The sequence below is a fragment of the Pseudomonas koreensis genome, from assembly GCF_024169245.1.
GTDB classification, from domain to species: Bacteria; Pseudomonadota; Gammaproteobacteria; order Pseudomonadales; family Pseudomonadaceae; genus Aquipseudomonas; species Aquipseudomonas koreensis_F.
Genome location: NZ_JALJWP010000001.1, coordinates 1,541,670 through 1,655,685, shown reverse-complemented (window position 1 = coordinate 1,655,685; position 114,016 = coordinate 1,541,670). Strand labels below are relative to the sequence as shown.

Sequence of the window (114,016 nt, the reverse complement as noted above, 5' to 3'; positions counted from 1 at the left end):
ACGTAGCTCACGCCGGCCTTGACGTAGTGCTCGATGGTTTCCAGCGAGCGGATGCCGCCACCGATCTGGATCGGCAGGGTCGGGTAACGCTTGGCGATCGCCGTGACCACTTCGCCGTTGACCGGCTGGCCTTCGAACGCGCCGTTCAGGTCGACCAGATGCAAGCGGCGGCAACCGCCCTCCACCCACTTGGCAGCCATGCTCACCGGGTCATCGGAGAACACCGTGGAATCTTCCATGCGGCCCTGGCGCAGACGCACGCAGGCACCGTCTTTAAGATCGATAGCAGGAATAATTAGCATGCTTTTCCTTCGTCAAAGAGCTGCAAGCTGCTAGCTTTAAGCTGCAAGCGCGCACGTGTGTCTGATTCTTGCAGCTGACAGCTTGAAGCTTGCAGCTGCTCCTAATTTTTTTCGAGCGCCCACAGGTCGCTTTCGATGCTTTCAAACCGCTTTTTGAGGTGGGTCTGCACATCGAAAATCGCCCTGTTGTAATAGTGCGGAGCAATTTCGCGGGTAAACAGCTCAAGAATTTCCGCCGCTTCGAACGAACCCAGGTCCAGCTCGAAGCGGTCTTCCATGAACCGCTGAATCTTGCGATTGGCCTCGCTCTCCAGCTCGGGAGTGAGGGTCAGGATCGGCGGCTTGGATTTCTTGACAGCCATTTACCAGCGACCGTCCCACGCAGCGAAGTTCTGCAGCAGTTGCAGGCCATGGGTATGGCTTTTCTCTGGATGGAACTGCACGGCGAAACGCGAGCCATCGGCCAGCGCTGCGGCGAAATCGACACCGTAGTGACCGCTGCCCACCACCTGCCGCGCATTGGCCGCGGCGATGTAATAGCTGTGCACGAAGTAGAAACGCGCCAGGTCCGGAATGTCATGCCACAGCGGGTGACTGATGTTCTGCTTCACCTCGTTCCAGCCCATGTGCGGGACTTTAAGGTGCTCGCCGTCTTCGTGCAGGCCCTTGCCGAAGAACTTCACCGCGCCCGGGAACAGGCCGATGCAGTCAACGCCATCATTCTCTTCGCTGCTGTCGAGCAAGGCTTGCATGCCGACGCAGATGCCGAGGAACGGGCGATCCTGGCTGACCTCACGGACCAGCGAATCGAAGCCGAGGCGACGGATCTCCGCCATGCAATCGCGGATCGCGCCAACACCGGGGAACACCACGCGGTCGGCTTCGCGAATCACGTTCGCGTCGCTGGTGATCAGCACCTTGCCGGCGCCAACATGCTCGAGAGCCTTGGCCACCGAGTGCAGGTTGCCCATGCCGTAGTCGATAACTGCAACCGTCTGCATTACAAAACGCCTTTGGTCGACGGCATTTGCCCGGCCATGCGCTCGTCCAGCTCCACGGCCATGCGCAGGGCGCGGCCGAAAGCCTTGAACACGGTTTCGATCTGGTGGTGAGTGTTGGTGCCGCGCAGGTTGTCGATGTGCACACTGACCAGCGCGTGGTTGACGAAGCCCTGGAAGAATTCCTGGAACAGGTCAACGTCGAAACCACCGACGGTGGCGCGGGTGTACGGCACGTGCATCTGCAGGCCCGGGCGACCGGAGAAATCGATCACCACGCGCGACAGCGCTTCATCGAGCGGCACGTAGGCATGGCCGTAGCGACGGATGCCTTTCTTGTCGCCGATGGCTTTAGCGAAGGCCTGGCCGAGGGTGATACCGACGTCTTCCACCGTATGGTGGTCGTCGATATGCAGATCGCCCTTGCATTCGATATCCAGGTCGATCAACCCGTGACGGGCGATCTGATCCAGCATGTGCTCAAGAAAAGGGACACCGATATCGAATCGGGCCTTTCCGGTGCCATCAAGGTTGATCGAGGCTTTGATCTGGGTTTCCAGAGTGTCGCGCTCGACAGACGCCTTACGTTCGGCCATCACCAGCTCCGCAAAATCATTGGGCGAAAAAGGCAGCCATTATAGGCACGCGGGGCGTAAACAGAAACACGAGAGGTGATATGGCTGACGGATAGAACGCCCGGCTGTCGCGGGTAGACATGTCCATACAAGCTTTCTCGGACACCCAAAAACAACTGTAGGAGTGAGCCTGCTCGCGATGAGGGCGTGACAGTCACCATTTCAGTGACTGTCAGACCGCTATCGCGAGCAGGCTCACTCCTACAGGGTTACAGCGTTTTTACTTAGTGAAACAGTACCGCCGTCTTCTGCAGGGTCACCCACACACCCCACGCCAACGGAATACCCACCACCAGCCAGGCAGCGATGGCCAGCGGCTTGCTGCCCGGTGCGGCTTTCCACTCCAGAACGGTGCTGGCATCGGCACCCTTGTCGTGGCCCAGCGCCTGTTCGGCGGCCAGTTCAGCGTCGGTCATGAAGTACTTGTCGGCCACCGGGCGCACCATCAGGTTGCACAGGAAGCCCAGCACCAAGAGGCCTGCGAGGATGTACAGGGTGATGTCGTAGGCAGCTGCGCGTTCCACGCCGATGCTCAACTGATATTCACGCAGGTAGTTCACCAGCACCGGACCGAGCACACCGGCAGCGGCCCAGGCAGTCAGCAGACGACCGTGGATCGCACCCACCATCTGCGTACCGAACAGGTCGGCCAGATAGGCCGGCACCGTGGCGAAACCACCGCCGTACATCGACAGGATGATGCAGAACGCCGCCACGAACAGCGCAACGTTGCCCAAGTGACCGAGGTTCGGAATCAGCGCGTACAGGGCAAAACCCAAGGCAAAGAACACGAAATAGGTGTTTTTGCGGCCTAGGTAGTCCGAGAACGAGGCCCAGAAGAAGCGGCCACCGATGTTGAACAGGCTCAGCAGGCCGGTGAAGCCCGCTGCGATCGCCGCGATCGAAGCCAGTTGGCCGGCGTCGAGTTGACCGAACGGCACGTCAACGCCCAGCAACTTGCCGCCGAACACTTCCTGCAACAGTGGCGAAGCCATGCCGAGGATGCCGATACCCGCCGACACGTTCAGGCACAGCACCAGCCAGACCAGACGGAATTGCGGAGTTTTCCACGCTACATTCACGTGAACGTGACGGTTGGTGATCATCGCGTTCGAAGCTTTCTTCGCCGGAGCGGTCCAGCCTTCAGGCTTCCAGCCGGTCGGCGGCACGCGGTAGGACAATGCGCCACCGATCATGAACACGAAGTAGATGGCCGCCATGGCCACGAAGCTCTGCCATACGCCCACACCTTCTGGCGAAGCGAAATGGCTCATCAGTGCAGTCGCCAATGGTGCACCGACCATCGCGCCGCCACCGAAGCCCATGATCGCCATGCCGGTCGCCATGCCGCGCTTGTCCGGGAACCACTTGATCAGGGTCGACACCGGCGAGATATAGCCCAGGCCCAGACCGATGCCGCCGATCACGCCGGAACCGATCCACATCAGCCAGATCTGGTGGGTATAGATACCCAGCGCAGAAATCAGCAGACCGCCGCACCAGCACAGCGCCGACACCACGCCCGCTTTACGAGGACCGGCGTGTTCCAGCCAGCCGCCCCAGATCGCTGCCGAGCAGCCGAGGAAGATGAAGAACAGCGTGTAGATCCAGCCGAGCATGGAGATCGGCCAGTCGCAGTTCGACGAAAATACCTGTGCGATGAAGCTCATGTCCGGTGCACAAGCTACCGGCGCGGTAACGCCCAGTGCCTTGGACAGCGGCAACCAGAACACCGAGAAGCCGTAGGCCATGCCGATGCACAGGTGAATGGCCAAAGCGGCCGGTGGAACCAGCCAGCGGTTGAAACCGGGCTTGGCGATGATGCGTTCCTTGGACAGGAACGCAGGCTGGTCGGCTTTGAGGCCGTCCGCCGTGATGCTCGTGCTCATTGTGTATCCCCCAATTTTTAGTATGGTTCGCCAGCCACTGCTCACCCTCGGCCTTATGCACGCAGGCATGACCGTTTTTTCAGGTGAAGCTCCTTGAAGGCGCGACGTTAAGTCGCAGACGGGCGGACGAACTGGCGAAGGTTACCATTCTCAGGTGACAGAAAAACCAAACTGATATCACCTTTTTTCTGTCAGCTGTGTTCGCCCCCTGTAGGAGCTGCGGAACGCTGCGATCTTTTGATCTTTTTGAAATTGCCAAAATCAAAAGATCACAGCGTTCCGCAGCTCCTACAGTCGGCATTTCAACGGGGTTAGCATGCGGGGCGTTGTTCAGGTGCCTGACGACAGATATGTACATCTGGTGCTTGTCCCATTTATGCGTGCGAAAAGTTACCCGTCGTCGTGGCGTGGCTGAACGTCCGGTGAACCAAGCGCAGAAAATGGCGTCGCAAACGGGGGCCGAATTGCGCCTGCTCGCTCCCGCCGGGCATCCTCAAGCGCAGGCACCGGTGGCGAAGTTGCAGGTGCTGTTGCCGACCCTCGGCAGATGACGCCACACCGAACCGGGTGCTTGCAGCGCTATACTCCCCGGCCAAATGACGAATTCGACTAACTACAAGGACTCGCCCATGAAAGCGTTCGGCAAAATCCTGGGTCTGGTACTTCTCGGGCTGTTGCTGATCATTGTGGCGGCAGGTTTTGCCCTGACCCACCTCTTCGATCCCAACGACTACAAAGACGAGATCCGCCAGATAGCCCGCGACAAGGCCCACATCGAGCTGACGCTCAATGGCGATATCGGCTGGAGCCTGTTCCCGTGGCTCGGCCTGGAACTGCACGAAGCCAGCGTCGCCACCCTGGCCAAACCCGCCGAACCGTTTGCCGATTTGCAGATGCTCGGTTTGTCCGTGCGCGTCCTGCCGTTGTTGCGCCGTGAAGTGCAGATGAGCGACGTACGCGTCGAAGGCCTCAACCTGCGCCTGAACCGTGACAAGAACGGCCACGGCAACTGGGAAGACATCGGCAAGGTGCCAGTGGCGCCAGGCTCTACTCCACCCGCCACGCCGGGCGCGACCGCCAGCGAGCCAACCGTCGCCGTGGAAAAACCGGCGCAACCGATTCGCCTCGACATCGACAGCCTGACCGTGAACAACGCTCGCGTTGAATACAACGATGAGCTGACCGGCAAGCAGTTCAGCGCCGAAAGCATTCAACTGAGCACCGGTCCGGTGCACGATTCGACCAATATCCCGGTGAAGGCCACCGCGTTCCTCGGCACCAATCAACCGGTGTTGCGCGTGCGCACCGAGCTCAACGGCGAGCTGCGCTTCGAGCGCGCCCTGCAACGCTACAAGTTCGAAGACCTGAAGCTGACCGGCGAACTCGCTGGCGATCCGCTGCAAGGCAAAACCATGACTTTCTCTGCTCAAGGCCAGTTATTGCTGGACAAAGCAGCGAACGTCGCCGAATGGACCGGCATCAAGATTTCCGCCAACCAGTTGCGCGCCTTGGGCGAACTGAAAGCCAATGACCTCGACAAGACGCCACAGATCAGCGGCGGCATTTCCATTGCCCAGTTCGATCTGGCGAAATTCGTCGACAGCATCGGCCAGACAGTGCCGGAGATGGGCGAAGGCAGCCTGAGCAAGGTCGAGCTGGTCAGCCGCGTTGCTGCCACCCCGACCAGTCTGTCGTTCGACAACATCAACCTGAAACTCGATGACAGCAGCTTCAGCGGCCGCATCGCCATCGAGGATTTCGCCAAACAGTCGCTGCGCGCCATTCTCAAGGCCGACACATTCAACGTCGACCGCTACCTGCCACCGAAATCGGACCAGGCCAACAGCGCCACGCAAACCCGTCAGGCCGAAGTCGCCAGCACCGAGGCCGGCGCCGTCGCAGGCACCACGCCGCTGCCGGACAAACCGAGCAAAACCGCCTGGAGCACCGAGCGCCTGCTGCCGGTCGAACGCCTGGCGAAACTGGATGTGGACGCCGACCTGACTTTCGGCCAACTGACCCTCGACAAACTGCCAATCCAGAACGCTGCGCTCAAAGCCACCGGCCAGGGCGGCCTGCTGACGCTGGCAAACCTGAGCGGCGAGCTGTACAACGGCGGTTTCGTCGCCAACGGCACGCTCGACGTGCGCCCAAGCGCGCCGGTACTGAACCTGCAGACCCGTCTCAATCGCGTCCCGGCGGAAAAAATCATCGAAAGCCAGGGCAAGAACCCGCCGGTCAAAGGCCTGGTGACACTGACCAGCAGCCTCACCGGCAGCGGCAACAGCCAACAGGCGTTGATCGATACGCTCAACGGCAACGCCAGTTTCGTCATCAACAACGGCGTGCTGCTCAACGCCAATCTCGAACAGCAATTGTGCAAAGGCATCGCCACCCTCAACCGCAAAACCCTGAGCGGCGAGCCTCGGGGCAAGGACACGCCGTTCGAGGAGCTGAAAGGCAATCTGACCGTACGCAATGGCGTCGCCAGCAACCCGGACCTGAAAGTGCGCATCCCCGGCATGACCGTCAACGGTGACGGTGACATCGACCTGCGCGTTTTGGGCATGGATTACCGCGTCGGCATCATCGTTGAGGGCGACACCAGCGCCATGCCCGACCCGGCCTGTCAGGTCGGCGAGAAGTTCGTCGGCATCGAGTGGCCGCTGCGCTGCCGTGGCCCGCTGGAGCTGGGGGCCAAGGCCTGCCGCGTCGACAATGACCGTCTCGGTCAGGTCGCCAGCAAAATGGCTGGGAACAAGCTCAGCGAAAAGATCGACGAGAAACTGGGCGACAAAGTCAGTCCGGAACTGAAAAACGCATTGAAGGGGCTGTTCAAGCGATGACAGCGGAGCAGTTTTCCACGGCGGTGCTGGAATGGTTCGACCGCCATGGCCGCCACGATTTGCCGTGGCAACAGGACATCAACCCGTACCGGGTGTGGGTGTCCGAGATCATGTTGCAGCAGACACAGGTCAGCACCGTGCTCAATTACTTCGAGCGCTTCATGGCGGCGCTGCCAACGGTCAAAGCGCTGGCCGAAGCGCCGGAAGACGAGGTGCTGCACCTGTGGACCGGGCTGGGTTACTACACTCGCGCTCGCAATCTGCAGAAGACCGCGAAGATCGTTGTCAGCCAGTACGGTGGCGAGTTTCCGCGTGACGTGGAGAAGCTCACCGAGTTGCCGGGGATCGGTCTGTCCACGGCCGGCGCGATTGCCAGCATCAGCATGGGCCTGCGCGCGCCAATCCTCGACGGCAACGTCAAACGCGTGCTGGCGCGCTTCACGGCGCAAGAGGGCTACCCCGGCGAACCGAAGGTGGCCAGACAGCTGTGGGCCAACGCCGAGCGATTCACCCCGCATGATCGGGTCAACGCCTACACCCAGGCGATGATGGATCTTGGCGCCACACTCTGCACGCGCAGCAAGCCAAGTTGCCTGCTGTGTCCGCTCAAGCGGGGCTGTGAAGCGCACATGCTCGGCCTGGAGACCCGCTACCCGATTCCCAAGCCGCGTAAAGCCATTCCGCAGAAACGCACGCTGATGCCGATGCTGGCCAATGGCGAAGGCGCAATCCTGCTTTACCGCCGCCCGTCGACGGGCCTGTGGGGCGGTCTGTGGAGCCTGCCGGAACTGGATGATCTCGAAGATCTGCAACATCTGGCCGATCAGCACTCGCTGACCATGGGCCAGCAGCAGGCGCTGCCGAGCCTGGTCCACACGTTCAGCCATTTCCAGTTGTCCATCGAGCCGTGGCTGGTTCAGGTGCAGGAAGCCAGCCATCACGTGGCCGAGGCCGACTGGCTCTGGTATAACCTCGCCACCCCGCCGCGCCTGGGCCTTGCTGCCCCGGTCAAGACCTTGCTCGAACGCGCGGCCGCCGTCTTGAATGCAGGAGAGTCGCCATGACCCGCACCGTAATGTGCCGCAAGTACAAAGAAGAACTGCCCGCGCTGGAACGCGCCCCTTTCCCGGGTGCCAAGGGCCAGGATATTTTCGACCACGTCTCGGCCAAGGCCTGGGCCGACTGGCAGAAACACCAGACCCTGCTGATCAACGAAAAGCGTCTGAACATGATGAACGCCGAAGATCGCAAATACCTGCAGGGCGAAATGGACAAGTACTTCTCCGGCGAGGAATACGCCAAGGCCGAAGGCTATGTGCCGCCAGCCGAATAACCCGCATATTTCGTAAGCGACGGAATTAATTTAAGAAATTTTCAAAAAGTCGTTGACGTAAATTCGAAAAACCCTTTTAATGCGCCCCGTTGCCCAGATAGCTCAGTCGGTAGAGCAGGGGATTGAAAATCCCCGTGTCGGCGGTTCGATTCCGTCTCTGGGCACCAAATACCGAAAACCCTGAATCGCAAGATTCAGGGTTTTTTTATGCCCGGAGTTTATCGGGCATTGTTTACTCCCTTACGGAAGAGGGTCATCACTCGATGAATCAGAAACGAACCCGAGTCCCCCTGCCCCATCCGCCGCCGCATCAGGAAAGCCTGGTGTCCAGAGGGCTGGCGGTCATGATCAGCCTGTTTCTGATCGGTACCGGCGCGCTGTTGGGTTACTCCGCCATCGACGGCGTTATCCACGACACAATCACCACTGCCACTCGCGGTGGGCCGGCCAAGGTCTATACCCTCGCCGGGCAGCCGGGCGCGTATTGGTTTCATATCGTGTTCCAAGGACTCTTCGGCATATTGCTGCTGGCCGCCGGTCTGGCGTGGCGCAGACTAACGAGTATCGACAAGCCAGCGACCAGAACCCAGCGCAGATCTCGTTCGCGCTAGCGGTTGTCGAAAGACGTGGGAAATGGACTACAGACTTCGCCCGGCTACGTCCTTGTCCTCGGCAACGTCCTGCAACGGCAACCTCCTCTTTCTGCGTATTTCACCGTCTCTCCCGACATACTCAAACGGCGAGAATTGCCATGCTTTTGCGTCTGTTCACAATGACGCGGAAGACCCGATGAGCCAGCTTAAACCTGCTGACACGCAAGACCCGAAAATCGATTCACTGCTGGGCGAACTGGGGGAGCTGATTCGCCAGGCGCGCAAACAGGCCCTCATCGATCACCTGCAAAGCTTTCTGCTTGAACTGGGCAAAGGCTTTTCCTTTGTCGCCCGGCAGCAACGCATCAGCACTGACGGCGTTGACCTCTTCATCGACCTGGTGTTCTACAACTACCTGCTCAAGTGCTTCGTGATCATCGACCTGAAACGCGGCAAGCTCAGCGCCCGAGATGTCGGGCAAATGGACATGTATGTGCGCATGTACGACGAGCTCAAGCGCAGCGAGGGTGACAAGCCAACCGTCGGCATCATTCTCAGCGCGGAAAGCAATGACTCGGTGGCGCGCTATTCAATGCTCAAAGGCAATGAGCAACTGTTCGCCAGCAGCTACAAGACCCTATTGCCAAGCGAAGAAGAGTTACGCGCTGAGCTCAACCGCGAACAGAAGTTGATCGAAGAACGCATGCTTACTCAATCCACTGAATGAACAGGCTGGATTGTCCTTGATTGGCGCGGCGACTATGGTTGAAACCTAGCCGCCGAGGTCAAACGCCATGAGCAGTCAGCCCACATTCGAGCTGGAAGACGCTGAGTTGAGCCAACCAGTTTTGACTGCAACTGAAGGCACGCCCTTCAAGGACACTGCCAAGGACGGCTATACACTCGGCGGATTCACCTGGCGCCACGCCTCGCCCGATCCACAGCGCCCGGTGGTCATCATCAACGCCGCCACGTCCGTGCGCTGTCGCCACTACTCACGGTTCGCGACCTATCTGTTCACCAATGGCTGCGACGTGATTACCTACGACTACCGAGGCATCGGTGAATCACGCCGCGAATCGATCAAAGGGCTGCGCGCCTCGTGGACCAACTGGGGCGCGCTGGATTTCGAAGCGATGCTCAAACGTGCGCAACGGGAATTTCCCGGCCAGCCAATCGATGTGGTCGGCCACAGCTTCGGCGGCTGCGCGGCGGGCCTGGCCGAGTCGGGCAGTTTGATCCGACGGCTGGTCACCGTCGGAGCGCAGTTCGCCTACTGGCGTGATTACGCGCCCGGACAGCGCTGGCGAATGTTCGGCAAGTGGCATGTGCTGATGCCGCTGATGACACTGTTCTGCGGTTACTTCCCCGGCAAGCGTCTTGGCTGGCTGGAAGACACGCCAACGGGTGTTGTGCTCGACTGGAGCACGCCTGCCGCACGCTACGAAGATCGCCCAAGCGGTCGTGCACTGATGAAAAAGGCGGGTGCCCTGCCCTTCGCCAACGTCCGCGCGCAGGTCTTGGCCATCAGCCTCGGCGACGATCCTTACGGCACCATTCCGGCGATCGAACGCCTGCTCGACTACTTCCGCAACGCAGCAAAAACCCATCTGCGCATCGAGCCGCAGGACATCGGCGAACGACAAGTCGGACATTTCGCCTTTTTTCGCAGCGCATACCAAGCCACACTATGGCCCATCGCTCTGACCTGGCTGCAGACCGGCGCACTTGCCGCAGACACACCCGGTCGATTAGTACCACGCAGCTGAGCCCCTCTCAACGCACGACGGAACACATCATGGCCTCCGCCAACAAGCAGCAAAAACGCGCCACCCGGGCCAAAGCCAAGGCCAAGCAGAACCGCACCAAACGCGCCGAAGCGCCGGTCGAGCTGGACCCGAACGATGACCGCATCGATTTCGAATCGGTGGACCTCACCGAACTGTTCAAGAAAATGATCGACGCCGAGAAGACCAGCCAGCAAGCCATGTGCACCGCGTTCCTCGAAGACCCGCTGCTGGAACTGGTCTATGAGCAGGAAGGTGAAGAAGGTGCGATGGATTTCATCCTCGCCGCGCTGATCGAGTATCGCCAGTGGTCGCAGGAAACCGACGAGGCTGGCGCGCTGGCGTGGATCGAATCCCCGGCCTTCCAGGCTGACTATGTAGCGGCATCCGACGCGATCGCTGCACAAACCCAACAGAAGAACTGAGCTCCCATGGCATCCCTGAACAAGCAACAGAAACGCGCCAAACGCGCCAAGGCCAAAGCCAAGCAAATCCGTATGGTCGGGCGCAAACCGCTGGATCAGGACGAAGACCTCGGCCACCTCGCCGAGCCGATCCCGGAATACACCCTGGCGATGTTGAGCAAAATGCGCGACGCTGAAGCCGTCAGCCGCAACGAAATGCTGCTGACGCTGCTGCGCGAACTGGCCTTTATCATCGTCGACCATCCTGAACTGCTCGACATGGAAAACGCCGACAACGAAGGCATGGCCGCCACCCACCTGGCCGCCGACATGCTCATCGACTACCGCATGTGGGCCGACGGCATGACCATCGAACAAGCCCAGGCCTGGCTGAGCGAACCGCAGTTCATCACTGATTTCGGGGTGGCGCTGGATGCTTATGGGAAGTCGGTGGAAGATGGCGAACCCAAAGCCGAATAATCCTTTGTGCCTGACCTTCATGCACATCCATTGCAAGGAGGTCAGGTGAAAAAGACGGACTCATACAAAGACGAGCAGCTGTCAAAGCCGAGCGACTCGGCATCCCTTCAAAGCGATACTCATAGCCCCAACGAGCCAACGAAGTGGGATGAATGGTTCGATGCAGACAACTGCAGCTCAGACTTTATGGCGTCGCGAGACCAAAGCTGAATCAGGATCCGAGGCAACCATCATCCGACTTGTAAATAAAAACGGCCGCTAGTCATCCCTGACAGCGGCCGTTTTGCATCACGCGTTACGACTCAGCTCAACACCACCGCACCGCGTTTTTCCAGCTTGCGCCGGCGCGACACCAGCAGCCCGGCAGCCACCACCATCAGGCTCAGCAGGCCGGTGGCGAGTATTTCCACGCGGTGGGCTTCCTGGAACAGCATGATGGTCAGCGCGGCGACAATGAAGATGATCACCGCCCAAGTCAGCCCCGGGAACAGCCACATGCTGAAGACGATCTTCTCGCCACGGGCCATGCGCTGTTTACGCATACGCAGTTGCGAGAACGCGATCACCAGATACACCAGCAGGGCGATGGCGCCGGAGCTGGCCAGGAGGAATTCGAACACCGCGGCCGGAGCGACGTAGTTGGCGAAGGTGCAGAGAAATGCTGCGCCGGTCGACAACATCACCGCCCAGTAAGGCGTGCCGCTTTTGTTGGTGCGGGTCGACATGGCTGGGGCGTCGCCGCGCTTGCCGAGAGAGAACAGCATGCGCGACGAGGTGTACAGCGCCGAGTTCAGGCAACTGGTCACCGCGACCAGTACGACGATATCGACGATCATCTTGGCGTTGGGAATGCCCATGCGCTCAAGCACGGTCTGGTAGGAACCGAGGTTTGCCAGTGTAGGATCGTTCCATGGCACTAGTGCCACGACGATGAAGATCGACACCAGATAGAACAAGCCGATCCGCCAGATCACCGAGTTGGTCGCCTTGGAAATCTGCTTGCCAGGGTCTTTCGATTCCGCCGCCGCGATGGTGACGATCTCGGTGCCCATGAAGGAGAACATGGTGGTCAGGATCGCGCCCAGCACAGCGCCCATGCCGTTGGGCAGGAAGCCACCGCTGTCGAACAAGTGCGACACACCGCTGACCTGACTGGTCGGCAGGAAGCCAAAAATCGCCGCGAGGCCGAGGCCGATGAAACCGATGATCGCCAGCACCTTGATCAGGGCGAACCAGAACTCGAACTCGCCGTAGTTCTTCACGCTGAACAGGTTGGTCACGGTCAGCAGCATGGTGATGACCAGCGCGAAGGCCCAGATGTCCACACCGGGGAACCACGCATGCAGGATGGTCGCGGCGGCGTTGGCCTCCAGCGGAATCACCAGCACCCAGAACCACCAGTACAACCAGCCGATGGTAAAACCGGCCCAGTGACCGATCGCGCGGTCGGCATAAGTCGAGAACGAACCGGTGTCCGGCGAAGCCACGGCCATCTCGCCGAGCATGCGCATCACCAGCACCACCAGAGTACCGGCAGCGGCGTAGGCCAGCAGCACGGCCGGGCCGGCGGCAGCAATGGCGTGGCCGGAGCCGACGAACAGACCGGCGCCGATCACACCGGCGATCGACAACATGGTCACATGACGCGGTTTGAGCCCCTGTTCGAGGCCATTGGAGCTTGGGGTACTGCTCATAGAGACTACCTTTGCAAGGAAAGCGAGTGCATCCGGCGCGTCTGAAAATTCCTTCTCGTAAAAAGAATCCAACGGCCTGTTCCTTATTCCGCACGCAATATTTGCGCCAAAATGTTTCAAGTCCTTGAGGGCCGGGGGCTCTGGCATCCGATGCAAGTGCTTGAGTTTACTGGCTATTCGCCAGAACGTTACCCTGCGACTCACTTTCAAGACGAATCCACGCACCAGAAACACACAGAAAAAGTCTGCGACGCACAGAAAAAGGGCGAATAAGGAACGTTCGGCCGGATAGCGCTTCCAACACCCCGCCAAAGCTGGCAACATCGCGCCTTTTTTTACGCGATACCCACGGGTTTGCATCATCAAACACCCGTTCGGTTGTTGATGGGGCGACAGTCTGCTGTGCCGATGCGACAACCCGCCACATGCCACCCGTTTACCGCTCGTAGCGCTGTTGGCTGCCATAGAAACGCTATGCTAGCTTGGCCGCCTCGCCAGGAAGGCCCGCCAACAGCAGGAGCGCAACATATATGAGGAACGCACATGGCTGAGGCCACGCCCGCGCTGGAAATCCGCAACTTGCACAAACGCTACGGACAGCTTGAGGTGCTCAAAGGCATCTCGCTGACCGCCCGCGACGGCGACGTGATCTCGATCCTCGGCTCTTCCGGTTCCGGCAAGTCCACGTTCCTGCGTTGCATCAACCTGCTGGAAAACCCGCATCAGGGCCAGATCCTGGTGGCCGGTGAAGAACTCAAGCTCAAAGCCGCCAAGAACGGCGAGCTGGTTGCCGCCGACGGCAAACAGATCAATCGCCTGCGCTCGGAGATTGGTTTTGTATTTCAAAACTTTAATCTGTGGCCGCACATGAGCGTGCTCGACAACATCATCGAAGCCCCGCGCCGCGTGCTCGGCCAGAGCAAGGCCGAGGCCATCGAAGTCGCCGAAGCCCTGCTGGCCAAAGTCGGCATCGCCGACAAGCGCCACGCCTACCCGGCGCAATTGTCCGGTGGCCAGCAACAACGCGCAGCGATCGCCCGCACACTGGCGATGCAACCGAAGGTTATCCTGTTCGACGAGCCCACCTCCGCCCTTGACCCGGAAATGGTTCAGGAAGTACTTAGTGTCATCCGCGCATTGGCCGAAGAAGGCCGCACCATGCTGCTCGTGACCCACGAAATGGGCTTCGCCCGCCAGGTCTCCAGCGAAGTGGTGTTCCTTCATCAGGGCCTTATAGAAGAGCAAGGATCGCCACAGCAGGTGTTTGAAAACCCGCTTTCGGCGCGCTGCAAACAATTCATGTCCAGCAACCGCTAACGGAGCAACATGCATGCAGAATTTCAAGAAGGTCTTCCTGGCTGCCGCCGTCACCCTCGCGTTCAGCGCCGGTGCCATGGCTGAAACCCTGAAGATGGGCATCGAAGCGGCCTACCCGCCGTTCAACAACAAAGACGCCAGCGGTCAGGTGGTCGGCTTCGACAAGGAAATCGGCGACGCCCTGTGCGCGAAGATGAAAGCCGAATGTTCCGTCGTCACTTCCGATTGGGACGGCATCATTCCAGCCCTGAACGCGAAGAAGTTCGACTTCCTGATCTCCTCGCTGTCGATCACCGAAGAGCGCAAAGCCGCGGTGGATTTCACTGACCCGTACTACTCGAACAAACTGCAGTTCATCGCGCCGAAAAATGTCGATTTCAAAACCGACAAGGACTCACTCAAGGGCAAGACCATCGGCACCCAGCGCGCAACGCTGGCCGGCACCTGGCTGGAAGACACCTACGGTGACGATATCAAGGTCAGCCTCTACGACACCCAGGAAAATGCCTACCTTGATCTGACCTCAGGCCGTGTCGACGCGATCCTCGCCGACAAGTACGCCAACTACGACTGGCTGAAAACCGACGCCGGCAAGAACTATGAGTTCAAGGGCGACCCGGTGGTAGAAAGCGACAAGATCGGCATCGCTGTGCGCAAGGGTGACAACGAACTGCGCAACAAGCTGAACGCCGCACTGAAGGAAATAGTCGCTGACGGCACCTACAAGAAAATCAACGACAAGTACTTCCCGTTCAGCATCTATTGATCTGACCTGTGGGACCGGCGCCGTGATCAAGCGGCGTCGGCTCCCGACTTTGCCTGCCGCAATTTGAACAGAAACCCATGATTATCGACCTCTACGGATTCGGCCCGGCGCTCGCCGCTGGCGCGCTGATGACCGTCCAACTGGCGCTCACCGCCCTGTGCCTGGGCCTGGTGCTCGGCCTGCTCGGCGCCTTGGCCAAGACTTCCCCGTACAAGCCGCTGCAATGGCTTGGCGGCACCTATTCGACGCTGGTGCGCGGCGTCCCGGAATTGCTCTGGGTACTGTTGATCTATTTCGGTACGGTCAACCTGATGCGCACCCTCGGTGAGTACTTCGGCAACCCCGACCTGCAGCTCAACGCCTTCGCCGCCGGTGTGATCGCACTGGGCCTGTGCTTCGGCGCCTACGCCACGGAAGTGTTTCGTGGCGCCCTGCTTGCCATTCCCAAGGGCCACCGTGAGGCTGGCCAGGCCCTGGGCCTGTCGAAGTGGCGGATCTTCACCCGGTTGATCATGCCGCAGATGTGGCGCATCGCACTGCCGGGCCTGGGCAACCTGTTCATGATCCTGATGAAAGACACCGCGCTGGTATCGGTCATCGGTCTGGAAGAAATCATGCGTCACGCGCAGATCGGCGTGACCGTATCGAAACAACCGTTCACCTTCTATATGGTCGCGGCGGTCATGTACCTCGCCCTGACGGTACTGGCGATGACCGGCATGCATTTCCTGGAAAAACGCGCCGCCCGCGGCTTTGCGAGGAGCGCGCAATGAATTGGGAAGTCATTATCAAGTGGCTGCCGAAACTGGCGCAGGGCGCGACCCTGACTCTGGAACTGGTAGCCATCGCGGTAATCGCTGGCCTGCTGCTGGCAATTCCGCTGGGCATCGCCCGCTCGTCGAAGCTGTGGTACGTGCGTTCGCTGCCCTACGCTTACATCTTCTTTTTCCGTGGCACGCCGTTGCTGGTTCAGCTGTTCCTGGTCTACTACGGCCTGGCGCAGTTCGATGCGGTGCGTGAAAGCGCTTTGTGGCCGTACCTGCGCGATCCGTTCTGGTGTGCCACGGTGACCATGACACTGCACACGGCGGCGTACATCGCCGAGATCTTGCGCGGGGCGATTCAGGCGATTCCACCCGGCGAAATCGAAGCGGCGCGGGCGTTGGGCATGTCCAAGCCCAAAGCGATGTTCTACATCATCCTTCCGCGTGCCGCGCGCATCGGCCTGCCGGCGTACAGCAACGAAGTGATCCTGATGCTCAAGGCCAGTGCCCTGGCCAGCACCGTGACCTTGCTGGAACTGACCGGCATGGCCCGCACGATCATTGCCCGCACCTACTTGCCGGTGGAAATCTTCTTCGCCGCAGGTGTGTTCTATCTGGTCATGGCTTACGTGCTGGTGCGCGGCTTCAAGCTGCTGGAGCGCTGGCTGCGCGTCGATGCCTGCCAGGGCCGCTGAAACTTCCGACGTGCTGACGGGCGAGGACTTACTCGCCCGCTTCAAGGCGCTGGATGCTTTTCTGATTGAGCATCAGGCGCTGTGGAAACCTCGACCGTTTACGCATCTTTCCCTTGCGTGGGAAACCAGTCATCCGGAATTGTCTTCCTGGCTGCGCGGGCGATCGCTGGAAGATGCAGAACGTGCGCATAACCACCCTGCTGATCTGACCGATGCGCCCGAGCCATTTGCCTCACTGGCGAAATTGTCGGCCCAACTGAGTGCAATCGGCGAATTGCCAAGGCACGCGCTTGAGGCTGCCGGGCATCGCTTGAACGTCGATGTGCCTGGGCGCAAGTGGCAGCAGATCGAGGCGTTTGCCAGTTGTCTGTCTTTCGCCTCGCAGCCGACGCATTGGCTGGACTGGTGTTCCGGCAAAGGGCATCTGGGTCGACGATTGTTGAGTGAAGGGCAGCAACTGACTTGTGTCGAATATGATCCGTTGTTGGTTGCGAGCGGTCAGGCGCTGAGTCAGCGTCATGACTTGCATGCGCTGCATGTGGAGCAGGACGTACTCGCGGCGAACGCCTCTGCCGTGGTGAGCGATAGTCACACACCCATCGCCCTGCACGCCTGCGGCGATCTGCACGTACGCCTCATGCGATTGGCGAGTGCCGCCGGATGTCAGCAGATGGCGATCGCGCCATGTTGCTACAACCGGATCAATCGCAGCGAGTATCAGCCACTGTCTTCTGAGGGTTTGCGATCAGCCCTACGGCTATCACTCGAAGATCTGGCTCTGCCGATGAGCGAAACCGTCACCGCCGGTGCGAGGGTCAAACGCCAGCGCGATACCTCGATGGCCCGACGCTTGGCTTTCGATTGGCTGCAACGGCAGTTGCGCGGGACTGACGAATACTTGCCAACCCCATCACTGCCGAGCGCCTGGCTGGATAAACCCTTCGCTGACTACTGTCGCGATCTGGCCGCGCTGAAAGAGTTATCCACAGTTGAACCGACAGATTGGGAAAAACTGGAAGCTACCGGTTGGCAGCGACTGGCCGAGGTACGCAATCTGGAATTGCTTCGCGGATTGTTCCGACGGCCACTGGAAATCTGGCTGAATCTGGATAGGGCGCTTTTTCTGACCGCGCAAGGCTACAACGTGCGTCTCGGCACTTTCTGCGAAGCACCGCTCACCCCGCGCAACTTGCTCCTGTTGGCCGAACGCGAATAAACGGCCAGCAGCCTGTGGATAAATCTGTTGATAAAGATTTACTGGATCCAATATCCATGCGTGTTTCATGGCATTAACAGCTTTGGTCATTTTTCGTACACACAGATAAAAAATTGGCAAAACAGTGTTTTGCGTACCAAATGAGAACAGTTCAGCAAAAACAGGCCTAAGCGTCCCATCGAGCCAGCGTGTTGTGCATAAGCGGCCAATCAAACGACATAACCGCCGAATCGACAGCCCGCCATATCGATTATTTGCGACCGTGCGTCAGCCTTGCTATACAAAGCCTGAACGCGCCGCCGGCGTACGCAGAACAAGAAAAACCGACCGACAGGAAGCGACCGTGCCGTTCATCTCTTTTGCACAGAACTTTGAAGACGTCCGCCTGTGGCGTGCGCTTAAGCAATTCGAACACGGTTTCTACATCGACGTGGGCGCCAACGATCCGAGCCACGACTCCGTCACCAAAGCGTTCTACGACCATGGCTGGCAGGGCATAAACATTGAGCCGATGCAGAATTACTACGCCGCGCTCTGTCAGCAACGCCCACGCGACGTCACCGTACAATGCATCGCCAGCGACCACCCTGGCGAAGTGACCTTTTACGGTATTCCCGGCACAGGTCTTTCCACTGCAGACGCCGCCATCGCTCAGCAACGCAAAGACCTCGGCATGGATGTGCGTAGCCTCACGGTCAAGGCACGCACGCTCACCTCAATCTGCGAAGAGCACGCCGCTGATCGAGCGATCCACTTTCTGAAGATTGATGTCGAAGGGCACGAGGAAACTGTCCTGCGTGGCATGGACTTCAGCCGCTTCCGTCCATGGATCATCGTCATCGAAACTCCATGGCAACGCGACCACACCTGGGAACATCTCGTCACAGAGGCGGGCTACCAATCGATACTGTTCGACGGCCTCAACACCTGGTTCCTCGCCGATGAACACATGAGCCTCAAACCCGCCTTCGATATCCCGCCATGCAATCTGGACAACTTCCAACTGTGCCGAGGCCACGCCCTCGCCCACCCGCTCAGCGCAGGCGAACACGACACCGCCCAACAACTCGCCACTGCCCTGCGCCGCGCCGAACAGGCCGAAACGCAATTGCAAACACTGCAAAACAGCCGCACCGTGCGCATGCTGCAAAAGCTGCGTAACACCCTGCGCAGGGCTTGATCAGGACCGTCACAAAAATAGTCTGAATTCAGGGGTTTACAGAACCAACCCAATCGCTATAATCGTCGCCCACACGCCGGTATAGCTCAGTTGGTAGAGCAACTGACTTGTAATCAGTAGGTCCCGGGTTCGACTCCTGGTGCCGGCACCATACAAAACGAAGCCCCTGCAGAAATGCAGGGGCCTTGTTGTTTCTGGCGTTTGGAACTCCCCAGGAACTTCCACATTGGGGCGACAAAACCAACGACGCCTTATCTCAATCAACGGACCGAACTCCGCCCTCCGCACCTCGAGTCGTTACAATTTCACATCAGCCCAACATTGATGGGCTCTTGCACCTACCTATAATGCACCCCAACACACCCGCCAAGCCTAGGTTGACCCAGTCAGCAAGCTCAAATCGTGCGGGTTTTTTTGCCTGGAGAAAACTACATGAGGCCCTTCGATAAGCAGGCCCTCAGCGTAGAACAGCAATTGGAACTGCTAAAGCAATGAGGCCTGCAATTCGCAAACGACGACCGCGTCATGCGTTTCCTGGAAGTGGTCACGCTGTTTCGCCTGAGTCCCTACATGCGCCCTTTTCAAGAAACAAACCCTGAACACACCTTCAAGCCTGGCAGCACTCTGAAAGCAGTCGTCGACATCTACCGCTTCGATGGCTCGTTGCGACGTATAACGATGGATGTTATCGAACGTGTCGAAGTCGCCATACGAGCGACTATCAGCAATCACATGTGCCCGAAGTACGGGCCTGACTGGATAGCTCACGCGCCAATCTTCTCCTCGTCATATTCACATTCGGATTTATTGCGGCCCCTGCGAGATCAACTGAGCAAGGAGCGCAACAAACTGGGACGTGAGATTGATCGTATAAAAAGGAGCAGCCGAGCAGATCAGATCCAGCAGCAGCGAATTGAAAATCGCACCCGCGATAACTATTTTCGATTCTACGGATCAACCTATTCCCATCCCGAGTTGCCGCCCGCCTGGGCAGTTCTAGAAGAACTTAGCCTCGGAACGGTTTCCACCCTGTTCAATGCCATAGGCAAAAGCGTCGACAAAAAAACGATCGCGAGCAGATTCAATCTCCCCTTCGAAGTACTGGCTTCCTGGCTCCACACTCTGAGCTTCATTCGAAACTGCTGCGCCCACCACTCACGACTATGGAACAGAGAGCTCTCGATCAGACCATCCTTACCTAAAGAATGGGTCATTCAAAATGCACCTGGCGACCGACCTCAGCCCAAGCAGCGCCTATATATAGTGCTAACGATGCTGGCGTATCTGACCGATTTGATCAGTCCAGACAGTCAGTGGAAATTTCACTTAGCCGAAATGATTGACCAGAGAGAGCCAGGTTATTTGAAACTTATGGGATTTCCAGAGGACTGGAAACGTCAACCGCAATGGTGTTTGGAGTAAAAGGAAGCCCGAAGTTTTTTGTCATTCCGCCCGGAGAAGTGCCAGGAGCGAGCGCTTGCCTAAAGCGAAATGTAGGTCGTAAACCACAGACTGCTAAAGACAGATAATTTCAGACAAAGCAGCAAAACTCCCAGAAACTCGAGCCTTAATCCGAGTTTTCCACAGGCGTAGAAAAGATCGGGCAAAGCGCTGTCGTTGACAGCAACCCAGGTAGCCAGAACCTTTGAGGCTACGCCACACCGTGGTGGTTCTCCCAAAACGCGATTAGCTTCCGGCGGCTTGCACGGTCACAGCGATGTGATGGATGCCTACTTTTACCAGTGTGCCCACTGCGGCAACTCATTCCCTTTCATAGCTGCCCTGCAGCAACCTATCCGCTTGGCCATTTCATTGCGCCAACCTGCGCCCGTCTCTTTCTCCCGGAAAGAGACGGGCGCTCGTACCGCTGCTGCAGCCCATATCGTACAAGGCTTTGCGGCTTTCCCCTCGTGACAATCGGCGTGACAAACACCGAAGTCACCAGCAACAGCGATGCAGATGATGGTGCCCCAGCCCACGGAATGGACTGCACCTGACTGATAGTCAGGCATGTCCCGGTCACAGCATCACTGCCTTCACCTGACTCAAGATCTCGCGGCGCCGGCCTCATCAGCCAGCGTAGCCTCCACCCGCCCACTTCCGCGGAAGTGTTAAGGAGGCCAGATCATGAGATGCCCAAGCTCCCGGCCGTAAAGAGCCGTCAGTCCCGCGTTAGCGGACAACCCTCACAGGTCGCGGGGCCTTGATGCCTGACAACACTCAGCATTCTTGGCGGGATGACGGGGGGATTTTAAATCTTAAACTTTGGGAAAGCGATGTGAATGAAAGAGGAAATATCTAGGATAACGCATTAGGGTAAGACAAAGAGGGTTAGCGCGGAATCTAAATATTTCCCAATATAATTAAAAATTAAGTATTAAAATCCAGACCAAATAAAAAGCCCAAGGCATTTATATGCGATGGGCTTTCGGTGAAAAGCTAAAAGCTAGACGGAGTAAAAACTTTCGACCACTCCAGAGCGGTAAGCGCCTTCAACTTTACGGTCTAGCCTGAAACCTGAATTTTTCAGAACAGGGTACAACTCAGTCTCTCTTTCTTGAGAGACAGATATCAAAACATTTCGTTTGCACAGGAACGAAAGAGACCTATTCATAAGCTCGTGTCCAATGCTCAAGCCACGGTATGCTGGCATAACATAAAAAGTACAAATTTTATTTTCAAAATCACTGAACTTCAACAACGACAATCCAGCGATATTATTGCCATCGTACGCAACCAGTATATCCCTAGACCCATTTAAAAAATCTGGCTTAAACTTGAAGTAAAGCCATTCTTTAAACCCAGGATAAAGATGGGAAATCGCTGAGAGATGGTTTGCAATGAACATGAAGTCAACGCTCATTGCGCTAAGATAATCATAGCGTATGACCGGCCTCACAGTAGTTGCAATCATTTTCCTCTCCCTACACTTCAAATAGCGTTATGACAAGCATTTTAGCATTTCCACTGTTTTTTGCAAGAACTTTATATATCTCAACTTATTTCTTAGAATGTACATCATGCAAGTAAACAACCTTATCAATTACCGCGCTGCCTACATCTCCAACGAAATTAAATAGCACATTTCCCATAGCCCCAGACACCGCACCTATCACAAGTGCAAAGAACAAAAACAAAAACAAATTCTTGTATGTAACCGTAATCTTGCTAAACTTCGCAAACGCAGTGAACTTCTCAATGGGCGCTTGTAGTTTTTCACTTGAGTCTTTGTCAATCTTACCGGACTCTTTCCAGTGATAAATAAGCATTTGCTTTGGAGCCATTTTGTCTTTAGGCTGCAAGCTTAAATACTCATTCCAGAGCTCTTTCTCCAAGAGCCTACATCTGTGAAAATTTGCGTGAGCCTGCTTATACTCCGAGTCAACTTCACGTATCAGGAAAAAATGAATATTCTTGATTCCCGCACCAATCAAGTTCTTAGATTGCACAATACCAGGCAGATCTCGAACCTCATTCAGTCTAAAGTCCACGATCTCGGTTGACTCCAGACGACTCAATATGAAGCTATCACTATGCTTGTAGCTTTGAGACAAAACCTTAGTCTCTTGCGCACCAAGCTTTATTCGAAAACGGATATAGCCAGGTAATATTTTACCCTTTTCATCCTCCTGCTCGGGCAACTGAGGATCTGTTTTCTTTGTTACGCTGAGTAGTTTCAGCGGAAACAACAGCGTGGACCCTTCATCCGTATCTACTATTCTTACCCCTCCATTTTCAGGGCTACAAGATATCTGAGTAAACACTCTAAGGATGTCTTCTTTTTTGCTTTCGAACTCAATATCAACTGATGTATTGGAACTATTGGACGTAGACTTATGCCTAGCGTTAAATATTGTTTGGATGAGATCTGTACGCGAACATACCAACTCACCTAGCCCAGGATGATAGTTATCATTGGTAATCTTGAACGGGAAGTAAACGTTAATATTCCCGCCCACATTACTAGGATCATGCAACCCGGAAAATTTTACACCAATATCTAGGTAACTGAGCTCGCTATCAGTATTCTGATGCAACAACCAGTAATTGACATGCAGGTCAATTTCATGGTCCTCAGTGTTGATTCCTTCGAGCCAAAACGCTAAGCTTTTAGCCATAAAACTTTCCTTAGAACCTAATACATCATGCCAGAAATCATAATTAGCATTAAGCCACAGTATAGCTCAATGATTTTTAGTGGCGCTAAAACTGTCGAGCTACGAAAAAAAATCGGGGTACTTTTCAAGCCAGGCAGGAGAATATACATCTATTCAAGCTCTCCAGTAAAGATGCTCGCAGGCGAAGCAACAATCGCCAGCATTCAGCTTAGCTCGCCGTTAGCAATAGAGCAGATAGCGTTTGAAAAAGCCTGCATCTCTAAAGAAAATTTCGACAGCTATTTCCACAACAGCAACGAAGCTTTCGCTATTCACTTAGACAATGTTATCGAGTATAACAGAAAGGTGCCACTAGATAGCCTTCGAGCGGCGGGAATTACCCCCCCTCAGTCATACTGCTATGTCGCACAAGACATAATCTTCGACCTAATCAAGCGAGACTTTTAAATGCATATCGCATTATTTGGGATAGCCGGATCAGGAAAATCCACACTAACTAAAGAGCTGGTTTCGACCAACCCAGAATACGTCGGACTATCAGCATCGACATTACTGAAACAAATAGGGCGCCCTATTGAAATCTCTAAAATCGGAAGCGATTCCTTATCAATCAATCAACGGCAGTTAATTACAGCCTACACCTCATTAAAAAAGGTCAACAAGAATACCATCGTCGAATTCCATGCTGTGATCGAGACCGAAAATACAGAATTCTGGGTACCGATTGAGGCTTTAATGCAGCTCAAGCCGGATTTAATTTTCTTTATTAACGCAAGCGCTGCCGACGTTCTTTATAGACGAATGTATGACAAATCAAAATCTCGAAAAATAATTTCCGAAGTCGAGATTTTAAATCTTCAAACTATGGCCTTACTTCATCTTACCAACGCATATAGTAGCGACAAGCTTAACGTTGTTAGCAACTCAGATGCGTTCAAATTGATTAGCGAAGCCATCAACAAAGGCAAACAAGAGTAAAAATCTTTAGCCCAAACATCGCTGACGCAAGAAACTTAAACAGCGGACTAACTAAATAGTCTTTTCCTTACAAAGCGATGACAAACCTCAAGTTCACCTATTAGGATAATCTAAGAGGTAGCGAACGCTACACTCAGAAAAATCACTTACTTATCATATGATTAAATATGAACTCGACTCCTGGTGCCGCACCATACAAAACGAAGCCCCTGCAGAAATGCAGGGGCTTTGTTGTTTCTGGAGCGTCCGTTTTTGTCCACGCGATGGATTCTGCAGGCGTGAGGCTGCTCGCGATGAGACCGCCCAACTCACAGACGACCAGCGGCCAAGCCATAGGGCCGTTTCCCAGATACCAACGACGAAGCAACCTTAACCAAACAGCATCTTTTGCCAATGGTCCTCACCAACAATGGCAATCGAAGCTCCCGCCTCACGTAGCTCCACTGCCTTTATGATCTTCGTTCCATAAGTACTGTGGCGCCACTGTTCGTTACCCACGCTGCCGACCACCAAGTAATGCACCTTTTTGCTCACACTGCCCCCAATCAAACCGCCGCGCTCTTCGACTAACGCCTGGCAATCTTTACGCGGCCCAAAGGCCATGACACCGGTAAATACAAACATCCGGCCGTCCCAAATCAAATCAGGGATCGGTGAGTTGAAAGGAAGATCCGTAGGAGTAACGGTAACAGCACCGCTAACCCTCGGTTTCTCAATGCTCACTCCAGAAAAACCACGCAGAATGTTGAGCAACTCCAGTGACTCATCCTTATCCAGAGCATTGTCCTGAAGCATGCACGCCAAGCGCGAATACAGAAGATTGATCACCGGATCGTTCAGATGCGCGAGATTGGTTTCCAACCATCGCTTTAGAAAAACCGCTTCGGTGACGCTCACATCACCGTCGGCCGTAATCCCGGCGGCCAATCCGACCAGGGCATCGGCGGCGCGACGATCAATACGGGAGCGGTGGAAGAATTTGCTGCTTTCAAACTCCTGGTGTAGATCCATTACGGGTTTTCCTTTAGAAGGGTAAGGGCTCGATAGCGAAGCATTAGCAAGCGAGGAGCTGTTGTGTTCAACGCTAGCATCGCCGCACGGTGACGCCGCATTTATTCGAGGGAAATAGGAAAATAGATCTGTCCCCTTTGCTCTACGAAGCCGAAGCTTTCGAAAACGCTATGTGAAACATCAGCGCTCTGTTGTGCTTCCGGACTCGCCGAAAGCGATACCTCCGTCATACTGGAAGCCCGTCCAGACTTCATCTGACGTACAGATTCCAGCAAGTCTGTCTGGAATTGCTCTAGCTCATCAGCCACGCCTTTCTCCGCCTCCAACTACCTTACTCCAACGTCCGATTGCTGAATTTATGCAGCTTCAACCGAAAGCGAAATACGCCGCCCAAGCTGCTGCAACGCACGCTCAACATTCTCGATCTTGGAGTGATGCAGGAAATCAACCAGCCGGTCGACCTGTGGCCGTTGCACGCCAAGACGACGCGCCAGTTCGGCTTTGCTGACACCGGACTCCAAAAGCGTATTCCACAGCGCAACCTTCGCGGCAGTCAGTGCAGGAAGACGCAATACGACATCGTTTTCCTGTTCTCCAGCATGACCAGTAGGGATCAACCGGCGGTCATCCACATAGATGGAGAATGCTGTCTCGATCGCATCGATGGCGGTAGCCAACGCTTCCCCGAGGGTATCGCCGACCGCGTGCATCTCTGGAATCGCCGCACAAGTCAGCCACACGCTGCCCGGCTCTTCGTGAACCTCCAAGGCATATTCGAACATCACGCTTCCTCTCATGGGGTACAGCAGAGCCTCAATCCTTGAGGCCCAACTGTTTTATTATCGTTTTTCTCAACCCTTCGCCCATTTCCTTGGCTCCGTGGTCGGGAAACACAGTTGATTTGCCATTCAACGAAACCTTGAAGTGGCTGCCCTTGCCGGCTTGGAACTCAACGCCCTGGGCCTTCAACCATCGCCGAAACTCGCTGTACTTCATGTGCATCACTCGCTGTTTCGGTAGAGCGAATGTGCAACATATTTGATGCGCATGCAACATAAGTGTTGCACTGGCACCCAGGACGCTCAGGCTACCATCTGATTACGAGTTCGCACTCGGCCCTCGTTGACGCTACGGTTTCTGCGTTTCAGACCTGACTAACCTCAAACACAAACGAAATCCTCTGCTGACTCGCACTCCACACATACCGCAAATGCTTGCCCTGCTTCGGAATCGAAACCGCCGGGGGCCGAAACGCCGCAACGCATTCATGCCCCGCCAATCTCACGCTGTTATAGAGCAAGCCCCACGACTCGGCGTCGCGCAGCTCCCGCGCGAACACTTGGGATGGCCCGTAAGCTTGCGGATCAGGCTGATGCAAGTGTTCGAAGTCATGGCGAACGTCATGCAGCGGCTTGATCACCCGGTTGACGTAAGTACGCATGGTCAACTCAAGATCCGCTTCGTTGGTGGACGCGAGGAAACGTTCCTGGTGATAGCAGGTTTCTGCGATGGCCGCAGCCTGGCTGCTGGCAGCGTAGTAGACGCCAAAGGTGCCGTCGCTGAACCGGCTGCGTTTGCCGACATGAGTGAACGCGGCCATCACTGGGCTGGAACCGGGGCCCGACAGGCGATCTTCGGGGCGCACCCGGGAAAGCACGCCGGCCTGTTCGATCAAGCGATCATTGGTCAGCGCTTCGATGGCGTAGGCGACTTCGAGGTCTTCGGGGTCGAGGACATCTTCAAATAGCGCAATCGGCGGGAAGCTGCTGTTGACGATACGATAGGCGCGCGGCCATGGCACGTCGACCAGCGCCGGCGCTTTCAACCGCGGACTCCATCGAGGTAGCGGCGCACATCGGCGATGTCGACCACCCTGCCCGCCAGCATGTAATCCAGCGCCGTTTTGCCATTGAACGGCGCTGCCGTGTTCGGGCTGCTGACCCAGGCGTAAGCGCGCTCACGACTGTTGCTGAAGATGATGCTCAACGCCTTGTGAATGCCCATCAGGTAGGAGATGCGCTCAAGGGTGTCGTGCGGGAGACGTATGTTCGGCAGGTGTTTGTACTTGTAGAACGTGGTGTTGCCGACGCCACCAAGCAGGGTGCGTTGCTGCTCGGCATTACAACCCCAGTGTTCCATGAGGTTGAAGAAGAACTTCAACGCAACGCGACCGGCCTCGGGGACGTCGAGTTGTTCACGCGGATTTATTGCAGGAAATGAAGCTGGCATTAGCCGCCTCCTTAAAATCGTAGATGCAGGCAGCGTAGTACAGATATGTATTCTTAACAAAGATTAGTACATAAATGGAGTCACGCGTTGATTAACCAAGCCAGTCGCGTTTATCGAAATCCTGCCCGTTTTTTTAATCCTATTACCGCCGTCCCGCCAAAAACCCCGATCCTCTGTCAGCCTCCAGCCATCGGCGGGGGAATCAATTCGCTACTAAACCCGCGACAACTATGCTCAGGTGCAGGAATATAGCCGGCATATGGCGCCGTTTCGGTCGTTTCGTAAACAACAATACCCAGCCCACTTCAGAGGGCATTACCCATGGATAGCAGAACCTTACGCAACCTCATGCGCATCGTGCAGACCGGCTCGTTGTCGGCCGCAGCCGAGCATTCGTGCCTGACCGTGCAGGCGTTGGCCGCACAGTTGAACAAGGTCGAAGAGCAGTTCGGTTTCCGCTTGTTTCGCCGTTCCAACAAGGGACTGACGCTGACGCCGCAAGGCACGGAGCTCACGCCCTACATCGATAAAGTGTTGATCGCCACGCGACAGATGGAGGAAAAGGTCGAGGCGCTGAAAGTGCCGGGGCAGCGAACGTTGAAGGTGGCGTTGAACAACACGCTGTCGCCTGACTTCAACAGGCGCATGATCGGCCGGCTGATCGAGGTATTTCCCGATTACCAGATGGAATTCAGCTACGCCGAATCAATGGAAAATCTCAGCAAGCTGAAGAACGAGGACTTTGACCTTGCAGTGTTGATCGGCCCGCAGCGACCGGGTTTGCCGAGCATCGTGCTGCCGGATGTGCAGGTGCAGGTGGTCGGTGCGCATTGCGGTCAGGAAAACGATCCTTTGACCTTGCTGGGCAACAAGTTCCAGGTGCGTCCTGCGGAAGATTGTCCGTATTCCCACAGCTTTTTGCGTTTTCTCGACGCTGGGCTAGGCAATCACGAGAACGGCCAGCGCATGGTTTATTCGTGCAGTGAAACGTTGACGCTGTCGCTGATCACGCAGATGGACGCGGTCGGCATGGTTTCGCGTGAAGCGGCGCAGAAAAACGGCCTGACGATTTTCCCCGGTTTCGAGGATTTCCTCGAAGTGCGCCTGGCGGTTAACAACCCGGAGCTGTCGCACCAGGCGCTGAACGATGTCGTCGATCTGCCGCTACATGAACGAGCCGAGCGCAATGTACGCAGCCGTCCCCACCGCCACACTGAGAAAGAGGTTTTTGCTGAAATACGCACATAGCAACGTCGGAATCGCGGCATAGAATTCCGGGCGATCGAGCTGGATCTGCCGGTCCTTGATCAACAAGGGCGTGAGGCTGATCGCAGCGACGATCGCCACCGGCAAATATTCCAGAGCCCGCGCCACGAAGGGCGGCCAGTGCTCGGTGTTGATCTGCAGCGGCAAGGCGCGAGGCAGGAAGGTCACGGCCATCATCAGCACCACCACCAGGATCAGGAACGTTTGGTCAGGCATACACCCACTCCGCAGCCCACAAACGTGGCGATAAATACGTTGAAGGGCGAACTGCCGATCAGGCTCAATGCGCCCATGCAGGCCACGGCGGCAGCGGCGGCGATCAGTTTGTTGCGCGTGTTGCACAGCGAAACCAGCACGTAGAGCATCATCGCCGTCAGCGCATAGTCGAGCTGATATTTGATCAGGTGCGCCGCGTACTGCGCGCAGACCGCGCCGAGCAAACCGCCGAGCACCCACGAGGTGTGGCAGAACAGGTTGAAACCGATCAGATAACGCACATTGACCGGCGCGCCTGTGCCGAGCTTGACGCTGTGAAAAGCGAAGGATTCATCCGTCAGGCCACCGGCGTAAGCCCAACGCTCCATGCGGCTCAAACCCAGCGCACGCAGAGCCTTGGCCATATACACCGACATCAGCATGTGCCGCGCATTGATCAGGAACGTGGTCAGCACAATCGTAGTCAGCGATGCACCGCTGGAGATCAGCGCCAGCGCGGCGAATTGCGATGCGCCGGCATACACGAACAAGCACATCGCCACCGGCAGCCACATCGGCAAACCAGCGTTGACCGCCATCAGCCCGAAGACAAACGACACGGTGAAGTACCCGGCGACCACCGGGCTGGCTTCGGCAAACGTACGCGACGGCTGCTGGTCGACCATCAGCGGCGCGCTGCCCGACCTTTCATTCATAGATCCCTCTCAAACGTCCGTTCGCCGTGAGGCTCGCAAAACCCCTGGGCGGCCCAGAACCGCTTGCCCGCGAGGTTAGCATCGTCGACGAACAGAAACATCCGCAGCACCCCGACCCGCTTCATGTCGGACGAAGCCGCTTCGACCAGACGCTGGCCCACGCCCTGGCTGCGGTAGCGCGGGCTGACGGCCAGATGATTGATCGTGCCGCGACTGCCGAGCATGCCGCCCAGCACCGCACCGACGATCTCGCCCGCGACATCGAAGGCAAGATAAGCCGTGGTGGTTTTCTGGATCAACACGCCGCGCAGGCATTTGGCGTCCTGCCAATCGCAGAACGACACTTCGTCGAACTGGCGGAAGAAGCGCTCCATGCGCTGCGCATCCTTGGCCGTGGCGCGGCGCAATACCACTGGCGTCGAGCACTCGACGCCGTCGATTGGGGTGATCTGATTAGCGAACAATGTCGAAAGCGGTCCCGGGCCGCGAGAAGGAAATCGCCAGAATCTGCCGGTACGCCATGGCATGGGTGTGGGTATTGCGCGCCGGGGTCACGTAGTGGCGCATGTCACGGTCGAGAAAGTAGGTGGTGTCGAGAATTTCCTCGTAGGTAGTCGCCGCCAGTTGCTGCTGGTGGGTGTCGTACAAACGACTCTCTGCCCCCTCGACATTATTGCGTCCCCAGAAGTGCACGCCGCTGAACGGATAGCCGTCGCAGTGAATGCCTTCAGGGGTGATTTCCAACTGCTTGCCGGGTTTGATCTCGATACGGATCTGATGGATCTGGCACTGCCAGATCTCATCGTGCAGTTCTTCTGGCAGCACGCTTTTATACACTTCGAAATCAGTGTCGATCAGGCTGCGCATCACCGGCGAAGTGATCACTTCCTCGGAAAAATCCTGAAAGTGCCGAACGACTCCGCCGACATAGGCGTTGTTCTCTTTGGACTGCACATAGGCGCGGTGCTCAAGTTGTTTGAGTTCACGGGTTTTCGGGTTGTATTCAAAGTCGCTGTAACGACGGTAGCGCATGCCGGCTTCGGCCTGACCGTAATAGCTGTCAGGCTCCATGTTTTCCCAGCTCTTGGTCAGTCTGACGAAGTCGGCGAAATGACCGTAGAGATTGAAGTCACCACCCTGGACGTTGACAAACTTGTCGCGCCGTAGCGATTCGCCCACTTCTCTGTTTAAAACGATCATTACCAGATTCTCCGCTGCGTTGAACGCCCTAATCTATTAGGTGGAGAATTTGCGTCCATGAGAAAGAATTTCAGGCATTTGAAGTGCTGTTTGAAACGAAACCTGCAGGGCATCGAAAACAACTTTTACATGACAAAAACACTGGTTATTTCCGGTTTCGGCTGAAAAACCGTCGAAAAAAAACCCCGAACGGATCGGGGTTTTCTCATTTTTCTTACAGCATTTCGATCATCAGAAGATATTGATCGGATAGTCCACGAATACTCGCACTTCGTTACCGCTGACGTTGTACTCGCTGGATTTCTGCGAGACGCGCAGGATCGAACTGCGCAGCTTCACGCTGAGATCTTTGGCCGGACCACTTTGCACGACGTATTTGAACTGGTTGAAGATCTCGCGCTCGGTGCCGCCTTCGCTGGTAGAGGTGGTGATGTTGTCGCCACGCACGTAAGCGAAGTTGTAGCTCAGACCCGGTACGCCGAACGCGCCGAAGTCCAGGCCGTAGCCCAGCTGCCAGCTGCGTTCGTCCTCGGCGTTGAAGTCCGACCAGTAGGAGTTGGCCAGATAGATGGTGTTACCACCATCGCCGACACGACCCTGATCTTTCTGATAACCGCCGTAGGCATAACCCAGGTTACTGTCGCCAGTGGAACGCTGGTGCGCCACGGTGAACGAGTGCGGGCCGGTGGCGAAGGTGGCTGCCAGGCTCCAGATCTTGTTGTCGTCGCCGGTTACACCGTTTTCGCGGACATAGGAGTTGTCCAGCTTGGTGCGATAGCCGTTGAAGTCGAGGGTCAGCGACTGATCCTTGTTGAACGGGATCACGTAGTTGGCGTTCACGTACTGTTTCTTCAAGACGTCTTCAACGTCGGAGGCGTACAGGGCGCCTTTGAAGTGTTCGGTGAACTGATAGCTGCCGCCCAACACGTTGATCGATTTCAGACCACCGCTGTCACGGCCTTCATCGCTCTTGCGCGATTCAGCGGTAAAACGACCGGCATTCAACTCCAGCCCCTTGATCTCACGGGAAGTGATCAAAGTACCGGTGTAGCTTTCCGGCAGCAGACGCACGTTGTCGTAGCTCAGTACCGGCAGGGCCGGCATCTGGTCGCCGTAGGTCAGCACGGTATTGGAGAAACGGAATTTGACCGCTGCGCCGCCCTTGGCGATGTCGTGGTTCGCGCGACCGTCGTTTTCCTGCTTGAAGAAGTCGATGCCTTGCGCGCCGGTACGACCCTTGCCGCCGTCCAGACGTAGCGCGTACAGACCAAAGGCGTCAACACCGACACCCACAGTGCCCTGGGTGAAGCCGGACGAGAACGTCCCGATCGCCGCTTGGCCCCACTCGGCTTTGTCCGGGCGACCGTCTTTGTAATCACGATTGATGTAGGCGTTGCGCAGCAGCACTTTCAGGCTGCTGTCTTCAACGAAACCCTTGGATTCGGCCTGGTCGTTAGCCATGGCCTGTGTTGCACTCAACATCCCCAGTGCGATCAGACTGATTCGCTTGTTCAACATTTTGTTTTCCTTATTACGGGTTGAAACGCGCTGTGTCGAACGGCTGAAACGGCGCTTTTGCACTCTTGTATTCACCCCGAAACAAAAAGACCCGCCGACGACAAGTCATGGCGGGCCTGCTCCTTATTTTGAGTCATGGCGGTTAGCCACAGGCGTTGGGCGGAATCGTAGCTGCGCCCTAAACAATGTGTCAATTTCAAGAATCGTCTTTAAATAGGCGAAAAACGTCTAAGAAACGTAATTTTTTTGCTGGGCTATTGCAGAAAAAACGGATTAAACAGGGAGTTTGAACTGTGGGAGCGAGCTTGCTCGCGAATGGGTGGATCGGCAGTGAAAGCAGCGAATGACACAGCGCTTTCGCGAGCGAGCTCGCTCCCACATTGAACCGAGGTGCACAAATGTCAGGGCAAAAAAAAGCGCCGCCATCCCGGCAGCGCTTTGATCAATCCCTGTTACTCCTATCCTTCCATCACATCCCATAACGCTTCCAGTTCGGCCTCGCTGAACAGCCCAGCGGGGTAGCGCTCGATCATCATCCGGCGCGGATCAGGTTCTCTGATCTGACGCGTTCCATTGGACTTCAACCAGTGCGCGACAAGCTGGAGCGATTCGCCATTGACGGCCATGGGATGCACAGTCCGCTCGCTGACTACGTTCATTTCGGCGTTCATTTCAGCGCTCTCCCCCGTTCATGAGCGGCTAAGTTATCCAAGGTTTGTGACAGAACTGTTGAAGTTCCCCGCCCTCCCTAGTGCAACAGAAGCAATACAAGAGCTATGCCAAAGCGCACCGAACAGCGACCGGCGGATACAAACAAGCCCGCGGTCCTGACGGGCTGCGGGCTTGCTTTCATGCGTAGCGAGCTAATCATTGCCAGGCTGATTTGTTAACCAACTCAAGCTGTTACGACTCAACTCACTCTTTGTGCGGCGCCGGCTGTTGCTGGGTAAGGCAGTGGATATTGCCGCCGCCCAGTAACAGTTCGCGGCCCGGCACCATCACCACTTCGTGCTGCGGGAACAGCTTCTGCAGGATTTCCTTGGCTGGCGCGTCCATCGGGTCATCGAAGCTCGGCGCGATGATGCCGCCGTTGACGATCAGGAAGTTCACGTAGGAACCGGCCAGGCGCACGGACGGATTACGCTCCTGCGAGCCGTCCACCGGATCGACCCCGGCGCACTCTTCCTCGGTCGCATACAGCGGCCCCGGAATCGGCATTTTGTGCACCGTGAACGGGCGGCCCTTGGCGTCGGTGCTGTCTTGCAGCACGCGCATTGCGGCCTGGCAGCGTGGATAGTTCGGATCCTGCGGATCATCGGTCCACGCCAGCAATACTTCCCCCGGGCGCACGTAGCAGCAGAAGTTATCCACATGGCCGTCGGTTTCGTCGTTGAACAGACCATCCGGCAGCCAGATGATCTTGTCCACGGACAAGTTGTCACTGAGCACCGCTTCGATTTCTTCGCGGCTCAGGTGCGGGTTGCGATTGCGGTTGAGCAGGCATTCTTCGGTGGTGATCAGCGTGCCCTCGCCGTCGACGTGAATCGAACCGCCTTCGAGCACGAAACCTTCGGTGCGGTAACGCGGGCTGCGCTCGATTTCGAGGATCTTGCCGCCGACCTGCGAATCACGATTCCACGGCGCATACAGGCCGCCATCGAAACCGCCCCAGGCGTTGAAATCCCAGTTCACACCGCGCACTTCGCCACGGTTGTTGATGACGAAGGTCGGGCCGCTGTCACGAACCCAGGCGTCGTCGCTGGACATTTCCACCACGCGGATATTCGGCACATCGAGGCGCGCGCGGGCGTTTTCGTACTGGCCGGCGGAGACGGCAACGGTCACTGGCTCGAAACGGGCGATGGCTTTGGCTACCGCCACGTGCGCGGCCTGCGCCGGTTTGCCACCCAGACGCCAGTTGTCCGGGCGCTCGGGCCAGATCATCCAGGTCTGGGTTTGTGGCGCCCACTCGGCTGGCATGTAGAAGCCGTCGGCGCGCGGGGTACTTTTCAATGTGGTCATCAGGACTCCAGGGAACCGTCGAGGGTTTTCAACGCGCCGTACAGATTCGGCCGGCGGTCGCGGAATGAACCCCACGCGCTGCGAATATGTTCCAGCTCGTCGAGGTTGAACGTGTGCACAAGAATACCTTCTTCGGTTTTATTCAGCTCCTGCACTTTTTCGCCGAACTGGTTGGCGATGAACGACGAGCCGTAGAACGTGATGTCGTAGCCATCCTGTTCTTCGTTGCCGATGCGGTTACTGGCGATCAGCGGCATCAGGTTGGCGCCGGCATGGCCCTGCTGCACTCGCTGCCAGTGATCGCGTGAAGAGATGGTGTTGTCGTGCGGCTCGCTGCCGATCGCGGTCGGATAAAAAAGAATTTCCGCGCCTTGCAGGGCCATGCTGCGTGCCGCTTCCGGGAACCACTGGTCCCAGCAGATGCCGACGCCGATTTTCGCATAACGGGTGTTCCATACCTTGAAGCCGGTGTCGCCCGGGTTGAAGTAATACTTCTCGTGATAGCCCGGGCCGTCCGGAATGTGGCTCTTACGATAAATCCCGAGGTTGCTGCCGTCGGCGTCGATGATCGCGATGCTGTTGAAGCGTGCACGCCCGGCCAGTTCGTAGAAGCTGATCGGCAGCACCACTTGCAGCTCTTTGGCAATTTTCCGGAAATGCTTGATGGCGACGTTTTCTTCAACCGTCGTTGCCAGTTGCAGGTAATCCGGATTCGGCTTCTGGCAAAAGTACGGCGCCTCGAACAGTTCCTGAATCAGGATGATCTGCGCGCCTTTGGCGGCGGCTTCACGCACCAGCCTTTCAGCAGTTTCGAGGTTGGCTTCCAGGTCCCACGAACAGGCCATCTGCGTGGCGGCAACGGTAACGATACGGCTCATGAATCATCTCCGGGCTAGTGCTTTGACGGTCGAGAGTTCGACCGAAACGAAAACGCGCGCACCGGACAAGAGATCGCCAAGGCCGGAGCAATGGCGACTTTATAACCGATAAATATCGGCTTTAAAACCTATAAATCAGAAAATACGCTATTTAAAAGCTTATCAAATCGATACAAATCGAACTTTAGACCGAATACAAATGTGGGAGCGAGCCTGCTCGCGAATGCGGTGTGTCTGTCACCGCATGTGGCGACTGATACACAGCTTTCGCGAGCAGGCTCGCTCCCACATGGGATGTGTCTTGCTTACAAACCTTCGGTAAGCACCCGATCCAGCATATCGACAAAGAAATCCACGCTCTGACGCGACGTCACCATCGGTGGTTTGATCTTGAGAATATTCAAGTCATCACCGGTCGGCTGCATGAAGATTCCCAACTCGCGCAGGCGATCGCACAGTAATGCAGTCTCGGCCGTCGCCGGTTCCAGCGTCTGGCGATTGCGGATCAGCTCCAGCCCCAGATAAAACCCGGAGCCGTGCACCGCGCCAACCAGCGGATGTTTATCGATCAACGCTTCCAGTCGCGCCTTGAAGTAGCCGCCGACCACCTGGGCGTTTTCCCAGAGCTTTTCTTCTTCCATGACATCGAGCACCGCCATGCCGATCTGGCAACTGACCGGACTGCCGCCCGCCGAGGAAAAGAAATAGCCTTCGGTTTCCAGCGCCTCGGCGATTTCCCGGCGAGTGATCACCGCGCCAAGGGGCTGACCGTTACCCATGCCTTTGGCCATGGTGATGATGTCCGGCACCACGCCCTGCTCTTCGAAGCCCCAGAAAAAATGGCCCATGCGCCCGTAACCGACCTGCACTTCGTCAGCGATGCACACCCCGCCCTGCGCGCGCACCCGTTCATACACCTGTTGCAGATAACCCGGCGGCAAGGAGATACCACCGGCGTTGCCGTACACCGGCTCGCAAATGAAACCGGCCAGTTGCCGCTTCTGCTCGGCAAGTTTTTGCAGATGATGTTCGACGCTGCGCACGTAATCCGGCGCCGAATCGAGGCCACGGAATTCGCCGCGATAGGTGTTCGGTGCGGTCACTGGATGCACCCAGTCCGGGCGACTTTCCAAGGCCTTCGGGTTGTCGGCAATCGACGTCGACACCGCATCGGCGCCGACCGTCCAGCCGTGATAGGCCTCGAGCACGCTGATCACGTCGCGCCCGCCGCTGTAGGCCCAGGCCAGACGAATCGCCAGGTCATTGGCCTCGCTGCCGCTGTTGACCAGGAAGACTCGATCCATGCCCTTTGGTGCGAGCTTCAGAAGGCGTTCGGAAAACTCGGCGACCGCCGCGTAGTTGAAGCGCGAATTGGTATTGAGCAACGACCACTGCCGCGCCGCGACTGCTGCCATACGTGGGTGACCATGACCGAGCACCGCGACGTTGTTGAGCATGTCCAGATACGATCGGCCGTGCATGTCGATCAGGTGATTGCGCCAGCCGCGCTCGATGCGTGGCGGGTCGACGTAATAGTGTTTTTGCGTACGGGCGAAACTGGCATCGCGGCGTTCGAGCAGGGTTTTCGCGTCCAGCTCTGGCTCCGCATCGCAGGCCAGCCCGAGTAATTTCGCGGGCGACGGGCACAGCGCCTGCCAGGCCGGAGCACGGGACGGCGTGCAGAACAGCGGCGCGTCGAGCTCTGCTTCTCGGCACAATTGCACAATCAGCGGCCCAGTGACTTCACCGAGTTTCTGGCCTTTATCCAGTGTCGCGCCATGCTCAAGGATTGCCGTCACGCCCCAGAGACGAACATTGAACAGCGGGCCACAGAGTTGCAGCGCACCGTCCGCCGTTTGACTCAGGACGCCCGCGAACGGTGCTTGCACTTCGCTTTCAGTCGGCACGCGCAATTCGACATGCAACGGGAACGTATCCGGTTCAGTCGCACTGTCCGGCCGCGTGCGTGACAAGCGGTACTGTCCATAGCGCGTCGCCGCCAGCCCATGCACCGCTGCGGCTTCTGACAGCAAGCGTTGATCGATGCCCTGCTGCTCCCAGTTGCCCGCCTCGAAGTGCGGGCTCAACACGCCCAAGTCGATCAGGGCAAATTCGCGCCCGACCAGTTCGGGCAACAGCGGCGCAAATTCTGCCTGTTCGTCCTTCGCCAAGGTCTGGCCCACGGCGGTGAGAATTGCCGCCTCCATCAGCGCCAGTGGCACCGACGTCGCGACACGGAAAATTTCCCACTCATGACTGAGGTTGTCGCGGCTGTAGGTATTGCCCGGATCGATGCTCACTTGCTGCTCGCCACTGAGCACCAGCACCGCCGCCCGTGCCACGATCAATGGCCACAATGCTTGCAACTCTGCGTATTGCAACGGATTGACCGCGTGATAAGCCTTGACCGCCGGCAGGATCACAAACGGATCGCCATCGGCGTGATGCAGCAAAGCCGCACAGGTCACGGACAAATCAGTGATGCGCCAGGTGCGCACCAGATCACCGAAATCGATCACACCCTGCAACTGCCAATGCCGCCGGGCATCGCGCGCCCAGACGACGTTGTCATCGGTGATATCCATGTGAATCGCCTGCACCGGCAGCTTGTCCAGCAGCGGCTGCAAACGGCGCTCGGCCTGCTCGGCGGCAGCGCTGATCACCGCACGCTGCTGCACGTCGGTGATCACCGGCAACAGATGACTGATCAAAGCGTTGGCGTGACGCGCGTCCCATTGCAAGGTGCGTTCAAGGCCCGGGTGATCGAAGCCTGCCAGCGCCAGATCCATCTCGCCACAGAGCCGGCCAAACCCGGCGACCACGTCCTGGCTCAAATGATCGAAATCGGTCAACGGCTGGCCGTCGATGTACTCCAGCAACCGCACATGCAGCGCTTCGCCATAGGCTTGCAGCGACAACAGGTCTTCACCGTTATTGGCAGCGATCACGCGCGGTACCTTGATCGCCGAGTGCTCGGCCAGATACTTGAGGCCGGCGTGCTGGGCTTGCAGCTCCACAAGCGCGTAATCGCCACGACAGACTTTCAGCACGAAGCGCCCACGCTCGCTGTCGACGCGATAATTCAGATCCTGCTGGCTGCCCAGCGCCTGCAACGTGCCGACAAGCCCGTAATATTCGGCCAGCCATTGCAGCGCCTGCGCCTCTGAAACCTGCGGACCGGGCAAACTGGCGCGATGAATCAACGTGGCGAGCGGCATGAAACGACCCCTGAGATTTTGTTAGGCGCTTATATCGCCATTGCCTTGGCGGATACGCAACCCCCGGCGTCAATGAACGCTCCAATTCAAACCCAACACTCGCGCCCCGCAGCGCTTTGCGCAAGAATGTCGGCCATTCACACCTGTCTATGGAAATCCTCATGAATGTCATCACCACCGATCTGCCCGGTGTTCTGATCATCGAACCCAAGGTGTTCGGCGACGAGCGCGGTTTTTTCTACGAGAGTTTCAATGCCAAGGCGTTTCAGGACGCCACCGGTCTCGATACGCAGTTTGTTCAGGACAACCATTCGCGCTCGCAAAAAGGCGTGCTGCGCGGTCTGCATTACCAGTTGCAGAACACTCAGGGCAAACTGGTTCGCGTGACCGTGGGTGAAGTGCTTGATGTGGCGGTGGACATCCGTCGCACTTCGCCGCACTTCGGCAAATCGGTGGCGGTGCGCCTGTCGGCGGAGAACCATCGTCAACTGTGGGTGCCGGAAGGTTTCGCCCACGGTTTTGTGGTGCTGAGCGAGTTCGCCGAGTTCCTCTACAAGACCACCAACTATTACGACCCGTCTTCCGAGCGCAGCATTCGCTGGGACGACCCGGCGCTGGGCATCGACTGGCAACTGGACGAAGCACCGAAACTGTCGGCCAAGGATCAGACAGCCGCGCTGCTCAAGGACGCTGACGTCTTCGACTGAGGCCGGGCATAATGCGCCTGTCTCTACAGGCGCATTCGGCTTATGAAACCAACACTTCCCCGCAGACCTCGCTGGCGCAGCCTCGCGCTGTTGGCCCTGTGCCTGGCGCCGCTGCTGTGGCCGCTGGAACATCTCGCCGAGCGCTATTACCGCAGCGAACTTGCCGGGCAGAATCGCCAGACCCTCGACCTCTACGTCGCCAACCTGCTCGGCACTCTGCATCGTTATGAGGTGTTGCCGCAGATTCTCGGTGACCTGCCGGCCCTGCGTGCGGTGCTCGGTGCGCCGGATGACGGCGTTACGCAAGGCAACGCCAATCGCCTGCTGAAAAACATTGCCGCGCAGACCGGTGCTGAAGTCATGTACCTGATGGATACGTCCGGCCAGACCCTGGCGGCGTCGAACTGGGACAAACGCGACAGCTTCGTCGGCCGCAATTTCGCCTTCCGCCCGTATTTCAGTGAGGCCATGGCCGGACGCCTGGGACGCTTCTTCGGGCTCGGCACCACTTCGGCCAAACGCGGTTACTTCTTCGCCGCGGCTGTGCGCAACGGCGAAAAAATCATCGGCGTGCTAGTGATCAAGGTCGATCTCGACCACACCGAAAGCCTGTGGGGCAAAACCCCGGAACAACTGCTGGTGACCGACCACAATGGCGTGGTCATCCTGACGTCGCGCCCGGAATGGCGTTTCCGCGCCACCCGTGAGCTGAGTGAAACCGAGCGCGCCGCGATCACCGCGATCCAGCCCTACCCGACCCGTGAACCCCGACCGCTGAACCTCAGTTCCGACGCGTGGCTCACGCAGACCCACGACATCGCCGAAACCGGCTGGAGCGTGAGCATCCTCGCCCCGCGCACGTTGATCGACCGCCCGGTGCGCACGGTGGTCGCGATCGGTGGCGCCACGCTGTTGGTGGTCATGCTGCTGGTGGGTCTGATGATGCAGCGTCGCCGGCACTACCTGGAGCGCATCGCCTTCGAAGCCAAGGCCCGCCGCGAGCTGGAAGGCCGGGTCGCCGAGCGCACCAGCGATCTGGAAGGCCTCAACCGCCGGTTGAAGCAGGAAGTGCTCGAGCGTGAGCACGCGCAGCAGGAGCTGGTGCGCGCCCAGGACGATCTGGTTCAGGCCGGCAAACTGTCGGCGCTCGGCACCATGTCAGCGAGCATCAGCCATGAACTCAATCAGCCGCTGGCGGCAATTCGCAGCTATGCGGAAAACGCCGAAGTGCTGCTCGACCATCAGCGCACCGACGACGCCCGCGGCAACCTCAAGCTGATCAGCGAACTAACCGGGCGCATGGCCTCGATCATCGCTCATCTGCGCGCCTTCGCCCGCCGTGATCGCCACGCACCGGAAAGCGTCGCCCTGCAACCGGCGCTGGACGATGCGCTGGCGTTGCTGGCCAAACGTCGGCGCAGTATGGAAGTCGAGCTGATCCGCGATCTGCCCGCCGCGACGCTGTGGGTCGAGGCCGGCGAAACCCGATTGCGCCAAGTGCTCGGCAATCTGTTGGCCAACGCGCTTGATGCGCTGACCGAAAAAGGCCCGCCGCGTAAATTGTGGCTGAGTGCCGAAGCCACCGCCGACGGCGTCAATCTGTACATTCGCGACAACGGCCCGGGGTTCTGCATGGAAGCCCTTGGCCGCGCCAGCGAGCCCTTCTACACCACCAAGACCCGCACGCAAGGCCTGGGTCTGGGGCTGGCCATTTGCGAAACGCTGATGCGCGCCTTCGGTGGTGAGCTGTCGTTCGCCAACCACAAGCAGGGCGGCGCCCTGATCACCCTGCGCCTGCGCGCCGGCGCGCCCGGAGTCAGCCTGCAACCGTCCGAGGACCGAAGTGCATGACCATCGACAATCGCATCCAGGTAGTGTTGATCGACGACGATCCGCACCTGCGCCAGGCCCTCGGCCAGACACTGGACCTGGCCGGTCTGAAAATCCTGCCGCTGTCCGAAGCCAAGGGTCTGGCCGCGCAACTCGAGCGCGACTGGCCGGGGGTGGTGGTCAGCGACATTCGCATGCCGGGCATGGACGGCCTCGAACTGCTCGGTGAATTGCACGCACAGGATCCCGAGCTGCCGGTGCTGCTGATCACCGGCCATGGCGACGTACCGCTGGCGGTGCAGGCGATGCGCGCCGGCGCTTACGACTTCCTGGAAAAACCCTTTGCCAGCGATGCGCTACTCGACAGCGTACGTCGCGCGCTGTCCTTGCGCCGCTTGGTGCTGGACAACCGCAGCCTGCGTCTGGCCTTGAGCGACCGTAACGAACTGAGCGCGCGACTGGTTGGCCATTCGACACCAATGCTGCGCCTGCGCGAGCAGATCGGCGCGCTGGCGGCGACCAAGGCTGACGTGCTGATCCTCGGCGAAACCGGCGCCGGCAAGGAGGTAGTCGCCCGTGCACTGCATGACTTGTCGAGCCGCCGCAACGGTCCGTTCGTGGCGATCAACGCCGGCGCACTGGCGGAATCGGTGGTGGAAAGCGAATTGTTCGGTCATGAGCCCGGCGCCTTTACCGGCGCGCAGAAGCGCCGCATCGGCAAATTCGAGTTCGCCAACGGCGGCACGCTGTTTCTCGACGAAATCGAGAGCATGAGCATGGACGTGCAAGTGAAATTGCTGCGCATGCTACAAGAGCGCGTCGTCGAACGCCTGGGCGGCAATCAGTTGATCCCGCTGGACATCCGCGTCATCGCCGCGACCAAGGAAGATTTGCGCCAGGCGGCGGATCAGGGCCGCTTCCGCGCCGACTTGTATTACCGCCTCAACGTCGCACCGCTGCGCATCCCGCCGCTGCGCGAACGCGGCGAAGACGCCTTGGTGCTGTTCCAGCATTACGCCGACGAAGCCAGCGCTCGCCACGGTTTGCCGCCCCACGAGCTGCAACCGGCGCAACGCGCATTGCTGCTGCGCCACACCTGGCCGGGCAACGTGCGCGAACTGCAAAATGCCGCCGAGCGCTTTGCGCTGGGCCTGGAGCTGGCATTGGATAGCAGCGCTGATGGCAGCGGCGCCGCGCCTGTCGAAGTGGTCAACGGAGGCCTCAGCGAGCAAGTGGAAAACTTCGAAAAATCGTTGATCGCCGCCGAACTGGCGCGCTCGCATAGCTCGGTGCGTAGCCTCGCCGAAGCCTTGGGCATTCCACGCAAGACTCTGCACGACAAGCTGCGCAAACACGGCCTGAATTTCGGCGACAGCGGCCAAGGGGAAGACAACGAATGAGCAGCGAAAGCGAATACCTGCAAACGGTGCTGCATCACGACATTCCGCTGACCGCCGAGATGGGGCTCGAGGTGCTTGAGTGGCGAGAGCAGCAATTGAGCCTGCACCTGCCCCTCGCGCCCAACGTCAATCACAAGAGCACCATGTTTGGCGGCAGCCTTTACTGTGGCGCCGTGCTCGCCGGTTGGGGCTGGTTGCATTTGCGCCTGAAGGAAGAAGGAATTACCGATGGGCACATCGTCATTCAGGAGGGGCAGATCAGTTATCCGCTGCCAGTGACGGGGGACGCCGTGGCCATTTGTCCGGCACCGGATGCGGCGGTGTGGAAGCGTTTTTTGGCGATGTATCGGCGTTATGGGCGGGCGCGGCTGACGCTGGAGACGCGGATACTGAATGCGGGAAGTGAGGACGAGGCGGTGAGATTTACCGGGCAGTACGTTTTGCACCGCTGAAGCAAAAGATCGCAGCCTTCGGCAGCTCCAACAACCATAGTGGTCGCCTACATATTGGTGATCGAACACCGTTCTGTAGGAGCTGCCGAAGGCTGCGATCTTTTGATCTCAGGAGCGCGCCAACTCCAACAGTCGCGCACGCCATGCAGCCTTCGCCGGCAGCGCCAGGAAGAACTCGTTCAACAGCGATTCCCGCGGCGGATAACTGAACGCCTCGCCGCGCAGATCCAGCACTTCGCCCCCCGCCCCTTCCAGCACGCCCTGAGCTGCCGCCGTGTCCCACTGTGAAGTGGGCGCCAGGCGTGGGTAGCAATCGGCAGCACCTTCGGCCAGCAGGCAAAACTTCAAGGAACTGCCGATATTGGCCAGTTGCAGCTCACCAAGACTGGCGCTCAACCCGGCCAGCAGACGCTCCTGTTCAGGACTGGAGTGCCGGCGGCTGGCGACCACGGTAAACGCCTCGCCCGGGCCTGGCACATCACGCACCTGAATGGCCACTGGTGTACCACCCTTGTCACCACGCCACGCACCGAGTCCGCCACCGCCGACGTAAAAGCGACCGTTGGTCGGCATCGTCACCACGCCAAACACTACTCGGCCATTTTCGATCAGCGCAATGTTGACAGTGAACTCCTCGCTGCCACTGATGAATTCCTTCGTTCCGTCAAGCGGATCCACCAGCCACCAGCGCTGCCAAGCGGCGCGAACGCTCTGCGGAATATCGGAGTCCTCTTCGGACAGCACCGGAATGCTCGGATCCAGCGCCGTCAGCCCGGCAACGATAAGGTGATGGGCGGCCAGGTCGGCGGCCGTGACCGGCGAGTCATCGGACTTGGCCGTGACTTCAACGCCGGCACGCCAGAACGGCAGAATCGCCTCGCCGGCCTGTAAAGCCAGCTCAACAACCGGCGCCATCAACGGATGGGGGAAATTCATCGACGTCTCACTCATAGCTGAATACCCCGCGCTGGCTCAGAAGATCGCGGGTCAAATAAAGCGCCGCCAACGCACGACCCTCGGAAAATTGCGGATTGAGCGCCAGCGCCGACAATTCGCGCAGATTGACTTTGTCGACCCGCATCGGCTCCGGCTCATCGCCCTCCAGCCGCTCTTCGTAGAGATCGGTAGCGAGGACAACCTGAATCTTCTGGCTCATGTAACCGGGCGACAGCGACAGCTCGGTCAGATGTTCAAGTTGGCGCGCGCCATAACCAGCCTCTTCCTTGAGCTCCCGCTCGGCCGCCGCCAGCACGTCTTCGCCCGGCTCGATCAAGCCTTTGGGCAGAGACAGTTCGTACTCGTCGGTGCCGCCGCAGTATTCTTCGATCAACACCGCATGCTCGGCGTCGAGCATCGCCACAATCATCACCGCGCCATAGCCTGCGCCCTTGCCGACCAGACGCTCATAAGTGCGCTCCACGCCATTGGAAAATCGCAGCTTGAGTTCTTCGACGCGAAACAGACGACTGGTGGCGACGATCTCACGGGCGAGTACGGTGGGTTTCTGGCGCATGCAAAGCTCCTTGGCGTGAACGCGCTACTATAACGCGGCTTTCCCGATTGTTAGCGTCGGATATCCTTTCACCGTTCGAGACGTTGCCATGCCTTCTTTACCGTGGTCCGACATCGATACCGTTCTGCTCGACATGGACGGCACGCTGCTGGATCTGCACTTCGACAACCATTTCTGGCTCGAGCACCTGCCCCAGCGCTATGCCGAACTGCACGGCATCAGCCGGGCCATGGCCGAACTGGAATTGCAGCCGTTGTTCGAACGCCACGCCGGCCAGTTGCAGTGGTACTGCCTGGATTTCTGGAGCGCGGAGCTGAAGCTGTCAGTGCGCGAACTGAAACAGGAGACCGCGCACCTGATCGCCCTGCGTGCGGATGCCGATACCTTTCTCGACGCAATCAAGCGTGCCGGCAAACGGGTGATCATGATCACCAATGCGCACCGCGATTCGCTGTCGTTGAAACTGGAACGGATCGAACTGGCGCCCTACTTCGAGCGGCTGATCAGCTCGCATGACTATGGTTATCCCAAGGAGAACCCGCAGTTCTGGGATGCCTTGCAGGCGGACATCGGTTTCGATCCGGCACGTAGCCTGTTCATCGACGACACTTTGCCGATCCTGCGCAGTGCGCGGGATTTTGGCGTGGCGCATTTGCTCGCGGTGAAAGAACCGGACAGCCGAAAAGGGCCGAAGGACACTGCGGAGTTTGCCGCAGTCGAGGATTACCGCGATTTGATTGCAGGGCTTTGACCCCTGTAGGAGCTGCCGAAGGCTGCGATCTTTTGATCCTGGTTTTAAAAATCAAAGTCAAAAGATCGCAGCCTTCGGCAGCTCCTACAATGGTTTTGCGTTATTCAGGGATACGCAGTACTTGGCCCGGATAGATTTTGTCTGGATGTTTGAGCTGAGGTTTGTTGGCCTCGAATATCTTGTTGTACTGGTTGGCGTCGCCATACACGCGCTTGGAAATCGCACTCAGCGTGTCGCCCTTCTCGACTGTGACAAACTTCGCGGCAGTGGCAACTCCACCGGTCACGGTGATCTGATCATCCACGCCAGTCACACCAGCTACGTTGCCCAAGGCCAAGAGGATTTTCTCTTTCTCTTCCTGACTCGCTGCTTCACCCGTGGCGATGACCTTCTCGCCCTCAACCTTGACCTGAATCTTCGACGTGTCGATACCGGTCAGCGCTTCCTGTACATGCTTGGTCAGCGCTGCGCTGTTAGCCTCGGCCTTGTCCGGCGTCAGCGCGTCGAGAATCTTTTCACCGGCTTCTTTCAAAAAACTGAACAGGCTCATTGCATTCACTCCATGGAATAAAGGGTCAGTCGTCCAAGACTAGACCACCCCAGCCAAACCCGGTTCCAGTCCGACCAATGACGCTGCCGCGCCGCAGGCGGTAGAATCGCCACACCCCGCCAACCGCCCGGAGCGAAGATGGACATCAAGCAGCTGAAATTCCTCATCGCCCTCGACGAAACCCGCCATTTCGGCCAGGCCGCCGCGCGCTGCCACATCACCCAGCCGACCCTGTCGATGCGCTTGCGCAGCCTCGAAGAAGAACTTGATCTGCCATTGGTCAACCGCGGCCAGCGCTTCGAAGGCTTCACCGCGCCGGGCGAGCGTGTGCTGGCGTGGGCGCGCACGGTGCTGGCGGCTTACGACGGCTTGCAGGCGGAAGCGGCGGCCTGTCGCGGCAACCTGATCGGTACGCTGCGCCTGGGTGTGGTACCGCTGTCGAGTTTCGATCCGTTGCCGCTGATGCAACGTCTGCACGCAGCGCACCCGGAACTGCGCTTCGAGCTGTCGTCGCTCAGCTCCGAGCAGGTGCTCGAACACTTGGCCAATAACCGCATCGACATCGGCGTGTCGTATCTGGAACGCCTGGACGGCGAGCGTTTCGATTCGCTGGCCTTCAACGAGACGCGCATGGGCCTGCTGTATGACGAGCGTTCGTTCAGCTTCGGCGAAGAACCTCTGAGCTGGGAATCGTTGGTCGAACTGCCGCTGTGCATGCTCACCAGCGGCATGCACTTTCGCCAGTCCATCGACCACAACTTCCACAGCCGCGGCCTGACGCCGCAGCCGCTGCTGCAAACCGACGCGGTGCATCAACTGCTGCAAGCGGTACATGGCGGCTTTTGCTGCGCGATCATGCCGCTCGACGGCGGCGCGGAAAACCTCGCCGATCACCTGCGTCTGCAACCCATCGAGAATGCCCATACCCTCGCGCCGCTGGGCCTGATCATGCGCCGTGGCGCGCCGCGCTCGGCACTGGCCGAAGCCTGTTTCGCGCTGTATCAAAAATCGCCATAAGACGCTTGATCGACAGCGTCTATCGGTAGATCGGTAATAGCGATTAGACGCGACAAGTTGCCGCGCCTAGTCTTAACCCTGATCAAACCGTCGGTGATGCCATGAACGCCAAGCGCCCAGCCTGCGCGGCGCCAGCAATCGAAACGCCCGCGCCTGCCGCCAGCCAGACCTACAGCTACAGCGATCTATCCTTCGAGGCATCGGCCAGCACCGCGCTGGCCGAGGAAGTCGCGTTGGCGATCGCCTACAACGGCATCAGCCAGGCAGTGATGCTGGTTACGCCGACCGACCTTGAAGATTTCATCGTCGGTTTCAGCCTTGGCAGCGGCATCATCGAAGACGCCAGCGATATCTATGATCTGCAGCTAACAGGCGCAGGCTCGGCGCAATACGCGCAAGTGACCATCGCCAACCGTGCGTTCTGGAACCTCAAGCAGCAACGTCGGCAGTTGGCCGGCACCAGTGGTTGCGGGCTGTGCGGCGTCGAAGCGGTAGAGCAGGCGCTGCCCGACCTCAAGGTGTTGCCGGGCGCGGCGTTGCCACCGATCGAATGGCTCGACGGCTTGCGCCAGCGCATCGGCGCGTTCCAGCCGCTCGGTCAGCACTGCGGCGCGGTGCATGCGGCGGTGTTCATGGATGCCAGCGGTGAATTGCTGCTCGGCCGCGAAGACATCGGTCGGCATAACGCGCTCGACAAGCTGATCGGCGGGCTGATCCGCCAGAAGATATCCACTGAAGGCGGGCTGGCGATTGTCACCAGCCGTTGCAGCCTCGAACTGATCCAGAAAGTCCTGCGTGCCGGCATCCAGACCCTGGTCAGCCTGTCGGCACCCACTGGCCTGGCCGTGCAATGGGCCCGGCGCCACAACCTCAATCTCATCCACCTGCCGCAGAAAAGTGCGCCGCGGGTGTACAGCCCCGCGATGGAGAATCAAGCGTGAGCCAACATCATCAAGCCGACCAGAAACCTGTCCCGCGTTATAAGCCTTACAAAGGTGCCGCCGGCGGCTGGGGCGCCCTGATCAGTGTGGCCCAGGCCTGGTTGACCAGCGACAACGCCCTGAAAAATCTGCGCATGATGCTCAAGACCAACCAGAACGGCGGCTTCGACTGCCCAGGTTGTGCCTGGGGCGATTCGCCGGAAAGCGGCATGGTCAAGTTCTGCGAGAACGGCGCGAAAGCGGTGAACTGGGAAGCGACCAAACGCCGCGTCGATGCGAAATTTTTCGCCAAACACAGCGTGACTGCGCTGCTTGAGCAGAGCGATTACTGGCTGGAATATCAGGGCCGTCTGACCGAGCCTATGGTTTACGACGCTGAGTCAGATCACTACAAGCCGATCAGCTGGGAAGATGCCTTCGCCCTGATCGGCAAGCACCTGCGCGATCTGCCGAGCCCGGATCAGGCCGAGTTCTACACCTCCGGCCGCGCCAGCAACGAAGCGGCGTATCTTTATCAGCTGTTCGTGCGTGCTTACGGCACCAACAATTTCCCTGACTGCTCGAACATGTGCCACGAGGCCAGCGGCGTGGCATTGGCGCAGAGCGTCGGTGTCGGCAAGGGCACGGTGACCTTCGACGACTTCGAACACGCCGATGCGATTTTCGTCTGGGGCCAGAACCCCGGCACCAACCATCCGCGCATGCTCGAGCCGTTGCGTGAGGCGGTGAAACGCGGCGCCCAGGTGGTGTGCATCAATCCGCTGAAAGAGCGCGGTCTGGAGCGCTTCCAGCATCCACAGCACCCGATCGAAATGCTCACCAACGGCGACAAGCCGACCAACACTGCCTACTTCCGCCCGGCACTCGGCGGTGACATGGCGGTGCTGCGCGGCATGGCCAAGTTCCTCCTGCAATGGGAACGCGATGCGCAGAAGGCTGGTGAGCCGGCGGTGTTCGACCACGATTTTCTCAATGCCCACAGCACCAATGTGCTGGAGTATCTAGGCATCGTTGACGACACGTCGTGGGAGCAGATCGTCGAGCAGTCCGGCCTGACGCTGGTCGAAATCGAGCAAGCCGCACGCATGTACGCCAAAGGCAGGAACGTGATCATGTGCTGGGCCATGGGCATCACCCAGCACCGTCATTCGGTGCCGACCATTCAGGAGATCGCCAACCTGATGCTGCTGCGCGGCAATATCGGCAAACCTGGCGCCGGTCTGTGCCCGGTGCGTGGTCACAGCAACGTGCAGGGCGACCGCACCATGGGCATCAACGAGCGTCCACCGGTGGCGTTCCTCGATTCGCTGGAACGTCGCTTCCAGTTCAAGGTGCCGCGCCACAACGGGCACAACGTGGTCGAAGCGATCCATGCGATGGCTGAGGGTCGCGCCAAGGTCTTCATCGGTCTGGGCGGCAACTTTGCCCAGGCCACCCCGGACAGCTCGCGCACCTTCGAAGCGCTGAGCAACTGCGACCTGACCGTACAGATCAGCACCAAGCTCAACCGCAGTCACCTCGCTCACGGTAAAGACGCGCTGATCCTGCCGTGCCTGGGCCGTACCGATATCGACATCCAGAGCGAAGGCGCGCAAGCGGTGACCGTGGAAGACTCGTTCAGCATGGTCCACGCCTCCAACGGCCAGTTGCAGCCGCTGTCGAACCAGATGCGCTCGGAGCCGTCGATCATCGCCGGCATCGCTGCCGCCACGCTGGGCAGCCAACCGGTGGACTGGAACTGGCTGGTGGCCGATTACGGGCGCATTCGCGAACTGATCGCCGACACCATCCCGAACTTCAAGGACTTCAACGACAAGATCAAAAACCCGGGCGGCTTCTATCTGGGCAACTCGGCTGGTGCCCGCAAGTGGAACACGCCGTCTGGCCGGGCCAACTTCCGCGCCAACCAGTTGCCGAAAGATCTGGTTCACGAGCGTACCCGTGCCACCGGCCAGGTGCCGGATCTGATCCTGCAATCGATGCGTTCTCACGATCAGTACAACACGACGATTTATGGTCTCGACGACCGCTATCGCGGCGTGAAGGGCCAGCGCGACGTGCTGTTCGCCAATGAGGCCGACATCATTCGTCTGGGCTTCCGTCCGGGGCAGAAAGCCGACATCGTGTCGATCTGGGACGACGGCCGCGAGCGTCGGGTGAAGAGCTTCACGCTGCTGGCATTTGATATTCCAGCCGGTCAGGCGGCGGCTTATTACCCGGAAGTGAATCCGCTGGTGCCATTGGAGAGCACCGGGGATGGCAGTCATACGCCGACATCGAAGTTCATTGCGATCCGGCTGGAAGCGGCGAGTGAGACGGGATTGATCATGGCTAAATCCGCCTAAAGCGGCGTCAGTACCGGCCTATTCGCGAGCAAGCTCGCTCCCACATTGGAATGCAGTTCAAATGTGGGAGCGAGCTTGCTTGCGAAGGCGGTAGGACATTCAATACACTTCTTACGGCTAGCACTTTTCAAACGCCCACAAAAAAGGCCGTTTTTGTATAAAAACGGCCTGTCCGAAGTAGCTAAAGACCGGCGAAAATCGGTTAAGTTCCGGTGAAAAAACAGTAACTTGCAATATTGTATACAAGTCGTGTTATTCGTCGGATTTTGATTGTCACGCCCAATGCAGAGCCTCAGGATCGGCGCCGTCATCCCTTTGAGGCTCATCCTCTATGAAGTTCTCCTCGATTCTCTTGTTGTCCCTTGGCCTGGTCAGTGGCTTCGCTTCTGCCGGAGGCACCACCGAAGCAGGTGTGGGCGGCGCATTGGGCGGGGTTCTTGGCTCGGTCGTCGGTCAATCGTTAGGCGGCAATACAGGTTCCACCATCGGCGCAGCCCTGGGCGGCGCGGGTGGTAGTGCGGTCGGCGCAGACAAGCGCAGCCGTGGCGAAGCGGCCATCGGCGGTGCACTGGGTGCAGCCGGCGGTAACGTCGTCGGCCGCAGCCTCGGCGGCACCACCGGCAGCCTGATCGGCTCCGCCGCTGGTGGCGGCGCAGGTGGCGCGCTGGGTAACTACATGGGCAACAAGAGTGACGACAATGATCGTCGTTATGACCGCCATGATGATCGCCGCTATTACCGCGACCGTGGTCATCCAGGTCGCGGCCATGCCTACGGCCACCGCAAGCATCACAAGTACTATCGCCACCGTTAAGGCGAAGGCTTGAATGAAAATCGCAGCCCCTGGGGCTGCGATTTTTTTTGCGTGATCAGATGACCAACCGTTCCAGGGCCCCGCGCAAACCGGCAGGAATCGGCACCGGCTGATTGCTCGCCCGATCGACAAACACATGCACGAACCGCCCCGCCGCACACGCCTCGCTTTGGCCGACCTTGAACACAGCCAGTTCGTATTGCACCGAACTGTTGCCCAGCTTGCCGACCCGCAGTCCGATCTCGATCAGATCGGGGAAAGCGATCGAGGCAAAATAATCGCAGGCAGAACTGACCACGAATCCCACTACTTCGCCGTCATGGATATCCAGGCCGCCGACCTGAATCAGATAGGTGTTCACCGCCGTGTCGAAGAAGCTGTAGTAGGTAACGTTGTTGACGTGCCCGTAGGCGTCGTTGTCGTGCCAGCGTGTGGTGATGGGCTGGAAGTGGGGGTAGTCGGTGCGTTGTGGTGTCGGGTTGGACATTGATCAGCAATTCCCAAGGCTATTTTGGCGAGTCTAATTCAAAATATCGGCACAGCTTTCGCGAGCAGGCTCGCTCCCACATTGGAATGCGCCAACCTGTGGGAGCGAGCCTGCTCGCGAAGACGTCAGCACGGCCGACAAGTGTCAACGATCGGCAAAACCCCTCCCCTGCGCCGCCAGCTCGCCAATCAGCCGCGCCGGCTTCCACTGATCGCCCTGGCGCGTCTCCAGCGCCAGCAGGCGCTGATGGATATCCGCTAACCCCTGCCGATCCGCCCACGCCATCGGCCCACCCTTTTCCGCTGGAAAACCATAACCGTTCAAGTACACCAGATCGATGTCACGGGCCGAGCCGGCGATACCTTCCTGCAGAATCTTCGCGCCCTCATTGACCAGCGCCAGCAAACAACGCTCAAGAATTTCTTCGGGGCCGATCTCGCGGCGTTGAAACCCCAACTCTTCGCTGACCCGCAGCACCAGCGCATCCACTTCAGGATCATGCTCGGCCTGTCGACTGCCCGGCTCGTAGTGGTAATAACCGTTACCGGACTTCTGCCCGAACCGGCCCAGCTCGCACAGGCGGTTATCCACCTGAACCTCGGGCGCATCTTGCCCCTTGCCAGCTAGCTCACGAGCACGCCATTCCAGATCTATGCCGACCACGTCGTACATGCGAAACGGCCCCATGGCAAAGCCGAAGCCTTGCAGGGCAGCATCCACCTGCTGTGGATAAGCGCCTTCGAGGAGCATCTTGCGCGCTTCAAGAACATACGGATGCAGCATGCGGTTGCCGATGAAACCGTGGCAATTTCCCGACACCACGCTGACCTTGCCCATGCGCTTGCCGAGTGCCAGCGCTGCCTCCAGCGCCGCTGGCGAGGTTTGCGCACCGCGCACGATTTCCAGCAGTTTCATGATGTGCGCGGGGCTGAAGAAATGCAGACCCAGCACCTGTTCCGGGCGCCGCGTAGCAGCCGCGATGGCGTCGATGTCCAGCGCCGAGGTGTTGCTCGCCAGCAGAGCCTCGGGCTTGAGCAAGCCATCCAGCTCGCGAAAGATCTTCTGCTTCAGCTCGAGGTTTTCGTACACCGCTTCGATCACCAGATCGACATTACGAATCGCTGCGTAATCCGCCGCCGCAGACACACGAGCAATTCGCGCATCCGCTTCGGCCTGATCGATGCGGCCCTGACGCACATTGTGTGCATAAGTTTCGGCGACCGTCGTCAGCGCCTGCTCAAGCATCTGTGGATTGTTATCCACCCACTGCACGCTCACGCCGGCATTGGCCAGGCACATGACAATGCCACGGCCCATGGTGCCTGCGCCGATCACCGCAGCCTGCTGGATTTCGAAGGATGTCTGGCTCATGTTGTTCTCTTGTGGGTGGCCCGAAGACAGATTCCAACCTTAGTCAGGCCACGACGCTTTTTGAAGTTTATTAGCGTGATGATCGACATTCAGCGGATGGATGCAGCGCCTGCCTTGATGACCCCTGTAGGAGCTGCCGAAGGCTGCGATCCTTTGATCTTGAAGAAATCAACATCAAAAGATCGCAGCCTTCGGCAGCTCCTACAGATCAGAGGTGCTCTTGCGCCCACTCGCGGACTTCAGCGTAGGGATGCTCTTCCAGCGCCGCGAATCCTGGAATCGCGCGTGCCTTGAGCTTGGTGAACAACGGCACGCTGATACCGCACAGAAACCGCGTCAGGCGTTCGGCCGACGGAATGCGCCCTGTGTGCTGCTCATGCCTGTGGATAAATTCACCACATAATTCTGCGAAGTTTTTATCCACAAGCGCCGGGAGCGCTGGCGGCTCGGGCAACCGGGCGACATGGCCATGACACACCGAACAATGGCCACAACGCTCGGGGGCATTGTGATCACCGAAATATTCGGCCAGGCGGTAACCCAGGCAGCGTTCGGTGGCGAACACCTCGAGCATGGCGTGAATCCGCGCCACCTCAGTCTGTTCGTGGCGGGTGAAATACTCATGCAGCTCAGTGCTTAGCGCATCACTATCAAAATCGCTATGCAACAGGCTGTAGACCTCGGTCATCTGCTTGCTCTCCAGCTCGACCCAGCCTTTTTCCTGGAAGTAATCCAGCGCTGTCACCACGCGATTGCGCTCGGCGGAATACTGCGAATACATCGCCTCGAAATCTACCGTGGCCCAGGTGCGTGCTCGCGCGGACGTTCTGATGATCGCCGCAACGAAATCCCTGCGTTCGCCTTCGAAGCGCTGGAGCAGTGCCTCCGGCTCGAGCAAATATTTGAAGCGATACTCCGCGTAATAGGCGTAACGCGGAGCAATCAGACCGCGCAGCTCCAGCTGCACCAGCAAAGTCTTCAATGGCAACGAGCGAATATTGCTCTGATCCGCCAATGGCCCGAGCAGAAACTCCCACTGCCCATCGGGCACCGAAGCTTTCAGTTCATCGAGTACACAACGAATGCCATCGCGCTCGGGTGTGTCGCCGTAAACGAAGTTCTCCAGCACATTGAGGCTGTCGCGATTGGCCAGCACGAGGCAGTCAGAGGGCTGACCGTCACGCCCGGCGCGACCGATTTCCTGGCTGTAGTTTTCGATGGATTTGGGCAGGTCGAAATGTACGACGTTGCGAATGTCGCTCTTGTCGATGCCCATCCCGAAGGCGATGGTGGCAACGATGCAATTGGACTGCCCGGCCATGAAGCGGCGTTGAATGCCATCACGCTGATCGTGGGGCAAACCTGCGTGATAAGCCTCGGCCTGGATACCGTTGCGTTGAAGATGCTCGGCGATTTGCTCGGCGGTCTTCTGCAACGTGACGTAGACAATGCTCGGTTGCCCGGGACGCTCGGTCATCCATTCGACCAGACGTCGGCGCTTGTCCTGGCCACGCACAGGTTCAACCAGCAGGTTGAGGTTGGGCCGATAGAAACCGGTGGTCACTACATCCACCGGGGCGATCGCGAATTTCTCCTGCATGTCGGCAATGACTTTCGGTGTGGCTGTGGCAGTCAGCAGCAGAGCCTGCGGGATGTTGAACTGGCGCTGGTAGTCCGGCAATTTCAGGTAATCGGGCCGAAAATTGTGGCCCCATTCGGAAATGCAGTGGGCTTCATCGACCACCAGCAACGAGATCCGTACCTGCTGCAAGAAGTTGCGGAAGCGCTCGTTTTTCAGGCGCTCGACGGAAATCATCAGAATCTTCAACTCACCCGAACGCGCACGGGCCATGACGTCGTTAGCATCCTCGCGGCTCTGTGCCGAATCGATGCTGCCCGCCGAAATACCGTGGCGCTTGAGAAAGGCCAGTTGATCCTGCATCAACGCCAGCAACGGCGAGACCACCAGCGTCAGGTGCGGCAGCAGCAGTGCCGGCAGCTGGTAGCAAAGTGATTTACCGGAGCCGGTGGGAAAGATCGCTGCCGCCGAGCGCCCCGCCAGCACCGCGCTGATTGCGGCCTCCTGACCCGGGCGAAACTGTGGATAACCAAACACCTGTTCCAGGGTGCTGTGCATACGCTGTCACTCCTTTGACCGCTGACATGCCAAAAGCCTAGCGGGCGATCGCAGCGAGTCGAGAAAAGGTCGAGGGCAAATCAATACGGAATGATACAGCCCGCAAGGCTCGGCCACAGGCGAAAACAGACGACACGATTTGTTTATCGCGGCGTTTCTCGGCATCGCGCTAGCGTGCTTGTTCTGTCCACGATTACACCTGCAAGCCTGTACGGCTGTTGTGTGCACTACTCCCCAAAGGAATGAACATGTCGAACAAACTGAAATTGGCCCTTACGCTCATCATCGCCTCACTGCTGTTGGCTGGATGCATGCCGCTGCCCGGTGAAATACCGGACCTTGCCAGCTGCCTGACGAACGTATCACCAGCAATGGCCTGATCAACAAGACAGCAACGCCGCCACGCGCAACTGCCCATTGAGTATCTGCTCATGCGCGCTTTGGCGGTTGCTCGCTCGCACTCATGGGCCGGGCTGATGTATCAATCCCTGTCGTCCATCCAAGACCTGCAACGGCGAAAAACCGCTTCTAACTGGTCGCTCCAGCCGGAGTGACCTGTTCAATCCCACACACTTTAGTTACTGGTGCAGGGCTACTTTATTAAAATTTTCAATCAAAAAGCTCACCAAAAAAAACATATAACTTGCCCCATTACAAACGCAGAAACACCAACATGCTTTATTTATACACGCAACTCACTCTAACTTGTTGCTCTTCAACTTAATGAGAGCAACACCATGACAGTTCTAACTATATTTTTCTGCGGTACGGGTTCCAACAAGTTCGATACCGCCCATGAAAACTTCTGGGACGGCGAACTGGTTTCGACGCTCGCGGCCAACCATAAAGGTCGCGAGTTCGCCGAATGGATCATTGTGGATGGACCAGGCAGCGGCAACCTGCAGGCTGACGACCTGTTCACCAAGACCAAAGAGTATGGCCTCAGCGGCACGCTTTTCGGCAAAGGCTGGGAAGAAAACGTGCAGCACGCCGTCAATATCATCAAGGGCAAGTGCGATTGGCAGCGTGAGCAACTGACCGAGGCTCAATACAACCGTCTTAAAGCCGCCGGCATTCCTATTGAAAATGTGAAGATCGAGGGTTCGTGGTTCTGGCGTAAATACAACTACGGTGACCGCAGCGTGACCCAGCAGAAGTTGCAGGAGCAGATCATCAAAACGTTCCGCAAGGACGGCATTATTCCCACCCAAGTGAATCTGGTGGGTTGGAGCCGAGGCGGTGTAAGTTGCCATATGTTGGCCAATGCGATGTTGAATGATCGCGAGCTGAGCAATATTCCGGTGAAGATATTCGCCCTTGATCCCGTACCGGGAATCGGCAACTTCCAGGATGCGCGTGTCAAACTCGGTGCCAATGTCAAAGAATATGTTGCCTTCTACGCTCGCGATGAACGCTCCAAAGGTTTCAGCTGTGTCATTCCACAAACCGCTCCCGGTACCAAGACCTGCATCTACCCGATGGCTGGACGCCACGCGACCATGGCCGGCAACGCCACCGCTGCCGGTGGCGTGCCCACCGGCAGCGGCGACCTGAAAACGCTGGTCGCGCCTGGCCGCATCGTCCGCCACCTCGCCGAAACCTGCCTCAAGCGCTGGGGCGTACAACTGGAAAAAACCCTGAACCTGAGCGAAGCCGAGCTCCTGCGCCTGAGTGGCGCCATCGTCGCCGACGAAGCGCGCTACAAGAAGATGCACAGCGTTTCCTACACCTACTTCACCGAACTGGATCAAGGTGAGCGCTATGTTTCGCTGGGCAGCAAAGGGGTGCCGTTCTCGGCGGTGAAAGGCACGATCTACCGGCCGGCAACCGGACTGACCACGAGCCTGCTGGATATTTCCGGTTACCAGCATCTGCGTTGAAAAACGTTGAAGAATCGATAGCAACGTCCGGCATAGAGTTCTTCCCGTTCCTACTTCACGCGATGCCTTGTCGGCTATCACGAGCGGGTGGTGCGAACCTATAGTCGTGGCTGTCGCTGTCTGTTCAGCGACTCGGGCTTGGTCACCCGATTGGTTCGTGTATACGCATGCACTGTATGCCGCGGGCACTCACTTGCCTGCAGTTTATGGTGACTGTGTTTGGGACACCCTCGGGTGTGCCGGGTATGTGCACGATCCTCACCGGTTGACCAACCCGAACACAGTCGCCTCCTGTCGCTTGGTCACGATGTGGCGGCTTCATTTGCAGCATCTGGGGGTCGAAAAATGAAAGCACGCCGTCAATACATCGCCGATCGCTACCGCCCACTCGAATCAAACCTCACCGACAGCAAACCGCTGATCATCGACACACAAGCCAACCCGCAGGACATCCTCGAGTGCGCCGTCCAGCGCCTGCGCGCCTCCAGCGACCTTCTGCAAACCCTGTACTGCCTCAACTTCAAACAAGCCGACGTCGAAGACATCCCCCACCTCACCCACGCCCTCTATCTACTGACCCAGGACGGCTGCGACCTGCTGCAAGTCGCACAGACACAAATGCTCAACTGGAAAGCGCCGGCCCAGTAACGAACAAAACATATCGCCGTCCACGTCCTGTGCACCGCAAGGAGTCGAATTTTGCAAACTACTATTGATTGCGTACGATGGGAGCCATCACTCAGCGAAGGGCTCGCTTTTATGACCAGCACTGAAACCATCGATCACAGCACCCTTGTTCACTTGGTTGAAAACGGTTCTGTCAGCGGCACGAATATCGTCGCCAAATCGGGTGGCTGGTCGATAGAAATTCATCAAGGCAGGAACATATATAAGCTGACCGCTCAGCGTAGTGGTCAATTGCGGCTGTTCAAAAAAATGGAGACGCTGGTGACCTATTTGCAAGGCTTGGGCATTAGCCAATTCAACGTGGATGCCTCCGGTTATGATCCGCTGCAACTGAAAACTTACGCCCGCCCTGATCGCTCCGAAGCGTTGAAGCAAGCGCATGAAGCCGCCGCTTATGAAGAATGGTTCAAACGCCAGGTCCAGATCAGCATCGATGATCCACGACCTAGTGTCAGCGATGCAGACGCTCGCCGAATATTCGCCGCCAAGCGTGATGCCCTGCGTCAACGAGGGCGCTGATGAGGTTGGTCTGGCGCCCGGAAGCGCTTGCTGACCGAGACCGGATAATGAACCGCATCAGCCAGGACAACCCCGACGCGGCTGCGGACCTCGATGAAATGTTCGAATCAAAAGGGGAAATCGCAAGACAGCGCCCAACCTTGTACAAAAAGGGCAAGGTCGACGGCACACGTGAAATCGTTGCAGCCTCCAACTACGTCATCGTCTACGTAATCAAAAAAGACTGTGTTGAAGTGCTTCGTGTCCTGCATGCACGGCGGCAATGGCCATAGTTAAGAGGGTCAAGCTGTTGTAGCGTTAAGTGCCATTATTCTGGTCGTAGTACGCAAAAAGTGAAGAAATATTGATACATGGCTAGGGCATGTAAAGAACAGCTCCGGGAATGAGCTGACTCGGAATCTTCGCTCATAAAAAAAACCGCCCCAAAGGGCGGTTTTTTCATTCACTGCAAACCACTACTTACAACTTCGGCCCAGCCGCCTTGATCGCGTCGCTCACTTCGAACTTCTTGAAGTTCTCGATGAACAGACCGGCCAGGGCTTTCGCTGCCTCGTCATACGCCGCTTTGTCAGCCCAGGTATTGCGTGGGTTGAGCAGGTTGGTGTCGACGCCCGGTACGGCCAGTGGCACGTCGAGGTTGATGGTGTCGAGGTGTTCAGTGGCTGCACCGATCAGCGCGCCGCTCTGGATCGCGGCGATCACTGCGCGGGTGGTCGGGATGTTGAAGCGTTGGCCGACGCCGTAGCCACCGCCGGTCCAGCCGGTGTTGACCAGGTAGACCTTGGAGCCGAAGCCGCGGATGCGTTTGATCAGCAGTTCGGCGTATTCGCCAGCCGGGCGCGGGAAGAACGGTGCGCCGAAGCAGGTGGAGAAAGTCGACTTGATGCCGCTGCCCGACCCCATTTCAGTCGAGCCCACCAGTGCGGTGTAGCCGGACAGGAAGTGGTAGGCCGCTTGTTCTTCGTTGAGGATCGACACTGGCGGCAGCACGCCGGTCAGGTCGCAGGTCAGGAAGATCACCGCGTTTGGCTCGCCACCGAGGTTCTTCTCGGAACGCTTGGCAACGTGCTCCAGCGGATACGCGGCGCGGCTGTTCTGAGTCAGGCTGACATCGGCGTAGTCGGCGTGCTTGGCGTCGTCGATAACGACGTTTTCCAGCACCGCGCCGTGCTTGATGGCTTTCCAGATGACCGGCTCGTTCTTCTCGGAGAGGTCGATGCACTTGGCATAGCAACCGCCTTCGATGTTGAACACTACGCCTTCGCCCCAGCCATGTTCGTCGTCACCGATCAGGTAACGGCTTTCGTCGGCCGACAGGGTGGTTTTACCGGTGCCCGACAGACCGAAGAACAGGGTCACGTCGCCATCTTCGCCGATGTTGGCAGCGCAGTGCATTGGCAGCACGTCAGCGGCCGGGAGCAGGAAGTTCTGCACCGAGAACATGGCTTTCTTCATCTCACCGGCGTAACGCATGCCGGCGATCAGCACTTTCTTCTGCGCGAAGTTGATGATCACGCAGCCGTCGGAGTTGGTGCCGTCACGCTCAGGCACGCACTCGAAGTTCGCGACGTTGAGCACTTGCCATTCTTCGCGGCCAGCCGGGTTGTACTGGGCCGGGTTGATGAACAGGCAACGACCGAACAGGTTCTGCCAGGCAGTCTGCGTGGTCATTTTCACGGCCAGGTAGTGATCTTCCGCCGCGCCTACATGCACGTGGGACACGAAGTGCTCTTGCGCGTTGTTGAAGGCCTCAACGCGAGCCCACAGGGCATCGAACTTGTCGGCCGGGAACTTGCGGTTGATCGGGCCCCAGGCGATAGCGGCCTGGGTGGAAGGCTCTTCAACGATGAAACGGTCGACTGGCGAACGGCCGGTGCGGTGACCGGTGCGAACAACCAGAGCGCCGGTATCGGCAAGCTCGCCTTCACCGCGATTCAGGGCTTCTTTTACCAGATCATCAACACTCAGATCGGTGTACACGGCGTTATTGGCTTGCGTCATGAGGTTCCCCGTCGGCCAGTGGCCGAGTGTGCTCCAAACGTTTTGTAGTAGAAAGTCGTGCACTACTACCGCGAAAAAAGTGGGCCGGATTATGCCAGAAAAGCCCAAAAAGAGTAGGGTCCTCCCGTCGTAACGGCGATATTCCGTCATTCCGCAGTGAATTTACCTGCGCTGAACCGTTTTAGTGACGGGTATCTGACGGCGTATCGACGCCCGCGCCAGCGAACAATTGAGCAATATCGGCCGCATCGAACAGGTACTGCTGATTGCAGAACTGGCAATCGATCTCGACTTTGCCGCCCTGCTCGGCTGCCAGCGCCAGCGCATCTTCCAGCCCCAGACTGACCAGCGCATTGCCGGAGCGTTCCCGCGAGCAGCTGCAACTGAAACGCAGATGCTGCACATCGAACAGGCGCACTTGCTCCTCGTGGTACAGGCGATGCAGCACGGTTTCGTTGTCCAGGCTGAGCAGTTCATCGGCGCTCAGAGTGCTGGCCAACGCGGTGAGGTGCTGCCAGCTGGCGGCCCGTTCTTCTTCGTCTTTCAAGCGATCGGCGGGCAATTGCTGCAGCAGCAGGCCACGGGCACGACGACCGTCGGCGAACAGCTTGAAGCGCGTGCCGACTTGCTGCGACATGACGAAATAATTGGTGAAGCAATCGGAGAGCGTTTCGCCGTCGAGGTCGACGATGCCCTGATAGCGCTGGCCCACAGTCGGATCGACAGTCAGGGCGAGAACGCCGTTCGGCATCAGGTCGCTGAGGGTGGCGTCAGCCGCGATCTGCTCGGCGTCATAGCGCGCCAGGCCACGGATTTCGCGCTCGCTGGAGCACTCGATCATCAGCAATGGAATCGGCCCTTCCGAACGCGCCTGCAAGATCAGCAGGCCATCGAACTTGAGCGTGCCGACCAGCAACGACGCGGCCGCCATCAGTTCGCCGAGCAACTGCGCGACTGGCTCCGGGTACGGGTGCTTGGCGAGGACTTCGGCGTAGCTGCGCTCCAGCGCTACCAGCTCGCCGCGAGTGTCGCTGTCATCGAAGATGAAGCGTTGAGTGAAATCGGTATCCGCTAGGTCGGTCATAAGTCTGGGTATCTGAATGTGATGACAAAATGGTTACAAAACGTGAAAATTTGCGCTTGCTGGCACTTTATTTGGTGCCGGCGCTTTTCGCCATGGGAGGCATTTTATGAACAATCCGGGTTTGTTCCAATCAAGGTGGAACCTCGGCCGGCTGGTTCTGTGTAACGTAGTGCCGTTGGCGCTACTGGCTTTCTGGTTATGGCCTACGGGCCAGATGCTGTGTGTGATTTTCGACGAGTGGCTGTTCCGCTCGCTCAATGCACCACTGGCCAGCAACCCGATATGGCTCCACATCTGGGCAATTGCAAGTCTGCGCCCGTTTGACATCGTCGTCGGACTCATTTTGCTGACGCTGCTGATCAAGGGCGACTGGGTCTTCAGGGCGATCGACGTGCGCCGCGCATTCTTCGGTTTTTTCTCGATCCTGCTGTTGATGGTGGTGATTCGCGCGCTGTTTTCCAAATTCGCCGATCACATGGGCTGGCAGCACAGCAGCCCGTCGATGGTGATCGAGGGTGCCGTGCACATCAGCGATTATTTTCCGCACCTAGAAAAAACCTGGGAGCTGAAGGACCGTTCGGGCCAGAGCTTTCCCGGGGATCATGCTTCGGTGCTATTGATCTGGGCGCTGTTCATGGGCGTGTTCAGCCGCACCGTCGGCCAGTTTTTGACGGTCTGGGGTCTGGCAGTGCTGTTCATGTTGCCGCGCCTGGTGGCTGGCGCGCACTGGGGCCAGGACGACTACATCGGTGGTGTGCTGCTGGCGGTCTGGGCATTGGGCTGGGGTTACTACACGCCGTTTGCCTGGCACGCGTCGAACTTCTGGTTGAAGCTGACCGCGCCGGTTTTCGCGCTGCTGGGCAAGTTGCCGCTGGTGTCGCGGATGAGTGTAATTTCCGCCCGGTAAATGGTGGTGCCTCGAAAAGATCGCAGCCTTCGGCAGCTCCTACAGGGATCGCATTCCAACTGTAGGACCTGCCGCAGGCTGCGATCTTTTTACTCGTCGTTGCTACCGCGAAACTTGAACAGATCGCGCCGCTGCTTCTTGCTCGGCTTGCCATCGGTGCTCACGCCCAACGACCCTGCCTTGCGCATCGCCGCAGCCGCTTCACGCTTGGCGATACTCGCCTCGGTCTCGGCATACAGGGTCTGCGCCTCGGGTGCGCCACGACGCACGATCGACAAGGCCTCGACCCTCACGGTGCGCACTTCGAAGCCGGTGCGAATCTCGAACTCATCGCCTATGCGTGGCTCCTTGCCCGGTTTGCAGCGTTCGCCGCGACAATGCACCTTGCCACTTTCAATCGCTGCTTTGGCCAGGGCACGAGTCTTGTAGAAGCGCGCCGCCCATAGCCATTTATCGAGACGGACCTTGTCGTCCTCCTCCTGTTTCTGCGCCATATGAATTCCTCGTTCAGCCAGTAGTCGGAACTGTACTACCGTTTCTGTCGGGCGCAAGAACCCGGCCCACCAGATAGACTGTGATCTTCGCCGCATGACCGGCCTGGAGTGACCGAGTGACAAAATTTCCGACTTCATTGACCTCGCCCAACGGCGGTTGCCAGGGCTGCCAGCAAAGCGAGCCGCTGGACTTCGATTTTGCCTTCGCCTTCCAGCCGATCGTCGACCTTCGCGATCAGTCCGTGTTTGCCCACGAAGCGCTGGTGCGAGGCGTGGCAGGAGAAGGCGCACTGTCCGTGTTAAATCAGGTTACAGAAGACAATCGCTACCGTTTCGACCAGCTCTGCCGGACCCGCGCCATCGAAGGTGCGGCGAACCTTAATATGCAGACACACTTGTCGATCAACTTTTTGCCCAACGCCGTCTACCGTCCAGAGCTATGCATTCGCAGCACGCTGGAGGCCGCACGAAAACACAACTTTCCGATCGACCGGCTGATTTTCGAAACCCTGGAAATCGAGCACGTAGATAATTATCGCCATTTGACCAATATTCTGCGTGAATACCGCGAATTCGGCTTCAAGACCGCCATCGACGATTTCGGTGCCGGCTATTCGGGGCTCAATCTGCTGGCTGATTTCCAACCGGACCTGATCAAACTCGACATGGCGCTGATCCGCGATGTCGATCAAGACCGTGTCCGTCAGGTGATCGTGCGGGGGATTGTCACAATGTGTGCGGAGTTGGACGTTACAGTCATTGCCGAAGGCATCGAGAGCGTCGGGGAGCGGGATTTCCTCGCGGACTGTGGAATATTTCTGATGCAGGGCTACTGGTTCGCCAGACCTGCATTCAAAGCGTTGCCCCAGGTGCCAGACGAAGCCTGGAAGCGCTAATCCTTGGTTTTTTTCATTGAAGACATTTGATCATTTGACCGTTGTCGGTCTGCGCGAGTGGGTGGCGCTCCCGGGCCTGGGAGTCGCCGGCCTGCGCGCGAAAATCGACACCGGCGCCAGCACTTCCAGCCTGCACGCCACCGACATCGAACCGTTCGAACGCGACGGCGAGAAATGGGTGCGCTTCACCGCGCACCTGGGCACGGTGGTGCAATTGCGTCACCGCCGCTGCGAAGCCCCGCTGGTCACGCGCAAAACCATCAAAAGCTCCAATGGCCATGCGCAGGTGCGCTACGTGATCAGCACCACGCTGGCCCTGGGTGATCGGGTCTGGCCGGTGGAATTCACCCTGGCCTGCCGCAAGTCCATGCGCTATCGCCTGTTGCTCGGCTCCAAAGCCCTGATCGATGGCCAGTTGGTGGTCAATCCGGGCATCAAATATGTACAAGACAAGCCGGTGTTCCCGGTATCTACCTCCTCCACAGGTGTTGCATGAAGATCGCTGTGCTGTCGCGTAATCCGCGTCTGTATTCCACCCGCCGTCTGGTCGAAGCCGGAATCGAGCGCGGGCATGAAATGGTGGTGATCGACACCTTGCGCGCCTACATGAACATTGCCAGCCACAAGCCGCAGATCCATTACCGCGGCAAACCGCTGGAAGGTTTTGATGCAGTGATTCCGCGGATTGGCGCGTCGGTGACGTTCTACGGCTGCGCGGTGTTGCGTCAGTTCGAAATGATGGGTGTGTTCCCGCTCAACGAATCGGTGGCCATTGCCCGTTCGCGGGACAAATTGCGTTCGCTGCAGTTGCTGTCGCGGCGCGGGATCGGTTTGCCGGTCACCGGTTTTGCTCACTCGCCGGATGACATTCCCGACCTGATCGCCATGGTCAACGGCGCACCGCTGGTGATCAAGGTGCTTGAAGGCACTCAGGGCATCGGCGTGGTGCTGTGCGAAACAGCCACGGCGGCAGAATCGGTGATCGAAGCGTTCATGGGCCTGAAGCAGAACATCATGGTTCAGGAATACATCAAGGAAGCTGGCGGCGCAGACATCCGCTGCTTCGTGGTCGGCGACAAGGTGATCGCGGCGATGAAGCGTCAGGCCAAGCCGGGCGAGTTTCGTTCCAACCTGCACCGCGGCGGCAGCGCCAGCCTGATCAAGATCACCCCGGAAGAACGCATGACCGCGTTACGCGCCGCCAAAGTCATGGGCCTGGCGGTAGCGGGTGTGGATATTCTGCGTTCCAATCATGGCCCGCTGGTGATGGAAGTGAATTCGTCGCCGGGACTGGAAGGGATTGAGACCACCACCGGCAAGAACGTGGCCGGGATTATCATCGAACATCTTGAAAAGAATGGCGGGCCGAATATGACCCGGACCAAGGGCAAGGGCTAGAAGCAAAAGATCGCAGCCTTCGGCAGCTCCTACAGGGGAATGCATTTCCAGTAGGAGCTGCCGAAGGCTGCGATCTTTTTTTCAGGCTTTACACCGCATCGCGGGGCAACATCAACCCCAACGGCAATCTCACCCGCGCTTCAAGCCCACCCCCGGACCGGTTGCGCAATTCGACATTGCCGCCATGCATCGCCGCAATCCTTTTCACGATCGCCAGTCCCAGCCCGGTACCTTTGCCACCGCGAGCCCGATCACCTCGGGTAAACGGGTTGAAAATCGCTTCGAGCTCGGACGGATCAATCCCGGCGCCACGGTCCATTACGCTCAGCACCACATACGGCGCGCTGACGTCACCGGAAACATAAGCCGCGACTTCAACGCTGCCACCGGCATGGTTCAAGGCGTTGCCGATCAGGTTGTTGAGCAAACGCTTCATCGAAACCCGACGCAGCGGGAAAGGCTGAATCGGTTCCAGGCGCAGGCGCACTTTCTCTTCGTTCTGGTTGTACGGTGCGGCCACTTCACGCACCAGATCGCTGAGGTCGACTTCTTCCACCGACTCGTCGCGACCGTCGCGAATGAATGCGAGGAACTGATCGAGAATCGCGTCCATGTCTTCGATGTCGCGGACCATGTCGTCGGTGAGGTCGGTGTGGTCGCCCATCAGTTCCAGCGACAGGCGCAAGCGTGTCAGCGGCGTACGCAAGTCGTGGGACACCCCCGCCAGCATCAGCTCGCGTTCGCGCCCGGCCTGTTCGACGTCTTCGGCCATCTGGTTGAACGCGCGGTAAACCTCGGTCATTTCGCTCGGCGTGTCGCTGATCGGCAGGCGCACGCTACGGCCCTGGCCAAGTTGCCGCGCGGCATAGACCAGACGCTTCAACGGCTGGTTGAGCTGGCTGACGAATATCCATGCCGATGCTGTCGACAAGAGGCCGATGGCAAGGAACCAGCCGAGCACGTTCCAGATTTTCTGGCCGCGCAGCGGATGTGGATACAACGGTACTTTCAGCCAGCCATCACCCAGACTGGGTGCGCGAACCCACAGTGCCGGTGGTGAGTGCATGCGCAACCGCACCTCGGTGTCGGCACCCAGTTCCGCCTGCATCTGACGCTGATAGATTTCGCTGTAAGGCCAGTGCTGTTCGCCTTCCGGCACACCGGCGCCGACCACCCGAATCAGGGTCGCGGCATCGGCAATTTTTGCGCGGTTTTCTTCGTCGGCGGCCCAATAGGCGCGCAGCGTCAGAGCGACACCGTGACTGTATTGGCGATCCACCAGCACGTCCTCGTTCATCAACAGATAAACCAGGGTCAGCGCCTTGGAAAACAGCACGACGATAAGCACCAGCCAAAGGGTGCGAGAGAAAAAGCTTTGGGGGAACCAGACGGGGGTTTTCATCTTTAACCGCTACACACTTGCAGGAGCGAGCAATGCTCGCATATTGCGGATTGCGAGTCTGTGGCAATGGTCAGGCGACCAGAGCCGGCAGACCCGCTCCTACAAATCACCGATCACTTGGTGGCGGCGCCATCCGGTACGAACACGTAACCCACGCCCCAGACGGTCTGGATGTAGCGCGGTTTCGACGCATCGGGCTCGATCATCCGGCGCAGACGCGAGATCTGCACGTCAATGGAACGCTCCAACGCATCCCACTCACGGCCACGAGCCAGGTTCATCAGTTTGTCGCGGGTCAGCGGCTGACGCGCGTTCATCACCAAAGCCTTGAGTACAGCGAACTCACCGGTGGTGAGCATGTGCACCTCGTCGCCACGCTTGAGTTCGCGGGTGGCCAGCGACAACACGTAATCACCGAAGGTGACGTTTTCGTCTTCGCTGCCCGGCGCGCCCGGTACCGGTGCGGCCTGACGGCGCAAGACCGCTTTGACCCGCGCCATCAGCTCGTCCGGGTTGAACGGCTTGGCCAGGTAATCATCGGCGCCCAGTTCAAGGCCCTTGATACGGCTCAGCTCATCGCCCTTGGCGGTGAGCATGATGATCGGAATCTGGTTGTTCGCGCCACGCAGGCGGCGGCAAGCGGTCAGGCCGTCTTCGCCCGGCAGCATCAGGTCGAGAACGACCAGATTGAACACTTCACGCGCCAGCAGACGATCCATCTGCTCGGTGTTCGGAACGGTACGGGCACGGTAGCCCTTGCTGACGAAGAAACGCTCCAGCAGGCTGCTCAGCCCCGGATCGTCATCAACGATAAGAATTTTTTCGCCTTCAGCCGTTTGTGCAGTGCTGCTCATTGGATGCTCCTTTTAGCTCGGCGCGCATTATGGCGTAGCTGCCGTTATACGCACCGTGTGCATTGTTAGCAGATTTTTCCTTCACTGCCAGAAAACCGGGGTTTATGCCTACAGACTGCGACGCCCCCGAATGACAGAACGCTGGTTATAATGCGCGGCGTTTTGCGCCAGGCAACGTCTGAATCGTTACCGTAAGTGGCCGGTATTTTTTCCGGCCATGTGCAGCAACTGTTCGATTTCACGGGTCAATGGGCAGCCTCTTGATCCAGGCAGCGGCAATCTTTCAGCCGCTCAATCAGCCTCCAGGCCTTTATCTGCGTGCCTGTGAGCCTGCTTTTCATACTATGTCAGGTGGTTTTATGGACAGCATCAACAGCCGCATCGCCGAGGAACTCGGCGTACGCCCACAACAGGTCGAAGCGGCCGTCGCGCTACTCGATGAAGGTTCTACCGTTCCCTTCATCGCCCGTTACCGGAAAGAAGTGACCGGCAGCCTCGATGACACTCAGTTGCGTCATCTGGAAGAGCGCCTGCGCTACCTGCGAGAACTCGACGAACGGCGCATCAGCATCCTCGCCAGCATCGAAGAGCAAGGCAAACTCACCCCGGCCCTCGAGCGTGACATCAAGCTCGCCGACACCAAGACGCGCCTCGAAGACCTGTACCTGCCGTACAAGCAGAAGCGCCGCACCAAGGGCCAGATCGCCCTCGAAGCCGGCCTCGGCGAACTGGCCGACGGCTTGTTCAACGACCCGAACCTGTCGCCGGAAACCGAAGCCGCGCGCTTCGTCGATGCCGAAAAAGGCGTGGCCGACGTCAAGGCTGCGCTGGAAGGCGCCAAGTACATTCTCATGGAGCGTTTCGCCGAAGACGCCGCCCTGCTGGAAAAACTGCGTAATTTCCTCAAGCAGGAAGCGATCCTCAGTGCCCGCGTCATCGCTGGCAAGGAAGAGGAAGGCGCCAAGTTCCGCGACTACTTCGAACACGACGAGCCGCTGAAAAGCATGCCGTCGCACCGCGCCCTGGCGATTTTCCGCGGCCGCAACGAAGGCATCCTCAGCTCCGCGCTGAAGGTCGGCGATGAATTGCCCGGTACCATGCACCCATGCGAAGGCATGATCGGCCAGCAGTTCGGCATCCAGAACCAGAACCGCCCGGCGGACAAGTGGCTCAGTGAAGTGGTGCGCTGGACCTGGAAGGTCAAGCTCTACACCCACCTGGAAACCGACCTGCTGGGCGAGTTGCGCGACGGCGCCGAAACCGAAGCGATCAACGTTTTCGCGCACAACCTGCATGACCTGCTGCTGGCCGCTCCGGCTGGCCCGCGCGCAACCTTGGGCCTCGACCCGGGCCTGCGTACCGGCTGCAAGGTTGCCGTGGTCGACTCGACCGGCAAGCTGCTCGACCACGCCACGGTTTACCCGCACGTGCCGCATAACAAGTGGGATCAGACCATCGCCATCCTTGCCGCTCTGTGCGCCAAGCACTCGGTGGACCTGATCGCCATCGGCAACGGCACTGCCAGCCGCGAGACCGACAAGCTGGCGATCGAGCTGATCAAAAAATATCCAGCGATGAAGATGACCAAGGTCATGGTGTCCGAAGCCGGCGCCTCGGTGTACTCGGCCTCGGAACTGGCGGCCAAGGAATTCCCGGACCTCGATGTGTCGATCCGTGGTGCCGTGTCGATCGCCCGTCGCCTGCAGGATCCGTTGGCCGAGCTGGTGAAAATCGATCCAAAGTCCATCGGCGTCGGCCAGTACCAGCACGACGTCTCGCAGCTGAAACTGGCGCGCGGTCTGGACGCCGTGGTCGAGGACTGCGTGAACGCCGTCGGTGTCGATGTGAACACCGCATCCGTGGCATTGCTGGCGCGGATTTCCGGCCTCAACGCGACGCTGGCGCAAAACATCGTTGCTCACCGTGACGAACACGGCGCGTTCAAGACCCGTGCAGCGCTGAAGAAAGTCGCGCGACTGGGCGAGAAAACCTTCGAACAGGCCGCCGGTTTCTTGCGCGTGATGAACGGCGACAACCCGCTGGATTCCTCGGCGGTGCACCCGGAAGCCTATCCGCTGGTGCAGCGTATTGCTGCGGAAACCGACCGCGACATCCGCTCGCTGATCGGCGATGCCGCGTTCCTCAAGCGCCTGGATCCGAAGAAATTCACCGACGAAACCTTCGGTCTGCCGACCGTCACCGACATCCTGCTAGAACTGGAAAAACCCGGTCGCGATCCACGTCCGGAGTTCAAAACTGCCGAATTCCAGGAAGGCGTCGAGGATCTCAAGGACCTGCAACTGGGGATGATCCTTGAAGGCGTGGTGACCAACGTGACGGCGTTCGGTGCATTCGTCGACATCGGCGTGCATCAGGACGGTCTGGTGCACATCTCGGCGCTGTCGGAGAAGTTCATCAAAGATCCGCGTGAAGCGGTGAAGGCCGGTGACGTGGTGAAAGTGAAGGTCATGGAAGTCGACATCCCGCGCAAACGCGTCGGCCTGTCGATGCGCATGAGCGACACTCCGGGCGAGAAGATCGACGGCGCCCGTGGTTCGCGTCCGGGCTCGGCACCGCGCCAGTCTTCGGGCAACGCGCCGCGCAAGGAAACTGCGACCGCCGCACCGGTGAACAACGCGATGGCCTCGCTGTTCGCCAACGCCAAGCAGTTGAAGAAACGCTGATGGAAATGCCGGCCGGGCTCGTCGAGAGCGCGTTTTTCAAGCTGTTGGGCTGCCGCCTGCACAGCCTCGAAACCGGGGTGGCGCAAGTCGCCCTGGCTCTTGAGCCCGAACTGCGCAACCGTGGCGGCAAGCTGCACGGCGGCGCGCTGTTCAGTCTGGTCGACATTGCCATGGGCCTGGCTTGTTCCAGCAGCCATGGCTTCGATCAGCAGAGCGCGACCATCGAGTGCAAGATCAACTACATCCGCGCCGTTTCCGACGGCGAGGTGCTGTGCACGGCCCGGGTGATCCACCCGGGCCGGCGCACGCTGGTGGTCGAAGCCGAGGTCATGCAGGGCGACAAACTGGTCGCAAAAGCGCAAGGCACCTTCGCTGTCCTGTAGATGTTGCTCATCATTTTGAGTTAATTTCGGCGCAACGAATCCTGTGGGAGCTGCCGCAGGCTGCGATCTTTTGATTTTGTTTTTCAACAGCAAGATCAAAAGATCGCAGCCTCCGGCAGCTCCTACGGGTTATGTGTGCGGCTGACAGGCTAGAAAACCAGGCGATAACGCCAGTTTCAACTTCACCCTTGTAGACCGTCCTGCCCACCCCCATATTGGGGCGACTGACGCGTGAAGGAATCCAAATTGAGCGAACTTCTCAACCGCCGCCTGGCTCTGCTCGGCGAGCGCGCCCACCTCTCTCTGCTCAAGCAGTGCCTGCACGGTATCGAACGTGAATGCCTGCGTGTGACCAGTGAAGGTCGCCTGGCGCAAACGCCGCACCCCGAAGCCCTGGGTTCCGCGCTGACCAACGAACAGATCACCACCGACTACTCCGAATCGCTGCTGGAATTCATCACACCCGCCCTGCCGGATCCTGCCGACACGCTGGCGAGCCTGGACAGGATTCACCGCTTTGCCTACAGCAAGCTCGGCAACGAGTACCTGTGGAGTCCATCGATGCCGTGCCCGTTGCCGGCCGAGGAAGATATCCCGATCGCCTATTACGGCACCTCCAACATCGGTCAGCTCAAGTACGTCTATCGCAAGGGCCTGGCCCTGCGCTACGGCAAGACCATGCAATGCATCGCCGGGATTCACTACAACTTCTCCCTGCCGGAACAGCTCTGGCCATTGCTGCGCGAGGCCGAAGGTTTCGTCGGCACCGATCGCGATTTCCAGTCGGTGTCCTACATCGCGCTGATCCGCAACTTCCGCCGCTACAGCTGGCTGCTGATGTACCTGTTCGGCGCATCGCCGGCACTGGATGCCGGTTTCCTGCGCGGGCGTTCGCATCAGCTCGAACAGCTCGATCCGGACACGCTGTATCTGCCGTACGCCACCAGCCTGCGCATGAGCGATCTCGGTTATCAGAGCAACGCCCAGGCCGGCCTGACGCCCTGCTACAACGATCTGACCAGCTACACCGACAGCCTGCGCGAAGCGGTGGCAACGCCTTACGCGCCGTACGTTGAAGTGGGCACGCACAAAGATGGCGAGTGGGTGCAGCTCAATACCAACATCCTGCAGATCGAAAACGAGTACTACTCCAACATCCGCCCGAAACGCGTGACCTACACCGGCGAACGGCCGATCCAGGCGCTGATGGCGCGCGGCATTCAATACGTCGAAGTGCGCTGCCTGGACATCAACCCGTTCCTGCCGATGGGCATCGACATCACCGAGTCGCGCTTCATCGACGCCTTTTTGCTGTACTGCGCGCTGAACGACAGCCCGCTGCTGACCAACACTTCGTGCGGCAACGCCACCTCGAACTTCCTCAGCGTGGTCAAGGAAGGCCGCCGTCCAGGCCTGCAATTGCAGCGTGACGGTCAGCCGGTCGAGATGAAGCAATGGGCGGCCGAGCTGCTCGAGCAGATTGCACCGCTGGCGGCGATGCTCGATCAGAGCGTCGGCGGCGATGCCCACAGCAAAGCGCTGGATGCGCAACTGGCCAAGGTCAACGACCCTTCCCTGACGCCATCGGCGCAGGTGCTGGCCGCCATGGCCGAGCACAAGGAAAGCTTCGCGCAGTTCTCCCTGCGCCAGAGCCAGGCGCATGCCGAGTTCTTCCGCAGCGAACCGCTGGCGGCTGACGAGCAAGCGAAGTTTGAAGAACTGGCCCGGGCATCCCTGGCACAGCAGACCGAGCTTGAGCAGAACGAGGTCGGCGATTTCGACGTGTTTGTCGGCGCGTATCAGGCGAGCATCCTGGCAATCAGCAATTAAAGCCGCCCCGGCCTTGATCGTTCCCACGCTCTGCGTGGGAATGCAGCCTGTGACGCTCCGCGTCACTTTGGACGCAGAGCGTCCCTTGAGGCGTTACCACGCAGAGCGTGGGAACGATCAGTTAAAGGCCCACATCCTCTCCTGCCCTAGATTTTTCCGCTCATAAGCTCATTCGAAAAAGTTATTTATTTCTCGATTCTTAGATCATTTAGTCTCCTTTCACGCCGACATTCGGTCGCCTGATCTGGAGCTCCCAATTGAAACTGAATTTCCCGCTTCGCCTGCTTGCCGCCGCCTCGCTGGCCGCTGCAAGCTTCCTGGCCCAGGCGGCCGATCTCACTGTCGCCTACCAGACCACCGTCGACCCGGCTAAAGTCGCTCAGGCCGACGGTGCCTATGAGAAAGCCACCAAGGCCGACATCAGCTGGCGCAAGTTCGATAACGGTGCCGACATCATCGCCGCCATCGCGTCCGGCGATGTACAGATCGGCTACCTCGGTTCGAGCCCGCTGACCGCCGCGATCACCCGCAAAGTGCCGGTGGAAACCTTCCTGATTGCCACGCAGATCGGCGCCGCTGAAGCGCTGGTTGCGCGCGACGGTTCCGGCATCAAAACGCCGCAGGATCTGATCGGCAAGAAAATCGCCGTGCCGTTCGTGTCCACCGGGCATTACAGCCTGCTCGCCGCGCTCAAGCACTGGAACATCGATCCGTCGAAAGTCACCGTGCTCAACCTCGCGCCGCCAGCGATCATCGCCGCGTGGAAACGCGGCGACATCGACGCCACTTACGTGTGGGATCCGGCACTGGGTGTGGCCAAGGAAAATGGCAAAGTGCTGATTACTTCCGGCGAGCTGGCCAAGTTCGGTGCGCCGACCTTCGATGCGTGGATCGTGCGCAAGGACTTCGCCGAGAAGCATCCGGAAATCGTCACCGCGTTCGCCAAGGTCACCCTCGACGCCTACGCCGACTACCGCAAAGACCCGAAAGCGTGGCTGGCGAATCAGAGCAACGTCGACAAACTGGTGAAGCTGTCTGGTGCCAAGGCCAGCGACATTCCATTGCTGCTGCAGGGCAACGTCTACCCATTGGCGGCGGATCAAGTCAGTGACCTCGGCGCGCCGACCACCAAAGCCATCACTGACACCGCCGCGTTCCTCAAGGAGCAAGGCAAGGTCGAAGCCGTGCTGCCGGACTACGCGCCTTACGTCAGTGCCAAATACATCACTAACTGATCGGGAGATACAGCGATGGCCTTGCTACAGCTGGAGCGCATCAGCGCACAGTACCCGGGCAGCCCCGAGCCGGTGCTGGCGGATATTTCTCTGACCCTGGGGCCGCAGCAGTTGCTGGTCGCCCTCGGCCCGTCCGGCAGTGGCAAGACTTCGCTGTTGAACCTGATTGCCGGCTTCGTCGAACCGAGTGCCGGGCGCATCACCCTCGACGGCGTGCCGGTCAAAGGCCCGAGCGCCGAACGAGGCGTAGTGTTTCAGGACGACGCCTTGCTGCCCTGGCAGGACGTGCTGGAGAACGTCGGCTTCGGCCTCGAACTGGCCGGTGTCGGCAAGGACCAGCGGGAAAAAATCGCCCGGGAAATGCTCGCGCTAGTCGATCTCGCCGGCTTCGAAGACCGGCGCATCTGGCAATTGTCCGGTGGCCAGAAACAACGCGTCGGCCTCGCCCGCGCCCTTGCTGCTGATCCGCGCGTGTTGCTGATGGACGAGCCGTTCGGTGCGCTTGATGCATTCACTCGCGAGCAGATGCAGGAGCTGTTGCTGCAAGTCTGGCAACGCACGGCCAAGCCGGTTTTCCTGATTACCCACGACATTGAAGAAGCGGTGTTCCTCGCCACGGACCTGATTCTGCTGGCGCCGAATCCAGGGCAGATCGTTGAGCGTCTGCATCTGGATTTCGGTCAGCGCTACGCCGCTGGCGAGTCGGCCCGCGCGATCAAATCCGATCCGCGATTTATCGAAACCCGCGAACACGTGTTGAGCAAAGTCTTCTCGCAACGCAGCGCCGTACCCCGGCAGGAGCGCGCATGAGCAGTTACGACGTTTCCGCTGCGGCGGTGAAAACCCCTTCGGTGAGCATTCCGGTACGCCGTAGCCTCAGCACGCGCTGGATCAGCTTGCTGACCTTGTTTGCGTTGTTGGTGATCTGGTGGGCGGTGACCGCCACTGGACTGATCGAACCGCTGTTCCTCCCGCCGCCGTCCGCCGTGTTGCAAAAAGGCTGGTTGCTGGCGACTACCGGTTACATGGACTCGACCCTTTGGCAGCATTTGGGCGCGAGCCTGAGCCGCATCGGCCTGGGTCTCGGCTTCGCGATTCTGACCGCTGTGCCGGTGGGCATCGCCATCGGCGCCAACCGCATCGCTCGCGGCGTGCTGGATCCGTTGATCGAGTTCTACCGCCCTATCCCACCGCTCGCCTATCTGCCGCTGATCGTGATCTGGTGCGGCATCGGCGAGTTGTCGAAAGTGCTGCTGATCTATCTGGCGATTTTTGCGCCGATTGCGATTGCCACCGCGACTGGCGTACGTACCGTCGACCCGGCAAAACTGCGCGCAGCGCAGTCGTTGGGCGCGACGCGCGTGCAGTTGATTCGTCATGTGATTCTGCCCAGCGCCTTGCCGGACATACTCACTGGCGTGCGCATTGGCCTCGGAGTTGGCTGGTCGACCCTGGTCGCCGCTGAACTGATCGCGGCCACCAGCGGCCTCGGCTTCATGGTGCAGTCGGCCGCGCAATTTCTGGTCACCGACGTGGTGGTGCTGGGGATTCTGGTCATCGCCCTGATCGCCTTCGCCATGGAAATGGGCCTGCGCGCATTGCAGCGCAAACTGGTGCCATGGCACGGCCAGACGCACTGACAAATTCCAAATGAATCCCCTGTGTAGGAGCTGCCGAAGGCTGCGATCTTTTGATCTTTTTTCAAGAAGATCAAGATCAAAGGATCGCAGCCTTCGGCAGCTCCTACACAGGAGGCCCCGAATTCGACGAGAACGACCATGAGCACCCTCAACATCACCCCGTTAAGCTCGGCCCTCGGCGCGCAGATCAGCGGCGTCGACATCAGCCAGCCGCTGAGCCTGGAACACCGCGACGCTATCGAGCAGGCGCTGCTCAAGTATCAGGTGCTGTTCTTCCGTAACCAGCCGATCGAGCCGGCACAGCAGGCACGCTTCGCGCATTACTTCGGCGACCTGCACATTCACCCGATCTACCCGAACGTACCGGAGCAACCGGAAGTACTGATCCTCGACACCGCCGTCACCGACGTGCGCGACAACGCGATCTGGCACACCGACGTGACGTTCCTGCCGACGCCGGCGATGGGCGCCGTGCTCAGCGCCAAGTTGCTGCCGGAATTCGGTGGCGACACCTTGTGGGCGAGCGGTATCGCCGCGTATGAAGCGTTGTCGGCACCGATGAAAACCCTGCTCGAAGGGCTGACGGCGACTCACGATTTCACCCGTTCGTTTCCACTGGAGCGCTACGGCAATACGCCGGAGGCGCTAGCCCAGTGGGAAGAGGCGCGGCGCAAGAATCCACCGCTGTCGCACCCGGTGATTCGCACGCACCCGGTGAGCGGACGGCGCTCGCTGTTCGTCAATGAAGGGTTTACCTCAAAGATCAACGAGCTCTCGGAAACCGAGAGCGAGGCGATCCTGAAGTTTCTGTTCGCCCACGCGACCCGGCCGGAATTCACCATTCGCTGGCGCTGGCAGAAAGACGACATTGCGTTCTGGGATAACCGCGTGACCCAGCATTACGCGGTGGACGATTACCGCCCGGCACGGCGGGTGATGCAGCGCGCGACGGTGTTGGGGGATGTGCCGTTCTTTGCTTGATCGTTCCTACGCTCTGCGTGGGAATGCCGCCCGGGACGCTCTGCGTCCCATCTAAAGCCGAACGCGGAGCGTCCGTTGATGCATTCCCACGCGGAGCGTGGGAACGATCAGTCTGTCACTCCGCCGTCGAAGGCTTCTCCCAAAGATTGATCCCGCCCTCCTGGGCAAACCGATCGATCTCCGCCAGCTCTGCAGCGCTGAAATCCAGATTCTTCAGCGCGCCGACGTTCTCGATAATCTGCTCCGGCCGGCTCGCACCGATCAACGCCGAGGTTACCCTTGGGTCACGTAGCGTCCACGCCAGCGCCAGTTGCGCCAGGCTCTGGCCGCGACGTTTGGCGATTTCATTCAATGCGCGCACATGGGCAATGTTCGCTTCGGACAAATGCGACGCCTGCAACGAACCGCCGCCCGGGCGATTGACCCGTGCATCGGCCGGAACGCCGTTGAGGTATTTGTCGGTAAGCAAGCCCTGCGCCAGTGGAGTAAAAGCGATGACGCCCGTGCCGAGTTCATCGGTGGTGTCGAGCAGATCCTTTTCCACCCAGCGATTGAGCAGGTTGTACGCCGGCTGATGAATCAACAGCGGCACCTTCCACTCTTTCAGCAGCTCAGCCATTTCGCGGGTTTTCACCCCGGAATAGGACGAGATACCGATGTACAACGCTTTGCCCTGCTGTACGGCAGTGGCGAGGGCGCTGGCGGTTTCTTCCAGCGGGGTGTCCGGGTCGAAGCGATGCGAATAGAAGATATCCACATAGTCCAGACCGAGGCGTTGCAGGCTCTGGTCGAGGCTCGCCAGCACGTATTTGCGCGATCCGCCGCCCTGGCCGTACGGGCCAGGCCACATGTCCCAGCCAGCCTTGCTGGAGATGATCAGTTCGTCACGGTAATGCTTGAAGTCTTCGCGCAGCAGGCGCCCGAAATTGATCTCGGCGCTGCCGTACGGCGGGCCGTAGTTGTTGGCCAGATCGAAATGGTTGATGCCCAGATCGAACGCGGTGCGCAGCAAGGCGCGCTGGGTGTCGATCGGTGTGCTGTCACCAAAGTTGTGCCACAGGCCCAGCGACAAGGCCGGCAGCACCAGACCGCTGCGGCCGACGCGGCGGTAGGGAATGGAGTCGTAGCGGTTTTCGGCAGCGGTGTAAGTCATCGAATCCTCTCTTGTCTGTCTTGAAATGGGTGTCGATTGCTCGTGTGGGAGCGAGCCTGCTCGCGAAGGCTGTTACGCAAATCTATTGCCGGGTCGAGCCAGGCCCAGGTTCTGCCGCAACGTGCGGCCTTCATATTCAGTTCTGAACAAGCCACGCCGTTGCAGTTCCGGCACTACGCCGTTGGCGAAATCTTCGAGCCCGCCCGGCAGGTGCGGCACCAGCACGTTAAAGCCGTCCGCCGCGCCTTGCTCGAACCACTCCTGCAGGCGATCGGCAATCTGCGCCGGCGTACCGACCAGACTGTAATGCCCCCGCCCGCCAGCAATCCTGCGACCGAGTTCGGCAAGGGTCAGGTTCTCCCGACCCGCCAGCTCGGTCAGCAGCTTCTGTCGACTCTGCTGACCGCTGTCAGTCAGCGGCAACTCTGGCAATGGCCCGTCCAGCGGGTACTTCGATAAATCGAAGTTGCCCAGCATACGCTCAAGCAGCGCGACGCCCACCTCGGGTTCGACCAATTGCTGAAACGTTTCACACTTTTCCTGCGCTTCGGCCTCACTGGCACCGACCACCACAAAAACCCCAGGCATGATTTTCAGCGAATCGGCACTGCGTCCGAACCTGGGCAAGCGTCCCTTGATATCGGCGTAAAACGCCTGAGCGGCGCCCAGCGAAGTCTGTGCGGTGAACACCACTTCAGCGGTTTGCGCGGCCAGCTCACGCCCGGCTTCGGACGATCCGGCCTGGACAATTACCGGCTGCCCCTGTGGCGAGCGCGCGACATTCAGCGGGCCTTTGACCCGGAAATGTTCACCCACATGATCGAGCACATGCAGCTTCTGCGGATCGTAATAGGCGCCGCTGGCCTTGTCGCGGTGGAAGGCATCGTCCTCCCAACTGTCCCAGAGCCCGGTGACCACCTGATGAAACTCCCGGGCGCGGCTGTAGCGTTCGGCATGGCCGAGGTGTGCGTCGCGGCCGAAATTCAGCGCCTCGGCGGCGTTGTCCGAAGTCACCAGATTCCATCCGGCACGTCCGCCCGACAAATGATCGAGCGAGGCGAACTTGCGCGCCACGTGGTACGGCTCGTTGTAACTGGTGGTGACCGTGGCGATCAGGCCGATGTGCTCGGTTACCGCGCTCAGTGCCGAGAGCAACGTCAGCGGCTCGAAGTGATCGGAGCGCGCCATGCGGCTGGCGATATCCTGGGTCGGTGCGGCGACGCTGTCGGCGACGAACAGCGCGTCGAACTTTGCCGCTTCGGCGATCTGCGCCAGGCGTTTGTAATGGGCGAAATCCAGCCCCGCATCCGCCGGCACATCCGGGTGCCGCCACGCTGCCACGTGGTGCCCGGTGGCCATGAGAAAGGCACCGAGTTTCATCTGTCGGCTCATCTCAGAAATCCTTGCGCAGTTGCACGCCGAAGTAGCGTTCGTCATCGCGCGGCACGGCGCGATAGATGTAGCTGCCGCCACTGGCCAGCAATGGCGAATAGGATTTGTCGGCGAGATTCTTGCCGAGCAGGGCGACGCGCCAGCCGTTGCTGTAATCGGCCAGCGCGACGCTGGCGTTCCACAGCCCATAGGCGCCCTGCTTGGTATCGGGGTTCTGGCTGATGTCGTACTGCACTTCGCTCTGCCAGCTGTAATCGGTGCCCAATTCAATATCGAGGCCATTGTCCAGGGGGATTGTGTAGTCGGCGCGCACGTAGCTTTTCCAGTCCGGGCTGAACGGCAGTGGTTTGCCGTTGACGTTGCACGACGCCGCTGCGCCGGCCGGGCAGGCGAACTCATCAATGCGTGCGCGGGTGTAGGCCAGTGCGCCGGAGAACTTCAGCTGCTGGGTGGCTTGCAGGGCGTAATCGAGTTCAACGCCTTCGCTGGTGACGCTGCCGGCGTTGATCAGACGCGTCACCACCTGCCCGGCGACGGTGTCGAAAAAGTTCGCCTGATAGTTGTCGTACTCGCTGTGGAAGACCGCCAGGTTGGTGGTCAGGCGATTGTTCCACGAAGTGGCTTTGATCCCCGCCTCCCAGGTGTTGGAAGTCTCCGGTTTCAGCGCTTCGGTATCGCGCGGTTGCATGTTGAAGAACACGTTGTAGGCCGGGCCTTTGTAACCGCGCGAATAGGTCAGGTAAGTGGTGACGGTATCGCTCAGGTCGTACTGCAAGCCGAGGCGACCGGACCAGCCGTCTTCGTCCACCGAGCCTGAGCTGCTCGTCGCGGGTTGAATGCCGCTGACCGTGGTGGCCGAGGTGGATACGCGACGGTGATCGTATTCCAGATCATCGTGGGTATAGCGCAGGCCGGCGATGCCGCGAAAGTCCCCAGTGAAGTTCAGCGTGCTCTCGCCAAACACCGCGTAGCTGTCGCTGGTGGTGCTGTAGTCGGCGACGCCACGGTCGGTGCGAGTCGTGGTGGTCAGGATGCGCCGGTAGGTCTCGTCGTCCTTGCCATGCATGTAGAACAGGCCGCCGACGTACTCGAGAAACTCGCCCTTCGGTGAGGCCAGGCGCAACTCTTGCGAGTACTGGTCGAATGTCAGATCGCCCTTGTCTGCGGTGCCGGGGAACGCGGCGGTCACGGTGCCGAGGCGATCGCCGTCCTGATACTGGGTGTTGTCCCAGCCACGCCACGCCGTGATCGACGTCAGCGTGTAATCACCCAATTGCCAATCGAGCTGGCCGGACAGGCCTTTGTTGATGTCTTCGATGTGAGAGCGGGTGTCGGTGTTGATATTGCGGTTGTGGCTGGTGGCATTCACCGGACTCAGCGCGTTGGCGAAGGCCGGGGGCAGCGCTTGGCTGACAACGCCATTGGGCGCGTCGTCGTGGGACTGCATGTAGTCAGCGATCAGGGTGAAGGTGATGTCGTCGTTCGGGGTGAATTCGAGTTTGCCGCGCACGCCGCGATGGTTGTAACCGTTGACCTCGTGGCCGTTGTGCTGGTTGTCGACGTTACCGTCGTAGGTGCCGAACGAGGTGCTGATCGAGCCCTTCAGCGTGTCCGGAATGAGGCTGCCGCCGAGGCCGAAACGGGTGCGGCTTTCGTTGCCGCTGTAGTACGACTGATCGATGTAACCGTGGGTTTCGGCGGTCGGCGCTTTGCTGGTGATGTTGAGTACACCGGCCGAGGCGTTCTTGCCGAACAGCGTGCCTTGCGGGCCGCGCAGCACTTCGACGCGCTCAAGATCGAGCAGATCCAGCGTGGCCTGACCGGGCCGCGCATACACCACGCCATCGATCACCGTCGCCACGGTCGGCTCGACGCCGGGTGAGGTGGAAATGGTGCCGACGCCGCGCACGAATAACGAGGTGTCCTTGTTCGAGGCGCCGGTGCGGAAATTCAGCGACGGCACTTGCTGAACGATGCTCGCCACGCCGTTACGGTTGTCGCGTTCGAGCTGTTCGCCGTCGAGCACCGAAACTGCCACCGGTACTTTCTGCAGCGACTCTTCCCGGCGAGTCGCGGTAACCGTGACGGATTTCAGCGTCGGTTCCTGATCGCTGCTGTCAGCGGCAAACGCCGTGGGCAGCGGCAGCGCCGCCAGCCCGGTGAAAATCCAGCCCGCCGCGCGAATCGACTGCGTCAGTGTGTGTGGTGCCCCAGGAAAATTGCGCATAGGTATCCGCTCGAAAAATGGCCCTGAACCGCTGCCGTTCTGCGACGACAGCGCCTGAATCTGTCTTGGGCATTCGCTCGAGCGAGTAGCAGACAACGCGCTTTGTTAGCGCTAACATCGCCAGTATTGGCACCTGCGCATAGAGCGTCCAATACTGAAAAATTACTTTTATATGCGATTCGGTTTTTACAGGGGTCGAGTCTTGAGCGACGAGAAAACGCGCAAACGCCGAGGCGCCGGCCGTGTCACGTTGAACGCCGTGGCGCGGGCGGCCGGGGTGTCGGCGATTACCGTCTCGCGGTATTTCAATCAGCCCGAACAGGTTTCGCCTGAGCGTCGCGAGCGCATTGCGGCAGTGGTCACCGAGTTGGGCTACGTGCCGAATCTGGTGGCAGGCGGCCTGGCCTCGGCGCGCGGAAAAATCGTTGGCATGATCATTCCGAACATCTCCGGGCCGATCTTCGCCAACACCATCCAGGGCTTCAGCGACACCCTCAGTCGACACGGTTATCAGCTGTTGCTGGCGTCGAGTTATTTCGATATCGAGCAGGAGGAGAATGCCGTGCGTGCGTTTCTCGGCTGGTCGCCGGCGGCATTGGTGCTGACCAGCCACTTCCACAGCGCAGGCACCGAGAAGATGCTCGCCGAGGCGGATATCCCGGTCATCGAAACCTGGGATTACCAGCCGGAACGCGAGCCGATGCAGATTGGCTTTTCGCATTTCGAAGTGGGCGTTACAGCGGCAAGACACTTGCTGGAGAAAGGCTATCAACGCATCGCTTTCGTGCAGAACAGCGCGCCGGGGGACTTCAGTGCCCTGGAGCGCCGCGATGGTTATGCCGCCACTCTGCGAGGCGCAGGGAGGGAGCCATGGCTCTTCGCTCCGGACGCCGGCCGCGCACCGTTCGAGGCCGGCAAGCAAGCGATGGAAGCCTTGATGAACGCCTCACCGCGCCCCGACGCGATCATCTTCGCCAACGACAACCTCGCCGCCGGCGGCCTGCTCGCCGGACAACGCGCGGGCATCAGAATCCCCGAAGACTGCGCCGTGCTCGGCTTCGGCGATTACCCGTTTGCCGAGATGCTGTTGCCGAGCCTGAGCACGATCAAACCGCCGGCGCTGGAGATCGGTGTACTCGCCGCGACACGCGTGCTGGAAAGCCTTGGGGTATTGCCGAGCGACGAAGTGCAGCGGCTGAATCTGCTGCAGTGCCAAGTGATCGAGCGCGAAAGCATCTGATGAATATCGCAGCGGCGGGATTGGCTATGCTCTAGAGGAGAACCTGGGGGCCCTATCGCGAGCAGGCTCACTCCTACAGGGAATGGGGTTGACCACAGGATTTGCGGGCAGCCGCGACCCACTGTAGGAGTGAGCCTGCTCGCGAAGGCGGCCGATCAGGCAACACCCATCCACCAGGCCAAACCCGCCATGCACACCACCATCATCATCGTCTTCGGCCTGGCCCTGCTCGCGCTGATGCTTTACATCGGCGAGCACATCGGCTTCAGCCGCCACACGCTGGCCTACGCTTTTGCGGCGCTGTGGCTGGCGTTGACGCTGATCAATGGCGCGGTCGGTGTGGTGCATTCGGGGCAACCGTTGGGGTCGGCGATTGCGCTGGGCAGTGCGGTATTCGGCGTGCCGATGGCAGCGATGGTTTTGTTCATGGTGCTGAGCGCCGAGGCGTGAATCGTCCCGGCGCTCAGTGGCCATTCAACGCACCAGATGCAGGAACTGCATGTGCCGTTCGTACTGGTCGAGGATGTCGTTGATGATCTGCTCTTTGGTGTAGCCGACCAGATCGTAGTCCTGACTGCCCTCGCTCAAGTGCACTTCAGCGCGATAGTAGCGGCGATTGTTGAGTTGCTTGGAGCCCATGCCGCCACGCGCGAACGATGGCGTGAAGTAGCCGCGCATCTGCACCTGATAGATGAACGGATGCTGTTCGCCATGACCGATTTCCAGGCTGACGTTGTCATGCGCCGGATCCGGCTGGGTGACCACGTGCAGACCTTTTTCGACGAACACGGCGGTCACTTCCTCAATCGCCGGACGCACCGTGCTTTCCATGAAGCGGTACACCTCGTCGCGGGACGGGAAGTGCACCGCCTGACTCAAGCGCTGGCGCCAGCCACCGGTGCCGCGCCGCGAACCGGAGACCGGCGCCAGCGAATGCAGCTGCGCGATCTGCTTCTGCGATTCCAGATAGAACGCCTTGTGCAGACCCCACATCATCAGCAGCAGAATCAACGAAAACGGTAACGAGGTCAGCACCACCGCCGACTTCAACGCGTCGATGCTGCCGGAAAACAGCAGCGCACTGGTGATCAGCGCAGTCATCGCGCCCCAGAACACCCGCAGCCATTTCGGCCCGTCTTCGTCCGGGTTACCACCCTTGGCTGACAGCGTCGAGAGGACCACGGTGCCGGAGTCCGCCGAGGTGACGAAGAACACAAAGCTGATGAATACCGTCACGGCGATGACGGTCTTGCTCCACGGGTAGGTTTCCAGCAGCAGATAAATGCTCATCGACGGATTGTCGATGGCCGACATCCCCAGCGCACTCATGCCGTGATTGAGCACTTGGTCCAGGGCGCTGTTGCCGAAGATCGACATCCACGCCAGGGTGAAACCGAGCGGGATCAGCAGCACGCCGAAAACGAATTCACGGATGGTGCGGCCACGGGAAATCCGCGCGATGAACAGGCCCACGAACGGCGACCATGCGATCCACCAGGCCCAGTAGAAAACGGTCCAGCCACCCAGCCAGTCGCTCGGTTTGTCGTAGGCGTAGAGGTCGAAACTTTTCATCGGCAACGCGCCGAGGTAGTCGCCGACGTTCTGGATCAACGTATTGAGCAAGTGCTGAGTCGGCCCGGCAAACAAAACGAACAGCAGCAATCCGCAGGCCAGCAGCATGTTGATATCCGACATCACCCGCACGCCTTTGTCGACGCCAGAGACCGCAACGATGATCGCTGCGCCCATCATCAGCGTGATCAGGCCTACCTGAATCCACTGGGTGTGGGCGATGCCGAACAAGTAGTCCAGACCGGAATTCAGATGCAGCACGCCGAAGCCCATGTCGGCACCCAGACCGAACACCGTGGCGATGATGCCGAAGCCGTCCACTGCATAGCCGATCGGGCCGTTGATGCGCTTGCCGATCAGCGGGTACAGCGCCGAACGCAGGGCCAGCGGCAAATTGTGCCGATACGCGAAATAGGCCAGCGCCATGCCGACAAACGCGAACACGCCCCAGCCATGCAGGCCCCAGTGCAGAAACAGAATCTGCATCGCCTGGCGCGCGGCGTCAGCTGTGCCGGCCTCGCCTTGCGGCGGCTGGAGCATGTGCGTCAGCGGTTCGGAGACGCAGAAGAAGAACAGCGTGATGCTGATCCCGGCGGCGAACAGCATGCCGGCCCACGACAGATAACTGAATTCGGGCTCGTCGTGGTCGGCACCGAGTTTTATCTTGCCGTAGCCGGATAAGGCGGTGACCACCACGAAGACCAGATACAGCGTCATCGCGAGCATGTAGTACCAGCCGACCGTATTGGCCGCCCAGTTTTGCGCTTCCAGCAACCAGGCGCCGGCCTGCTCAGGGATGGCAATGACGACAAGACCAAACAGCAGGATGACCGTCGCGGCGAAGTAGAACACCGGCGGATTCATGCGCACCAGACCGCTGGCGGGGGTAGACGATGCACTCATGAAACGTGCACCTCGAGGGGTTGAAACGTGGCTGAAATGATCGGACTCAGCAAAGGCAAGCCTCCTGTTGTGAGCGGGCAGCGAACCACCGGTTTAACTTGAATGAACGTTCAAGTTAAACATGAATGCAGTGGTAAGGACTAATCGCCGGGCCGGGCGGTAGGTTTCCTACAGCGCCCGAGGAGGGTTATGACGCGTGATTGAAGGCATTCGTTCAACGGTAAGATCTCATGGCTAACCCCTGTAGGAGCTGCCGAATGCTGCGATCTTTTGATCTTGTCTTGAAACGCCAGATCAAAAGATCGCAGCCTCGTTTCACTCGTCAGCTCCTACAGGTCGGCAATCTTGAAGTCTCGACCAGGCCTACTTCTGCGTCCCGTCATCATGCTGCAGATTCGCCTGGGTCAGATTCGCCCCCGCCGGCACGCTGCGCGTCAGCCACACGTTGCCGCCGATGGTCGAGCCCTTGCCGATGGTGATCCGGCCGAGAATCGTCGCCCCGGCATAAATCACTACGTCGTCCTCAACGATCGGGTGGCGCGGGTGGCCCTTCTGCAACTGGCCGTCCTCATCCGCCGGAAAGCGCTTGGCGCCCAAAGTGACTGCCTGATAAATGCGCACCCGCTCGCCGATGATCGCGGTCTCGCCAATCACCACGCCAGTGCCGTGATCAATGAAGAAACTACGACCGATCTGCGCGCCCGGGTGGATATCGATGCCCGTCGCCGAATGGGCAATTTCCGCGCTGATCCGCGCCAGCAGTGGCAGCCCGGCACGATACAGATGGTGCGCGAGACGATGGTGAATTACCGCGAGAATACCCGGATAGCACAGCAGAACTTCATCAACGCTGCGTGCTGCCGGGTCGCCGTGGTAAGCCGCCAGCACGTCGGTGTCGAGCAGCGTGCGCAGCCCCGGCAACGCGAGAGCAAAATCCTGCACGATCTGAATCGCCCGAGCCTCGACTTCACTGTCATCCTGCGCGCTGTGACGGGCGACGTAACGCAACTCCAGCCGTGTCTGTGCCAGCAAGGCATTCAGTGCCACATCAAGGGTGTGACCGACATAGAAATCTTCGCTTTCCTCGCGCAGATCCACGGGCCCCAGGCGCATCGGGAACAGCGCGCCGCACAACGCCTCAAGAATTTCCGCCATCGCCGCCCGCGACGGCAACTCGCGGCCACCCTGCTCTCCTGAAGCCCGGCCATTCTGTGCACGCCACTGATCCCGCGCGCTGCGCAGCTGGCTGACGATGGTCTGCAATTGCCAATGGCTGGAACGCTCGCTCACGGTGAAGTCTCCTTACGGGCGGCCGGACTGTCTGGCCGCGTCAACGGCGCCTACTTTACGGCATGCCTTTGCTGGCGAATTAAGAACTGATAGTGCTGGGTTAAGTCCATTTGGCTATAAGCGATTGGCGGTTGCCCGGGCAAAAGCGCGTGCCTATAGTCCTTCCATTCTTCTGCGCCAGTACGGACTCATGATCAAACAACAGCTGCAACGCTTTCCCCGTCTCGACCTGCTGAGCCATCCCACGCCGCTGGAAAAACTTGAGCGCTTGTCTGCCTGGCTCGGCCGCGAGGTGTACATCAAACGCGATGACCTGACGCCGCTGGCCATGGGAGGCAACAAGCTGCGCAAACTCGAATACCTGGCCGCCGATGCGCTGGCACAAGGCGCCGACACGCTGATTACCGCAGGCGCGCTGCAATCGAACCACGTGCGCCAGACCGCTGCACTCGCCGCCAGACTTGGCCTTGGCTGTGTGGCGCTGCTGGAAAATCCGCTGGGCACTGACGACAGCAATTACACCGGCAACGGCAACCGCCTGCTGCTGGATCTGTTCGATACCAAGGTCGAGCTGGTCGAAAACCTCGACAATGCCGACGAACAACTGGCCGCCCTCGCCGCGCGCCTGCGCAGCAACGGCAAAAAGCCGTATCTGGTACCGATTGGCGGGTCCAATGCGCTCGGTGCCCTGGGTTATGTGCGCGCCGGGCTGGAACTGGCTGAGCAGATCAGGGACAGCGGCATCGATTTCGCCGCAGTGGTGCTGGCCTCCGGCAGTGCCGGAACTCACAGTGGTCTCGGATTGGCGCTGAGTGAGGCGCTGCCGCAATTGCCAGTGATTGGTGTGACGGTCTCGCGCAGTGAGGAAGATCAGCGGCCGAAGGTGCAGGGTCTGGCCGAACGCACGGCAGAATTGCTGGGTGTCGAGTTGCCGGGCAGTTTCAAGGTCGAGCTGTGGGACGAATATTTCGGCCCGCGTTATGGCGAGCCGAATGCCGGCACACTGGCGGCGGTGAAACTGTTGGCCAGCCAGGAAGGTCTGTTGCTTGACCCGGTCTACACCGGCAAGGCCATGGCCGGTCTGCTCGACGGGATTGGCCGGCAGCGCTTCGATGATGGTCCGATAATCTTTCTGCACACCGGTGGCGCGCCGGCGTTGTTTGCCTACAAGGATTTTTTATAAGAGCAGATCAACAGATCGCCGCCTCCGGCAGCTAATACTGGGATCACCCCTAGGAGCTGCCGAAGGCTGCGATCTTTTAAGAAGCCACACATATTCCTTAAATGAATAACAGTTTCCATATTAAGTATTTTCAAGTCTAAAACAGACATCTTATAGTCTCGCCGCAGGCGAATTTCGGGCGAGACGCTTAAGCTGCATTAAGGCAGGATAGCGCTGTCGTCCAAATCACCCATTTGCCTACATTCCTTAAGCGTCTTCCATAAGAAAACACAGGGGCTTGTCATGAATATTTCCGCACTACGTCGCACTCTGCTGGTCGGTTCGCTGGGTCTTGCGCTCAGCGCCGGCCTGATTGGCCAGGCAGTGGCCGGTGAGCAGTTGCAACAGATCAAGGACAAAGGCGTTCTCAACGTCGGCCTGGAAGGCACTTATCCTCCGTTCAGCTTCGTCGACGAGAACGGCAAGCTGTCCGGTTTCGAAGTAGAGCTGTCCGAAGCGCTGGCGCAGAAACTCGGCGTCAAAGCCAAGATCCAGCCGACCAAATGGGATGGCATCCTCGCTGCTCTGGAATCCAAGCGTCTGGACCTGGTGGTCAATCAGGTGACTATCTCCGACGAGCGCAAGAAGAAGTATGACTTCTCCGAACCGTACACCGTCTCCGGCATCCAGGCCCTCGTGCTGAAAAGCAAAGAGTCGGCGCTGAATATCAAGACCGCCGCTGACCTGTCCGGCAAGAAGGTCGGTGTCGGCCTGGGCACCAACTACGAGCAGTGGGTCCGCGCCAACGTGCCGGGTGCTGACGTGCGCACCTACGACGATGATCCTACCAAGTTCGCCGACCTCAACAACGGTCGCACCGATGCCATCCTGATCGACCGTCTGGCTGCTCTGGAATACGCCAAGAAAGCCCCGAAAACCGTCGCTGCCGGTGAAGCCTTCTCACGTCAGGAATCCGGTATCGCCCTGCGCAAAGGCGAGCCTGAACTGCTGGCAGCGGTGAACAAGGCGCTCGACGAACTGCGTGCCGACGGCACCCTTGAGAAACTGTCGAAGAAGTACTTCAACGCAGACGTCACTAAATAATGGAAGAGGCTTTCCAACTCGCGCTGGATTCCGCGCCCTTCCTGTTGAAGGGCGCGTACTACACGGTAGTCCTCAGCCTCGGCGGGATGTTCTTCGGTCTGCTGCTGGGCTTCGGCCTGGCACTGATGCGCTTGTCGCGCTTCAAATCGGTCAGTTGGCTGGCCCGCATCTACGTGTCGTTCTTTCGCGGTACGCCGTTGCTGGTGCAGCTGTTCGTGATCTATTACGGCTTGCCGCAACTGGGCATGAAGCTGGATCCGCTGCCCGCTGCGCTGATCGGCTTCTCGCTGAACATGGCCGCCTACGCCTGTGAAATCCTGCGTGCCGCGATCGGTTCGATCGAGCGCGGTCAGTGGGAAGCTGCTGCGAGCATCGGCATGACCCGCGCGCAGACCTTGCGGCGGGCCATCCTGCCGCAAGCGATGCGCACGGCATTGCCGCCGCTGGGCAACAGCTTCATTTCGCTGGTCAAGGACACCGCGCTGGCCGCGACCATTCAGGTGCCGGAGCTGTTCCGCCAGGCGCAGTTGATTACCGCCCGGACTTTCGAAGTCTTCACCATGTATCTTGCCGCCGCGCTGATCTACTGGATTCTGGCCACGGTGCTTTCGCACTTCCAGAACAAGCTGGAAGAGCGGGTCAATCGGCATGACCAGGAGTCCTGACCCGATGATTGTCGTGGAAAAACTGACCAAGCAATTCAAGGGTCAGGTCGTGCTCAACGGCATTGACCTTGAGGTAAAGGAAGGCGAAGTCGTCGCGATCATCGGCCCCAGTGGCTCGGGGAAAACGACGTTCCTGCGTTGCCTGAACTTCCTCGAAGAACCCACCAGTGGCCGGATCAAGGTCGGCGATATCGAGATCGATACCAGCCGCCCGCTGAACCAGCAGCAGAGTCTGGTGCGCAACCTGCGCCAGCACGTCGGCTTCGTGTTCCAGAACTTCAACCTGTTCCCCCATCGCACCGCATTGGAAAACGTCATCGAAGGCCCGATCGTGGTCAAGAAGATGCCGCGCGAACAAGCGGTTGCCCTGGGCAAAAAGCTCCTGACCAAAGTAGGGCTTGCTGGCAAGGAGGACGCTTATCCGCGTCGTCTTTCCGGTGGTCAGCAACAGCGCGTAGCGATTGCCCGGGCGTTGGCGATGGAGCCGGAAGTGATTCTGTTCGACGAACCGACCTCGGCGCTCGACCCGGAACTGGTTGGCGAAGTGCTGGCGACCATTCGCGGCCTTGCCGAAGAAAATCGCACCATGGTGATTGTCACCCACGAAATGGGATTCGCCCGTGACGTGGCCAATCGCGTAGTGTTTTTCGATAAGGGCGTAATTGTCGAGCAGGGTGAAGCTAAAGCGCTGTTTGCCAATCCAAAAGAAGAACGCACCCAACAGTTTCTCAGCAAGTTTCTGAATCACGCCTGAGAACTTCGCTTGCAACAACCGTCAACTTCCACGGATGGAAGTTACGTCTCCTTCAAGACCTGAATTACTTAAAGATTCATCAATAACGTGCGCAGATATACATTGCGCAACGCTTGCGCACATCCTCGAATCGTCATATTTCCATACGTTTGCCCGCGGACAAACCCTCAAAAAACGCCACGGAATCGGCGCTTTCATGTAGCTGGTTTCGCACTTGAGGCCAGGTTTAGTGCCTCAGTGACGTAGGAGCTTTCTGATTAACTTGTAATTTGCGGATTAACTAATCACCCCTATTGACACCCCTCTCCGCAGACTTTTATCTAGTCGACAACCGGCGCCACTTAGTTCAACAGCGCACAATAAAAACGAGCCCCTACTTGTCGCTTTTATTGCCAGTTGATTCGCGCCTTTTTTCCAGAAACGGATTTCGCTGCAAGGCTTCAAGGAGAGAAACCGATGACCCGCACTTCGCACACCCCCGAACTTGCAGCGCCAACGCTGGCATGCGCACAGAAAACCGGCATCAACCTGGCAACAGCAGCCCACCTGCTGATCGATGTGCCGCCCTATTGCGGCATGGACGTTGGCGATCTGATCGAACTGTTCTGGAACAAATGTTATGTCGCTTCGAAAGTTCTGAGCGCTAGCGACATCGGAGCGTCAGTCAGCCTGCGCGTGCCGGAGAGTTTCATCGCTAATGGCACCGCGCGTATTCACTACCGCGTGATGCAGGTTGGCCAGGGTCCGGCCTTATCAGCAGCGACGCGGGTGCAGGTCAAACTCGATTGCCCCGGTGGCCAGCCCCCCGCGCAGTGCGAAGACGAAAACCAGCAACTGGCACCGGTGATCATCCCCGAAGCGATTCGCCGTCAGGGCGTGAACCCCAACCAGATCAAACGCGGCGTGCCGCTGACCATCGAGCCCTACCTGAACATGGCCGAAGACGACGCCATCACGCTGCGCTGGGGCGACGTGCGCATGGACCTGGCGCCGGTCACGGCTGCGGATGTCGGGCTGCCGATTCAGGTGTGGGTACCACCGGCGGTCATCGTCGAAGCAGGCGAAGACCTGCGGCTGGACGTGACGTACTGCATCCTCGACCGGGTCGGCAACAACTCACGCTGGGCGCCGCCGCGCACATTGAAAATCGGTTGCGTGAACCCGTATGTGAAAGTCCCGTTGAAGACCGAATTCAAGGCCGCCGAATCGCGCACCAAGTGAGACCTGCTCAGGACGGGAGGTTAGCTACCTCTCACCTGAAAGTCTGCAACCAACGCTGACACCCCCCTTCTATGCATATTCCTAAAAGTTAGTTTATTTAATTTTTATACGCGCTTAGGGTATATGCACCGGACCACCGGACATTCTTTCAATCGTCGCACTTCGCGGCGTTTTTCATGAGATGTGAGGTAGGTATGGTCCGGAACACAATCACCCCAGTGCAGATCGCCAGGGCATTGCGTGCAGCCAGGGAGCGGCACTGATGTCCAGTCTTGCAGATGCCAACGTGCAGTCCGATCTGGACATCGCCCCACTGTTGTTGCCCGCGCAAGTGCTGCGCAACGATGCTCAAGCGATCAAGGCCGCCCATGACCTCGCGCAGGTTGCTCGCGTGCAGGCGGCCAAACGCGACCGCCAGCGCAAGCTGCCGTGGTCGGAAATCGAACAGTTCACCCGTAGCGGTCTGGGCAGCATTGCCATCCCCCGTGAATACGGCGGCCCTCAGGTTTCCTTCGTCACGCTGGCCGAAGTATTCGCGATCATTTCCGCCGCCGACCCGGCGCTCGGGCAGATTCCGCAGAACCAGTTCGGCATCATCAATCTGGTCCTCGGCAGCGCCACCGAAGCGCAGAAAAAGCAGCTGTTCCAGAGTGTTCTGGAAGGCTGGCGCATCGGTAATGCCGGCCCGGAACGCGGCACAAAAAATACTCTGGAACTGAAAGCGCGAATCAGCGCCGATGGCGACGACTACGTGATCAACGGCCAGAAGTTCTACTCCACCGGTGCCCTGTTCGCGCACTGGGTCGCGGTGAAAGCGCTGAACGATGACGGCAAGCAAGTGCTGGCTTTCGTCCGTCGCGGCACACCGGGTTTGCGCATCGTTGATGACTGGTCGGGCTTCGGCCAGCGCACCACCGCCAGCGGCACGATTTTGCTGAACAACGTGCGCGTCGAGTCGAGCCTGGTCATCGACAACTGGAAGATCAACGAGAAGCCGAATACCCAAGGCGCAGTGTCGCAGCTGATTCAAGCGGCCATCGACGCCGGCATCGCCCGTGGTGCCATCGATGACGCCATCGATTTCGTCAAAACCCGCGCACGGCCATGGATCGATGCCAGGGTCGAGCGCGCCAGCGATGACCTCTACGTGATCGCCGATATCGGCAAACTGAAAATCGAACTGCACGCTGCCGAAGCACTGCTGCGCAAGGCCGGCAAAGTACTCGATCAGGTCCACGCCGCACCGCTGACTGCCGAATCGGCCGCACGCGCGTCTATCGCCGTGGCCGAAGCGAAAGCGCTGACCACCGAGATCTCGCTGCTGGCCAGCGAAAAGCTGTTCGAACTGGCGGGCAGTCGCGCGACCCTCGCCGAGTTCAATCTCGACCGCCACTGGCGCAACGCCCGCGTGCACACCCTGCACGACCCAGTGCGCTGGAAGTATCACGCGATCGGCGCTTATCGCCTGAACGGCACATTGCCGGCCCGCCATTCCTGGATCTGAGACGACCAGTCATCTGGAGAACCCCTATGACGCTATCCCATCACGTCGCGGTCATCACCAGCGATGAGCAAGCCCTGATCGTCGCCAGCGACCTGGCCGAAGATTTCAAGCGCGACAGCGCCCTGCGCGACCGCGAACGCCGCCTGCCATTGGCAGAGCTCGAAGTGTTTTCCCGCTCAGGCCTGTGGGGCATCAGCGTGCCGAAAGAATATGGCGGCGCTGGCGTATCCAACGTCACCCTGGCCAAAGTCATCGCGCTGATCGCCCAGGCCGACGCCTCGCTGGGACAGATTCCGCAGAACCATTTTTACGCGCTGGAAGTGCTGCGCGTGAATGGCAGCGACGAACAGAAACAGCGCCTGTATGCCGAGGTCCTCGCCGGGCAACGCTTCGGCAATGCCTTGGCAGAACTGGGCACCAAAACCGCTCACGACCGTGTCACCAGCCTTACCCGCGACGGTAACGGTTATCGCATCAGCGGTCGCAAGTTCTACTCGACCGGGGCGATTTACGCGCAGCGCATCCCGACGTCGGTGGTCGATGAAAACGGCGTACAGCAACTGGCCTTCGTCCCGCGCGAGAGCAAAGGCCTGACGGTGATCGACGACTGGAGCGGCTTCGGCCAGCGCACCACCGGCAGCGGTTCGGTGGTGTTCGAAGATGTGTATGTGGCGACTGAAGACGTCCTGCCGTTCCAGAGCGCTTTCGAGCGCCCGACCACCGTCGGCCCGCTGGCGCAGATTCTTCACGCCGCCATCGACACCGGCATCGCCCGCGCCGCTTACGAAGATGCCTTGCACTTCGTGCGCAGCAAGACCCGTCCGTGGATCGATTCCGGCAACGACAAAGCCACCGAAGATCCGCTGACGCTGAAGAGCTTCGGCCACTTGAGCATTCGTCTGCACGCCACCGAAGCCATGCTCGAACGCGCCGGCGAATTGCTTGATGCCGCGCAAGCTGAAACCAATGCTGACACTGTCGCTGCCGCATCGATCGCGGTGGCCGAAGCCCGCGCAATCAGCACGGAAATTTCCCTCGCCGCTGGCAGTACGCTGTTCGAACTGGCTGGCAGCCAGGCGACCCTCAGCGAACACGGCCTCGACCGGCACTGGCGCAACGCTCGCGTGCACACCCTGCATGACCCAGTGCGCTGGAAGTATCACGCGGTGGGCAATTACTACCTCAATGATGAAAAGCCGCCGCTGCGGGGGACCATCTGATGGCTGCTGCGAAAAAGAAGATGCTGCTCAATGCGTTCAACATGAACTGCATCGGCCATATCAATCATGGCCTGTGGACACATCCGCGCGACACCTCGACTCGCTACAACACCATCGAGTACTGGACCGAACTGGCGCAGTTGCTCGAGCGCGGGCTGTTCGACGGCTTGTTCATCGCTGACATCGTCGGCGTCTACGACGTCTACCAGAATTCGATCGACGTGACGCTGAAAGAGTCGATTCAGTTGCCGGTCAACGATCCGCTGCTATTGGTTTCGGCGATGGCCGCTGTCACCAAAAACCTTGGCTTCGGCCTGACCGCCAATCTTACTTACGAGCCGCCGTATCTGTTCGCCCGGCGCATGTCGACGCTCGATCATCTGAGTCGCGGTCGCGTTGGCTGGAACATCGTCACCGGTTACCTGGACAGCGCCGCCAAAGCCATGGGGCTGCGCGAACAGGTCGAACACGACCGTCGCTATGATCAGGCCGAAGAATATCTGCAGGTGTTGTACAAACTCTGGGAAGGCAGTTGGGAAAACGGCGCGGTGCTCAACGACCGCGAGCAGCGCATCTACGCCAACCCGGAACAAGTGCACAAGGTCGAGCACAGGGGCGAGTTCTATCAGGTCGAGGGTTATCACCTCTGCGAACCATCACCGCAGCGCACGCCGGTGCTGTTTCAGGCTGGCAGCTCCGATCGCGGATTGCTCTTCGCCGGGCGTCACGCCGAGTGCGTGTTCATCAGCGGTCAGAACAAACCGTCGACCAAGGTGCAGGTCGATAAAGTCCGCGCCAGCGCGGTCGAGGCCGGGCGCAATCCGCAAGACATCAAGGTGTTCATGGGCCTCAACGTCATTGTCGGTGCCACTGAAGAGGCGGCTTGGGCCAAGCATGCCGAGTACTTGAGTTACGCCAGTGCCGAGGCTGGCGTGGCGCACTTTTCCGCGTCCACGGGCATCGACTTTGCCCAGTACGAAATCGACGAACCGATCCAGTACGTGAAGAGCAACGCGATTCAGTCAGCGACGAAAAACCTGCAGAACAACGACTGGACCCGGCGCAAATTGCTCGACCAGCACGCCCTGGGTGGCCGCTACATCACCGTGGTCGGTTCGCCCGAGCAAGTGGCGGATGCGCTGGAAGCGTGGATCGCCGAAACCGGGCTGGACGGTTTCAACCTGACCCGCATCGTCACCCCGGAAAGCTATGTCGATTTCATCGAACTGGTGATTCCCGAGTTGCAGCGGCGCGGCTCGTACAAGACTGCGTATGAGGGCGGGACCTTACGCGAGAAGTTGTTTCGCGGTGAGGCGCAGTTGCCCGAGCAACACACCGGTTCCGAGTATCGCCACTAACCCTTTTGAACTGATCGTTCCCACGCTCTGCGTGGGAATGCCTCAATGGACGCTCCGCGTCCGCTGTTGGGACGCAGAGCGTCCCGGGCTGCATTCCCACGCGGAGCGTGGGAACGATCAGAGAAAATACTTACTGACTGGAAACTGATCATGACCAAAAAAATTCTGTCCCACCCAGTCAAAGCACTGGCCCTGGCCTTCGGCCTGTTCAGCTCGGCGGTATTCGCTGCCGATGCCCCACTGAAAATCGGCACCACCGCCGCGTTTGCCATTCCGCTGGAAGCCGCCGTCGAAGAGGCCTCCAGGCAAGGCCTGAAAGTCGAGCTGGTGGAATTCACCGACTGGATCGCGCCCAACGTCAGCCTCGCCGCTGGTGATATCGACGTGAATTACTTCCAGCACATCCCGTTCCTGGAAAATGCCAAAGCCGCGTCCGGTTTCGACCTGGTGCCGTTCGCACCGGGGATCATCAACAACGTCGGCCTGTATTCGAAGAAATACAAAAGCTTCGATGAGCTGCCCGAAGGCGCCAGCGTCGCCATCGCCAACGATCCGATCAACAGCGGTCGCGGTCTGCAATTGCTCGCCAAGGCCGGTTTGATTACCTTGAAACCGGGGGTCGGCTACAAGGCCACCGAGGACGACATCGTCGCCAACCCGAAGAAGATCAAGATCCTTCAGGTCGAAGCTGTGCAACTGGTGCGCGCGTATGACGACGCCGATCTGGTCCAGGGTTACCCGGCCTATATCCGACTGGCGAAGACCTTCGATGCCGGCTCGGCGCTGCTTTTCGACGGTCTCGATCACAAGGAATACGTGATCCAGTTCGTCATCCAGCCGAAGAGCAAAACCGACCCGCGCCTGATCAAGTTCGTCGACATCTATCAGCATTCGCCAGCCGTTCGCGCGGCGCTGGATAAAGCCCACGGCAAGCTCTATCAGGCCGGTTGGGAAAGCTGAACATGACTGCCGCGATCCAACGGCGACTGGAGCTTCCAGAGCCACACAATGCTGAACAAACCGAGCTGCACCCCGAGTTGAATCGCGCCCACGTACGCTTTATCGGCCTGGGCAAAACCTACAACGGCCGGCAAGGTCCGCTCGCGGCTTTGCAGGGCATCGACCTGGCAATCCAGCGCGGGGAAGTGTTCGGCATCATCGGCCGCAGCGGCGCTGGCAAGTCGTCGTTGATCCGTACGATCAATCGTCTCGAGCAACCGACATCGGGCCGCGTGCTGATCGATCAGGTGGATATCGGCGAGTTCGATGAAGACCGCCTCGTCGCCCTGCGCCGACGCATCGGCATGATCTTCCAGCACTTCAATCTGATGTCGGCCAAGACCGTCTGGCAGAACGTCGAGTTGCCGCTGAAAGTGGCCGGTGTGCCGAAAGCGCAACGCGAGAACAAGGTCCGCGAACTGCTCGAACTGGTCGGCCTGCAAGGCAAGCACAAGGCATACCCGGCGCAGCTTTCCGGCGGGCAGAAACAGCGCGTCGGCATCGCCCGCGCGCTGGTACATGACCCGGACATTCTGCTCTGCGATGAAGCGACGTCGGCCCTCGACCCGGAAACCACGCAGTCGATCCTCGGCCTGTTGCGCGAGATCAATAAACGCCTGGGCCTGACCATTGTGCTGATCACTCACGAGATGGCGGTGATCCGCGAGATTTGCGACCGCGTCGTCGTGCTCGAGCATGGCCATGTGGTCGAGCAAGGGTCGGTGTGGCAAGTGTTCGGCAATCCGCAACACGCAGTCAGCCAGACCCTGCTGGCGCCGCTGCAGCACGCCCTGCCGGAAGAATTGCAAAGCCGTTTGCAGGCGCAATCCACGGCTTCTGATGCAGCGGTGGTGTTGCGTTTGCAGTTCACCGGCAGTGCGGCAGACGAGCCGGATCTGGCCGCATTATTCGCTGCATTGGGTGGCCGGGTGAAGTTGCTTCAGGGTGGCGTCGAACGCATTCAGGGTCATGCGCTGGGGCAGCTGTTGCTGGCCGTCAGCGGCTCGACTTTCAGCACCGAACAAATGCGTGAACGCGCCGGGCACTGGGCGCAACGGGTGGAGGTATTGGGTTATGTGGTTTGATCGCTTGCTGCAGGGTTTTATCGACACCTTTTTGATGGTCGGCGTGTCGTCGCTGATCGCGCTGCTGGTGGGCATTCCCATGGCGGTGGTTCTGGTCACCAGTGACAAGGGCGGGATCTACCAAGCGCCGGTGTTGAATCGTGCGCTGGGTGCATTCGTCAATCTGTTCCGCTCGATTCCATTCCTGATCCTGATGGTCGCGCTGATTCCATTCACCCGCCTGATCGTCGGCACAACTTACGGTGTATGGGCGGCTGTGGTGCCGCTGACGATTGCTGCGACGCCGTTCTTTGCACGAATTGCCGAGGTCAGTCTGCGCGAGGTCGATCATGGCCTGATCGAAGCCGCGCAGGCCATGGGTTGCCGGCGCTGGCACATCGTCTGGCATGTGCTGTTGCCCGAGGCGCTGCCGGGGATTGTCGGCGGCTTCACCATTACCCTGGTGACCATGATCAATTCGTCGGCGATGGCTGGCGCGATTGGTGCCGGTGGGTTGGGGGATATCGCTTATCGGTACGGCTATCAGCGCTTCGACAGCCAGATCATGTTGACGGTGATTGTCTTGCTCGTGGCGTTGGTGGCGGTGATTCAGTTGGGTGGGGATCGGTTGGCTCGGGGGCTCAACAAACGCTGAACTAGACTCTTTGCTTCCGGTGGCTGGAAAGTCAGCCCCCAGCCATCGGCTGCGAACTTGGGGGCGCTACTGTCAGTGTTCACCCGACATAACTTGGAGTAATAGAATTTTTTTTCAGAAAAGCCCGGGTATTCCCCTGGTCAATTATGTTTTCCATATCTTCTCTTCGCTGAAAAACCAGACTCGTCATGTCTTTCCACTTGACGCTGTTATGAGATTGCCACTCCACGTATTCATCAGGCGAAGCCAGATCCGTTTCGGCACCCGACATAATCCTTGTCAATACTTGCCATGTTTCGCGTTGCATTTCGTGAAACACCGGATACAGATTTCCGAATGAAGCCAGATTATTGATTGAAGGCTTGAGATCGAAGCTGTCGGCTCCAATCAACGTCATATATTTACGTGACTCATCCTTCAGATGGAAGGCAGCAGATCCATAGGCTGAAGCGCCACCCGCGCTGGCAAGACCGGCGGAGAGTTTCAGAGCTCCATAAACAGGCCTGAAATCCCCACTGAATTTAGGATGATCGACCGAGCCATACTCTTTTATTATTTTGGAAGGAGAATGAACATAGTCAAACATGTCCATTTCGAAACCGTCCCGGAACTCCGATGCAAAACCCGGTTTAACCCCCTGATGCCAAATATTCCTGAGGCCATCACCTTTTAGTTCAGGGATGCTTTCCGGATTTATATTGAAAGTCAGTTTCGCCCTGGATATGACATCAACAGCGGCTTGCAGCAATTCATCCGCAGCCACATCGCTTTGGATGCGCGCCATCCTTTTGATTTTGACAATGGCAAAACTCTTATCCGAGTCTTTTCTAGCCATTATTCTGGGGAGCAAGTGCAATTCGAAATGGGACTTGCGCGCATGTTCCGCATCACTTGCGCCGCTCAAAATGCTGCTCAAACCTCTGACCATCCCCTGTTTATCAACGAAAATCAGCGGACTATTTCCTAGCATTGCATAAAGATTGACTCCATCGATATCTCGGCCAGGGTCAGGACTCGTCCAGCGTTGTAACCACGACGCGTAATAACGATAACCATAATAATAAAGCCCGGTCACATCCCGCTCTTTACCTGAGTAGCGAATCGTTTTGTTTTTCGCCACCAATGAGTTTTTCCCCGCCCAGCACGCCGTGCCACCAAACGGGTAATAATGCTCCTGAGTCAAAATTCCCGCACCATCATCCAATTCCAGCGTGCTGGAACCGAGATGATCACTGAGGCCGTAACGCAGTTGGTCGCCTTCCGCCCCGCTTGGCCAGTGCAGTACCCGCACCTGATTACGCGCGGCGTCGACACTGATTACATGGCGCTCGACACCGTTACCCTCGCGATGAATCTCGAGACCAGGCAGATAACGAACCTCCGCTGTCAGCGTTTGCCCGGTAGCTTGACTGACTGTCGTTTTACGCAACCGATGGCCAGGCTCGTCGTAGCGATAACATTCGTAGTCATCGCTGTCATTCTGACGCCGCACCTGCACAACCCGGCTTAACTCATTGCGTATATTCCAGGACATGGCCTGTCCGCGCTGCAACTCCAGCTGATTACCCGCTGCATCAAATCCCAGCGCTATCTCCGGTTCTCCGGGCAAAGAACCGTCATCGCGCTCCGCCAGGCTTCGATTGCTGTAAGTGGAGGTGTACATCGAAAAACCCGGCGCACCGCTATGCTGGCGAGTGATCAGATTACCCGCTGCGTCGTAGTTGAATTTCTGCGTGTAGTTGCGCCGTTGATTGGGGTCCAGCGGCGTTGGCAGCAGATCCGGCAAGGCCGGACCATGGCTGGGCTGGCTGACTTCCCAACCGCTGGCCTCGACCAGTTGATAAAGGCTGTCGTAGCGATACCGTCTGACCGGATCGATGCGCTGATTGTTGAACCAGGACACGACTTGAGTCTTGTCTTCCAGGCTGACGATGTTGCCTACCGGATCGTATATGTAATTCAAATCCTGCAACGGCTTTTGCGCGCCGACACTGGCGAGCAGTCTGAGCAAACGGCCGTCATCGCGGCTGTATTCGGCACGAGCGATGACGCCGTTGCCGGCCGTTTCACTTTCGATCTGACCCTGGGCGTTGTAGCGAATGGCGCTGACAAGACACTTCGGCTGCCTGCCCTCGCCGGCCTGCACAAGCCAGGTCGCGCAGGATTGCCCGGCGACGTTGTAATGCTGGGTGCGGAGGTTGCCAACCGCGTCGATATGATGCTGCAAGTCGCCGGTTGGAGTGAAAGTCTGCCGGGTGACGTACGTTGTTTCCTCAAGACAGGCATCTCGACGGTCGGGATCGAGTGGCCAGTCAGGTGTCTCGAGTTCGATCAAAAACCGTCGCGACTCCACCACCACTGCACCGCCGAGGCCGTAATCATCGAAGTGCCGATTGCCGGCCGGGTCGTCGTGGCGGATCGGTCGACCGCACTGGTTGTGCAGCGCGCGATCATCGGTGGCTTTTCCATAGATCCAGCGCTCGACCACGCGAGACTGCCCGTCCTGTGCCTGCTCGGTGAGGGCTAGCGGTCGCTGCAGATCATCGTATTGGCGATGACTCTGGCTGCCCCGCGCATCCCAGCCAGAACACATCGAACCCGCTTCATTCAACAGCCGCACCTGCCAACCGGCGTCGACGCTGTCTGTGAGTAACTCTTGACCGCTCAATGCGTAGAGTGTGGCCAGATTCGGCTTGGGCGCAACGCCGTACAAACGCTGATCCCACGACGCTACCTGACGCCCCGCCTCATCAAAGATCTGCCGGGTGATGCGCGATTCGATGGCGGGTGCATCCGGATGCCGGCAATAACCGACGCTGCGGATCGCCAGCAAACGAGGGTCGATGACTGAAAGCGTCGGCGTGGCGGTGTCGTGGTGAACATTCATGGTCACAAGCGCCCTTGCTCATCTTTGGGTGAAGAATGAGCGTTTTTTCCGAGTGTCGATACTGTAAGAACTATCAGGTGCTGCCCTGTGTTCATCGCAAGTGCTCGCCGGCCTCTTGGCTTGTATTGCGCGAATCCCGGTTGTCAGTGAACGCTGGGCCAGACTGGCGCGCGGACTGAATAAGCGCTAAGGTCGATAGCGGCAGGTGGCCACCACCTGCTGAGCAGGTGATCGCACAAATCAAGGCAACGCCCTTAGCAAAATTCAGATATTTCCTACACAGGTTTTATCGTTTCGCCAGCCCGAACCACGCGGGTTTGCAGGACGATTCCTAGAATAATTTGCCCGCTTGTACCCGAAATATCCGGTAGCTAATCTCCGCTCGTCACTGTTTTGCAGTGACCGGATTCCGTTGTCCGGATTCGCTGGGCGTGCAGTCAGGCCTGACCTCGGCAGAGGCTTTGAGCTACCCGATTGGCTGTGCGCAGGGCACTTTCGAGTGCGCCGATAACTGGCGGCCGGCGACTGATCTGCGTGCAGCCGCCGTCCTGCTCGTTTAGTCGCGAAATGGTTGGCTCCCACTTGAAGTCAGGAGTTTACCCATGGAAAAAAATCTTGCCGATCCGCCACTCAGCCTTACCTCCAGCAAGCGGTTCACCGAGGATTTGCTCAAGGATCGCTCTGCACTGTGCCGCGCCGTCGACTCGCACCTGGCAGGCACTCAGGTCACGTTGGCGGGACAGAAACGCGTCTACAGCATCAGCGAGGATGTGACGCTGGAGGACGCCCAGTTGTATGTTGCCGATCTGCTGCGCTGCGCTTCGGTGACCGTCCATCAATGCGGTGACCAGCTCGGGGGCGCGGATCGAGCCATGGTGTTCTCGGTCTGGCATTTGCTGGAAATGGCCAAGGCAATGATGGACCGTTCGATCGACTGTCTTGGAGCGAAGCAGCACTGAGGCCTGGCCACCATCGCCGCCTGTGCTGTCGCCAGCGCAGGCGGCGTTTTTTTGCCGGTGAAAAAGCTTATAGTCCGCTCTCTCATCGCCAATACAGCATCGATCATGAAGCAGACGCCCAGCGACCTCGAACAGATCACCGCCACGACACTGGGTCATTACAACTCGGTGGCCGAGGATTTCCGTGAGGGCACTCGCGACCACGATGTCAGCCAGAACATTGAAGCCTTGCTGCGCCATATCCCCGGCGCGGCGCCGTTGACGATTCTGGATTTCGGCTGCGGCCCGGGCCGGGATTTACAGGCTTTCACGCGCATGGGCCACGTCGCGATCGGCCTCGATGGCTCGCAGGAATTCGCGCGCATGGCCCGCGAGGACAGCGGTTGCGAAGTCTGGCAGCAGGACTTTCTCAAGCTTGATCTGCCGGCGGAGCGCTTCGACGGGATCTTTGCCAATGCCGTGCTGTTTCATGTGCCGTTGCAGGTTTTGCCGCAAGTGCTAGGGCAACTGCACGGCACCCTGAAACCGGGCGGCGTGCTGTTCAGCTCCAATCCGCGCGGGGACAACCGGGAAGGCTGGAACGGCCCGCGTTACGGCTCTTATCACGATCTGGAGGCCTGGCGTGGGTTGCTGACGACGGCGGGTTTTGTCGAGCTTGAGCATTACTACCGCCCCGCCGGGTTGCCGCGTGAGCAGCAGCCGTGGCTGGCGAGCGTGTGGCGCAAAGTCTGAATCAAGGCGCCGCCTGGACCTGATACTGACTGTCGCTACCGTCCGGCAACAGCGCAGTCAGGCTTTGTGCCAATAACGTCCGGCCCAGCCAATTGCGTGGAGCGGCGTCGAAATTGGCCAGCAGTCGCGTGCCGTCGGCAAACGTCGTCTGCTGTAGCAGGCGATCCTCGCTCAACCAGTCAAAAGCTGTCAGCGCTTGCGTCGCCAGACGTTCGTGCAGCGGACGAAAGAATTGGTTCTGACGCACAATCAACGGCAAGCGCTGATCAAGGCTGGCCGCGCTCAGGTGGTACAGCGGCGGTACGTTGTAGAGCAGCTGGGTGAGCTCGTTTTCCACCCGCACATCGCTCAGCTTCAGATTATCGAACAACCAGTGATGACTGGTGATGACAGAACCGTGGAATACCGCCTGATACAGCGGTAGACGGCTGGCGGGAGCGAAATGAACGCGTCGGTAGTCAGCCTTCAGCCGGGTCGACTTGAAAAACACCGCCGGCTGCTCCGGCGGGTACCACCGACCGACGAAAAACTCCGATTGGCCCGGCTGGCTCATTTCGCTATCGCCCCAGCCGATTACCGGTGTCTGCATGCCATGGGCGAACAGCAAACCCTGAGCGGTGACCGCATTGCCGTCCTCGGAACCGCTCGGCAGTTGCAATACATGGTTGATCCAGCGCGATGCAGCCACGTTGCCCTCGGCATTCTGCGCCTGGGTCATCGGCGCCCCGGGACGGTAACTGTCGAACAGCATGCCAGCGGCGTAAGCGTCGAGAAACCAGCTGTTGAATCCTACGGACTTCTGGATCGCATTGATGCGCCGCTCCAGCAACGGTCGTACACATCGCGGATCGGTGTAGTGACCGGATTGCTGAAACCCCCTTTTCAGCGCGCCGCTTTGCAGCATGATCGCGCATTCGGTATTGGCAAGGTCGCCCAGGTGCGCGGTGGTCCAGTGCGGATTTTCGTCTCGGCGCAGGGCGGTTTCATAGGAGTCATACGGGGCGATCAGATACCCCGCCGCGACGGCCGCGCGAATTGCCTCCGGGTGCCAGAGTCCACCTTCCCAGCCCTCGCCGAGTCCCAGCCATAAACGCGACAGCCCGGCGTTCTGTAATCGTTCGATGGTCAGGCGCGACAAGGTGCTACCCCAGCTCGAAGCATCAGGCTTCAGCGCATCCGTCAGAACAACCGCCAGTTGCGCGCGCACATCAGCATACCCGTTGGCCAGCGCCTGCATGTCCGGGACCGCACGCGCCTGCCAGGTTTTGCGCGCCTGAGTGTTCAACGCCTGATTGAGGCTGCGCAACAGCAGCGTCTGCTGATAGCGATTGAGTACGGTTTCGCTGGCGATCAGCCGCAGCGCTGCACCATCCATCGCCGCACGAAGCTCACTGACCAGCAGCCCCGGGCCGCGCAGTCGGGCAATCAGCAGTGGCCAATTACGCACATTATCGCGGCCGAGCAGATCGGTGCCCCACAGATAGACATGCGCCGCACCGATCAGCTTCGCCGCTTGCGGGGTCTTGACCAGCTTGCTCTGTAAGGTTTCATACTGACCGGTTTCGACCAGCCACTGTTTGTAGCGCTTCGCGCCGGCCAACGGATCCGCGTCACCGAGAAACAGCCTGAAGGTCAGCGGCGTCGACGGTTCAAGCGAAGTGAAACGATGCCTGGCTGACAACCCCAAAGCATCACCCGCTGCCTTGAAACGCAGCTGATTGTTGTAGGGGTTGGTCAGCAGCCAGTGCAGGCTGAAGTCCGCGTATTCCATTCCCCATAGCGGCAGACTCAGATCCTGGGTGGTATTGAGCACGCCTTGCGCGAGGAGGAATTTTTGCCACACCGCATCACCGCGCGGCACATAGCGTCCTTCGGCAAGCGGCCAGATGAGCGCTTGCCCCATTGCACTGGCGGGCTGATGGATAAACTCGATTTCCGAGGGCGCCCGGGCCGTGATCGAAAACGACAAGTCACGCTGCTCAAGAACAACGCGAAGCGCCCAGCGCCCGTCGTCCCACTGCCAGTCGATACGATTGCCGTGCCTGACCAATCCACCGACCTTGTGCCGCAACACTCCAGCCGATGCTTGCACTGCCGGACGCCCGGCGGGCTCTACGCGCACCGCCAGCGTCGCGGGATCGATCCGCACCCGCCACAGATCGTTTTCCAGCAGCACCTCGGCCAGCGCCACCGGCGACAGGCTTAACAATGCGAGCAACAGCAATCCGCGTAATTTGCCGGAACCAGTCGACATCGGGCGTCCCTCCACGAATGAAGGAGGGACGTTAGCGCAGTCCTCTCACGCTGTAAGTCAGACCTTTCCCAAAGATGCCAGGATCAACCTCACTGGGCCGGTTTTTCGTCTTTCTGCGGCTCGCGAATCTTGTACCAGGCCACATACAGCGCCGGTAGAAACAGCAGCGTCAGCAGCGTCGCCACGACAATCCCGCCGATCATCGCGTAGGCCATCGGCCCCCAGAACACTTCCCGGGCGATAGGGATCATGCCCATGCTCGCCGCTGCGGCGGTCAGCAGGATGGGTCGGCGTCGGTGTTCGGTGGCTTCGACCACCGCGTCCCACGGCGCGTAGCCCTTTTGCTCGAACTCGTCGATCTGGGTCACCAGGATCACCGAGTTGCGGATGATGATGCCGATCAGCGCGAGAATCCCGAGGATCGCCACAAAGCCCATCGGCGTGCCGGTCGGCACCAGCGCCAGGACCACGCCGATCAAGCCGAGCGGCGCGACACTGGCGACCAGGAACATCTTCTGCACGCTGTGCAACTGGATCATCAGGAACGTCGCCATCAGAAACAGCATCAGCGGCAGCACCTTGGCAATCGGCCCCTGGGCCTTGCCGCTTTCCTCGACCGTACCGCCGGTGGCGACCTTGTAGCCGACCGGCAGTTTCGAGGCAAAAGCGTCGATCGACGGCTTGAGCAGTTTCACCAGGTCGGTCGGCTGAATCTCGTCGCGCACCGAGGCCTTGATGGTGATGGTCGGCAAGCGATCGCGACGCCAGACCAGCGGCTGTTCCAGTTCATAGCGCACGGTGGCGAACGCCAACAGCGGGATCGAGGTGCCGCTCGGCGTGACGATCTGCAGGTTCTGCAAGGTTTCCGGGGTACCGCGTTCGGAATCCACGGCACGGCCGACCACGTTGATCAGGTAGATATCGTCATCGACCTGGGTCAACGGCGAGCCACTGACGATGCTGTTCATCAGATTGGCCACGTCTTCGGAGGACAACCCGAGTTGCCGCGCCTTGTCCTGAGCAATGTCGATGCGCAGGACTTTGCCCGGCTCGTTCCAGTCGTAAATGATCTCGCCGATGTGCGGGTTCTTGTCCAGTTCGGTAGCCAGGTCGATAGCATGTTTGCGCACCTGATCGACGTCCTTGCCGCTGACCCGGTACTGGATCGGACGGCCCACCGGAGGCCCCATTTCCAGAGCCTGCACGTAGCTGCCGATGCCGACGAAGTCCTTGTGCAGCCGCTCGCGCAAGCGCTGGCTGAGGGCCTCGCGGGCTTCGAAATCCTTGCTGACGATCACCAGTTGCGCGTAGTACGGATTCTGCAATTGCTGATCGAGGGGCAGGTAGAAACGGATCGCGCCCTGACCGATGTAAGTGCTCCAGCGCACGATGTCCGGATCGCCCTTGAGCGTTGCTTCGAGCTTGTCCACCGCTTTGCGGGTTTCATCGATCGAGGCGTTTTGCGGCAGGTTCAGGTCGACGAGAATTTCCGGGCGGTCGGATGCCGGGAAAAACTGGTTCTGTACGAAGCGCATGCAGAACACCGCCAGCACGAACAACAGCACGGTGACGCCGATTGCCCACCAGCGATTGCGCATGGCCCACAGCAGACCGCCGTTGAACGCCCGGCCGACGCGACCCGGCTCGGCATCATGGGCCTTCACCTTGTCGCTGAGGATGTGCACGCCAATCACCGGCGCAAAGAACACCGCCACCACCCACGAGACGATCATCGCTACCGCGATCACCGCGAACAGCGTGAACGTGTATTCACCGGCAGAGCTGGCGTTGAGGCCGATGGGCACGAAACCGGCGACGGTCACCAGCGTTCCGGTGAGCATCGGGAACGCCGTGGAGGTGTAGGCGAAGGTCGCCGCCTGCTCCTTGCTCTCGCCCATTTCCAGACGCGTGACCATCATTTCCACGGTGATCATCGCGTCGTCCACCAGCAGGCCAAGGGCAATGATCAGCGCGCCGAGGGAAATCCGCTGCATCGTGATGCCGCTGTATTCCATGAACACAAAGACCATCGCCAGCACCAGCGGAATCGAGCAGGCCACCACCAGACCGGCGCGTACGCCGAGGCTGATGAAACTCACCACCAGCACGATGATGACCGCTTCGAACAGGGCGCTGGTGAAACCGCCAACGGCCTCTTCCACCACTACAGCCTGATCGGACACCGTGTGCACGCCAACGCCAACCGGCAAGTCGGCGGTGAGCTGGTCGATGCGCTCGTGCAGCGCTTTGCCGAACTCCTGAACGTTGCCGCCCTTCTGCATGGCAATCGCCAGGCCGATCGCCGGTTTGCCGTCGAAGCGGAATTCCGGCGTCGCCGGGTCGACGTAGCCACGGCTGATCTCGGCGATGTCGGCCAGACGATAGAAGCGATCATTGAGCTTGAGATTGACCTCGGCGAGGTCTTTTTCCGAAGCGAACTGGCCCGAGGTGCGTACGGAGATCCGCTCCGGCCCCGCCTCGATCACCCCGGCCGGTGTTACTGCGTTCTGCGATTGCAGGCTCTGCACCACCTGGCGCTGGTCGATACCCAGCGCAGCAAGTTTGCGTGTGGAGAAATTCAGGTAAATCGTTTCGTCCTGCTGGCCGACCATTTCGATCTTGCCCAGCCCAGGCACGTTGCGGATTTCGGCGCGCGCCTGTTCCACGTAATCGCGCAACTGGCGCATGGTCAGGCCGTCGGCGGTGAAGGCGTAGACCGAGCCGTACACGTCACCGAATTCATCATTGAATCCCGGGCCCTGAATGCCTTGGGGGAACTGGCCGCGAATGTCGTCGATCTTCTTGCGCACCTGGTACCAGATTTCCGGGATGTCCTTGGCACTGGTGGTGTCGCGCAGGTACACGTACACCGTCGATTCGCCGGGGCGTGTGTAGCTTTTCACGTAGTCGAGGGAATCGAGCTCTTCGAGTTTTTTCTCGATGCGGTCGGTCACCTGCTTGAGGGTTTCTTCCTGGGTCGCGCCCGGCCATTTGGTCTGGATCACCATGGTCTTGATGGTGAACGACGGGTCTTCCTCGCGGCCCAGATTGAAGTAGGAGAAAACACCCATCAGCAACCCGACAAACATCAGGTACCACACGAAAGACTGGTGCTTGAGGGCCCATTCGGAGAGGTTGAAAGAGCCTTTCATTGACTGTCCTCGTCAAGTTTTACCGATTGTCCGGGTTTGAGACTGTTGACGCCGGCGCTGACCACGCGCTCGCCGTTTTGCACGCCGCCAGCGAGTACCACACTGTGGTCGCCACGGCTGACCACGCTGACGTCACGCGGGTTAACGGTTTTGTTTTGCGTGTCGATCACCCAGATCCGGGTTTTGCCATCGACTTCCTGCAACGCAGTGAGCGGCAGTTCGATGCGCGGTTTGATTGTCGAACTGAGGGTTACGCTGATCGCGGTGCCGAGGCGGAAACCGTCCGGCGTATCCGACAAAGTCAGACGAGCGCGGCGGGTGCGCGTCGCGCTTTGTGCCTGGGGCTCGATCTCGCGGATGATCGCCGTGGTGTTGATGCTCGGGTCGAGTTGCGCAGCCACCGAGAACACCACGTCGCTGGGCAACTGATCGACCAGCGTATCGGGCAGGTCGATCACCGCTTCCTTGATGTCCGGTTGTGCCAGGGTCACCACTTGTTGCCCGGCAGTTACCACTTGCCCGGCTTCGGCGTTCCACGCAGTGACCACGGCTTTGTGATCGGAGCGCAGCTCGGTGTAGCTCAGTTGATCCTTGCTCTGGCTGACCGCCGCGCGCGCCTGATCGAGCGAGGCCTGGGTGGTTTTCAGATCGGTGTTGGCGACGTCCAGTTGCGCCTGCGCACCGACGCCGCGATCGAACAGCGCTTGCTGACGGCGTGCGTTGGCCTGGGCGTTGATCAGTTGCGCCTGGATTCTCGCCAGATCGCCTTGGGCCGAACGCAACTGATTCTGCTGATCGGACGGGTCGAGGGTGGCGAGCAAAGTGCCCTTCTGCACTTCGGCGCCGACATCGACGTTACGCCGCGCGATACGTCCGCCGACGCGGAAACCGGTGTTGCTCTCGTAGCGCGCCTGAATGCTGCCGGCAAAGCGCCCGAGGCTTTCTTCGTTGAGCGCTTTGACCGTGACCGACAGCACCGGGCGTACCGGTTCCGGTGGTTTTTCCTTTTCCGAGCAGGCGCCCAGCAGCAGCGCCATGCACAACAGGCCGAGGCGCTTCATGGCTGCGCTCCCGGTTGCAGATCCTTGTAGGTGTTTTCGGCAATCTCGACTTTCATGCCGGGGTGCAGCAACTGGCCGCCGGCGACGATGACTTTCTCGCCGCCCTTGAGGCCTTCGCTGATGATCACTTTGCCGGTCAGGTAACGACCGACCGTAACCGTATGCAACTGCGCTTCGCCCTTGTCATCGACCAGCCATACCGCCGGGTCGCTGATGTTTTTCGTCAGCGCCGACCATGGCAGTTCCACCGCCGATTTGCCGGTGCCTTTGGCGGTGGCGCTCACGACCGAACCGAGCTGCATGCCCGGCGGCAGTTTGTCGAGGCTGACCTTGACCTGCACGGTGCCCGACTGCGCCGATACCGAGGGGGTGATTTCGCGCACGGTGCCGGTGGTTTTGATCTCGGGGTTGTCGAGCAGGCTGACCACGATCGAACGGTCGGATGGCCGCTCGGCCAGCAGCGATTCGTAGACATTGAACACCGCATCGCGGTCGCCATCGCGGGCAAGGCTGAAAATCGGTGCGGTGGCCTGTACCACTTGGCCGACTTCAGCCTGGCGCTCGGTGATCACGCCCGGTGCATCGGCGATCAGCGAGGTGTAGCTGAGCTGGTCCCTGGCGTTGGCCAATTGCGCCTGCGCCGCGCTCAATGCGCTCTGGCTACTGCGCAGCGCCGCTTGCGCGGAATCGTATTCGCTCTGACTGGTGTAGCCCTTGGGCAGGAGTTTTTGCTGACGGACGAAGGCCGCCGCGGCTTGCTTGACGCGGGCCTGTTCGGCGACGACTTGGGCCTGAGCGGAATCGACGTTGGTCTGCAGATCTTTCGGATCGAGCTTGGCCAGTACCTGTTTGGCCGTGACCCGGTCGCCGACATCGACCATGCGCTGAATGATCTTGCCGCCGACGCGGAACGACAGCTGCGTCTGCACCCGCGCCTGCACATCACCGGTGAGGGTCACCGCTGCGGCGTAGTTGGCCGGTTCGACCTCTTGGACAAAGACCCGTGGCAGGTATTCCTGAGCAGGTTTCTTGTCGCCGCAAGCGGTGAGCAAAGTGAACAGACTCAGCATGACCGCTGTTTTCATTCCGGGACTTGCCATGCAGACTCCTTCCTGTGTACGAACGTGCAAGTGACGATACGACTGTGAGCTTAGAACAGGGTTCAACGTTCGCCTGAGCGATCACAACATTTCCGTGCAGGAGCTGCCGAAGGCTGCGATCTTTGCTTTTTCAAGATCAAAAGATCGCAGCCTTCGGCAGCTCCTACAAGGGCCGCCCGAAGAGAAGGAATTCCATGCTTCATACCCTGGCAGTGGCCAATTACCGCTCGATCAACAAACTGGTGATTCCGCTCGGGCGGCTGAACCTGATTACCGGGCCCAATGGCAGCGGCAAGTCCAACCTCTATCGCGCCCTGCGCCTGCTGGCGGAAACCGCGCAGGGCGGCGTGGTCAATGCGCTGGCGCGTGAGGGCGGGCTGGAATCGACGTTCTGGGCCGGGCCGGAAACCATCAGCCGGCGCATGCGCAACGGTGAAGTGGCGATCGAACCGACGGTACGCCAAGAGGTGAGGCGGCTGCGGCTTGGATTTGCCGGCGAGGATTTCAGCTACGCCATCGGTCTGGGCCTGCCGGTACCAAGCCGTTCGTGCTTTTCCCTCGACCCGGAAATCAAACGTGAATGCATCTGGGCCGGCCCGGTGTTTCGCCCGGCGAGCCTGCTGGTCGACCGTAACGGCCCGATGATCCGTGCCCGCGAAGGTCGCGCCTGGGATGTGCTGGCGCAACACACGCCGAACTTCGACAGTCTGTTCGATCAGGTCGGCAATCTGCGCAGCTCGCCGGAGGTGTTCCAGATGCGCGAGTTCATCCGCCGCTGGCGCTTCTATGATCACTTTCGCAGCGATGCCGACGCGCCGGTGCGTCAGCCGCAATTGGGCACGCGCACGCCAGTGTTGCACCACGACGGTCGCGATCTGGCAGCAGCCTTGCAGACGATTATCGAAATCGGCGACCCGGATGCCTTACGCGCCGCGATCAGCGATGCGTTTCCCGGTGCGCGGCTCAATATTGCGCCGTTGGCTGGTGGGCGTTTCGCTATCGAGTTTTATCAGGAAGGCTTGCTGCGTCCGTTGTCGGCGGCAGAATTGTCGGACGGGACCTTGCGCTATCTGCTGCTGGTCGCGGCACTACTGACTCCGCGACCGCCATCGCTGATGGTGCTCAACGAACCGGAAACCAGCCTGCATCCGGACCTCCTGCCGGCGCTGGCGCGACTGATCATCCGCGCTTCAGAGCAATGCCAGGTGTGGGTGGTGTCCCACGCGCGGCGGCTGATCTCGGCATTGCAGGAAGATCCGCAGTGCAATTGCATCGTGCTGGAGAAGACGCTGGGGCAAACCGGAATTGTCGGCCAGCGGGTGCTGGATGAGCCAGCGTGGCACTGGCCGGATTGAGGGGTGCCAGCGAAAAGCCCCTCACCCTAGCCCTCTCCCAGAGGGAGAGGGGACTGAACGAGTGGTTCGCGAGGGTTACGCCGACCTGAAAGTCTCAAGTCGAACTTGGTTTTGAAAAGCCCGAAGATCGGCTCCCTCTCCCTGGGGAGAGGGCTGGGGTGAGGGGCAAGCTGCACCGCCGATCCAACAGGCAATCACCCCTGCCACTTGCCCCCTTCAACAATCACACTCTCAGGCCGGGTGTCATCGCTCAGCTCTTTGCGCACATATTGGTCATAGAGCTTGAGCAGGTATTTCTCCTCGCCCAGTTTGGCCAGTTCGCTGTTGACCCAGTCACGTAACTCCAGATTGCCCTTCTTCACGGCCGGCGCAATCGGCGCCTCGGCGCCCAGTTTTTCCTCGAGCACGCGATAGCCCGGATTCTGTTTGGCCCAGCTGAACAGCACCAGATTGTCCTGCGCATAGGCATCGCCGCGACCATTGGCCAAGGCTTGCAGCGACTCGGAGTTTTTCTCGAACTTGAGCAGTTTCCAATCCGGGTGGTTCTTGGTCAGCCAGATATCAGCGGTGGTGCCGGTGGTGACAATCGTGGTGCGCGTGGCCAGATCATCGAGCTTCTTCACCGAACTGCCCTGCGGCACCAGCGCCTGCACGGCCACCTTGAGGTTCGGGTTGGTGAATTCCACCGCTTCCTTGCGCTCCGGGGTGACGGTCATGTTGGCGAGGATCAGGTCGACCTTGTCGCTTTGCAGAAACGGAATGCGGCTGGCCGGCTCGACGGCAACGAACTCGACCTTGTTTTCATCGCCGAGCAGATCCTTGGCGAAGCGCCGACCAATGTCGGTATCGAAGCCGACGTAGCGCCCGGCCTCATCGACGAAACCGAACGGTGGCTTATCGGTGAAGACGCCGACAATCAGTTTGTCGCGGGCCTTGATCTTGTCCAGATAACCGGCCGGCGCGGCGCTCTCGCTGGCGACTTTCGGCTTTGGCGGCTCTTCGGTTTTACCGCAACCGGCGAGCAAGGCGAGGCTGAGCAGAGGCATTAACAAAGCGGCAGTTTTCATAGCGGTTCCAGTTCCTTTGTCGGATTCGTTTCTGGCAGTGTGGCAACGAAGGAGAACTTCTCCAGAAACTGCTGCGCGCGTGCGGTCTGCGGGTTCGTAAAGAAAATCTCGGGTGGGGACTGTTCAACGATGCGCCCGGCATCCATGAACACGATGCGGTCGGCCACCGCGCGGGCGAAGGCCATTTCGTGGGTGACGATCAACAGGGTCATGCCTTCGCGGGCCAGGCCCTGAATGACCTGCAGCACTTCCTTGACCATTTCCGGGTCGAGGGCGGCGGTGACTTCGTCGAAGAGCATGACCCGTGGATTCATGCACAGCGACCGGACAATGGCGATGCGTTGCTGCTGACCACCGGAGAGCTGGCGCGGGAAAGCATCGCGCTTGTCCAGCAGACCGACGCGCTCAAGCAAGGCTTCGGCCTGCTGTTGCGCTTCGCGACGCTGACGCTTTTGCACCTTGAGCGGGCCGAGCAGCAGATTGTCGAGCACGCTCATGTGCGGGAACAGGTGATAACTCTGGAACACCATGCCGATCTGCTGACGGATTTCGCGCCAGTCAGTGGCTGTGTCCAGCAGCTCGCGCCCGACGAATTTCAGGCTGCCGCTGTGCGCCTCTTCCAGGCCATTGAGGCAACGCAGCAAGGTGCTTTTGCCGCAACCGCTGGGGCCAAGAATGACGATCACTTCGCCGCTCTGCACGTGCAGGTCGATGCCCTTGAGCACCTGCTGCGCGCCATAGAATTTGTTGAAGCCGTGAAACTCGATCAGTGCGCTCATGCTTGCGTCCAGCGCCGCTCCAGCACGCGCGAGGCGGCCGACAACGGGTAGCAGATGAAAAAGAAGAACAGGAACAGCGCGCCGTAGATCAGTACCGATTCGTAAGTGCGCTCGATGATCTGCTGGCCGACCTTGATCACGTCAACCACACCGATCAGCACCGCCAGCGAGCTGGTCTTGATGATCCGCGTGTAGACGTTGATGGTCGGCGGCGTCATGCGCTTGAGCGCTTGCGGCAACAGCACGTAGCCATACAGTTGCGCAGCGTTCAGACCGATCGACAGCCCCGCTTCGCGCTGCCCGCGCGGTAACGAATGCAGCGCACCGCGCGCCACCTCGCCGACCTCGCTGGCGCCCCACAGCGACAGCACCAGCACCGCGCACCAGAAGCTCGGCAGGCTCAGACCGAAGAAAATCGGCAGACCGAAGAACAGCAGATACAACCAGACCAGCACCGGGATCGCCCGGAACAGCTCCAGATAGATGCGCAAAATCGCGTTCAGCCACGTTACGTTCAACGTGCGCAACACGCCGTAAAGCACCCCGCCGACCGTGCTGATGGCGATGCTCAGAAACGAGATCGACAAGGTTTGCCCGGCGCCTTTGGCCAGTTGCGGCAACGACACCCAGAGCAGTTCAAGACCCGAACTGGCCATGCTGGAGCCTCCTTTCCAGGCGGCTGAGCAACAGCGACAGCGGCAGGAACAGCAGCACGCATATCAGCGTCAGCACGGCGAGCATTTCGTAGGTTTTGTAGTAGAGCGCAATGTAGCTCTTGGTGGTGTAGAGGATTTCCGGCACCGCGACCGCCGAGACCACGGTGGTTTCCTTGAGCAGAAAAATGAAATTGGCGAACAGCGACGGCAAGCTGAGAATCCCCGCCTGCGGCAGGATCACATAACGCAGCAATTGCCCGTGCGACAGGCCAATCGAACGCCCGGACTCCAGCTGCGCCTGGGGGACTGCATCGACACCGGCGCGCATCACTTCGGTGAGGTAGGCACCGCCAAGGAAGGTCATGGTGATGATTGCCGCAGTGAAACCGGAAACCTGGATCCCCACTGCCGGCAAAGCGAAGTAGACGAAGAACAGCTGGATCAGCAGCGGCGTGTTACGCGCCAGCTCTACATAGAGGCTGACGAGTTTGCGCAGGTAAGGCGTGCGGAACACCAGAATCGTCGCGTTGAGCAGCGCCACCAGCAGCGAAGTGCCGATCGCGATCAATCCGACCTGCAGGGTCACACCGACGGCCTTGAGAAAGGCCGGCAGGGTGCTGAGGATAAAGGCGTAGTCGAAAGTCATGAGCGTCCTGACGCTGCTCGGTAAGCGGCGGTGATGCAATCCATGGACGGCGGGTGGCTGTCCGGCAGGCACTGACTTTATAGGTATAAAAAGAAGAATTTAAATACCGTTAAAGCATATTGATATCACCCAAAAAACTATCCTGTGGGTTTGCCGGGAAAGAATAAGAAGGCTATTTTTCTTTGCGCTGTAGGACGGATCTTTTTTTCACGAAAGACCTCCAAGGACCCACAGCTTTTGGCCAGACTCTCCGGCCCATTCATCACAAGGAAGAAAGACATGGACGTAAAAGTGCCGCAGCGGCTGGATCCGCAGGACATTGTGAAATTGTTGGTGGCGTTGCGCCGGGCGCTGCAGGCGCAGGTGGCCTGAAGTAACGGCAAGATCAAAAGATCGCGGCCTTCGGCAGCTCCTACAGGGGAATGCGGTCTCCTGTAGGAGCTGCCG

105 protein-coding genes, 2 tRNA genes and 2 pseudogenes (1 of these 109 running past the window's edge) are annotated in these 114,016 nt (G+C 59.1%); 62 read left to right on the top strand and 47 right to left on the bottom strand.

Annotated features, from left to right (window positions below; genetic code table 11):
* The 5 genes from hisA to J2Y90_RS07605 all read right to left on the bottom strand — a co-directional run.
* Window positions 1–302, bottom strand: partial view of a 1-(5-phosphoribosyl)-5-[(5-phosphoribosylamino)methylideneamino]imidazole-4-carboxamide isomerase gene (gene hisA / locus J2Y90_RS07625; RefSeq protein ID WP_064363356.1) — the beginning only. 436 nt of this gene lie to the left of the window's left edge; the window shows 302 of its 738 coding nt (coding positions 1–302); it begins with the start codon at window positions 300–302; its stop codon lies beyond the left edge, outside the window.
* A gap of 101 nt (window positions 303–403) precedes the next feature.
* Window positions 404–664 (bottom strand): DUF2164 domain-containing protein, encoded by a 261-nt coding sequence (locus J2Y90_RS07620; RefSeq protein WP_253498080.1) that lies wholly within the window; start codon window positions 662–664, stop codon window positions 404–406.
* The gene (hisH, locus tag J2Y90_RS07615; RefSeq protein ID WP_253498077.1) at window positions 665–1,303 is read right to left on the bottom strand and encodes an imidazole glycerol phosphate synthase subunit HisH; all 639 of its coding nucleotides are present in this window, start codon (window positions 1,301–1,303) and stop codon (window positions 665–667) included. It lies immediately after the preceding gene.
* Window positions 1,303–1,896, bottom strand: a complete 594-nt coding sequence (gene hisB, locus J2Y90_RS07610; protein ID WP_016772125.1) for an imidazoleglycerol-phosphate dehydratase HisB — start codon at window positions 1,894–1,896, stop codon at window positions 1,303–1,305. Before hisB ends, hisH begins: the two co-directional genes overlap by 1 nt.
* Window positions 1,897–2,159: 263 nt before the next feature.
* Window positions 2,160–3,824 carry an OFA family MFS transporter gene (locus tag J2Y90_RS07605; RefSeq protein ID WP_253498073.1) on the bottom strand — a complete coding sequence of 555 codons (1,665 nt, stop codon included), beginning with the start codon at window positions 3,822–3,824 and terminating at the stop codon, window positions 2,160–2,162.
* 356 nt (window positions 3,825–4,180) lie between these two features.
* Here J2Y90_RS07605 and J2Y90_RS07600 point away from each other — a divergent pair.
* The 10 genes and pseudogenes from J2Y90_RS07600 to J2Y90_RS07555 form a co-directional block, all read left to right on the top strand.
* A pseudogene (locus J2Y90_RS07600) lies at window positions 4,181–4,375 on the top strand (acetyl-CoA sensor PanZ family protein); the annotation flags it as partial.
* A 78-nt stretch (window positions 4,376–4,453) separates the two neighbouring features.
* Window positions 4,454–6,670, top strand: coding sequence for an AsmA family protein (locus tag J2Y90_RS07595; protein WP_253498070.1), 2,217 nt, complete (start codon window positions 4,454–4,456; stop codon window positions 6,668–6,670).
* Window positions 6,667–7,734 carry an A/G-specific adenine glycosylase gene (gene mutY / locus J2Y90_RS07590; RefSeq protein WP_253498067.1) on the top strand — a complete coding sequence of 356 codons (1,068 nt, stop codon included), beginning with the start codon at window positions 6,667–6,669 and terminating at the stop codon, window positions 7,732–7,734. Before J2Y90_RS07595 ends, mutY begins: the two co-directional genes overlap by 4 nt.
* Window positions 7,731–8,003 carry an oxidative damage protection protein gene (locus tag J2Y90_RS07585; protein WP_016772129.1) on the top strand — a complete coding sequence of 91 codons (273 nt, stop codon included), beginning with the start codon at window positions 7,731–7,733 and terminating at the stop codon, window positions 8,001–8,003. Before mutY ends, J2Y90_RS07585 begins: the two co-directional genes overlap by 4 nt.
* 91 nt (window positions 8,004–8,094) lie before the next feature.
* Window positions 8,095–8,170 (top strand) — tRNA-Phe (locus J2Y90_RS07580).
* A gap of 96 nt (window positions 8,171–8,266) precedes the next feature.
* On the top strand, window positions 8,267–8,614 hold the full coding sequence (locus tag J2Y90_RS07575; protein ID WP_253498064.1) for a hypothetical protein: 348 nt from the start codon (window positions 8,267–8,269) through the stop codon (window positions 8,612–8,614).
* Between the two features lie 265 nt (window positions 8,615–8,879).
* Window positions 8,880–9,323, top strand: a pseudogene (locus J2Y90_RS07570) (PDDEXK nuclease domain-containing protein); the annotation flags it as partial.
* A 67-nt stretch (window positions 9,324–9,390) separates the two neighbouring features.
* Complete coding sequence (locus tag J2Y90_RS07565) at window positions 9,391–10,365, top strand: alpha/beta hydrolase family protein (protein WP_253498060.1); 975 nt, start codon at window positions 9,391–9,393, stop codon at window positions 10,363–10,365.
* 29 nt (window positions 10,366–10,394) lie between these two features.
* Window positions 10,395–10,808: a hypothetical protein gene (locus tag J2Y90_RS07560; protein ID WP_253498057.1), complete on the top strand. Its 414-nt coding sequence runs from the start codon at window positions 10,395–10,397 to the stop codon at window positions 10,806–10,808.
* A 6-nt stretch (window positions 10,809–10,814) separates the two neighbouring features.
* Complete coding sequence (locus J2Y90_RS07555; RefSeq protein WP_253498054.1) at window positions 10,815–11,267, top strand: hypothetical protein; 453 nt, start codon at window positions 10,815–10,817, stop codon at window positions 11,265–11,267.
* Window positions 11,268–11,569: 302 nt separating this feature from the next.
* Here the strand turns inward: J2Y90_RS07555 and gabP are convergent, their stop codons facing one another.
* Window positions 11,570–12,961, bottom strand: coding sequence for a GABA permease (gabP, locus tag J2Y90_RS07550; RefSeq protein WP_253498051.1), 1,392 nt, complete (start codon window positions 12,959–12,961; stop codon window positions 11,570–11,572).
* Window positions 12,962–13,504: 543 nt separating this feature from the next.
* Here gabP and J2Y90_RS07545 point away from each other — a divergent pair.
* The 8 genes from J2Y90_RS07545 (at window position 13,505) to J2Y90_RS07510 (ending at window position 20,321) form a co-directional block, all read left to right on the top strand.
* The gene (locus J2Y90_RS07545; protein ID WP_042557182.1) at window positions 13,505–14,278 is read left to right on the top strand and encodes an ABC transporter ATP-binding protein; all 774 of its coding nucleotides are present in this window, start codon (window positions 13,505–13,507) and stop codon (window positions 14,276–14,278) included.
* 13 nt (window positions 14,279–14,291) lie between these two features.
* Window positions 14,292–15,044: an ABC transporter substrate-binding protein gene (locus J2Y90_RS07540; RefSeq protein ID WP_042608621.1), complete on the top strand. Its 753-nt coding sequence runs from the start codon at window positions 14,292–14,294 to the stop codon at window positions 15,042–15,044.
* A 77-nt stretch (window positions 15,045–15,121) separates the two neighbouring features.
* Entirely contained in the window at window positions 15,122–15,817 is a 696-nt protein-coding gene (locus J2Y90_RS07535) for an ABC transporter permease (RefSeq protein WP_042608620.1), read from the top strand.
* The gene (locus tag J2Y90_RS07530; protein ID WP_253498048.1) at window positions 15,814–16,503 is read left to right on the top strand and encodes an ABC transporter permease; all 690 of its coding nucleotides are present in this window, start codon (window positions 15,814–15,816) and stop codon (window positions 16,501–16,503) included. The genes J2Y90_RS07535 and J2Y90_RS07530 overlap by 4 nt, the downstream gene beginning before the upstream one ends.
* Window positions 16,484–17,719, top strand: coding sequence for a methyltransferase (locus tag J2Y90_RS07525; protein WP_253498045.1), 1,236 nt, complete (start codon window positions 16,484–16,486; stop codon window positions 17,717–17,719). Before J2Y90_RS07530 ends, J2Y90_RS07525 begins: the two co-directional genes overlap by 20 nt.
* A gap of 343 nt (window positions 17,720–18,062) precedes the next feature.
* A complete protein-coding gene (locus J2Y90_RS07520) occupies window positions 18,063–18,899 on the top strand; it encodes an FkbM family methyltransferase (protein ID WP_253498042.1) in 837 nt (278 codons plus the stop codon).
* A 75-nt stretch (window positions 18,900–18,974) separates the two neighbouring features.
* Window positions 18,975–19,050: transfer RNA gene (locus tag J2Y90_RS07515), tRNA-Thr, on the top strand.
* A gap of 374 nt (window positions 19,051–19,424) precedes the next feature.
* Entirely contained in the window at window positions 19,425–20,321 is an 897-nt protein-coding gene (locus J2Y90_RS07510) for an Abi family protein (RefSeq protein ID WP_253498039.1), read from the top strand.
* A gap of 1,024 nt (window positions 20,322–21,345) precedes the next feature.
* Here J2Y90_RS07510 and J2Y90_RS07505 read toward each other — a convergent pair.
* Window positions 21,346–21,813, bottom strand: a complete 468-nt coding sequence (locus tag J2Y90_RS07505) for a GNAT family N-acetyltransferase (RefSeq protein WP_253498036.1) — start codon at window positions 21,811–21,813, stop codon at window positions 21,346–21,348.
* An 85-nt stretch (window positions 21,814–21,898) separates the two neighbouring features.
* Entirely contained in the window at window positions 21,899–23,017 is a 1,119-nt protein-coding gene (locus J2Y90_RS07500) for a hypothetical protein (protein ID WP_253498032.1), read from the bottom strand.
* A 27-nt stretch (window positions 23,018–23,044) separates the two neighbouring features.
* Between J2Y90_RS07500 and J2Y90_RS07495 the strand changes: the two genes are divergently transcribed.
* On the top strand, window positions 23,045–23,464 hold the full coding sequence (locus J2Y90_RS07495; protein WP_253498029.1) for an ASCH domain-containing protein: 420 nt from the start codon (window positions 23,045–23,047) through the stop codon (window positions 23,462–23,464).
* Complete coding sequence (locus tag J2Y90_RS07490) at window positions 23,465–23,995, top strand: ATP-binding protein (protein ID WP_253498028.1); 531 nt, start codon at window positions 23,465–23,467, stop codon at window positions 23,993–23,995.
* A gap of 369 nt (window positions 23,996–24,364) precedes the next feature.
* Here J2Y90_RS07490 and J2Y90_RS07485 read toward each other — a convergent pair whose 3' ends face one another.
* The 5 genes from J2Y90_RS07485 to J2Y90_RS07460 all read right to left on the bottom strand — a co-directional run bounded on the left by J2Y90_RS07485 (window position 24,365) and on the right by J2Y90_RS07460 (window position 27,235).
* Window positions 24,365–25,006 (bottom strand): BRCT domain-containing protein, encoded by a 642-nt coding sequence (locus tag J2Y90_RS07485; RefSeq protein ID WP_253498026.1) that lies wholly within the window; start codon window positions 25,004–25,006, stop codon window positions 24,365–24,367.
* 356 nt (window positions 25,007–25,362) lie between these two features.
* Window positions 25,363–25,788: a type II toxin-antitoxin system HicB family antitoxin gene (locus tag J2Y90_RS07475; protein WP_253498024.1), complete on the bottom strand. Its 426-nt coding sequence runs from the start codon at window positions 25,786–25,788 to the stop codon at window positions 25,363–25,365.
* Window positions 25,789–25,819: 31 nt separating this feature from the next.
* Complete coding sequence (locus tag J2Y90_RS07470) at window positions 25,820–26,002, bottom strand: type II toxin-antitoxin system HicA family toxin (protein ID WP_186619426.1); 183 nt, start codon at window positions 26,000–26,002, stop codon at window positions 25,820–25,822.
* A 148-nt stretch (window positions 26,003–26,150) separates the two neighbouring features.
* Entirely contained in the window at window positions 26,151–26,816 is a 666-nt protein-coding gene (locus tag J2Y90_RS07465; protein ID WP_429462258.1) for an RES family NAD+ phosphorylase, read from the bottom strand.
* A gap of 11 nt (window positions 26,817–26,827) precedes the next feature.
* Entirely contained in the window at window positions 26,828–27,235 is a 408-nt protein-coding gene (locus tag J2Y90_RS07460) for an MbcA/ParS/Xre antitoxin family protein (RefSeq protein ID WP_253498020.1), read from the bottom strand.
* Between the two features lie 321 nt (window positions 27,236–27,556).
* Between J2Y90_RS07460 and J2Y90_RS07455 the strand changes: the two genes are divergently transcribed.
* On the top strand, window positions 27,557–28,483 hold the full coding sequence (locus J2Y90_RS07455) for a LysR family transcriptional regulator (protein WP_016772151.1): 927 nt from the start codon (window positions 27,557–27,559) through the stop codon (window positions 28,481–28,483).
* Here J2Y90_RS07455 and J2Y90_RS07450 read toward each other — a convergent pair.
* The 9 genes from J2Y90_RS07450 to J2Y90_RS07410 all read right to left on the bottom strand — a co-directional run bounded on the left by J2Y90_RS07450 (window position 28,400) and on the right by J2Y90_RS07410 (window position 38,248).
* Complete coding sequence (locus J2Y90_RS07450; protein ID WP_024011198.1) at window positions 28,400–28,717, bottom strand: AzlD domain-containing protein; 318 nt, start codon at window positions 28,715–28,717, stop codon at window positions 28,400–28,402. The genes J2Y90_RS07455 and J2Y90_RS07450 overlap by 84 nt on opposite strands.
* Window positions 28,696–29,412 (bottom strand): AzlC family ABC transporter permease, encoded by a 717-nt coding sequence (locus J2Y90_RS07445; RefSeq protein ID WP_253498018.1) that lies wholly within the window; start codon window positions 29,410–29,412, stop codon window positions 28,696–28,698. The genes J2Y90_RS07450 and J2Y90_RS07445 overlap by 22 nt, the downstream gene beginning before the upstream one ends.
* The gene (locus J2Y90_RS07440; RefSeq protein ID WP_253505091.1) at window positions 29,409–29,786 is read right to left on the bottom strand and encodes a GNAT family N-acetyltransferase; all 378 of its coding nucleotides are present in this window, start codon (window positions 29,784–29,786) and stop codon (window positions 29,409–29,411) included. The genes J2Y90_RS07445 and J2Y90_RS07440 overlap by 4 nt, the downstream gene beginning before the upstream one ends.
* 79 nt (window positions 29,787–29,865) lie before the next feature.
* Complete coding sequence (locus J2Y90_RS07435) at window positions 29,866–30,612, bottom strand: 2OG-Fe dioxygenase family protein (RefSeq protein WP_253498016.1); 747 nt, start codon at window positions 30,610–30,612, stop codon at window positions 29,866–29,868.
* A 231-nt stretch (window positions 30,613–30,843) separates the two neighbouring features.
* A complete protein-coding gene (locus J2Y90_RS07430; protein WP_253498013.1) occupies window positions 30,844–32,130 on the bottom strand; it encodes an OprD family porin in 1,287 nt (428 codons plus the stop codon).
* Between the two features lie 458 nt (window positions 32,131–32,588).
* Entirely contained in the window at window positions 32,589–32,801 is a 213-nt protein-coding gene (locus J2Y90_RS07425; protein WP_253498010.1) for a hypothetical protein, read from the bottom strand.
* A 244-nt stretch (window positions 32,802–33,045) separates the two neighbouring features.
* Window positions 33,046–34,152, bottom strand: a complete 1,107-nt coding sequence (aguA, locus tag J2Y90_RS07420; RefSeq protein WP_042608605.1) for an agmatine deiminase — start codon at window positions 34,150–34,152, stop codon at window positions 33,046–33,048.
* Window positions 34,152–35,030, bottom strand: coding sequence for an N-carbamoylputrescine amidase (gene aguB, locus J2Y90_RS07415; RefSeq protein WP_253498008.1), 879 nt, complete (start codon window positions 35,028–35,030; stop codon window positions 34,152–34,154). The genes aguA and aguB overlap by 1 nt, the downstream gene beginning before the upstream one ends.
* Window positions 35,031–35,335: 305 nt before the next feature.
* Window positions 35,336–38,248 (bottom strand): aminotransferase, encoded by a 2,913-nt coding sequence (locus tag J2Y90_RS07410; RefSeq protein ID WP_253498005.1) that lies wholly within the window; start codon window positions 38,246–38,248, stop codon window positions 35,336–35,338.
* A gap of 161 nt (window positions 38,249–38,409) precedes the next feature.
* Here J2Y90_RS07410 and rfbC point away from each other — a divergent pair, with 161 nt between their 5' ends.
* The 4 genes from rfbC to J2Y90_RS07390 are packed head-to-tail and all read left to right on the top strand — an operon-like array spanning window position 38,410 to window position 42,637.
* A complete protein-coding gene (gene rfbC, locus J2Y90_RS07405) occupies window positions 38,410–38,955 on the top strand; it encodes a dTDP-4-dehydrorhamnose 3,5-epimerase (protein WP_253498003.1) in 546 nt (181 codons plus the stop codon).
* Between the two features lie 42 nt (window positions 38,956–38,997).
* On the top strand, window positions 38,998–40,806 hold the full coding sequence (locus tag J2Y90_RS07400) for a sensor histidine kinase (protein ID WP_253498001.1): 1,809 nt from the start codon (window positions 38,998–39,000) through the stop codon (window positions 40,804–40,806).
* Complete coding sequence (locus tag J2Y90_RS07395; RefSeq protein ID WP_253497999.1) at window positions 40,803–42,185, top strand: sigma-54-dependent transcriptional regulator; 1,383 nt, start codon at window positions 40,803–40,805, stop codon at window positions 42,183–42,185. Before J2Y90_RS07400 ends, J2Y90_RS07395 begins: the two co-directional genes overlap by 4 nt.
* Window positions 42,182–42,637, top strand: a complete 456-nt coding sequence (locus tag J2Y90_RS07390; RefSeq protein WP_253497997.1) for a YiiD C-terminal domain-containing protein — start codon at window positions 42,182–42,184, stop codon at window positions 42,635–42,637. Before J2Y90_RS07395 ends, J2Y90_RS07390 begins: the two co-directional genes overlap by 4 nt.
* Window positions 42,638–42,745: 108 nt before the next feature.
* Here the strand turns inward: J2Y90_RS07390 and cysQ are convergent, their stop codons facing one another.
* Together cysQ and nudE are read right to left on the bottom strand one after the other, a co-directional pair.
* Window positions 42,746–43,573 carry a 3'(2'),5'-bisphosphate nucleotidase CysQ gene (gene cysQ / locus J2Y90_RS07385; RefSeq protein WP_253505088.1) on the bottom strand — a complete coding sequence of 276 codons (828 nt, stop codon included), beginning with the start codon at window positions 43,571–43,573 and terminating at the stop codon, window positions 42,746–42,748.
* A 7-nt stretch (window positions 43,574–43,580) separates the two neighbouring features.
* Entirely contained in the window at window positions 43,581–44,150 is a 570-nt protein-coding gene (gene nudE, locus J2Y90_RS07380) for an ADP compounds hydrolase NudE (RefSeq protein WP_253497988.1), read from the bottom strand.
* An 88-nt stretch (window positions 44,151–44,238) separates the two neighbouring features.
* Between nudE and yrfG the strand changes: the two genes are divergently transcribed.
* The gene (gene yrfG / locus J2Y90_RS07375; protein ID WP_071174081.1) at window positions 44,239–44,901 is read left to right on the top strand and encodes a GMP/IMP nucleotidase; all 663 of its coding nucleotides are present in this window, start codon (window positions 44,239–44,241) and stop codon (window positions 44,899–44,901) included.
* Window positions 44,902–45,001: 100 nt separating this feature from the next.
* Here yrfG and lysM read toward each other — a convergent pair whose 3' ends face one another.
* Entirely contained in the window at window positions 45,002–45,451 is a 450-nt protein-coding gene (gene lysM, locus J2Y90_RS07370; RefSeq protein WP_253497986.1) for a peptidoglycan-binding protein LysM, read from the bottom strand.
* A 138-nt stretch (window positions 45,452–45,589) separates the two neighbouring features.
* Between lysM and J2Y90_RS07365 the strand changes: the two genes are divergently transcribed.
* The 4 genes from J2Y90_RS07365 (at window position 45,590) to J2Y90_RS07350 (ending at window position 50,568) form a co-directional block, all read left to right on the top strand.
* Window positions 45,590–46,468 (top strand): LysR family transcriptional regulator, encoded by an 879-nt coding sequence (locus J2Y90_RS07365; RefSeq protein ID WP_253497984.1) that lies wholly within the window; start codon window positions 45,590–45,592, stop codon window positions 46,466–46,468.
* A 101-nt stretch (window positions 46,469–46,569) separates the two neighbouring features.
* Window positions 46,570–47,409, top strand: coding sequence for a formate dehydrogenase accessory sulfurtransferase FdhD (gene fdhD / locus J2Y90_RS07360; protein ID WP_253497981.1), 840 nt, complete (start codon window positions 46,570–46,572; stop codon window positions 47,407–47,409).
* The gene (locus J2Y90_RS07355; RefSeq protein ID WP_253497978.1) at window positions 47,406–49,754 is read left to right on the top strand and encodes an FdhF/YdeP family oxidoreductase; all 2,349 of its coding nucleotides are present in this window, start codon (window positions 47,406–47,408) and stop codon (window positions 49,752–49,754) included. The genes fdhD and J2Y90_RS07355 overlap by 4 nt, the downstream gene beginning before the upstream one ends.
* A gap of 331 nt (window positions 49,755–50,085) precedes the next feature.
* Window positions 50,086–50,568 (top strand): glycine zipper domain-containing protein, encoded by a 483-nt coding sequence (locus J2Y90_RS07350; RefSeq protein WP_253497975.1) that lies wholly within the window; start codon window positions 50,086–50,088, stop codon window positions 50,566–50,568.
* A gap of 55 nt (window positions 50,569–50,623) precedes the next feature.
* Here J2Y90_RS07350 and J2Y90_RS07345 read toward each other — a convergent pair whose 3' ends face one another.
* The 3 genes from J2Y90_RS07345 to J2Y90_RS07335 all read right to left on the bottom strand — a co-directional run bounded on the left by J2Y90_RS07345 (window position 50,624) and on the right by J2Y90_RS07335 (window position 54,563).
* Window positions 50,624–51,055: an acyl-CoA thioesterase gene (locus J2Y90_RS07345; protein ID WP_253497972.1), complete on the bottom strand. Its 432-nt coding sequence runs from the start codon at window positions 51,053–51,055 to the stop codon at window positions 50,624–50,626.
* A 144-nt stretch (window positions 51,056–51,199) separates the two neighbouring features.
* Window positions 51,200–52,426 (bottom strand): 3-hydroxyacyl-CoA dehydrogenase, encoded by a 1,227-nt coding sequence (locus tag J2Y90_RS07340; RefSeq protein WP_253497969.1) that lies wholly within the window; start codon window positions 52,424–52,426, stop codon window positions 51,200–51,202.
* A 208-nt stretch (window positions 52,427–52,634) separates the two neighbouring features.
* The gene (locus J2Y90_RS07335) at window positions 52,635–54,563 is read right to left on the bottom strand and encodes a RecQ family ATP-dependent DNA helicase (RefSeq protein ID WP_253497966.1); all 1,929 of its coding nucleotides are present in this window, start codon (window positions 54,561–54,563) and stop codon (window positions 52,635–52,637) included.
* Between the two features lie 248 nt (window positions 54,564–54,811).
* Here J2Y90_RS07335 and J2Y90_RS26485 point away from each other — a divergent pair, with 248 nt between their 5' ends.
* From J2Y90_RS26485 to J2Y90_RS07315, 5 genes are all read left to right on the top strand, one after another.
* The gene (locus J2Y90_RS26485; RefSeq protein WP_301291613.1) at window positions 54,812–54,943 is read left to right on the top strand and encodes a hypothetical protein; all 132 of its coding nucleotides are present in this window, start codon (window positions 54,812–54,814) and stop codon (window positions 54,941–54,943) included.
* Window positions 54,944–55,300: 357 nt separating this feature from the next.
* Window positions 55,301–56,443: a hypothetical protein gene (locus tag J2Y90_RS07330; RefSeq protein ID WP_253497964.1), complete on the top strand. Its 1,143-nt coding sequence runs from the start codon at window positions 55,301–55,303 to the stop codon at window positions 56,441–56,443.
* A gap of 345 nt (window positions 56,444–56,788) precedes the next feature.
* On the top strand, window positions 56,789–57,091 hold the full coding sequence (locus J2Y90_RS07325; RefSeq protein WP_253497961.1) for a hypothetical protein: 303 nt from the start codon (window positions 56,789–56,791) through the stop codon (window positions 57,089–57,091).
* 111 nt (window positions 57,092–57,202) lie between these two features.
* Entirely contained in the window at window positions 57,203–57,649 is a 447-nt protein-coding gene (locus J2Y90_RS07320) for a hypothetical protein (RefSeq protein WP_253497958.1), read from the top strand.
* The gene (locus tag J2Y90_RS07315) at window positions 57,649–57,921 is read left to right on the top strand and encodes a type II toxin-antitoxin system RelE/ParE family toxin (protein ID WP_253497955.1); all 273 of its coding nucleotides are present in this window, start codon (window positions 57,649–57,651) and stop codon (window positions 57,919–57,921) included. The genes J2Y90_RS07320 and J2Y90_RS07315 overlap by 1 nt, the downstream gene beginning before the upstream one ends.
* Window positions 57,922–58,108: 187 nt before the next feature.
* On the opposite strand, the gene J2Y90_RS07310 is transcribed toward J2Y90_RS07315, so the two are convergent.
* Both J2Y90_RS07310 and hslO read right to left on the bottom strand, forming a co-directional pair.
* The gene (locus tag J2Y90_RS07310; RefSeq protein WP_016772179.1) at window positions 58,109–59,650 is read right to left on the bottom strand and encodes a phosphoenolpyruvate carboxykinase; all 1,542 of its coding nucleotides are present in this window, start codon (window positions 59,648–59,650) and stop codon (window positions 58,109–58,111) included.
* Between the two features lie 181 nt (window positions 59,651–59,831).
* Window positions 59,832–60,734, bottom strand: coding sequence for an Hsp33 family molecular chaperone HslO (gene hslO / locus J2Y90_RS07305; RefSeq protein WP_042608585.1), 903 nt, complete (start codon window positions 60,732–60,734; stop codon window positions 59,832–59,834).
* A 106-nt stretch (window positions 60,735–60,840) separates the two neighbouring features.
* Here hslO and J2Y90_RS07300 point away from each other — a divergent pair, with 106 nt between their 5' ends.
* Window positions 60,841–61,641 (top strand): phosphatase PAP2 family protein, encoded by an 801-nt coding sequence (locus J2Y90_RS07300; protein ID WP_253497952.1) that lies wholly within the window; start codon window positions 60,841–60,843, stop codon window positions 61,639–61,641.
* 89 nt (window positions 61,642–61,730) lie between these two features.
* On the opposite strand, the gene J2Y90_RS07295 is transcribed toward J2Y90_RS07300, so the two are convergent.
* Window positions 61,731–62,135: an RNA-binding S4 domain-containing protein gene (locus J2Y90_RS07295; protein ID WP_253497949.1), complete on the bottom strand. Its 405-nt coding sequence runs from the start codon at window positions 62,133–62,135 to the stop codon at window positions 61,731–61,733.
* A 116-nt stretch (window positions 62,136–62,251) separates the two neighbouring features.
* On the opposite strand from J2Y90_RS07295, the gene J2Y90_RS07290 reads away from it, so the two are divergent.
* From J2Y90_RS07290 to rimK, 3 genes are read left to right on the top strand one after another with little or no spacing between them, the layout of a single operon-like run.
* Window positions 62,252–63,031, top strand: a complete 780-nt coding sequence (locus tag J2Y90_RS07290) for an EAL domain-containing protein (RefSeq protein WP_253497946.1) — start codon at window positions 62,252–62,254, stop codon at window positions 63,029–63,031.
* A gap of 34 nt (window positions 63,032–63,065) precedes the next feature.
* A complete protein-coding gene (locus J2Y90_RS07285) occupies window positions 63,066–63,527 on the top strand; it encodes an ATP-dependent zinc protease family protein (protein ID WP_172667902.1) in 462 nt (153 codons plus the stop codon).
* Entirely contained in the window at window positions 63,524–64,429 is a 906-nt protein-coding gene (gene rimK, locus J2Y90_RS07280; protein WP_024011184.1) for a 30S ribosomal protein S6--L-glutamate ligase, read from the top strand. The genes J2Y90_RS07285 and rimK overlap by 4 nt, the downstream gene beginning before the upstream one ends.
* Before the next feature lie 88 nt (window positions 64,430–64,517).
* On the opposite strand, the gene J2Y90_RS07275 is transcribed toward rimK, so the two are convergent.
* Window positions 64,518–65,831 (bottom strand): ATP-binding protein, encoded by a 1,314-nt coding sequence (locus J2Y90_RS07275; RefSeq protein ID WP_253497944.1) that lies wholly within the window; start codon window positions 65,829–65,831, stop codon window positions 64,518–64,520.
* Between the two features lie 113 nt (window positions 65,832–65,944).
* Complete coding sequence (gene ompR, locus J2Y90_RS07270) at window positions 65,945–66,685, bottom strand: osmolarity response regulator transcription factor OmpR (RefSeq protein WP_253497942.1); 741 nt, start codon at window positions 66,683–66,685, stop codon at window positions 65,945–65,947.
* Window positions 66,686–67,044: 359 nt separating this feature from the next.
* Between ompR and J2Y90_RS07265 the strand changes: the two genes are divergently transcribed.
* The 7 genes from J2Y90_RS07265 (at window position 67,045) to tauD (ending at window position 75,438) form a co-directional block, all read left to right on the top strand.
* Window positions 67,045–69,369, top strand: coding sequence for a Tex family protein (locus J2Y90_RS07265; RefSeq protein WP_253497940.1), 2,325 nt, complete (start codon window positions 67,045–67,047; stop codon window positions 69,367–69,369).
* On the top strand, window positions 69,369–69,752 hold the full coding sequence (locus J2Y90_RS07260; protein ID WP_052512482.1) for a PaaI family thioesterase: 384 nt from the start codon (window positions 69,369–69,371) through the stop codon (window positions 69,750–69,752). The genes J2Y90_RS07265 and J2Y90_RS07260 overlap by 1 nt, the downstream gene beginning before the upstream one ends.
* Before the next feature lie 246 nt (window positions 69,753–69,998).
* Window positions 69,999–71,582: a glutamate--cysteine ligase gene (gene gshA, locus J2Y90_RS07255; protein ID WP_253497938.1), complete on the top strand. Its 1,584-nt coding sequence runs from the start codon at window positions 69,999–70,001 to the stop codon at window positions 71,580–71,582.
* Window positions 71,583–71,839: 257 nt separating this feature from the next.
* Window positions 71,840–72,817 carry a taurine ABC transporter substrate-binding protein gene (gene tauA / locus J2Y90_RS07250; RefSeq protein WP_253497936.1) on the top strand — a complete coding sequence of 326 codons (978 nt, stop codon included), beginning with the start codon at window positions 71,840–71,842 and terminating at the stop codon, window positions 72,815–72,817.
* A gap of 15 nt (window positions 72,818–72,832) precedes the next feature.
* Window positions 72,833–73,627, top strand: a complete 795-nt coding sequence (gene tauB, locus J2Y90_RS07245; protein WP_253497934.1) for a taurine ABC transporter ATP-binding subunit — start codon at window positions 72,833–72,835, stop codon at window positions 73,625–73,627.
* Window positions 73,624–74,457 carry a taurine ABC transporter permease TauC gene (tauC, locus tag J2Y90_RS07240; RefSeq protein WP_253497932.1) on the top strand — a complete coding sequence of 278 codons (834 nt, stop codon included), beginning with the start codon at window positions 73,624–73,626 and terminating at the stop codon, window positions 74,455–74,457. Before tauB ends, tauC begins: the two co-directional genes overlap by 4 nt.
* Window positions 74,458–74,595: 138 nt before the next feature.
* Complete coding sequence (tauD, locus tag J2Y90_RS07235) at window positions 74,596–75,438, top strand: taurine dioxygenase (protein WP_253497929.1); 843 nt, start codon at window positions 74,596–74,598, stop codon at window positions 75,436–75,438.
* 115 nt (window positions 75,439–75,553) lie between these two features.
* Here the strand turns inward: tauD and mgrA are convergent, their stop codons facing one another.
* The 3 genes from mgrA to J2Y90_RS07220 form a co-directional block, all read right to left on the bottom strand.
* Window positions 75,554–76,591 (bottom strand): L-glyceraldehyde 3-phosphate reductase, encoded by a 1,038-nt coding sequence (gene mgrA / locus J2Y90_RS07230; RefSeq protein ID WP_253497926.1) that lies wholly within the window; start codon window positions 76,589–76,591, stop codon window positions 75,554–75,556.
* A gap of 72 nt (window positions 76,592–76,663) precedes the next feature.
* The gene (locus J2Y90_RS07225; protein ID WP_253497923.1) at window positions 76,664–77,983 is read right to left on the bottom strand and encodes an LLM class flavin-dependent oxidoreductase; all 1,320 of its coding nucleotides are present in this window, start codon (window positions 77,981–77,983) and stop codon (window positions 76,664–76,666) included.
* Between the two features lies 1 nt (window position 77,984).
* Window positions 77,985–80,210: a TonB-dependent receptor gene (locus tag J2Y90_RS07220; protein ID WP_253497920.1), complete on the bottom strand. Its 2,226-nt coding sequence runs from the start codon at window positions 80,208–80,210 to the stop codon at window positions 77,985–77,987.
* A gap of 202 nt (window positions 80,211–80,412) precedes the next feature.
* Here J2Y90_RS07220 and J2Y90_RS07215 point away from each other — a divergent pair, with 202 nt between their 5' ends.
* Window positions 80,413–81,450 (top strand): LacI family DNA-binding transcriptional regulator, encoded by a 1,038-nt coding sequence (locus J2Y90_RS07215; protein WP_253497917.1) that lies wholly within the window; start codon window positions 80,413–80,415, stop codon window positions 81,448–81,450.
* Window positions 81,451–81,639: 189 nt separating this feature from the next.
* The gene (locus J2Y90_RS07210; protein WP_253497914.1) at window positions 81,640–81,900 is read left to right on the top strand and encodes a hypothetical protein; all 261 of its coding nucleotides are present in this window, start codon (window positions 81,640–81,642) and stop codon (window positions 81,898–81,900) included.
* Window positions 81,901–81,924: 24 nt separating this feature from the next.
* On the opposite strand, the gene betT is transcribed toward J2Y90_RS07210, so the two are convergent.
* Together betT and epsC are read right to left on the bottom strand one after the other, a co-directional pair.
* A complete protein-coding gene (gene betT / locus J2Y90_RS07205) occupies window positions 81,925–83,886 on the bottom strand; it encodes a choline transporter BetT (protein ID WP_160768576.1) in 1,962 nt (653 codons plus the stop codon).
* A gap of 402 nt (window positions 83,887–84,288) precedes the next feature.
* Entirely contained in the window at window positions 84,289–85,215 is a 927-nt protein-coding gene (epsC, locus tag J2Y90_RS07200; RefSeq protein ID WP_039756411.1) for a serine O-acetyltransferase EpsC, read from the bottom strand.
* Window positions 85,216–85,405: 190 nt separating this feature from the next.
* Here epsC and J2Y90_RS07195 point away from each other — a divergent pair, with 190 nt between their 5' ends.
* The 11 genes from J2Y90_RS07195 to J2Y90_RS07145 all read left to right on the top strand — a co-directional run bounded on the left by J2Y90_RS07195 (window position 85,406) and on the right by J2Y90_RS07145 (window position 96,921).
* The gene (locus J2Y90_RS07195; protein WP_253497911.1) at window positions 85,406–86,398 is read left to right on the top strand and encodes a D-cysteine desulfhydrase; all 993 of its coding nucleotides are present in this window, start codon (window positions 85,406–85,408) and stop codon (window positions 86,396–86,398) included.
* 282 nt (window positions 86,399–86,680) lie between these two features.
* A complete protein-coding gene (tcyJ, locus tag J2Y90_RS07190) occupies window positions 86,681–87,481 on the top strand; it encodes a cystine ABC transporter substrate-binding protein (protein ID WP_253497908.1) in 801 nt (266 codons plus the stop codon).
* Window positions 87,481–88,146, top strand: coding sequence for a cystine ABC transporter permease (tcyL, locus tag J2Y90_RS07185; protein WP_253497905.1), 666 nt, complete (start codon window positions 87,481–87,483; stop codon window positions 88,144–88,146). The genes tcyJ and tcyL overlap by 1 nt, the downstream gene beginning before the upstream one ends.
* A 4-nt stretch (window positions 88,147–88,150) precedes the next feature.
* Window positions 88,151–88,900 carry an L-cystine ABC transporter ATP-binding protein TcyN gene (tcyN, locus tag J2Y90_RS07180; RefSeq protein ID WP_253505085.1) on the top strand — a complete coding sequence of 250 codons (750 nt, stop codon included), beginning with the start codon at window positions 88,151–88,153 and terminating at the stop codon, window positions 88,898–88,900.
* A gap of 456 nt (window positions 88,901–89,356) precedes the next feature.
* On the top strand, window positions 89,357–90,121 hold the full coding sequence (locus tag J2Y90_RS07175) for a hypothetical protein (protein ID WP_253497902.1): 765 nt from the start codon (window positions 89,357–89,359) through the stop codon (window positions 90,119–90,121).
* Window positions 90,122–90,383: 262 nt separating this feature from the next.
* Entirely contained in the window at window positions 90,384–91,625 is a 1,242-nt protein-coding gene (locus J2Y90_RS07170; RefSeq protein ID WP_253497899.1) for an SfnB family sulfur acquisition oxidoreductase, read from the top strand.
* 26 nt (window positions 91,626–91,651) lie between these two features.
* The gene (locus J2Y90_RS07165) at window positions 91,652–92,845 is read left to right on the top strand and encodes an SfnB family sulfur acquisition oxidoreductase (protein WP_253497897.1); all 1,194 of its coding nucleotides are present in this window, start codon (window positions 91,652–91,654) and stop codon (window positions 92,843–92,845) included.
* Window positions 92,845–94,203, top strand: a complete 1,359-nt coding sequence (locus J2Y90_RS07160; protein WP_253497895.1) for an LLM class flavin-dependent oxidoreductase — start codon at window positions 92,845–92,847, stop codon at window positions 94,201–94,203. Before J2Y90_RS07165 ends, J2Y90_RS07160 begins: the two co-directional genes overlap by 1 nt.
* Window positions 94,204–94,353: 150 nt before the next feature.
* On the top strand, window positions 94,354–95,163 hold the full coding sequence (locus tag J2Y90_RS07155) for a MetQ/NlpA family ABC transporter substrate-binding protein (RefSeq protein WP_253497893.1): 810 nt from the start codon (window positions 94,354–94,356) through the stop codon (window positions 95,161–95,163).
* 2 nt (window positions 95,164–95,165) lie between these two features.
* Window positions 95,166–96,287 (top strand): methionine ABC transporter ATP-binding protein, encoded by a 1,122-nt coding sequence (locus J2Y90_RS07150; RefSeq protein ID WP_253497891.1) that lies wholly within the window; start codon window positions 95,166–95,168, stop codon window positions 96,285–96,287.
* Complete coding sequence (locus J2Y90_RS07145; protein WP_253497889.1) at window positions 96,277–96,921, top strand: methionine ABC transporter permease; 645 nt, start codon at window positions 96,277–96,279, stop codon at window positions 96,919–96,921. The genes J2Y90_RS07150 and J2Y90_RS07145 overlap by 11 nt, the downstream gene beginning before the upstream one ends.
* 79 nt (window positions 96,922–97,000) lie before the next feature.
* Here the strand turns inward: J2Y90_RS07145 and J2Y90_RS07140 are convergent, their stop codons facing one another.
* Window positions 97,001–99,808 (bottom strand): RHS repeat domain-containing protein, encoded by a 2,808-nt coding sequence (locus tag J2Y90_RS07140; RefSeq protein WP_253497887.1) that lies wholly within the window; start codon window positions 99,806–99,808, stop codon window positions 97,001–97,003.
* A 602-nt stretch (window positions 99,809–100,410) separates the two neighbouring features.
* On the opposite strand from J2Y90_RS07140, the gene J2Y90_RS07135 reads away from it, so the two are divergent.
* Both J2Y90_RS07135 and J2Y90_RS07130 read left to right on the top strand, forming a co-directional pair.
* Window positions 100,411–100,767, top strand: coding sequence for a DUF6124 family protein (locus J2Y90_RS07135; protein ID WP_253497884.1), 357 nt, complete (start codon window positions 100,411–100,413; stop codon window positions 100,765–100,767).
* Window positions 100,768–100,872: 105 nt separating this feature from the next.
* Window positions 100,873–101,499: a class I SAM-dependent DNA methyltransferase gene (locus J2Y90_RS07130; RefSeq protein WP_253497881.1), complete on the top strand. Its 627-nt coding sequence runs from the start codon at window positions 100,873–100,875 to the stop codon at window positions 101,497–101,499.
* A gap of 1 nt (window position 101,500) precedes the next feature.
* On the opposite strand, the gene J2Y90_RS07125 is transcribed toward J2Y90_RS07130, so the two are convergent.
* The 4 genes from J2Y90_RS07125 to J2Y90_RS07110 all read right to left on the bottom strand — a co-directional run bounded on the left by J2Y90_RS07125 (window position 101,501) and on the right by J2Y90_RS07110 (window position 109,066).
* Complete coding sequence (locus tag J2Y90_RS07125) at window positions 101,501–103,753, bottom strand: glycoside hydrolase (protein ID WP_253497878.1); 2,253 nt, start codon at window positions 103,751–103,753, stop codon at window positions 101,501–101,503.
* A gap of 89 nt (window positions 103,754–103,842) precedes the next feature.
* A complete protein-coding gene (locus tag J2Y90_RS07120; RefSeq protein ID WP_253497875.1) occupies window positions 103,843–106,905 on the bottom strand; it encodes an efflux RND transporter permease subunit in 3,063 nt (1,020 codons plus the stop codon).
* Window positions 106,902–107,966 (bottom strand): efflux RND transporter periplasmic adaptor subunit, encoded by a 1,065-nt coding sequence (locus tag J2Y90_RS07115; RefSeq protein WP_253497872.1) that lies wholly within the window; start codon window positions 107,964–107,966, stop codon window positions 106,902–106,904. Before J2Y90_RS07115 ends, J2Y90_RS07120 begins: the two co-directional genes overlap by 4 nt.
* The gene (locus J2Y90_RS07110; protein WP_039756391.1) at window positions 107,963–109,066 is read right to left on the bottom strand and encodes an efflux RND transporter periplasmic adaptor subunit; all 1,104 of its coding nucleotides are present in this window, start codon (window positions 109,064–109,066) and stop codon (window positions 107,963–107,965) included. The genes J2Y90_RS07115 and J2Y90_RS07110 overlap by 4 nt, the downstream gene beginning before the upstream one ends.
* Before the next feature lie 194 nt (window positions 109,067–109,260).
* Here J2Y90_RS07110 and J2Y90_RS07105 point away from each other — a divergent pair, with 194 nt between their 5' ends.
* The gene (locus J2Y90_RS07105; RefSeq protein ID WP_253497869.1) at window positions 109,261–110,421 is read left to right on the top strand and encodes an AAA family ATPase; all 1,161 of its coding nucleotides are present in this window, start codon (window positions 109,261–109,263) and stop codon (window positions 110,419–110,421) included.
* A gap of 194 nt (window positions 110,422–110,615) precedes the next feature.
* On the opposite strand, the gene J2Y90_RS07100 is transcribed toward J2Y90_RS07105, so the two are convergent.
* From J2Y90_RS07100 to J2Y90_RS07085, 4 genes are read right to left on the bottom strand one after another with little or no spacing between them, the layout of a single operon-like run.
* Complete coding sequence (locus J2Y90_RS07100; RefSeq protein WP_042608551.1) at window positions 110,616–111,488, bottom strand: transporter substrate-binding domain-containing protein; 873 nt, start codon at window positions 111,486–111,488, stop codon at window positions 110,616–110,618.
* Entirely contained in the window at window positions 111,485–112,267 is a 783-nt protein-coding gene (locus J2Y90_RS07095; RefSeq protein WP_253497866.1) for an amino acid ABC transporter ATP-binding protein, read from the bottom strand. The genes J2Y90_RS07100 and J2Y90_RS07095 overlap by 4 nt, the downstream gene beginning before the upstream one ends.
* Window positions 112,264–112,923: an amino acid ABC transporter permease gene (locus tag J2Y90_RS07090; RefSeq protein WP_039756385.1), complete on the bottom strand. Its 660-nt coding sequence runs from the start codon at window positions 112,921–112,923 to the stop codon at window positions 112,264–112,266. Before J2Y90_RS07090 ends, J2Y90_RS07095 begins: the two co-directional genes overlap by 4 nt.
* Window positions 112,904–113,569: an amino acid ABC transporter permease gene (locus J2Y90_RS07085; RefSeq protein ID WP_253497863.1), complete on the bottom strand. Its 666-nt coding sequence runs from the start codon at window positions 113,567–113,569 to the stop codon at window positions 112,904–112,906. The genes J2Y90_RS07090 and J2Y90_RS07085 overlap by 20 nt, the downstream gene beginning before the upstream one ends.
* Between the last annotated feature and the right edge of the window lie 447 nt (window positions 113,570–114,016).

Bases quoted from the DNA above. Each gene is read 5' to 3' on its own strand.
- J2Y90_RS07295 (WP_253497949.1), bottom strand. From the start codon at position 62,135: ATGGCGCAGAAACAGGAGGAGGACGACAAGGTCCGTCTCGATAAATGG.
- tauD (WP_253497929.1), top strand. From the start codon at position 74,596: ATGAGCACCCTCAACATCACCCCGTTAAGCTCGGCCCTCGGCGCGCAG.
- tcyJ (WP_253497908.1), top strand. From the start codon at position 86,681: ATGAATATTTCCGCACTACGTCGCACTCTGCTGGTCGGTTCGCTGGGT.
- cysQ (WP_253505088.1), bottom strand. From the start codon at position 43,573: ATGAATTTCCCCCATCCGTTGATGGCGCCGGTTGTTGAGCTGGCTTTA.
- hisH (WP_253498077.1), bottom strand. From the start codon at position 1,303: ATGCAGACGGTTGCAGTTATCGACTACGGCATGGGCAACCTGCACTCG.
- J2Y90_RS07150 (WP_253497891.1), top strand. From the start codon at position 95,166: ATGACTGCCGCGATCCAACGGCGACTGGAGCTTCCAGAGCCACACAAT.
- tcyL (WP_253497905.1), top strand. From the start codon at position 87,481: ATGGAAGAGGCTTTCCAACTCGCGCTGGATTCCGCGCCCTTCCTGTTG.
- J2Y90_RS07620 (WP_253498080.1), bottom strand. From the start codon at position 664: ATGGCTGTCAAGAAATCCAAGCCGCCGATCCTGACCCTCACTCCCGAG.
- J2Y90_RS07145 (WP_253497889.1), top strand. From the start codon at position 96,277: ATGTGGTTTGATCGCTTGCTGCAGGGTTTTATCGACACCTTTTTGATG.
- J2Y90_RS07140 (WP_253497887.1), bottom strand. From the start codon at position 99,808: ATGAATGTTCACCACGACACCGCCACGCCGACGCTTTCAGTCATCGAC.
- J2Y90_RS07560 (WP_253498057.1), top strand. From the start codon at position 10,395: ATGGCCTCCGCCAACAAGCAGCAAAAACGCGCCACCCGGGCCAAAGCC.
- J2Y90_RS07330 (WP_253497964.1), top strand. From the start codon at position 55,301: ATGACAGTTCTAACTATATTTTTCTGCGGTACGGGTTCCAACAAGTTC.
- mgrA (WP_253497926.1), bottom strand. From the start codon at position 76,591: ATGACTTACACCGCTGCCGAAAACCGCTACGACTCCATTCCCTACCGC.
- J2Y90_RS07445 (WP_253498018.1), bottom strand. From the start codon at position 29,412: ATGAATGAAAGGTCGGGCAGCGCGCCGCTGATGGTCGACCAGCAGCCG.
- J2Y90_RS07300 (WP_253497952.1), top strand. From the start codon at position 60,841: ATGAACAATCCGGGTTTGTTCCAATCAAGGTGGAACCTCGGCCGGCTG.
- aguA (WP_042608605.1), bottom strand. From the start codon at position 34,152: ATGACCACATTGAAAAGTACCCCGCGCGCCGACGGCTTCTACATGCCA.
- J2Y90_RS07430 (WP_253498013.1), bottom strand. From the start codon at position 32,130: ATGTTGAACAAGCGAATCAGTCTGATCGCACTGGGGATGTTGAGTGCA.
- J2Y90_RS07525 (WP_253498045.1), top strand. From the start codon at position 16,484: ATGCCTGCCAGGGCCGCTGAAACTTCCGACGTGCTGACGGGCGAGGAC.
- fdhD (WP_253497981.1), top strand. From the start codon at position 46,570: ATGAACGCCAAGCGCCCAGCCTGCGCGGCGCCAGCAATCGAAACGCCC.
- J2Y90_RS07335 (WP_253497966.1), bottom strand. From the start codon at position 54,563: ATGCACAGCACCCTGGAACAGGTGTTTGGTTATCCACAGTTTCGCCCG.
- J2Y90_RS07365 (WP_253497984.1), top strand. From the start codon at position 45,590: ATGGACATCAAGCAGCTGAAATTCCTCATCGCCCTCGACGAAACCCGC.
- yrfG (WP_071174081.1), top strand. From the start codon at position 44,239: ATGCCTTCTTTACCGTGGTCCGACATCGATACCGTTCTGCTCGACATG.
- J2Y90_RS07320 (WP_253497958.1), top strand. From the start codon at position 57,203: ATGACCAGCACTGAAACCATCGATCACAGCACCCTTGTTCACTTGGTT.
- J2Y90_RS07350 (WP_253497975.1), top strand. From the start codon at position 50,086: ATGAAGTTCTCCTCGATTCTCTTGTTGTCCCTTGGCCTGGTCAGTGGC.
- J2Y90_RS07530 (WP_253498048.1), top strand. From the start codon at position 15,814: ATGAATTGGGAAGTCATTATCAAGTGGCTGCCGAAACTGGCGCAGGGC.
- J2Y90_RS07135 (WP_253497884.1), top strand. From the start codon at position 100,411: ATGGAAAAAAATCTTGCCGATCCGCCACTCAGCCTTACCTCCAGCAAG.
- mutY (WP_253498067.1), top strand. From the start codon at position 6,667: ATGACAGCGGAGCAGTTTTCCACGGCGGTGCTGGAATGGTTCGACCGC.
- tauC (WP_253497932.1), top strand. From the start codon at position 73,624: ATGAGCAGTTACGACGTTTCCGCTGCGGCGGTGAAAACCCCTTCGGTG.
- ompR (WP_253497942.1), bottom strand. From the start codon at position 66,685: ATGAGCAGCACTGCACAAACGGCTGAAGGCGAAAAAATTCTTATCGTT.
- J2Y90_RS07125 (WP_253497878.1), bottom strand. From the start codon at position 103,753: ATGTCGACTGGTTCCGGCAAATTACGCGGATTGCTGTTGCTCGCATTG.
- J2Y90_RS07390 (WP_253497997.1), top strand. From the start codon at position 42,182: ATGAGCAGCGAAAGCGAATACCTGCAAACGGTGCTGCATCACGACATT.
- J2Y90_RS07605 (WP_253498073.1), bottom strand. From the start codon at position 3,824: ATGAGCACGAGCATCACGGCGGACGGCCTCAAAGCCGACCAGCCTGCG.
- J2Y90_RS07085 (WP_253497863.1), bottom strand. From the start codon at position 113,569: ATGACTTTCGACTACGCCTTTATCCTCAGCACCCTGCCGGCCTTTCTC.
- J2Y90_RS07225 (WP_253497923.1), bottom strand. From the start codon at position 77,983: ATGAGCCGACAGATGAAACTCGGTGCCTTTCTCATGGCCACCGGGCAC.
- hisB (WP_016772125.1), bottom strand. From the start codon at position 1,896: ATGGCCGAACGTAAGGCGTCTGTCGAGCGCGACACTCTGGAAACCCAG.
- J2Y90_RS07540 (WP_042608621.1), top strand. From the start codon at position 14,292: ATGCAGAATTTCAAGAAGGTCTTCCTGGCTGCCGCCGTCACCCTCGCG.
- J2Y90_RS07210 (WP_253497914.1), top strand. From the start codon at position 81,640: ATGCACACCACCATCATCATCGTCTTCGGCCTGGCCCTGCTCGCGCTG.
- betT (WP_160768576.1), bottom strand. From the start codon at position 83,886: ATGAATCCGCCGGTGTTCTACTTCGCCGCGACGGTCATCCTGCTGTTT.
- nudE (WP_253497988.1), bottom strand. From the start codon at position 44,150: ATGCGCCAGAAACCCACCGTACTCGCCCGTGAGATCGTCGCCACCAGT.
- J2Y90_RS07155 (WP_253497893.1), top strand. From the start codon at position 94,354: ATGACCAAAAAAATTCTGTCCCACCCAGTCAAAGCACTGGCCCTGGCC.
- J2Y90_RS07105 (WP_253497869.1), top strand. From the start codon at position 109,261: ATGCTTCATACCCTGGCAGTGGCCAATTACCGCTCGATCAACAAACTG.
- J2Y90_RS07440 (WP_253505091.1), bottom strand. From the start codon at position 29,786: ATGGAGCGCTTCTTCCGCCAGTTCGACGAAGTGTCGTTCTGCGATTGG.
- J2Y90_RS07310 (WP_016772179.1), bottom strand. From the start codon at position 59,650: ATGACGCAAGCCAATAACGCCGTGTACACCGATCTGAGTGTTGATGAT.
- J2Y90_RS07400 (WP_253498001.1), top strand. From the start codon at position 38,998: ATGAAACCAACACTTCCCCGCAGACCTCGCTGGCGCAGCCTCGCGCTG.
- J2Y90_RS07485 (WP_253498026.1), bottom strand. From the start codon at position 25,006: ATGGATCTACACCAGGAGTTTGAAAGCAGCAAATTCTTCCACCGCTCC.
- J2Y90_RS07495 (WP_253498029.1), top strand. From the start codon at position 23,045: ATGCCAGAAATCATAATTAGCATTAAGCCACAGTATAGCTCAATGATT.
- J2Y90_RS07100 (WP_042608551.1), bottom strand. From the start codon at position 111,488: ATGAAAACTGCCGCTTTGTTAATGCCTCTGCTCAGCCTCGCCTTGCTC.
- J2Y90_RS07555 (WP_253498054.1), top strand. From the start codon at position 10,815: ATGGCATCCCTGAACAAGCAACAGAAACGCGCCAAACGCGCCAAGGCC.
- J2Y90_RS07490 (WP_253498028.1), top strand. From the start codon at position 23,465: ATGCATATCGCATTATTTGGGATAGCCGGATCAGGAAAATCCACACTA.
- rfbC (WP_253498003.1), top strand. From the start codon at position 38,410: ATGAATGTCATCACCACCGATCTGCCCGGTGTTCTGATCATCGAACCC.
- J2Y90_RS07275 (WP_253497944.1), bottom strand. From the start codon at position 65,831: ATGAAAACCCCCGTCTGGTTCCCCCAAAGCTTTTTCTCTCGCACCCTT.
- tauB (WP_253497934.1), top strand. From the start codon at position 72,833: ATGGCCTTGCTACAGCTGGAGCGCATCAGCGCACAGTACCCGGGCAGC.
- J2Y90_RS07095 (WP_253497866.1), bottom strand. From the start codon at position 112,267: ATGAGCGCACTGATCGAGTTTCACGGCTTCAACAAATTCTATGGCGCG.
- J2Y90_RS07460 (WP_253498020.1), bottom strand. From the start codon at position 27,235: ATGCCAGCTTCATTTCCTGCAATAAATCCGCGTGAACAACTCGACGTC.
- aguB (WP_253498008.1), bottom strand. From the start codon at position 35,030: ATGAGCCGTATCGTTACCGTTGCCGCCACGCAGATGGCCTGTTCGTGG.
- gabP (WP_253498051.1), bottom strand. From the start codon at position 12,961: ATGAGCAGTACCCCAAGCTCCAATGGCCTCGAACAGGGGCTCAAACCG.
- J2Y90_RS07435 (WP_253498016.1), bottom strand. From the start codon at position 30,612: ATGATCGTTTTAAACAGAGAAGTGGGCGAATCGCTACGGCGCGACAAG.
- J2Y90_RS07120 (WP_253497875.1), bottom strand. From the start codon at position 106,905: ATGAAAGGCTCTTTCAACCTCTCCGAATGGGCCCTCAAGCACCAGTCT.
- J2Y90_RS07575 (WP_253498064.1), top strand. From the start codon at position 8,267: ATGAATCAGAAACGAACCCGAGTCCCCCTGCCCCATCCGCCGCCGCAT.
- J2Y90_RS07165 (WP_253497897.1), top strand. From the start codon at position 91,652: ATGACGCTATCCCATCACGTCGCGGTCATCACCAGCGATGAGCAAGCC.
- J2Y90_RS07110 (WP_039756391.1), bottom strand. From the start codon at position 109,066: ATGGCAAGTCCCGGAATGAAAACAGCGGTCATGCTGAGTCTGTTCACT.
- J2Y90_RS07455 (WP_016772151.1), top strand. From the start codon at position 27,557: ATGGATAGCAGAACCTTACGCAACCTCATGCGCATCGTGCAGACCGGC.
- J2Y90_RS07450 (WP_024011198.1), bottom strand. From the start codon at position 28,717: ATGCCTGACCAAACGTTCCTGATCCTGGTGGTGGTGCTGATGATGGCC.
- J2Y90_RS07265 (WP_253497940.1), top strand. From the start codon at position 67,045: ATGGACAGCATCAACAGCCGCATCGCCGAGGAACTCGGCGTACGCCCA.
- J2Y90_RS07585 (WP_016772129.1), top strand. From the start codon at position 7,731: ATGACCCGCACCGTAATGTGCCGCAAGTACAAAGAAGAACTGCCCGCG.
- J2Y90_RS07115 (WP_253497872.1), bottom strand. From the start codon at position 107,966: ATGAAGCGCCTCGGCCTGTTGTGCATGGCGCTGCTGCTGGGCGCCTGC.
- J2Y90_RS07505 (WP_253498036.1), bottom strand. From the start codon at position 21,813: ATGATTGCAACTACTGTGAGGCCGGTCATACGCTATGATTATCTTAGC.
- J2Y90_RS07325 (WP_253497961.1), top strand. From the start codon at position 56,789: ATGAAAGCACGCCGTCAATACATCGCCGATCGCTACCGCCCACTCGAA.
- J2Y90_RS07130 (WP_253497881.1), top strand. From the start codon at position 100,873: ATGAAGCAGACGCCCAGCGACCTCGAACAGATCACCGCCACGACACTG.
- J2Y90_RS07260 (WP_052512482.1), top strand. From the start codon at position 69,369: ATGGAAATGCCGGCCGGGCTCGTCGAGAGCGCGTTTTTCAAGCTGTTG.
- J2Y90_RS07410 (WP_253498005.1), bottom strand. From the start codon at position 38,248: ATGCCGCTCGCCACGTTGATTCATCGCGCCAGTTTGCCCGGTCCGCAG.
- J2Y90_RS07160 (WP_253497895.1), top strand. From the start codon at position 92,845: ATGGCTGCTGCGAAAAAGAAGATGCTGCTCAATGCGTTCAACATGAAC.
- J2Y90_RS07565 (WP_253498060.1), top strand. From the start codon at position 9,391: ATGAGCAGTCAGCCCACATTCGAGCTGGAAGACGCTGAGTTGAGCCAA.
- J2Y90_RS07315 (WP_253497955.1), top strand. From the start codon at position 57,649: ATGAGGTTGGTCTGGCGCCCGGAAGCGCTTGCTGACCGAGACCGGATA.
- J2Y90_RS07220 (WP_253497920.1), bottom strand. From the start codon at position 80,210: ATGCGCAATTTTCCTGGGGCACCACACACACTGACGCAGTCGATTCGC.
- J2Y90_RS07395 (WP_253497999.1), top strand. From the start codon at position 40,803: ATGACCATCGACAATCGCATCCAGGTAGTGTTGATCGACGACGATCCG.
- J2Y90_RS07175 (WP_253497902.1), top strand. From the start codon at position 89,357: ATGACCCGCACTTCGCACACCCCCGAACTTGCAGCGCCAACGCTGGCA.
- J2Y90_RS07475 (WP_253498024.1), bottom strand. From the start codon at position 25,788: ATGTTCGAATATGCCTTGGAGGTTCACGAAGAGCCGGGCAGCGTGTGG.
- J2Y90_RS07425 (WP_253498010.1), bottom strand. From the start codon at position 32,801: ATGAACGCCGAAATGAACGTAGTCAGCGAGCGGACTGTGCATCCCATG.
- J2Y90_RS07500 (WP_253498032.1), bottom strand. From the start codon at position 23,017: ATGGCTAAAAGCTTAGCGTTTTGGCTCGAAGGAATCAACACTGAGGAC.
- J2Y90_RS07535 (WP_042608620.1), top strand. From the start codon at position 15,122: ATGATTATCGACCTCTACGGATTCGGCCCGGCGCTCGCCGCTGGCGCG.
- J2Y90_RS07545 (WP_042557182.1), top strand. From the start codon at position 13,505: ATGGCTGAGGCCACGCCCGCGCTGGAAATCCGCAACTTGCACAAACGC.
- J2Y90_RS07195 (WP_253497911.1), top strand. From the start codon at position 85,406: ATGATCAAACAACAGCTGCAACGCTTTCCCCGTCTCGACCTGCTGAGC.
- hslO (WP_042608585.1), bottom strand. From the start codon at position 60,734: ATGACCGACCTAGCGGATACCGATTTCACTCAACGCTTCATCTTCGAT.
- J2Y90_RS26485 (WP_301291613.1), top strand. From the start codon at position 54,812: ATGTCGAACAAACTGAAATTGGCCCTTACGCTCATCATCGCCTCACTG.
- J2Y90_RS07170 (WP_253497899.1), top strand. From the start codon at position 90,384: ATGTCCAGTCTTGCAGATGCCAACGTGCAGTCCGATCTGGACATCGCC.
- rimK (WP_024011184.1), top strand. From the start codon at position 63,524: ATGAAGATCGCTGTGCTGTCGCGTAATCCGCGTCTGTATTCCACCCGC.
- J2Y90_RS07510 (WP_253498039.1), top strand. From the start codon at position 19,425: ATGCGTTTCCTGGAAGTGGTCACGCTGTTTCGCCTGAGTCCCTACATG.
- J2Y90_RS07090 (WP_039756385.1), bottom strand. From the start codon at position 112,923: ATGGCCAGTTCGGGTCTTGAACTGCTCTGGGTGTCGTTGCCGCAACTG.
- J2Y90_RS07345 (WP_253497972.1), bottom strand. From the start codon at position 51,055: ATGTCCAACCCGACACCACAACGCACCGACTACCCCCACTTCCAGCCC.
- J2Y90_RS07340 (WP_253497969.1), bottom strand. From the start codon at position 52,426: ATGAGCCAGACATCCTTCGAAATCCAGCAGGCTGCGGTGATCGGCGCA.
- tcyN (WP_253505085.1), top strand. From the start codon at position 88,151: ATGATTGTCGTGGAAAAACTGACCAAGCAATTCAAGGGTCAGGTCGTG.
- lysM (WP_253497986.1), bottom strand. From the start codon at position 45,451: ATGAGCCTGTTCAGTTTTTTGAAAGAAGCCGGTGAAAAGATTCTCGAC.
- J2Y90_RS07595 (WP_253498070.1), top strand. From the start codon at position 4,454: ATGAAAGCGTTCGGCAAAATCCTGGGTCTGGTACTTCTCGGGCTGTTG.
- J2Y90_RS07470 (WP_186619426.1), bottom strand. From the start codon at position 26,002: ATGAAGTACAGCGAGTTTCGGCGATGGTTGAAGGCCCAGGGCGTTGAG.